At 38.3% G+C, this 115343-nt stretch carries 100 protein-coding genes (1 of these 100 running past the window's edge); 34 read left to right on the forward strand and 66 right to left on the reverse strand.

Features of this window, described 5'->3' with window-relative positions; translation table 11 throughout:
• A protein-coding gene (locus CQZ96_RS06465) for an RluA family pseudouridine synthase (protein WP_105714261.1) crosses the window boundary here: on the reverse strand, positions 1-169 show its 5' end (the start). It extends 476 nt beyond the left edge of the window; the window shows 169 of its 645 coding nt (coding positions 1-169); the start codon lies at positions 167-169; its stop codon lies beyond the left edge, outside the window.
• A 307-nt stretch (positions 170-476) separates the two neighbouring features.
• On the opposite strand from CQZ96_RS06465, the gene CQZ96_RS06470 reads away from it, so the two are divergent.
• Positions 477-1178, forward strand: a complete 702-nt coding sequence (locus CQZ96_RS06470) for a hypothetical protein (RefSeq protein ID WP_004721717.1) — start codon at positions 477-479, stop codon at positions 1176-1178.
• Between the two features lie 357 nt (positions 1179-1535).
• Entirely contained in the window at positions 1536-2264 is a 729-nt protein-coding gene (locus CQZ96_RS06475; RefSeq protein ID WP_228722780.1) for a hypothetical protein, read from the forward strand.
• A gap of 618 nt (positions 2265-2882) precedes the next feature.
• On the opposite strand, the gene CQZ96_RS06480 is transcribed toward CQZ96_RS06475, so the two are convergent.
• Complete coding sequence (locus tag CQZ96_RS06480; protein WP_004721722.1) at positions 2883-3464, reverse strand: TetR/AcrR family transcriptional regulator; 582 nt, start codon at positions 3462-3464, stop codon at positions 2883-2885.
• A gap of 261 nt (positions 3465-3725) precedes the next feature.
• Between CQZ96_RS06480 and CQZ96_RS06485 the strand changes: the two genes are divergently transcribed.
• Entirely contained in the window at positions 3726-4574 is an 849-nt protein-coding gene (locus CQZ96_RS06485; RefSeq protein WP_004721724.1) for a hypothetical protein, read from the forward strand.
• A gap of 72 nt (positions 4575-4646) precedes the next feature.
• On the opposite strand, the gene CQZ96_RS06490 is transcribed toward CQZ96_RS06485, so the two are convergent.
• Positions 4647-5282: a cation transporter gene (locus CQZ96_RS06490; protein ID WP_105714259.1), complete on the reverse strand. Its 636-nt coding sequence runs from the start codon at positions 5280-5282 to the stop codon at positions 4647-4649.
• Between the two features lie 169 nt (positions 5283-5451).
• Between CQZ96_RS06490 and CQZ96_RS06495 the strand changes: the two genes are divergently transcribed.
• Positions 5452-5856 (forward strand): Cd(II)/Pb(II)-responsive transcriptional regulator, encoded by a 405-nt coding sequence (locus CQZ96_RS06495; RefSeq protein WP_004721728.1) that lies wholly within the window; start codon positions 5452-5454, stop codon positions 5854-5856.
• Between the two features lie 447 nt (positions 5857-6303).
• Here CQZ96_RS06495 and arsB read toward each other — a convergent pair whose 3' ends face one another.
• Together arsB and CQZ96_RS06505 are read right to left on the reverse strand one after the other, a co-directional pair.
• Positions 6304-7380, reverse strand: a complete 1077-nt coding sequence (arsB, locus tag CQZ96_RS06500; RefSeq protein ID WP_105714258.1) for an ACR3 family arsenite efflux transporter — start codon at positions 7378-7380, stop codon at positions 6304-6306.
• 6 nt (positions 7381-7386) lie between these two features.
• Positions 7387-7710: an ArsR/SmtB family transcription factor gene (locus tag CQZ96_RS06505; protein WP_034613227.1), complete on the reverse strand. Its 324-nt coding sequence runs from the start codon at positions 7708-7710 to the stop codon at positions 7387-7389.
• Positions 7711-7808: 98 nt separating this feature from the next.
• Here CQZ96_RS06505 and arsC point away from each other — a divergent pair, with 98 nt between their 5' ends.
• The 4 genes from arsC (at position 7809) to CQZ96_RS06525 (ending at position 10255) form a co-directional block, all read left to right on the forward strand.
• Entirely contained in the window at positions 7809-8237 is a 429-nt protein-coding gene (gene arsC / locus CQZ96_RS06510) for an arsenate reductase (glutaredoxin) (RefSeq protein ID WP_004820291.1), read from the forward strand.
• A 165-nt stretch (positions 8238-8402) separates the two neighbouring features.
• Positions 8403-9803, forward strand: coding sequence for a tRNA 5-hydroxyuridine modification protein YegQ (yegQ, locus tag CQZ96_RS06515; protein WP_105714257.1), 1401 nt, complete (start codon positions 8403-8405; stop codon positions 9801-9803).
• A 9-nt stretch (positions 9804-9812) separates the two neighbouring features.
• The gene (locus CQZ96_RS06520) at positions 9813-10064 is read left to right on the forward strand and encodes a YfhL family 4Fe-4S dicluster ferredoxin (protein WP_004721738.1); all 252 of its coding nucleotides are present in this window, start codon (positions 9813-9815) and stop codon (positions 10062-10064) included.
• Positions 10065-10102: 38 nt separating this feature from the next.
• Positions 10103-10255, forward strand: a complete 153-nt coding sequence (locus CQZ96_RS06525; RefSeq protein ID WP_154129910.1) for a hypothetical protein — start codon at positions 10103-10105, stop codon at positions 10253-10255.
• Between the two features lie 467 nt (positions 10256-10722).
• Here CQZ96_RS06525 and CQZ96_RS06530 read toward each other — a convergent pair whose 3' ends face one another.
• On the reverse strand, positions 10723-11580 hold the full coding sequence (locus CQZ96_RS06530) for a LysR substrate-binding domain-containing protein (protein ID WP_105714304.1): 858 nt from the start codon (positions 11578-11580) through the stop codon (positions 10723-10725).
• Positions 11581-11733: 153 nt separating this feature from the next.
• On the opposite strand from CQZ96_RS06530, the gene CQZ96_RS06535 reads away from it, so the two are divergent.
• Positions 11734-12390: an FMN-dependent NADH-azoreductase gene (locus CQZ96_RS06535; RefSeq protein WP_056515873.1), complete on the forward strand. Its 657-nt coding sequence runs from the start codon at positions 11734-11736 to the stop codon at positions 12388-12390.
• A 175-nt stretch (positions 12391-12565) separates the two neighbouring features.
• Here CQZ96_RS06535 and ahpF read toward each other — a convergent pair whose 3' ends face one another.
• The gene (gene ahpF, locus CQZ96_RS06540) at positions 12566-14131 is read right to left on the reverse strand and encodes an alkyl hydroperoxide reductase subunit F (protein ID WP_004721745.1); all 1566 of its coding nucleotides are present in this window, start codon (positions 14129-14131) and stop codon (positions 12566-12568) included.
• A gap of 408 nt (positions 14132-14539) precedes the next feature.
• On the opposite strand from ahpF, the gene CQZ96_RS06545 reads away from it, so the two are divergent.
• Positions 14540-15160 (forward strand): DsbA family oxidoreductase, encoded by a 621-nt coding sequence (locus tag CQZ96_RS06545; protein WP_004721747.1) that lies wholly within the window; start codon positions 14540-14542, stop codon positions 15158-15160.
• A gap of 103 nt (positions 15161-15263) precedes the next feature.
• Here the strand turns inward: CQZ96_RS06545 and CQZ96_RS06550 are convergent, their stop codons facing one another.
• The 7 genes from CQZ96_RS06550 to cxpE form a co-directional block, all read right to left on the reverse strand.
• Positions 15264-16181 carry a hypothetical protein gene (locus CQZ96_RS06550; RefSeq protein ID WP_171287941.1) on the reverse strand — a complete coding sequence of 306 codons (918 nt, stop codon included), beginning with the start codon at positions 16179-16181 and terminating at the stop codon, positions 15264-15266.
• A 45-nt stretch (positions 16182-16226) separates the two neighbouring features.
• Positions 16227-17351, reverse strand: coding sequence for a toxic anion resistance protein (locus CQZ96_RS06555; RefSeq protein ID WP_004820278.1), 1125 nt, complete (start codon positions 17349-17351; stop codon positions 16227-16229).
• 9 nt (positions 17352-17360) lie between these two features.
• Positions 17361-18143, reverse strand: coding sequence for a tellurium resistance protein (locus CQZ96_RS06560; protein WP_105714256.1), 783 nt, complete (start codon positions 18141-18143; stop codon positions 17361-17363).
• Positions 18144-18351: 208 nt separating this feature from the next.
• A complete protein-coding gene (locus CQZ96_RS06565) occupies positions 18352-20814 on the reverse strand; it encodes a CSLREA domain-containing protein (protein ID WP_105714255.1) in 2463 nt (820 codons plus the stop codon).
• Between the two features lie 10 nt (positions 20815-20824).
• Positions 20825-22639: a rhombotarget A gene (gene rbtA / locus CQZ96_RS06570; protein ID WP_105714254.1), complete on the reverse strand. Its 1815-nt coding sequence runs from the start codon at positions 22637-22639 to the stop codon at positions 20825-20827.
• 171 nt (positions 22640-22810) lie between these two features.
• Complete coding sequence (hda, locus tag CQZ96_RS06575; RefSeq protein ID WP_004721759.1) at positions 22811-23518, reverse strand: DnaA regulatory inactivator Hda; 708 nt, start codon at positions 23516-23518, stop codon at positions 22811-22813.
• A 15-nt stretch (positions 23519-23533) separates the two neighbouring features.
• A complete protein-coding gene (cxpE, locus tag CQZ96_RS06580; protein ID WP_004721760.1) occupies positions 23534-24736 on the reverse strand; it encodes a chloramphenicol efflux transporter CxpE in 1203 nt (400 codons plus the stop codon).
• 135 nt (positions 24737-24871) lie between these two features.
• Here cxpE and purM point away from each other — a divergent pair, with 135 nt between their 5' ends.
• Complete coding sequence (gene purM, locus CQZ96_RS06585; RefSeq protein ID WP_105714253.1) at positions 24872-25942, forward strand: phosphoribosylformylglycinamidine cyclo-ligase; 1071 nt, start codon at positions 24872-24874, stop codon at positions 25940-25942.
• 9 nt (positions 25943-25951) lie between these two features.
• Positions 25952-26584: a phosphoribosylglycinamide formyltransferase gene (purN, locus tag CQZ96_RS06590; protein ID WP_004721762.1), complete on the forward strand. Its 633-nt coding sequence runs from the start codon at positions 25952-25954 to the stop codon at positions 26582-26584.
• Positions 26585-26691: 107 nt separating this feature from the next.
• Here the strand turns inward: purN and CQZ96_RS06595 are convergent, their stop codons facing one another.
• From CQZ96_RS06595 to sppA, 3 genes are all read right to left on the reverse strand, one after another.
• Entirely contained in the window at positions 26692-27126 is a 435-nt protein-coding gene (locus CQZ96_RS06595) for a hypothetical protein (RefSeq protein ID WP_146113221.1), read from the reverse strand.
• Positions 27127-27407: 281 nt separating this feature from the next.
• Positions 27408-28208 carry an alpha/beta fold hydrolase gene (locus CQZ96_RS06600; protein ID WP_171287940.1) on the reverse strand — a complete coding sequence of 267 codons (801 nt, stop codon included), beginning with the start codon at positions 28206-28208 and terminating at the stop codon, positions 27408-27410.
• Positions 28209-28528: 320 nt separating this feature from the next.
• Positions 28529-29560 carry a signal peptide peptidase SppA gene (gene sppA, locus CQZ96_RS06605; RefSeq protein WP_105714250.1) on the reverse strand — a complete coding sequence of 344 codons (1032 nt, stop codon included), beginning with the start codon at positions 29558-29560 and terminating at the stop codon, positions 28529-28531.
• A 137-nt stretch (positions 29561-29697) separates the two neighbouring features.
• On the opposite strand from sppA, the gene CQZ96_RS06610 reads away from it, so the two are divergent.
• Positions 29698-30654 carry a lysophospholipid acyltransferase family protein gene (locus tag CQZ96_RS06610; RefSeq protein WP_004721768.1) on the forward strand — a complete coding sequence of 319 codons (957 nt, stop codon included), beginning with the start codon at positions 29698-29700 and terminating at the stop codon, positions 30652-30654.
• Here the strand turns inward: CQZ96_RS06610 and CQZ96_RS06615 are convergent.
• From CQZ96_RS06615 to CQZ96_RS06625, 3 genes are all read right to left on the reverse strand, one after another.
• The gene (locus CQZ96_RS06615) at positions 30613-33087 is read right to left on the reverse strand and encodes a DNA internalization-related competence protein ComEC/Rec2 (protein ID WP_105714249.1); all 2475 of its coding nucleotides are present in this window, start codon (positions 33085-33087) and stop codon (positions 30613-30615) included. The genes CQZ96_RS06610 and CQZ96_RS06615 overlap by 42 nt on opposite strands.
• A gap of 115 nt (positions 33088-33202) precedes the next feature.
• Positions 33203-33901 carry a lipoprotein-releasing ABC transporter ATP-binding protein LolD gene (lolD, locus tag CQZ96_RS06620; RefSeq protein ID WP_004721773.1) on the reverse strand — a complete coding sequence of 233 codons (699 nt, stop codon included), beginning with the start codon at positions 33899-33901 and terminating at the stop codon, positions 33203-33205.
• Positions 33894-35129 (reverse strand): lipoprotein-releasing ABC transporter permease subunit, encoded by a 1236-nt coding sequence (locus CQZ96_RS06625; protein WP_105714248.1) that lies wholly within the window; start codon positions 35127-35129, stop codon positions 33894-33896. The genes lolD and CQZ96_RS06625 overlap by 8 nt, the downstream gene beginning before the upstream one ends.
• A 23-nt stretch (positions 35130-35152) precedes the next feature.
• Here CQZ96_RS06625 and CQZ96_RS06630 point away from each other — a divergent pair, with 23 nt between their 5' ends.
• Positions 35153-35728, forward strand: a complete 576-nt coding sequence (locus CQZ96_RS06630) for a PilZ domain-containing protein (protein WP_004721776.1) — start codon at positions 35153-35155, stop codon at positions 35726-35728.
• A 10-nt stretch (positions 35729-35738) separates the two neighbouring features.
• Entirely contained in the window at positions 35739-36362 is a 624-nt protein-coding gene (locus CQZ96_RS06635) for a LysE family translocator (RefSeq protein WP_105714247.1), read from the forward strand.
• Between the two features lie 499 nt (positions 36363-36861).
• Here CQZ96_RS06635 and CQZ96_RS06640 read toward each other — a convergent pair whose 3' ends face one another.
• A complete protein-coding gene (locus tag CQZ96_RS06640) occupies positions 36862-37698 on the reverse strand; it encodes an SDR family oxidoreductase (RefSeq protein WP_105714246.1) in 837 nt (278 codons plus the stop codon).
• A gap of 126 nt (positions 37699-37824) precedes the next feature.
• Positions 37825-39345 (reverse strand): flavin-containing monooxygenase, encoded by a 1521-nt coding sequence (locus CQZ96_RS06645; protein WP_105714245.1) that lies wholly within the window; start codon positions 39343-39345, stop codon positions 37825-37827.
• Positions 39346-39455: 110 nt separating this feature from the next.
• Here CQZ96_RS06645 and CQZ96_RS06650 point away from each other — a divergent pair, with 110 nt between their 5' ends.
• Positions 39456-40091 (forward strand): TetR/AcrR family transcriptional regulator, encoded by a 636-nt coding sequence (locus CQZ96_RS06650; protein WP_105714244.1) that lies wholly within the window; start codon positions 39456-39458, stop codon positions 40089-40091.
• Between the two features lie 391 nt (positions 40092-40482).
• Here CQZ96_RS06650 and CQZ96_RS06655 read toward each other — a convergent pair whose 3' ends face one another.
• The 19 genes from CQZ96_RS06655 to CQZ96_RS06745 form a co-directional block, all read right to left on the reverse strand.
• Positions 40483-42060: a sensor domain-containing diguanylate cyclase gene (locus CQZ96_RS06655; protein ID WP_105714243.1), complete on the reverse strand. Its 1578-nt coding sequence runs from the start codon at positions 42058-42060 to the stop codon at positions 40483-40485.
• Positions 42061-42721: 661 nt separating this feature from the next.
• Entirely contained in the window at positions 42722-43246 is a 525-nt protein-coding gene (locus tag CQZ96_RS06660) for a hypothetical protein (protein WP_004721788.1), read from the reverse strand.
• Positions 43247-43349: 103 nt separating this feature from the next.
• A complete protein-coding gene (locus CQZ96_RS06665) occupies positions 43350-43808 on the reverse strand; it encodes a lysozyme inhibitor LprI family protein (protein WP_004721790.1) in 459 nt (152 codons plus the stop codon).
• A gap of 950 nt (positions 43809-44758) precedes the next feature.
• Complete coding sequence (locus tag CQZ96_RS06670) at positions 44759-46030, reverse strand: Glu/Leu/Phe/Val family dehydrogenase (RefSeq protein ID WP_105714242.1); 1272 nt, start codon at positions 46028-46030, stop codon at positions 44759-44761.
• A gap of 36 nt (positions 46031-46066) precedes the next feature.
• Positions 46067-46987, reverse strand: coding sequence for a formimidoylglutamase (gene hutG, locus CQZ96_RS06675; RefSeq protein WP_004721794.1), 921 nt, complete (start codon positions 46985-46987; stop codon positions 46067-46069).
• Between the two features lie 28 nt (positions 46988-47015).
• Positions 47016-48227, reverse strand: coding sequence for an imidazolonepropionase (gene hutI, locus CQZ96_RS06680; RefSeq protein WP_004721795.1), 1212 nt, complete (start codon positions 48225-48227; stop codon positions 47016-47018).
• A gap of 52 nt (positions 48228-48279) precedes the next feature.
• Positions 48280-49692 carry an amino acid permease gene (locus CQZ96_RS06685; RefSeq protein WP_105714241.1) on the reverse strand — a complete coding sequence of 471 codons (1413 nt, stop codon included), beginning with the start codon at positions 49690-49692 and terminating at the stop codon, positions 48280-48282.
• 64 nt (positions 49693-49756) lie between these two features.
• Positions 49757-51295 carry a histidine ammonia-lyase gene (hutH, locus tag CQZ96_RS06690; RefSeq protein ID WP_056515934.1) on the reverse strand — a complete coding sequence of 513 codons (1539 nt, stop codon included), beginning with the start codon at positions 51293-51295 and terminating at the stop codon, positions 49757-49759.
• A gap of 82 nt (positions 51296-51377) precedes the next feature.
• Positions 51378-53054: a urocanate hydratase gene (gene hutU, locus CQZ96_RS06695; protein WP_004820229.1), complete on the reverse strand. Its 1677-nt coding sequence runs from the start codon at positions 53052-53054 to the stop codon at positions 51378-51380.
• A 237-nt stretch (positions 53055-53291) separates the two neighbouring features.
• The gene (locus CQZ96_RS06700) at positions 53292-53873 is read right to left on the reverse strand and encodes a HutD family protein (protein ID WP_105714240.1); all 582 of its coding nucleotides are present in this window, start codon (positions 53871-53873) and stop codon (positions 53292-53294) included.
• Positions 53870-54622: a histidine utilization repressor gene (gene hutC, locus CQZ96_RS06705; protein ID WP_004721807.1), complete on the reverse strand. Its 753-nt coding sequence runs from the start codon at positions 54620-54622 to the stop codon at positions 53870-53872. The genes CQZ96_RS06700 and hutC overlap by 4 nt, the downstream gene beginning before the upstream one ends.
• A 279-nt stretch (positions 54623-54901) precedes the next feature.
• Positions 54902-56587, reverse strand: coding sequence for a ShlB/FhaC/HecB family hemolysin secretion/activation protein (locus tag CQZ96_RS06710; RefSeq protein ID WP_105714239.1), 1686 nt, complete (start codon positions 56585-56587; stop codon positions 54902-54904).
• Positions 56588-56590: 3 nt separating this feature from the next.
• Entirely contained in the window at positions 56591-66769 is a 10179-nt protein-coding gene (locus CQZ96_RS06715; RefSeq protein ID WP_178283367.1) for an MBG domain-containing protein, read from the reverse strand.
• Positions 66770-67014: 245 nt separating this feature from the next.
• A complete protein-coding gene (gene blp2 / locus CQZ96_RS06720) occupies positions 67015-69420 on the reverse strand; it encodes an Ig-like repeat protein Blp2 (protein WP_105714479.1) in 2406 nt (801 codons plus the stop codon).
• Between the two features lie 200 nt (positions 69421-69620).
• Positions 69621-70019: a GFA family protein gene (locus CQZ96_RS06725; RefSeq protein ID WP_056515949.1), complete on the reverse strand. Its 399-nt coding sequence runs from the start codon at positions 70017-70019 to the stop codon at positions 69621-69623.
• 59 nt (positions 70020-70078) lie between these two features.
• Positions 70079-70603, reverse strand: coding sequence for a hypothetical protein (locus CQZ96_RS06730; RefSeq protein WP_004721815.1), 525 nt, complete (start codon positions 70601-70603; stop codon positions 70079-70081).
• A gap of 43 nt (positions 70604-70646) precedes the next feature.
• Entirely contained in the window at positions 70647-71429 is a 783-nt protein-coding gene (locus CQZ96_RS06735; RefSeq protein ID WP_105714480.1) for a lysophospholipid acyltransferase family protein, read from the reverse strand.
• Between the two features lie 188 nt (positions 71430-71617).
• Positions 71618-72733 (reverse strand): beta-ketoacyl-ACP synthase III, encoded by a 1116-nt coding sequence (locus tag CQZ96_RS06740; RefSeq protein WP_004721819.1) that lies wholly within the window; start codon positions 72731-72733, stop codon positions 71618-71620.
• A 47-nt stretch (positions 72734-72780) separates the two neighbouring features.
• Entirely contained in the window at positions 72781-76761 is a 3981-nt protein-coding gene (locus tag CQZ96_RS06745; RefSeq protein ID WP_105714481.1) for a DUF3418 domain-containing protein, read from the reverse strand.
• Between the two features lie 620 nt (positions 76762-77381).
• On the opposite strand from CQZ96_RS06745, the gene ahpC reads away from it, so the two are divergent.
• The gene (gene ahpC / locus CQZ96_RS06750; RefSeq protein WP_004721823.1) at positions 77382-77945 is read left to right on the forward strand and encodes an alkyl hydroperoxide reductase subunit C; all 564 of its coding nucleotides are present in this window, start codon (positions 77382-77384) and stop codon (positions 77943-77945) included.
• A gap of 367 nt (positions 77946-78312) precedes the next feature.
• On the opposite strand, the gene CQZ96_RS06755 is transcribed toward ahpC, so the two are convergent.
• Entirely contained in the window at positions 78313-78669 is a 357-nt protein-coding gene (locus tag CQZ96_RS06755) for a VOC family protein (RefSeq protein WP_105714482.1), read from the reverse strand.
• A 96-nt stretch (positions 78670-78765) separates the two neighbouring features.
• Positions 78766-79269 (reverse strand): endonuclease V, encoded by a 504-nt coding sequence (locus CQZ96_RS06760; RefSeq protein WP_105714483.1) that lies wholly within the window; start codon positions 79267-79269, stop codon positions 78766-78768.
• A 229-nt stretch (positions 79270-79498) separates the two neighbouring features.
• On the opposite strand from CQZ96_RS06760, the gene CQZ96_RS06765 reads away from it, so the two are divergent.
• On the forward strand, positions 79499-79705 hold the full coding sequence (locus tag CQZ96_RS06765) for a KTSC domain-containing protein (RefSeq protein WP_004721830.1): 207 nt from the start codon (positions 79499-79501) through the stop codon (positions 79703-79705).
• A 62-nt stretch (positions 79706-79767) separates the two neighbouring features.
• Here the strand turns inward: CQZ96_RS06765 and CQZ96_RS06770 are convergent, their stop codons facing one another.
• The 4 genes from CQZ96_RS06770 to CQZ96_RS06785 form a co-directional block, all read right to left on the reverse strand.
• On the reverse strand, positions 79768-80361 hold the full coding sequence (locus CQZ96_RS06770; protein ID WP_004820205.1) for an O-methyltransferase: 594 nt from the start codon (positions 80359-80361) through the stop codon (positions 79768-79770).
• A 141-nt stretch (positions 80362-80502) separates the two neighbouring features.
• Positions 80503-80718, reverse strand: coding sequence for a DUF1653 domain-containing protein (locus CQZ96_RS06775; protein WP_004721833.1), 216 nt, complete (start codon positions 80716-80718; stop codon positions 80503-80505).
• A gap of 98 nt (positions 80719-80816) precedes the next feature.
• A complete protein-coding gene (locus tag CQZ96_RS06780; protein WP_004721834.1) occupies positions 80817-81173 on the reverse strand; it encodes a hypothetical protein in 357 nt (118 codons plus the stop codon).
• Positions 81174-81537: 364 nt separating this feature from the next.
• On the reverse strand, positions 81538-81948 hold the full coding sequence (locus tag CQZ96_RS06785) for a roadblock/LC7 domain-containing protein (protein WP_004721835.1): 411 nt from the start codon (positions 81946-81948) through the stop codon (positions 81538-81540).
• A 550-nt stretch (positions 81949-82498) separates the two neighbouring features.
• Between CQZ96_RS06785 and CQZ96_RS06790 the strand changes: the two genes are divergently transcribed.
• The 3 genes from CQZ96_RS06790 to CQZ96_RS06800 all read left to right on the forward strand — a co-directional run bounded on the left by CQZ96_RS06790 (position 82499) and on the right by CQZ96_RS06800 (position 84819).
• A complete protein-coding gene (locus tag CQZ96_RS06790) occupies positions 82499-82843 on the forward strand; it encodes a hypothetical protein (RefSeq protein WP_004721836.1) in 345 nt (114 codons plus the stop codon).
• Positions 82844-82943: 100 nt separating this feature from the next.
• A complete protein-coding gene (locus tag CQZ96_RS06795) occupies positions 82944-83645 on the forward strand; it encodes a VIT1/CCC1 transporter family protein (RefSeq protein ID WP_004721837.1) in 702 nt (233 codons plus the stop codon).
• Positions 83646-83775: 130 nt separating this feature from the next.
• Positions 83776-84819 (forward strand): NAD(P)H-dependent flavin oxidoreductase, encoded by a 1044-nt coding sequence (locus CQZ96_RS06800; protein WP_105714484.1) that lies wholly within the window; start codon positions 83776-83778, stop codon positions 84817-84819.
• Positions 84820-84874: 55 nt separating this feature from the next.
• Here the strand turns inward: CQZ96_RS06800 and CQZ96_RS06805 are convergent, their stop codons facing one another.
• Complete coding sequence (locus CQZ96_RS06805) at positions 84875-85381, reverse strand: DinB family protein (protein ID WP_004721842.1); 507 nt, start codon at positions 85379-85381, stop codon at positions 84875-84877.
• Between the two features lie 519 nt (positions 85382-85900).
• Here CQZ96_RS06805 and CQZ96_RS06810 point away from each other — a divergent pair.
• Positions 85901-86494 carry a DUF4291 domain-containing protein gene (locus tag CQZ96_RS06810; RefSeq protein WP_105714485.1) on the forward strand — a complete coding sequence of 198 codons (594 nt, stop codon included), beginning with the start codon at positions 85901-85903 and terminating at the stop codon, positions 86492-86494.
• A 43-nt stretch (positions 86495-86537) separates the two neighbouring features.
• Here the strand turns inward: CQZ96_RS06810 and dusB are convergent, their stop codons facing one another.
• Positions 86538-87560 carry a tRNA dihydrouridine synthase DusB gene (gene dusB, locus CQZ96_RS06815; RefSeq protein ID WP_096733638.1) on the reverse strand — a complete coding sequence of 341 codons (1023 nt, stop codon included), beginning with the start codon at positions 87558-87560 and terminating at the stop codon, positions 86538-86540.
• Positions 87561-87643: 83 nt separating this feature from the next.
• Here dusB and CQZ96_RS06820 point away from each other — a divergent pair, with 83 nt between their 5' ends.
• Genes CQZ96_RS06820 through CQZ96_RS06830 form a run of 3 tightly spaced genes read left to right on the forward strand, consistent with a single transcriptional unit; the run spans position 87644 to position 90008 of the window.
• Positions 87644-88852, forward strand: coding sequence for a DUF1615 domain-containing protein (locus tag CQZ96_RS06820; protein ID WP_004721853.1), 1209 nt, complete (start codon positions 87644-87646; stop codon positions 88850-88852).
• On the forward strand, positions 88819-89466 hold the full coding sequence (locus tag CQZ96_RS06825; RefSeq protein ID WP_004820178.1) for an HAD-IB family hydrolase: 648 nt from the start codon (positions 88819-88821) through the stop codon (positions 89464-89466). The genes CQZ96_RS06820 and CQZ96_RS06825 overlap by 34 nt, the downstream gene beginning before the upstream one ends.
• A 20-nt stretch (positions 89467-89486) precedes the next feature.
• Positions 89487-90008: a hypothetical protein gene (locus CQZ96_RS06830; RefSeq protein ID WP_105714486.1), complete on the forward strand. Its 522-nt coding sequence runs from the start codon at positions 89487-89489 to the stop codon at positions 90006-90008.
• A 47-nt stretch (positions 90009-90055) separates the two neighbouring features.
• Here the strand turns inward: CQZ96_RS06830 and proB are convergent, their stop codons facing one another.
• Both proB and cgtA read right to left on the reverse strand, forming a co-directional pair.
• Positions 90056-91189, reverse strand: coding sequence for a glutamate 5-kinase (gene proB / locus CQZ96_RS06835; protein WP_004721861.1), 1134 nt, complete (start codon positions 91187-91189; stop codon positions 90056-90058).
• 61 nt (positions 91190-91250) lie between these two features.
• Positions 91251-92474, reverse strand: a complete 1224-nt coding sequence (gene cgtA, locus CQZ96_RS06840; protein ID WP_105714487.1) for an Obg family GTPase CgtA — start codon at positions 92472-92474, stop codon at positions 91251-91253.
• A gap of 301 nt (positions 92475-92775) precedes the next feature.
• Between cgtA and prfH the strand changes: the two genes are divergently transcribed.
• Positions 92776-93366 (forward strand): peptide chain release factor H, encoded by a 591-nt coding sequence (gene prfH / locus CQZ96_RS06845; protein ID WP_105714488.1) that lies wholly within the window; start codon positions 92776-92778, stop codon positions 93364-93366.
• Positions 93367-93371: 5 nt separating this feature from the next.
• On the opposite strand, the gene CQZ96_RS06850 is transcribed toward prfH, so the two are convergent.
• A complete protein-coding gene (locus CQZ96_RS06850) occupies positions 93372-93731 on the reverse strand; it encodes a hypothetical protein (protein ID WP_105714489.1) in 360 nt (119 codons plus the stop codon).
• A gap of 117 nt (positions 93732-93848) precedes the next feature.
• A complete protein-coding gene (locus CQZ96_RS06855; RefSeq protein ID WP_105714490.1) occupies positions 93849-95210 on the reverse strand; it encodes a dicarboxylate/amino acid:cation symporter in 1362 nt (453 codons plus the stop codon).
• Positions 95211-95629: 419 nt separating this feature from the next.
• Here CQZ96_RS06855 and CQZ96_RS06860 point away from each other — a divergent pair, with 419 nt between their 5' ends.
• The gene (locus tag CQZ96_RS06860) at positions 95630-96625 is read left to right on the forward strand and encodes a glycosyl transferase family protein (protein ID WP_105714491.1); all 996 of its coding nucleotides are present in this window, start codon (positions 95630-95632) and stop codon (positions 96623-96625) included.
• 27 nt (positions 96626-96652) lie between these two features.
• On the opposite strand, the gene CQZ96_RS06865 is transcribed toward CQZ96_RS06860, so the two are convergent.
• The 3 genes from CQZ96_RS06865 to CQZ96_RS06875 all read right to left on the reverse strand — a co-directional run bounded on the left by CQZ96_RS06865 (position 96653) and on the right by CQZ96_RS06875 (position 98474).
• Complete coding sequence (locus CQZ96_RS06865) at positions 96653-97099, reverse strand: hypothetical protein (RefSeq protein WP_105714492.1); 447 nt, start codon at positions 97097-97099, stop codon at positions 96653-96655.
• Between the two features lie 203 nt (positions 97100-97302).
• Positions 97303-97569: a YeaC family protein gene (locus CQZ96_RS06870; RefSeq protein ID WP_004721875.1), complete on the reverse strand. Its 267-nt coding sequence runs from the start codon at positions 97567-97569 to the stop codon at positions 97303-97305.
• A gap of 2 nt (positions 97570-97571) precedes the next feature.
• Entirely contained in the window at positions 97572-98474 is a 903-nt protein-coding gene (locus tag CQZ96_RS06875) for an NAD(+) kinase (protein WP_004721877.1), read from the reverse strand.
• Between the two features lie 195 nt (positions 98475-98669).
• Between CQZ96_RS06875 and mrcB the strand changes: the two genes are divergently transcribed.
• Positions 98670-101063, forward strand: a complete 2394-nt coding sequence (mrcB, locus tag CQZ96_RS06880; protein WP_035371136.1) for a penicillin-binding protein 1B — start codon at positions 98670-98672, stop codon at positions 101061-101063.
• 51 nt (positions 101064-101114) lie between these two features.
• Complete coding sequence (locus CQZ96_RS06885; RefSeq protein WP_004820161.1) at positions 101115-101699, forward strand: tetratricopeptide repeat protein; 585 nt, start codon at positions 101115-101117, stop codon at positions 101697-101699.
• Positions 101700-101725: 26 nt separating this feature from the next.
• Here the strand turns inward: CQZ96_RS06885 and CQZ96_RS06890 are convergent, their stop codons facing one another.
• Positions 101726-102637 (reverse strand): NUDIX domain-containing protein, encoded by a 912-nt coding sequence (locus CQZ96_RS06890; RefSeq protein ID WP_105714493.1) that lies wholly within the window; start codon positions 102635-102637, stop codon positions 101726-101728.
• A gap of 140 nt (positions 102638-102777) precedes the next feature.
• On the opposite strand from CQZ96_RS06890, the gene hemP reads away from it, so the two are divergent.
• Positions 102778-102948 (forward strand): hemin uptake protein HemP, encoded by a 171-nt coding sequence (gene hemP / locus CQZ96_RS06895; RefSeq protein WP_004721884.1) that lies wholly within the window; start codon positions 102778-102780, stop codon positions 102946-102948.
• Positions 102949-103137: 189 nt separating this feature from the next.
• On the opposite strand, the gene CQZ96_RS06900 is transcribed toward hemP, so the two are convergent.
• The 4 genes from CQZ96_RS06900 to CQZ96_RS06915 form a co-directional block, all read right to left on the reverse strand.
• Positions 103138-104472, reverse strand: a complete 1335-nt coding sequence (locus tag CQZ96_RS06900) for a sensor histidine kinase (RefSeq protein ID WP_105714494.1) — start codon at positions 104470-104472, stop codon at positions 103138-103140.
• 41 nt (positions 104473-104513) lie between these two features.
• A complete protein-coding gene (locus CQZ96_RS06905) occupies positions 104514-105179 on the reverse strand; it encodes a response regulator transcription factor (protein WP_004721888.1) in 666 nt (221 codons plus the stop codon).
• 163 nt (positions 105180-105342) lie between these two features.
• On the reverse strand, positions 105343-105702 hold the full coding sequence (locus tag CQZ96_RS06910; protein WP_105714495.1) for a NirD/YgiW/YdeI family stress tolerance protein: 360 nt from the start codon (positions 105700-105702) through the stop codon (positions 105343-105345).
• Between the two features lie 101 nt (positions 105703-105803).
• Positions 105804-107561 (reverse strand): GspE/PulE family protein, encoded by a 1758-nt coding sequence (locus tag CQZ96_RS06915; protein ID WP_105714496.1) that lies wholly within the window; start codon positions 107559-107561, stop codon positions 105804-105806.
• A 174-nt stretch (positions 107562-107735) separates the two neighbouring features.
• Here CQZ96_RS06915 and CQZ96_RS06920 point away from each other — a divergent pair, with 174 nt between their 5' ends.
• Positions 107736-108995, forward strand: coding sequence for an MgtC/SapB family protein (locus CQZ96_RS06920; protein ID WP_105714497.1), 1260 nt, complete (start codon positions 107736-107738; stop codon positions 108993-108995).
• Between the two features lie 234 nt (positions 108996-109229).
• Here CQZ96_RS06920 and CQZ96_RS06925 read toward each other — a convergent pair whose 3' ends face one another.
• Positions 109230-109862, reverse strand: coding sequence for a hypothetical protein (locus CQZ96_RS06925; protein WP_105714498.1), 633 nt, complete (start codon positions 109860-109862; stop codon positions 109230-109232).
• Positions 109863-109950: 88 nt separating this feature from the next.
• Here CQZ96_RS06925 and CQZ96_RS06930 point away from each other — a divergent pair, with 88 nt between their 5' ends.
• From CQZ96_RS06930 to CQZ96_RS06940, 3 genes are all read left to right on the forward strand, one after another.
• The gene (locus CQZ96_RS06930) at positions 109951-110322 is read left to right on the forward strand and encodes a DUF3144 domain-containing protein (protein WP_004820143.1); all 372 of its coding nucleotides are present in this window, start codon (positions 109951-109953) and stop codon (positions 110320-110322) included.
• Between the two features lie 53 nt (positions 110323-110375).
• Complete coding sequence (locus CQZ96_RS06935; protein ID WP_004820141.1) at positions 110376-110780, forward strand: DUF3144 domain-containing protein; 405 nt, start codon at positions 110376-110378, stop codon at positions 110778-110780.
• Positions 110781-110996: 216 nt separating this feature from the next.
• Positions 110997-112061, forward strand: coding sequence for an amidohydrolase family protein (locus CQZ96_RS06940; RefSeq protein WP_105714499.1), 1065 nt, complete (start codon positions 110997-110999; stop codon positions 112059-112061).
• Between the two features lie 82 nt (positions 112062-112143).
• Here CQZ96_RS06940 and CQZ96_RS06945 read toward each other — a convergent pair whose 3' ends face one another.
• The 4 genes from CQZ96_RS06945 to CQZ96_RS06960 form a co-directional block, all read right to left on the reverse strand.
• The gene (locus CQZ96_RS06945) at positions 112144-112560 is read right to left on the reverse strand and encodes a GlcG/HbpS family heme-binding protein (protein WP_004721898.1); all 417 of its coding nucleotides are present in this window, start codon (positions 112558-112560) and stop codon (positions 112144-112146) included.
• 145 nt (positions 112561-112705) lie between these two features.
• Positions 112706-114001, reverse strand: coding sequence for a glutamate-1-semialdehyde 2,1-aminomutase (hemL, locus tag CQZ96_RS06950; RefSeq protein WP_004721899.1), 1296 nt, complete (start codon positions 113999-114001; stop codon positions 112706-112708).
• A gap of 62 nt (positions 114002-114063) precedes the next feature.
• Positions 114064-114690 (reverse strand): thiamine phosphate synthase, encoded by a 627-nt coding sequence (thiE, locus tag CQZ96_RS06955; RefSeq protein WP_105714500.1) that lies wholly within the window; start codon positions 114688-114690, stop codon positions 114064-114066.
• A 125-nt stretch (positions 114691-114815) separates the two neighbouring features.
• Entirely contained in the window at positions 114816-115199 is a 384-nt protein-coding gene (locus tag CQZ96_RS06960; protein WP_004721901.1) for a DUF962 domain-containing protein, read from the reverse strand.
• Between the last annotated feature and the right edge of the window lie 144 nt (positions 115200-115343).

A 115343-nucleotide genomic window follows, 5' to 3' on the forward strand; every position in this document is an offset into this window, starting at 1 on the left:
CTAAACGATGAATGAGTAAAGTCTTAGGCTCGATTTTTAATAATCTGTTGATAACACAATCTTGTAAATCTGCTGTTTTTCCTGGAACTGTGAGTATACCTGCTGGCTTATGGATCACCATAAAATCATCATCACGATGGATCAGGTGTTCGGTTAGAAAATTACTCAAAGTTCAGTTCCAATGATCACGCAAACAAGCAGGCAATTCTAAGAATCTTGGAATGAAATTACAATCAAAATTATCTGATTTATTCGATTATTCTAAAGAAAGAATAATAAATCGTACAATTGCTTTAAATTCATTGGCAATTTACAAGACAATCAAAAACTTTAGATACATTTTGCCAATCAATTGTGGGGAAAGTGGATTAATTCATTGAAAAAATAAATTATTGTCTATTTTTTGGTAAGTTAAAAACTTAACACCCTATTTTTTTAATGGTATAAACAATACCTTAAGATTAAATGAGCAAAATATGAATAAATTAAATTATAAATCTACATTGTCCATTTGTATTATTTCCGCATTTGCCATGACCGGCTGTGCAACTTCAACCCTTTTAAAGAAAGACAATGGTGTTCGTACCCGTAATGTTCAAACCGTATTGGTCAATGATACGGTTTTAGCATTTGGCAAACCATCACAAGCAATTTCGGCCCTACCTTCTGACAGCATTGTCATTGCAGGGCAAAAAAATAGTTATGTCATCACCAGTGGTGGTGCTCGATTTGTCAAAGTGATCACAGGACTTGATCCAAAATTTATTCAAATTGATAAAGCGCTGACCTTCAATTCAGAAAAAAATGATGGGCATTTTTCAGGAACCCTACCACTCAAATATGTCAAACTTTCTGAAGATGTCACTAAACAAGATCGTGCATTCTTTATTGAAAATGGTGCAGAAGAATGCACCACCTCAAGTGATCAACGTCTAAAAGCGCAACGTTTCTGTTTTAACATTACTTTATCTGGTCTGGTTTACCCTTCTGCTTCTAATATTTCATCACTAAAAGCACTGAGTAAACCCTATCAAGTCAGTATCTATACCACTCAAGAGGTAAAAGATTACTCAAAGGCTGGCAGTAAAACTGCAGATAAACTGGTGTTATTCCCTTTTGCTGTCGCTTTTGATGTAGTGACGTTACCGTTCCAAGCGCTTCATAAGATTTTTGATTGATTGAAAATAATTCAGGATATTGCATACAATATCCTGAATCTTAGCAAATATAAAAATACGATTCTCAATAGCATGATTCCACTTTCTTTTAACTATCTTTGGATTTTCTTTGTCGCTGGCTTTGGGACCATTATTTTTAGTCTATTTGCGATTGGATTAATATTTAGCTCAAAATTCAGAAATACCCTTAGGCATGGCAATATTTTTATTCAGTCTCTATTTGTCTGTAGTGTACTCTGCGTTTTTTTGAGCTTGATACTTTATTTCCTTGTTCTATATACAAAAAATGAGATTGAAAAAGAGCATCATTCCATACATAAAACATTAAGTTCGCCTGAGAAAATTTTAGGCATTCAAATGCCACAAGGGACTGAACTTGAATTATTTGCACCCGATCAATTGACCTCATTGAGACAAGCCAAATTTCCCCAACCCGTATTATTTGGAAAGCTGCAAATTAACAGCATGAAAATTCCTCGTGGTATTGATTTGGAACTTTTTGATGATCATTCAACCACATTAATGGGTACAGGTAAGGATACGATCGAAGGTTGGAATTGTCAGCTGATGAGCTATATTCAAGTCTATTTAGATGATGCTGGCAACATCATTGGTTTAGAGCACTGTAATCTTGCTCAAGATACGCAGCTAGAAAATATTATACTTGTGGCACAGGCAGATATTGAACGTTCTAAATATCAAAAATATCCAGACAACTTTGTTTCTACAGATTACTGGCGGATTCACAATCCTCTCACCCAATACAAAGCTGTTTCCCTACAATGGGCAAATGTCTATTTGGATCAAAATAAACAACTCATCGGAATTGAAAATGGCACACTGACAGAAAAATTAACCTTAGGCGATATTCAATATCCAGCAAATACTGAATTCAATTTATTGGTTCATCCTTTAACACAAAATGAAACTTGGTTATTTACCCCGCCCAATGATCAAAATGCGGTTGCTCGCAATGGCAAAGTCTATACGCATGATCAAACGATTCTTCAGCGCCCTAATGGCAAAATTGAACAAATCCTCAATAGCAATGATCCTAGAATTTTAGCCCGAAGAATGAATCACTAATGCTTAAATATTGATATTCCAAACAGCATAAGCACTTTTCATGGTCTTTGACTTTTTATCTCTAATATTTATTTACAATTATTCATTTCAATTTTCAAATTCTTGACCACACGCTTCGTGTATAACAACTCACTGCCATTCAAAGATAAATAGAAGTCTGCTAGTCTCATCAATAAAGTCAAAAACAGACTTTTAGACTAGGCGAGCCACGATAAAATTAAACGCAAAGTACCAAAAATTAGATATTTTTTTTAACTTTTAAGCTGTTTGATAAAAAAACAAACAAATTCACAAAGATTCTGTTGTAAAAAACAACAAAATCTTTATAATCCAACTAAACAGACAAGTCTGTATAATTTGCTGAAAAAAACGAATGACCAGTGCATTCAGAGGGTATAAGAATAAATATAAGAAGATGCTTCAAGCATCTCTTTACCTAACAATTTATTGTTATGACAATAAATTGTTAGGTATATAAAAAACTTATCAGCAAAGCGCGATTCACTTCAAGTGGTCGCGCTTTTTTATTTTCAAGTTTAAGTAGTAAATTAAACAGATCAGCAAGTGCAAATCAATATTGTTTACGCTTGCAACCTAGGATTTCAACAAACTTAAACGTTAAACTGAACTCGGTTGAGCTAAAGCCAATTCCATCTGAATCAGGGTTTCTACCCGTCTCCAATAATCATCCAAACACACTTGCTGAGGATCTATTTGCGCCTGAATCGTCATTCCGTCAAGAAGACTCGACAAGAAAGAAGCAAGTTGAATATCTTGTTTAACACCTAAATGACGCAACGCATTACTCAAATGCCCTTTTAACCACTCTTTATAGTCAGTTGCAGGTTGGAGTGATGACGGATAAACTTTTGAAATTTCTTCTACGGCTTTTTGGAACATACAACCATTAAAATCTTCGCTATGAAACCATGCGTTGTACCATGTGAAGATGGCTTTAATATGAGATAAATAATCTTGTGGATCACATTTAGCGATTGCAGCATCTAATGATTCTTGCAAATTGAGATTTCTCGTGACCAAACATTCTTCAATCAATTTGGCTTTAGATGGAAAATATTTATAAAAAGTCATTTTTGCAACGCCAGACTCACTAATAATTCGGTCTATACCGATAGAATTATAACTATATGTATTAAAGAGATTCAACGCTGTATTAATGATGTCCTCTTTTTTTGACATTTGTTTTTACCTGATGTACAAAAATTTAAGATTAAAATTAAAGCATTAGCTTATAAGAACAGCACATAAATACGAATTACTTCAAGTGTATGCTAAGAATTATATCTTAAATTCATATGAATACTGAGTTTTTATAAAAAAACATCAAGACTACAAAGGCAAGTATATGAAATATAAAATATTAAACCTGTATAAATACTAGCAAAACAAATTGTTTTTTACTATTATAAAAACGGCAAAATTAAAATTTTAATGCAGCATATGAGCATATTATCTTTCACGCAATCTGAACATACTCGTTTCGAGTTGCTGCATTTCATTCAAAATTCCTTGCAACCTGAATTATGGCAGCAAAACACTCAAGCTATCGCAAACTTAAAACGGCAAACACACTGTCATATTTTATTTAAGCATCCCATATTAGTCCAGTTGAATCAAAGCCAGCTGACGCTTGAACAGCTTAAATTCATTCATATTAATTATTTTACGGCGATTGTTAAAAATTTTACAGATGCACTTAGCATGGTAATTTATCAAGCCGTTAGCCTCGAAAAAAACCATAATATTCATCCAGAAAATAGGATTGCAGCTAAAATATATGCACGCTACTTACTGTCGCTAAACTTAATTGATGAACTGGGTTTCAATACACACCAACTCGAAAAAAGCGCTGCATCCAAATCACATCTGGTTTATTTTTTAAAATTGATGCAGCAGTTGGAATTAGATCCATTAGATCAGCAACAGACTGAAATAGAAGCTTTCGCATTGGCTCAATTTATTCACCAACATATCAATTCTTATACAGAATTATTGCTCATTTTGGCTTGTACAGAATTGCAAGTCATAAAGTTTAGTGAAGCACTCCGCAACAACATGTCGATTTACAACAGTAAATTTATTGAAGGTTATTATGCTTGTCATGGGCTGGCTGATCAAAATGACGCGACCCTTGCCAATGATGACAACCATCAAGATGACATTTGGACCCTACTGATACAATGCTATGATCAAAACAACCAACAGTATTTGGACCAAGTCCAGTCTGAGTATTTAGAACTCTGGAATAATTTTTGGAGCAAAATGGCAACCCGTATAACTGAAATTTAAACGCTTGCCTCATGATGGTTTTTTGATCCCATTGCTGAGATCAAAAATACCTTATTGTGGTTTAGATGAGCGTCATTGTAGTACTTGTTGAGTCGGCATATTTTGTTTACGTTCTTGTAATGCTTTCTTCATCACCTGATAACCGCCTGTTAAGCCTAAAGTCGCCATAATCACAGCCACAATAATATCTGGCAACATGCTTCCTGTACCAAACACCCCAATTGCTGCAAAGATTACTGCGACATTTCCAATCGCATCATTACGACTACACAGCCAAACAGACTGCATATTGGAATCCCCATCTCTAAAAGCGTAAAGCACAAGGGCTGAAATCACATTGGCGATTAAAGCCAATACACCAATCGCTCCCATGGTAATCGCTTCTGGAGGGATCCCTTTCGTATAAGCATAAATCGTTTTGCCAATCACGACAAAACCAAAAATTGCCATGATTGCCCCTTTAAATAAGGCAACGGTCGCTCGCCAGTACAGACTTGCGCCTAACACCGCTAAAGAGACGGCATAATTGACCGAGTCACCAAAAAAATCCAGAGAATCCGCCCAAAGTGCAGAAGAATGTGCATACGCCCCACCAATCAATTCAACAAAAAACATGGCAAGGTTAATAAACAGTGCAATCCACAAAGCCGTTCTAAACTTGCTATTCGGTTTCTGTGGTGCAGGTTCATGACTACATGTACACGCCATGACACTTCTCCTTGATTCAATATAAATGGACTTATCTGCTTATTTTTCAGTCAAGTTGGCGCTTTAAAGAAAATCAGCACATGCGTCAACAATGATGAAAAAATCAGCTATACTGCTATTTAAAACTATGGAGTTAGTCCAAGGTCAAGTTGATTCAGGAAAATAAGCCATGCAGCAATACTTAATTAGTGACCTCGCTAAAAAAACTCAGCTGTCGACGGATACTGTGCGTTTTTATGAGAAAAAAAATTTGATCAGATCCAGTTATCGTGCAGATAATAATTATAAATATTATGATGATGAAACATTAAAGCGGCTTATTTTTATTAAACGTTGCCGCGCATTAGATATGACCTTACATGAAATTACTCAACTTTTAGAGCATCTACAACATCCTGAACAAGGCTGTAAAATCATTGACCAATTGATTGAAGAACATATTCGACATGTAGAAACTCGAATATATGAATTACAGCATTTTAAATCGCAACTGCATGAATTACGTCAATCCTGCTCCTCGAACACCACCATTGATCATTGTCAGATTGTCAAAAAACTTGAAGCATCGGAATAATTTATAGTCAAACCATCTATTTATTCATACAAGTCATTGGTCATAAATGAAGCGTATATTTTTGCATGAACTTTAAAAAACTATTAGTTATCAACTCGTTTTTTGTCCTTTTAAATCATACAAGGTGTAGCTATCGCATGGCGACATGGATGTCGCCGTTGAGCGGGGGTATAGGATGTACCCCTCGCTCAGCAAAAGATTTTTGTCCCTTTTTATCTCTAAAAAGGGAGGCAATCGCCTACGCAAAGGTATTTAAACTTTGAATATAAGGTGCGGCATTGCAAGCTTTACAAGCTTTACAAGCTTTACAAGCTTTACAAGCTTTACAAGCTAAAAAATCACCCCATGCAATTGATTTAACTAAAAATATTTATTAATAAAAATTATATTCTTGTACCTAAATTTTTTGACAGATTGACTATACATTGTGTTGAATGGGTCTTTCGGCTATTCCCTTTGCTGATTGAGCCCATGCGCTGATTTAAAAATAGTTTTGCGCAGCCATAGCGAAACACTGACCAACGCAATCAATACAGGGACTTCAACCAAAGGACCAATAATCGTGGTAAATGCGACAGGTGAAGCCAATCCAAATGTTGCAATCGCAACAGCAAGTGCCAATTCAAAGTTATTTCCCGCTGCGGTAAAAGAAATCGCTGTAGTTTTAGGATAATCATTGCCCATCCACTTGCTCATAAAAAAGCTCAGGAAAAACATCACCACAAAATACAGAGTTAATGGGATGGCAATTCGCAATACATCGAATGGTAGGCTAACTACATCCGCCCCTTTTAAACTAAACATCGCCACAATGGTAAATAACAATGCCAATAAACTCAGTGGACTGACTTTAGCGATAAACGTTTGTTGATACCAGTCTAATCCTTTGCGTTTAACCAGAATGATCCGACTTAGAAAGCCCAATAAAAATGGGATACCTAAATAGATGAAAACCGCATGTGTAATCGTCCAAAAGCTGACATCAATAACTTTTCCTGCTACACCAAAATACGGTGGTAGAACTGTTAAAAACAACCAAGCATAAGTACTAAAAAAGACAATTTGGAAAATACTATTAAAAGCGACTAAAGCTGCGACATATTGATTGTCACCACCTGCTAAGTTATTCCATACCAAGACCATCGCGATACAACGGGCTAAACCAATAAGAATTAAACCCGTCATATATTCAGGATAAGCATGTAAAAACACGATCGCTAAAGCAAACATCAGGCACGGCGCGATTAACCAGTTTTGTAGCAAAGACAAAGTCAACGTTCGTTTGTCTTTGAAGACTACAGCTAAGGTCGCATAATCCACTTTGGCAAGTGGCGGATACATCATCAAAATTAAACCTATCGCAATGGGTATATTGACTGAATCTACGCTTAAACGATTTAAAGCCACCGAAGCCTGCGGGAAATATACGCTGATGCAGATCCCCATTACCATCGCAATAAAGATCCATAAAGTTAAATTGCGATCTAAGAAAGAAAGCCGCGAAGTTGGCTGATTTGAGTTCATGACAGCTTACTCACAACAGCTGTTGATTTGGTTAAAGTCTGAACTACCCATAACTGAATTCGCAGTTTGCGCTGCAATTATGTTTAATACTGCATTGGCCCATTCTGGTAATTCAGGATTTAAACGGTAATACACCCATTGGCCTTTGCGTTGATCAAGTAAAATGGACAAATTTCTCAACAAAGCCAAGTGTCTAGAAATCTTTGGCTGGCTTAAATTTAAGGCTTCAGTGATTTCACAAACACAAACGTTCCCCTGTGCCAACACAATTTTTAAAATATCCAAACGAGTTGGGTCAGATAAGCACTTAAAGAAATCGGGTTGATCCATCGCAATTACTCAATTTTATGGTTTAGCATATTCACTATTGCGAATATACGCATATCCATATATAAATGCAATATTGCTTTTTAACAGAGAGTCGATCGATGTCATCTCAAATTAAGATTTATCATAATCCTGCCTGTGGGACTTCACGCAATACCCTTGCACTCATTCGAAATACTGGTATCGAACCAGAAGTGATCGAATATTTACAGTATCCGCCAAGCAAGGCACAACTCATCGATTTGATTCAGCAATCTGCTTTGTCGGTACGAGATGCAATACGTAAAAATGTTGATGTTTATAAAACCTTAAAACTAGATCAAACAGAATGGACTGACGATCAGCTGCTTAATTTCATGTTGCAATACCCGATTTTAATCAACCGCCCCTTTGTCGTGACTGAATTGGGTGTTCGTTTATGTCGGCCATCTGAATTGGTTTTAGATCTCTTATCTGCGCCACAACGTGCTGCTTTTAGTAAAGAAGATGGTGAAATTATTATCGATCAGCAATTAAAAAGGCTTAAATAATTTTTTAGGGTTTTTCAAAAAACCCAATTAATTAAACATAAAATATTGAATATTAAATATTTTAATTAAAATTCACCCAATTAATCCTGAGTGTTTTACTAGGTTGAATCTTATTTTCAAACCCTTACAATAAAACCATATTTTTAGTATGCCTTTTAGATTTATATGAGCATCTCACACATTACTGAACTCCTATCACCAGCTGGATCATTGAAGAATATGCGTTATGCATTTGCTTACGGTGCCGATGCGGTATATGCAGGTCAACCTCGCTATAGCTTGCGAGTTCGTAATAATGAGTTTGATCATGATCATTTAAAAATAGGGATTGCTGAAGCGCATGCCTTAGGCAAAAAATTTTATGTGGTGGTAAATATTCAACCGCATAATGCTAAATTAAAAAATTTTATTCGTGATCTTGAACCTGTGGTCGCCATGCAACCTGATGCACTGATCATGTCAGATCCTGGCTTAATCATGCTGGTTCGAGAAAACTTCCCACAAATATCCATTCATCTGTCTGTACAGGCAAATGCGGTCAATTGGGCAACCGTAAAATTTTGGAAAAATATGGGACTCACCCGTGTCATTTTGTCACGTGAGTTATCTATCGAGGAAATTGAAGAAATTAAACAGAATGTACCCGATATGGAAATCGAAGTTTTCGTCCACGGTGCACTCTGTATGGCTTATTCCGGTCGTTGCTTACTTTCAGGCTATATGAATAAACGTGATGCTAATCAAGGCGCTTGCACCAATGCATGTCGCTGGGAATACAATATTCACGAAGCAACAGAAGATGCATCTGGGGATGTCATTCCAGTCCAACAACTGGAGACAGCATCAGACTGTTGCAACAATAAAGATGCCGACGAGCAACACGCCATACAACAACATCAATTTGGCGAACCGGTTTTATTACAACATCATAAAGAAGACATGTTTGCTGCTGAAGAAGACCAACATGGCACTTACTTTATGAACTCTAAAGACTTACGTGCAGTTCAACACGTAGATCGTTTAACCAAGATGGGCATTCATTCCTTAAAAATCGAAGGCCGCACCAAATCTTACTTTTATTGCGCCAGAACAGCACAAATTTATCGCAAAGCGATTGATGATGCGCTACAAGGAAAACCGTTTGATCGGGCGTTAATGTCACAACTCGAAGGTTTAGCCAATCGAGGTTATACCGAAGGTTTCTTACGCCGTCATGTCCATGCCGAATATCAAAACTATGCAACGGGATCTTCTCAGTTTGACCATCAGCAATTTGTTGGTGAAGTGCTTGAACGCAACGATGATTACATCAAGATTGAGGTAAAGAATCGTTTTGTTGTGGGTGACTCTATGGAGCTCATGACCACATCTGGCAACATCACATTTATTCTTCATGAAATTTTAGATAAAAACAGACAACCGATCATAGATGCAAAAGGCTCAGGATATATTGTAGAAATTCCAATTCCTGCTGATATTGATATGCAATATGCCTTATTAATTAGAAACTTACCAAATTCGACTGCTGATATTTCAGCATCATCATTGGCTTACCAAGCAGTTTAGGATATCGAAATGGCTTTAATGATTACAGACCAGTGCATCAATTGTGATATGTGTGTACCAGAATGCCCCAATCAGGCAATTTTTGAGGGCGAAAAGTTCTATGAAATTGATACACAGCGTTGTACTGAATGTGTCGGATTTTATGAACATCAAACCTGTGTGGATGTCTGTCCGATTGAATGTATTGTTCAAAATCCACAACATATAGAAAGCAAAGCGCAATTATTAAATCGCTTTCATTATCTAAGTTTGTTTGGTTAAGACAAAATGCCACACCAATTCTAATCTTGGAACGTATTTTGCTTAGTGAACGCATAGGTTCAGATAATAATAACAATAAAGAAAATGGAGCTGAGCTGTATGGCAACACAGCTCATAAAAAGGGGAAAACAATAACATTAGGGAAAAGCCAAGGTGTATTTGGGGAACACTTTGGCTTTTTTCTTATTTAAAAAATCACGTTTGATTTAAATTTTAATTTCAAGATAGGCAAAATAGTCAGACCACCTAATTATTCATATAAGTAATTTGCATCAAGTCATTGATCATCAATAAAGCGTATATTTTTGTATGAACTTTTAAAAAACTATTAGTTATCAATCCTTTTTTGTCCTTTTGAATCATACAAGGTGTAGCTATCGCATGGCGACATGGATGTCGCTGCTGAGCGGGGGTATAGGATGTACCCCTCGCTCAGCAAAAGATTTTTGTCCCTTTTTATCTCTAAAAAGGGAGGCAATCGCCTACGCAAAGATATTTAAACTTTGAATGTAAGGTGTGGCATTGCAAGCTTTATAACTTACCCATGCAATTGATTTAATTAAAACATTAATTAAGAGAAACTATATTTTTGTATATGAGTTTTTGACAGGTTGACTATATAAGCAAAAAGCTAAGCGACGAAAAAATTCATAGATCTTTATTCATGGGCAAAATTTTGTGAAAACTTCTCCTTACACCACTGTTTGACTTCATTCACAATAAAATCAGCATCTGGCAAAGTTAAAAAATAGTAACTCCATGCCGTTTCAACACACGGCGATACAATTTTCAGCCGTCCTTGTTGTAAATCATTGGCAATCGAAATGCGGCTTAATAATGCAACCCCCTGTCCAGACAATACAGCCTGAATTGCATGACTTTCTTGTGTGTAAAATACCTGCGCTTGCCCTGCTTGAATATGTAAGCCTTGTTTTTCAAACCATTTCTGCCAATTGACTCGATTTGGACAGTATTCATCTCCCCAGGTAAAGTGAATCAATGGCACAGTCGTCCAGTCCATAGTTTCAATATCCAAAGAGGGATGCCCGACAGCTACATATTCATCAACTGCTAATAATTCTGCATCAACATCTTGATAGCCCCCTGAACCATACCGAATCGCTAAATCATAGAGACCAGACGTCATATTAACGAGGTCATAACTTGCATGTACCCGAAACATAATATTGGGAAAGCGACTTTGTAACTCTGGCAAATAGGGAATAATCCACTCACTTGCAAACGATGGTGTTGTGGTAATGGTCAATAATCTTTGTTTATTTTGCTCTAGTTGAAACAAAGCCGTTTGAATCTGCCCAAAACCTGATTGCACATGCTTAAGTAAATACTCTCCTTCTGGCGTCAGGCTGATCGAGCGTGTACGCCGCTCGAATAATTGAATATTTAATTGCTGTTCCAGCTTCTTGATACGATGGCTTAAGGCGGTAGGTGTTAAAAACAATTGGTCTGCTGCTTTTTTAAAGCTGAGTTGTTCAGCAACATACTGAAAGGCCAACAACTGCTCCAAGGAATTATGCAAAACCACCGAAGATCACCATATAAAATATAAATGAATTAGATTCAGTTATAACATGTATTTTTATCGTTTGTTGTTTTTTCCATATTCTATAAAAATCAATTTGAACAAACAACAAATTGAGTAATGATCATGGCAAATATACTTAAAATAGATACTAGTTTAAGAACAGGTATTTCAGGTACACACCCACATGGTTCTTTAAGCCGACGCTTAACCGCATTATTTATTGATCAATGGAATGAAATTGATTCATCTGTACAAGTTAAACATCGTGATTTAGGTCAAAACCCACCGCCTTATATTGATGAAGAGTGGATCATTTCTGAATTTGGCTATGCAGAATCTGAAGAAAAGGCGCAACAACGCTTACAACTGAGTAATGAATTTATCGAGGAATTGCACTGGGCAGATATTATTGTGCTTGGTGTGCCAATGTATAACTTTGGCCCACCTGCACATTTAAAGGCCTATATTGATCACATCGTGAGAATGAATAAAACCTACACATTTGATCTCAGCAAAGAACAACCTTACTCAGGGCTGTTAGATCATCAAAAAACCATGATTATCCTTTCTGCCCGTGGTGGGCATGACTTTGATGCAGTTGATGCGCCATTTCCCAATCATGCTGAACCCGCAATCAAAACAGCATTCAATTTTATTGGTATCGAAAAATTTCATGAAATTGCGATTGAGTATCAGGAATTTGGTGGCGAGTTGTTAGCACAATCGATCCAAGCAGCAGAACAGAAAACCATTGCACTTGTTCAAGAGCTGCAACATTAACAAAGCTTATTTTCGCAAGCTCTATTCAATAGCATTCAATCTCCAACAAAAAAAGGAATTGAGCTGTTAGCAACTCAATTCCTATCAAGGGTAAAACATGAGATAAATGTTAAGACAAGCCAAAGTGCTCATTGGGACACTTTGGCTTGCTTTTCAACGTGCAATCATCGAAAGATTATTGACCTGAACGAATGATGTAATCGAATGCAGATAAAGACGCTTTTGCACCCTCACCAGCTGCAATGATGATTTGTTTATAAGGCACTGTTGTACAGTCACCCGCAGCAAATACACCTTTTACATTGGTTTCATTACGATCATTTACCACAATTTCATTACGGTTTGAGAGCTCTACAGCAGTTGCTTTTAAGAAATCTGTGTTTGGTAATAAACCAATTTGTACAAAGATTCCCGCAAGTTCAATGGTATGCAGTTCGTCTGTTGCACGGTCTTTATACTTCAACCCTGTCACAATCGAACCATCACCAATCACTTCTGTAGAGAGTGCATTCAAAATCACCGTGGTATTTGGCAAACTATTCAATTTATCTTGAAGCACTTGGTCAGCACGAAGTTGAGTATCAAACTCGATCAATGTGACATGTTCAACAATACCTGCAAGATCAATTGCGGCCTCTACACCTGAGTTACCCCCACCAATCACGGCAACCTTTTTGCCTTTAAATAATGGACCATCACAGTGTGGGCAATACGCAACACCACGTGTTTTGTACTCTTTCTCACCAGGTACATTCATCTCTCTCCAACGTGCACCTGTAGATAAGATGACCGTTTTCGATTCAAGTTTTGCACCATTTTCCAGTTCAACTTCAACTAAGCCATTAGTTGTTTGATCAGCACCAACAATGTTTTTCACTTTTTGTAAGTTCATAATGTCCACACCGTACTCACGTACATGCGCTTCCATATCTGAACCAAACTTAGGACCTTGTGTTTTTTGTACTGAGATAAAGTTTTCAATATCCATGGTGTCCATGACCTGACCACCAAAACGCTCAGAAACAATACCTGTGCGAATCCCTTTACGTGCAGCATATACCGCAGATGTTGCACCAGCAGGTCCGCCACCAATCACCAATACGTCAAACGCTTCTTTAGCATTCAGCTTTTCAGCATCTTTAGCCGCAGCACCGCTGTCCAATTTCGCAACGATTTCTTCTAAAGTCATACGACCTTGACCAATATGTTCGCCATTTTGGAAAACCATAGGTACAGCCAAGATTTTGCGTTCTTCAACTTCATCTTGGAAGAATGCACCATCGATCATGGTCGCTGTAGTGCCTGGATTATTAATTGCAATCAAGTTAAGTGCTTGAACAACATCTGGGCAGTTGTGACAGCTTAAAGAAACAAATACATCAAAATTTGCACTCAGGTTTAAACCTTTAACTTGAGCCAAGATTTCATCAGAAACTTTTGGCGCATAACCTGATACTTGTAATAAAGCTAAAATTAACGAGGTAAACTCATGCCCCATCGGTAAACCAGCAAAGAATACACGAGGTTGTTCACCTACTTTTGCAATACCAAAGCTCGGTTTACGATCATTCTGACCATCGAAACGTGCAGTCACTTGATCTGACAGTGCAGCAATTTCAGTCACCAATTCTTTAATTTTGTCTGACTTATCAGAACCATTTAAAGAAGCAACAATTTCAATTGGGCTCTCAAGACGCTCTAACAATGTTTTTAATTGAGCAGAAGTATTTGTATCTAACATGCTAACAATCTCCAAGGGAGTAAATTTCTTTCGTTGAATGTATATTACGTCTATTTAAAAAATAGATAAAACAGTTTGTTTTTATTAAATCAATCGGTTTTTTAGTTTAACAAAAATCAACGACTTTCTCATCAGCATATCCCCCTATTCTCAAATTTAAATTCTTTAATGCTGGTATATATATGGGCATTGACTAGAAAATCAATAGACACCCCCCGACTTCCTCGAAACTTAAAATTAGATTAATTTTCAACAAAAATAATATTTCTTCGACCATCTCTCTACAAAAATTCATGCGCAGCCAAGCCACAAAGTTTTAAGCTAAATTTATGTTGTGGTTTCTCCAATTAAGTACAACAAGGTGTACTTATTCACAATTCCTGAATAAATAAGTGAAGAGGTAAAACAATGAAAATAGAGTTCGTATTCGATATCGTCTATCCAATGAGTTATGTGGCGTTTGAAAAACTCAAACAACATTGGAATCAACCCATGGCGAAAAAAATCGAATTATTACCTGTGCAAGTTTTACCAGAAATTCCAGAACAAGGCTTAGATGTTTATCAATACCTAACTGAAAGATATGGAACCAAAGAAGCCAATCGTAAACTTGATATGGCAAAATTTGCTGCCTATAGTCAAGATTTAACCGTGGATATTGAGCATATGAAGCGTATGCCCAATAGCCGCTTAGCCCATCAGGCGATATTGGCTTTAGATAATATCTTTGACCAATTCGCATTAACGCAGGCTTTATTCCATGCCATATTCGCCCATGGTAAAGACATTGCCAACCCTGAAGTGCTGAAACAAATCATTGAAGGTATGGGCTTGGATGGTACGAAAGTTCTACGTTCTATTCAACATAAGGAAATCGCAGACAAACAAACTGAGATTACTCATTATGTACAAGGTTTCGGTAAACACCCTACCCCCTACTATATTGTGGATGGTGAAATTTGGGATAAAACCTTTGATACCTTAGAACTGAAAGATCTGATTACCAACCGAGCGAAAGATGTCGCTTAGGACAACGAGATTTAATTTTACAGCAATAAAAAAGCACTTTTGTGATTAGCAAAAGTGCTTTTTTATCAAGATTTTTACAAAGTATAAGCTTTGTAGCGTTGCACTAACCGATACGATGACCAATTCGGTGTAAACGTTTGGCAATTCGACTTGCCACCCAATAAATCATCAAGCTAAAAAATAAACTGAGTGCTGAAATTCCCCATAAAACCTTTTCAACAATGTTCGACCAAAAGCTTGCACGACTCACTTGCGCTTCAACACCTTGCGCAATCGGGGAAAGCGCTCGATTAAATACCTGATGTTGAATTGTCCATAATTGCTCAGGTTTAAAGCCATATTCTAAAAAGCGGGAATCAGATTGCTCCGCTTTAATCAATTTTTCTGTGTAAACCGTAGCCACAACCTTATCAACAGGTTTATGCATCAACGCAGTTTGTGCCAATAAATAGCTTTGTACTGTTTCAGGCGCATCCGATCTTTGCAGATATTGATAAATATCGCTTTGCTGAATGTTTTGATCATACTTTATAAATGATTTTAACTCTTTGTCTTCATCATCTTTAAGATCATATTGCACATAAGTCAAACCAGACCATAGCACAATCAAGGATACTAGCCATGCAACAAATTTAAGGATAAATGATTGAAAGCGGACTTTTAAAAAGCGAATTTTTTTTAATACAGCAACAATAATAAATGCGCCAATAAAAGACACAATTAATTTTAAGATCAACCAGCCAAACCATGACAATGCATTCATCAGGTAGTCTGGTTGATGAATATATTCTCTTAACTGCTGATCTAGAATATATGGCAAGTGCAATTGATGAACCTGTTGTGCTACACTAAACAAGTTAAAAACCAATTCCTGTTGAAAAAAAACAGAAACTAAACTTGCGATACCTACAGAGGATAAAACCACAGCCGAAACCATCAAATTCCGTTTTCGATGCTGAAGTATTTTTAATCCATGTTCGATCTGTTGAATATCTACAGGATATTGAGTTTTTTCAGTCAACCTTTACACCTTTAGATGAGATTGTGCCAAGATTTAAGATTTGGCTTAGGATTGATGCGTACTGGTATCTAATACCAACTGTTGTAAATTCGATTGAAGCGCTTTAATCCGAGTCGAAGCCTCTTCACGTTTTTGCATGCCCTCTTTCTGAATTTGAATGACATCATTTACAGTTTTAATCAGGGTATTTTGAACATGTTCAAGCGTTTCAATATCAATCACTGAACGTTGATTGGCTTTGGCAGTATCCACAGAATTTTGATGAAGTAAATCTGCATTGCGTTTTAGTAGCTCATTGGTTGCATCATCAATCGTGTTAGCAAGTTGTACACTATTACGTTGCTCATTTAGAGAAATCGCCAAGCTGATCTGGTTTTTCCATGCGGGTAAAGTAATATTTTTAATCGCATAAAATTTATCGACCAACATCATATTATTAGATTGAATAATACGAATCATCGGTAAGGTTTGCATTGCAGATTGTTGCAAGACTTGTAAATCACTGACCCGCTTTTCTAGATTGTTGGCTAAATGATTAAGGTCATAAACACGCTGATTGGTTTTAGGATCTTGCTCTTGCTGAGATAAAGTCGCAATTTCTTGCTGCACTTCTACTTGCTTGATTCGACCTGCGGCAATATAAATACCTAACTGTCGATATTCCTCTTGAACCCCATTAAACATACGATCTAATGTATCTACCCGCGCTTTTAAACCTGTTTGTGATGTTTCAATTTCTTTGACCAATGAATCTATTTGCTCTTTGGTGGTATTAAAATGTTGATCGAAACTTTGCTTAGCACCTTTAAACTTACTGAGTATACTTCCAATAAATCCTGAGTTTTTTGATTGATTCAAAATGCTGGATGTATTCAATTGCTGAGCAACTTGCACAACTTCATTTAATTTTTGCCCAGTCACATCTAAGTCTTTATTTTTAACTAAGTTGAGTAATTCATCTGTATATGAAGATGTTTTGGTCGCAATATTTTTACCATATTCAGCAACGGATGCATGATTAATATTGGCCAAGTCTTTATGCGCATTTACAACCTCATTAAAATCCTCAGTATTTAAGCCTATTTCTTTCAAATTCAATTGTTCAAACTTCTGCAATTCCAACGGCGTATTGGATTGTTCAGTTAATGCTTGATGATTCGAATCGCTCATACTTGTATCCTATTTATTTTCTAATGATTTCTTTAATGATTGAATTAATTTATCACGACTTTTATCCAGTTCTTCAGTCGTTGTAAAAGAATTCTGTGCACTACTCTGTTTGACATGATATTGCCATGCAGGAATCAGCACATGCTGAGCTTCATTAAAGCGATCAAGTAAGCTCAATGAAAGTTGTTGTGTTAACTGCATTTGTGCTAACGCAATATCATTACTGGCTTGTAACGTTTGTAGCGTATTGACTTTCTTAGACAACCGCTCTGCAAAATTATCCAAGGGATGACGATGTTGTACAAAAGCAGGATATTCATGTAAAAATTCCTGCGCTGCACGAATATATTTCGCCATTTGCTCTCTTAAACCATTGGCTTGTTGGAATCTTGCTTCCGACTTTTGAATTTCGATTTGTAATCTTTGACTCAAATGTTTGGCTTCATCAATTAAACTTTCTAAATCATTTAAATATTTGACTTGCCCGACACTAAACTCCAAATCCAAGCCTAACCATTTTTGTATCGCATTGAATTTACGTTGATTTAGCTTTTTTTTGGATGCAGATAATTGTTGAATAATTTGTGCAATAATTTGACTCAGCTTTTGTGTCAAACTTGGATCAATGGATTTTAACAGTACCGATTGTGCTTGAATCAACTGATCGGCATATAAATTCAGTCGTGTTTGATTGTCGAGTAATGGAACCAAATCATTTCTTTTAATCGAAAGTAATTCATCAGAACTACATGAGATCTGTTCAAGCGGTGTAAGTACAGTAAATTGCTTCATATCAGTTCAAAATGAATAACTTTTCAATGATTTAAGGGAAATCAATCAACAAACCCTTTCTATTTAAAACTTATAATACAAATTAGGAAGAAAGCCCATACAAATAGCAAAAAACATACAGATAGCAAAAAGCCAGTTTTTATAAACTGGCTTTTTGCTATAACACAATGTGTTAAAAACGATCATTTTATCTGTATTGATTTGACTGTTACGGCTTTGGTTGTCTATTCGCTTGATAACGACGATAACCTGTCAGCCCTAATAACCCAAGAAGACTCAACCAACCCAATGAACCACCACCGCTTACACGAGGGCTTCCCGGCGCTGTACCTGAGTTTTTTAAAGTAACTGTAGCCGCATCAAACTCTGTATTTTCAGGAGTAGAAATTTTTCCATCCGCATCATACACATAATAGGTAAATTTATAACTAAATGGATCAAGTGTATTTCTGAGTTGAATATGGATTTTGCCACCATAGCAGGTATATTTATTGTCGCTACCAGGACAAGGCCCACTACGATCCGCCGTTATTATAACAGGATCGATGTTTTTACCAATTCGGATTGGTAATTCAACCCCATCTGCATTGACATAAAATTTTGGTTTATTGGGTTTAGCTGTTAACGCAGCAGCATTACCATCACCATCATCATTGGCATATTGCAGTAAATCTACATCAATCGCTTTGGTTGAGCCATGTTCAATATTAAATGTTGCATCTTTAGCAATAGGTGCAATATTGGTAAAGCTTCCAATTATATAGGCTGAAGATGTAATGTTTTTATTTGTCTTTAACTCAAGTTTATAGCTACAGAATTCATTATCACCCGATGGTGTAACATTGTCATCTATACGCCATAACATGATTCTCTTTAAGTCTTTATTCCATACACAGTCAAATTTTGGCTCTTTTTTACCTACAAATTGTTTCTTATCATTTAATACACCGACACCAAGTGGTTCTACAATCACATTATAATTGTCTGCAGTTAAATGTTTTACCACTCGCACATCATTACCAATAGCGTCTTTGGTTATAATTTCTGCAGGTAGATTGGCTGCAAAAGGATCGACAAAGATCGTGCGATATTTCTGGTCTGATTTGGTGTATTTGATTAAATTACTATACAGCTCTGATTGGATTTTATAAAAAGGAATATACTCCTGTTTGGTCGCTGGATCTGCAATCAACTTATTATAATTATCCAATATATTTTGATAAGAATTAAGTGCGGCAACCACCGAAGTATTACTTGCCTTCAGATTATTTGCAGTAAGACGTAAAACCTCTGTAGAGCCAATATCACATGAGTTTGCCACATCATTTAGACCATTGGAGTTTTCTGCAATCACTCGCGTGACACCACGCTGATCAGTTCCACTACAGCCTGTATAACCAATATCAACCAGGTCTTTGTCTGTGCCTAAGTTTATAGGGAAATACATTGGCATAAAGCCTGTAGACTCACTTGGCGGTTCTATCTTATTTAAAATAGTCGTGAATGCAATATTACTCACATCAAACGTATGATCTTTATCCTCTTTCCTTACTTCCTCTGCAACCTCACATTGATCATCACCAGCAGTCAATTTTAAAGCATTATATCCAAGCACTACACGCGAACCTTCAACTTTGCTTACATCACCATTTGCATAACGGCAAGATTTTCCAGTATTGTAAGCCAAGATATTATTACTTAATGCTTTTATCCCATTGTATCCATACAATAATGTTGCCCAAGCATTATTATTGACAATGGTATTGCTGATCAGTGATAAAGAAGAATTATTACTAAAATTAACCTTTCCTTGTGGTGTCAATTGGCTAAATTGAATGATACGCCCTTGACTCGCACTTGCAGTATTCTGAGTTATGGTATTTGCAGTAAAGGTCACTGCAGGTTGCCCACAAAAACTAAACATACTGAGGCTATCTGCAGAACCATTGTCAATAAATGTTACCCCACTCACTGCAATATTACGTTTGGTAAACTCTAAATTATCAGCACAGGTCATCCCAAGTACACTGCCCTGTTCAGCTTTATTGGTCTGAAATACACCATAATTTATGGTCAGAGAACTTGAGACATCATTTAAATAAATTGCCCCACCTGCTTTCGCACTGGACCCCATAATATTTACATTATTTAAGGTTAACGCACCGCCAGCATAAATTGCTCCACCCACATTATTATTGCTGTCATTTAAACTCGATCCATTTTTTAAAATTACATCATTCAGTGTTAGACTCGGCTTATTTTCATAAATGGTATTGAAAATACGTGAGCTCCCTTGTCCTGAAATTATGGTTCTTATTGGAATTGCAGCAGGGAAACTATTGGTCAATACATCTGGGCGACTATAATCACCAGGTTCTTTACCAATAATGGAAACATCTGAGTTCGGTCTTAACTCTTTAGTCAGCTTATATTCACCTGCTTCCAACTGAATCACATTGGGTACTGTTGAATAAACCTGTCCTGCGCTACAGCCACCATAAGCTTTATGTGTTGCGGCAGCGTGTAACGCTTCTCTTAATGAACACTTGTCAGGATTTGTCCCATCCTCATCATCAAAGGTGGTTACATAAATCGTTTTATCTTCTGCCGCCATCAAAGACATGGTCGACAATATAACAAGTGTCAGAAATCCTTTTTTATAATTTTTCATGTGCAATCCTTTACTTATACTTGATCCGTCGATAGCCAGCTAAACCAATCAGTCCAATGATTGAAAGAAATCCTAGACTTCCACCAGAGGTCTTTACTTTATAGTTTTTAAAATCATCTGGCTTTCTTTGTACAATTCGTGCAGGAATCGTAATATAAGGATTATCCGATTTATTAAAACTTGTGGTCGATGTCACCACATTAATTTTAAATTCATCTGAACCTTGCCATTGACCATTCGGTGTATACACAATATCACCTGCCTGATTTATCGTCATGGTGCCTTTCGATGGGGTATTAGTTTGAATAATCTTTAAACAACCTATTTGCCAAGGCTTACCATTGTCATCCAATTCGCGATTAAAAATTTGTTTACACTTTTCAGCACTAACAAGTTCACCATCTTGTAATTGATCAGAGATTGAAAACTTAGCTATTTCACCATATAAAATATCTTGCCCTACGGTCGAAATATTTGCGAGGTCAATTACCAGTTCAATTGCACCACGATCACATAATTCTGAATTGGAATTTCTCTGTTTACTCCGCTGATCAACAGTTGAACAAGCTGCTATTTTATTTTGAGGTTCTGGACCATGGTTAATAATCAGAGAATCTTCAGCCGAGTTATAACTTGGTAAAATTCTTGGTAAAAAATAACCTAAGGCTACACTCGGTGCCTCAGCAAACGGACATAAAATCCCATTGGTACTAAAGTCACATTTTCCTTCTGTGGTACTTCCAGCAATCAGTTGCGCATTACCCAATGCTGTTGCTTTAAAACCATTACATCCTGAAGAATAAAGATTATTACTGATCTGTTCTGCCTCACCACCAGCCACAATCGTACAATCTTGTGTACCATTTTTGGCAATAATACTATTTGCGACAAAACCTTTCTTTTGAGGCGCATCTACAATAAGGCCCATACTATTGAGAATCATAGTGATATTGTTGAGCTGCATAGCATCGTAGACTTTAACCACATAGCCTTTATTGTTAAAAATCGTACTATTTTCAATTCCATAGAACGTAGAAGAACCTACTAAGGCTTTTAGTGCATCTTCAGAAAATTGATTTTTTGTTTCAAAGTTTGAACTTGTAGCATCGGTAACTTCATTATCTCGAATCAAGGATTGTGTGATAACAAATGCAGGTAATTCAGTATAAATTACACCACCTTTTTCTGCTTTATTGCCTTTGATTAAGGTCTTGTTAATAGCAACGATACTTAATGCTGTATTCGCGGCATAAATACCTGCATTATAGATTGCCCCACCTTCCTTTGCATGACCATCTAAAAGTTGGCTATTACTTATCCCCAATGCTTCTTTGTTATAGATCAGACCACCTTGCTCAGCGCATACATCTTGGCCACAGCCTTTCAGGGTAATTTCATCAAATGAAACTTTCAGCATTGCAGGTGGTGTCTCTGCTTTCTGATCTATATCTTTTTCAATCTTAAATAAACGTTCTTTTCCAACCATTTTAATAATGGCATTGTTTTTACCTACAAGCGTTTGTGTATTATTTACGTTACTTTCATAAGTCGAACCAAATGCGACATCTTTTAATATTCGGATTTGCTTATTCAGTGAATACTCTTTATTGCCTTGTAATATAATTTTTGCAGTCACCTCTTTGCCGCCGCCACAACCATTATAGCCAGCTTCAGGCATTCCCTGATTGACATATTCAACTGCTTCTCTTAATGAACACTGATTATCAGCTTTTACAATATCGTCTGTGGTAGTCACAGTAATATTTGCACTAAATGCCTGACCAGTAATACATAATAATCCTAAGCCTATGCCCCGTTTGAGCATTATAGTCTCCTTGATTTCTTTTAATTATTTCTTATTAGCCAGCATTACGCTTTGCTATCAGTCCTTTTTGCGTACTTTGTCACACACAATAAAAATTCTCAAGAATTTTCATCGGCCGATCTATTGACTTCACCTCTTGTGTTACGCGCACTCAACAATAGTAAAAATCAACTATTGTCGATATTCATCAATCAATGCATAGAGCTGTCTTAAAGTTGCATGAGATAATTTAGTTTTCTCACCCTTTAATAACTTTTCTAGCTGTTCAACAGACTGAAGTAGTGTACTCGTTTGATGTGGCCCATGTAATAGCAAATATTCCGTTATTTGTGGGTCAAAATGTACACCCCGACGTTCCAACACAGAATGCAATAAAGCATGTCGATCTGCATAGGACTGTCCACTCGGTACTTTTACACTGACTGCCTGAGTAAGGCGAGATTGTAGGTCTGGTAATTCTAGCTTTAATTCTATCGGCGCAAATCGTGATGAAAACACCAACTGTCCGCCATCTTCGTTATTGTTATTAATCAGATGAAATACCGCTTTTTGCCAATGTGGTACGCCACTAATGGCCTCGATATCATCCAAGGCAACCAAATCATAGCTTTCTAATGAGGTAATTGCTTCTATAGGTGCATCAAGTAGTTCTAAGAGCGAAACTTTAATCGCAGATTTGCCAATCTCTAAATAAGAATCACAAATCGCCGTGAGTAAATGACTTTTTCCAGTTCCAGCACCACCATAGATGTAGAAACGATTCATCAGCCCTGCATGAAGCTGACGCACAGCATCAATTACAGGTCCCCAGCCTGGCCCAGAAAAATCACTAATTCTGGCATCCAGTTGTGGTTCTATATCCAACTGTAATTGACGCATATATTCAAATCATTCCTAAAGTGGATTTTGATCATTTTTAATCGATTGATCAGTATCTTGCGTGTTTTTAACTTCAATATCAAGATCAACTTTGTCGCTTTCGACTGAAATTGTTTCAGTAGTGCCATTATTTTGTATAGTCACTAAAGTATCCTCTGCTTTAAAGAACTGACTTTCTTGATATAAATCTTTGAGATGCTTGAGTAAAACCACGATAACAGCTGCAACTGGCAGTGCGATCAACATCCCCACAAAGCCACCCAACTGAGCCCCCGCAAGTACTGCAAATACCACAGCTACAGGAGATAAACCAATTTTATCACCCAATAAGAACGGTTGAAGAATATATCCTTCGATGAGCTGCCCTACACCAAATACGGCCAGAACCATCAATAAATGTTTTGGATCTAGACCAAACTGGAAAAAACAAGCAATCACTGCCGCAATAATTCCGACACCAAATCCAAGATATGGAATGATACTGCACAGCCCCGCAATCATACCAATGATTAATCCGACCTCTAAACCCACCAGCTGCAAGCCTACGGCATAGACGATTCCCAATAAAATCATCACAAGGAACTGTCCTTTGACAAAAGCCCCCAAAACGCTATGACATTCACCAACAATTTTAAGTACATTGCTTTCATATTGACGGGGAATAAAACTTTTTAAGTGTTCCAACATCCTCTTCCAATCAAGCAAGAAATAGAATGCAATAATTGGAATTAAAACAATTGTTCCGCCGATCGAAATAAAACTCAGTCCAGATTGGGCAATTTTTAAAGCCATCGCTTGAATACTGTCCGCACTATAGTTGGTCTGAACATACTCCATCACCACTTTAGAAATTTGGTCTGTATCCAATTCCATATGTTCAACATTGAAATTGTTGGACAACCACGGTAAGAAAGTTGAATTCACCCAATGGATTCCCGCAGGAATACTGTCACGGGCATAAATTAATTGTTTCCAAACCAAGGGCACAACAAACCATATTGCCCAAGTCAGTAACACGCCTATTCCAATAAAAACCACCGAAATAGAGAGCCACCTTGGTAAAACTTTTGACAGCTTATCCACCACTGGACTAAATAAATAGGCAACCAGAAAAGCCGCAACAAAAGGAATCACTACAGGTTTTAATAAATATAAAATCCATAAAACTAAAGCAATTCCAGCAAGGATAAAAATTCGTTTTAAAGTCCGATCGTGCATCGAATCACGCCTTTTTCAAATTTATTCGTTATGGAGGGGAAAATATTTTCATAAAGATAGCATTTTAGTGCAGAAATAACATAAGAGTTTCGTATATTCGGGTATAATCCCCGCGCGAATGCGGAGACTTCAATTATGAGCAACTCAACTTCTACCCCAAACACTGGTTTAAGCTATAAAGACGCTGGTGTCGATATTGAAGCGGGCGACGCACTTGTCGATCGAATCAAATCTGTCGCTAAACGTACAACACGCCCTGAAGTAATGGGTGGTTTAGGCGGCTTCGGCGCACTTTGCAGAATCCCTAAAGGTTATGAAGAACCTGTTCTTGTATCTGGTACAGATGGTGTCGGTACAAAATTACGTTTAGCATTGAACTTAAATCGTCATGACACGATTGGTCAAGACTTGGTTGCAATGTGTGTAAACGATCTTCTTGTATGTGGTGCTGAACCTCTATTCTTCCTCGATTATTACGCAACTGGACATTTAAATGTTGATGTTGCTGCAAATGTTGTGACGGGTATTGGTAAAGGTTGTGAGCTTGCAGGCTGCGCATTGGTCGGTGGTGAAACTGCTGAAATGCCAGGAATGTATGAAGGTGAAGACTATGACCTCGCAGGTTTTTCTGTGGGTGTAGTTGAAGCAAGCAAAATCATTGATGGTACGAAAGTAAAAGCAGGTGATGTTCTTATCGGCTTAGCCTCTTCTGGTGCACACTCAAACGGTTATTCTTTACTTCGTAAAATCTTAGACGTGAAAAACGTCGATTTAACTCAAATTGTAGATGGTCGTCCGCTTGCTGATGTTGCAATGGAACCAACACGTATTTATGTAAAATCAGTACTTGAGCTGTGCAAACAAGTTGATGTCCATGCAATGGCACACATCACAGGCGGCGGTTTACCTGGTAATTTACCTCGCGTACTTCCAAATGGCGCTCAAGCGGTGATTAATGAATCGTCTTGGCAATGGCCTGAATTGTTCAAACTTTTACAACGTGAAGGTGCTGTAGAACAATTTGAAATGTACCGCACATTTAACTGTGGTGTGGGTATGGTCATTGCAGTTGATGCTGCAGATGCTGACAAAACTATTGAAGTTTTGACTGCTCAAGGCGAAAAAGCATGGACAATTGGTCATATCCAAGAAAATGCAGCTTCTATTGAAGGCGCAGATGAAAAAATTCGTGTGATTTTTGCATAAGTCTCTCACATGATTAAAATTGCTGTACTTGTCTCAGGCAGTGGAAGTAACCTTCAAGCCTTGATTGATGCCAATCTTTCAGGGCAAATCGTGGGGGTCATTTCCAATAAACCTGAAGCATTTGCCTTAGAACGCGCTGCAAAAGCAGGCATTGCAACCACGGTGATTGAGCATAAACACTATCCTGATCGTGAAACTTTTGATGCTGTCATGCATCAACAATTACTGGATTGGGATGTTGATTTAGTCATTCTCGCTGGTTTTATGCGTATTCTCAGTGCCAAATTTGTCCAAGCATGGGAAGGGAAAATGGTCAACATCCACCCTTCACTATTGCCCTATTACAAAGGCATGCATACACATCAACGTGTTTTAAATACAGGTGATGTTTTACACGGGTGTACTGTACATTATGTCACTGCTGAGTTAGATGCTGGACAAGCGTTGACTCAGGGTGTTTTAACAGTCGATCTACATGATAATGTGCAATCCCTTGCAGCACGTGTACATGTACTTGAACATTTAATTTATCCTCAAGCAGTTGAATGGATCTGTAATGGCACCATTCAACACTTGGAAAATGGTCAGGTTTTATATAAGGGGCAAGCACTTAAACAGCCAATTCAATTTTGCCAGCTTTAAGTATTGCTTGATTTAAAATACTGTCGAAAAAATGCATCCTCGGATGCATTTTTTATGGCTAAAAAAATTTTATAATCTGCTATCTAAACAAAAAGTTGAACGATAATTTAACGCGGTTCAGAAACCTCTATATCTTCAATTTCATATGCTGAATTGATTTGACAATAAATCCACAAGCCAGGATAGTCCATTTGCGCAATAAAAATTAAACTCGTTACGCCTTCGATAAAAAAGCAAATTTTGTATAAACATAACTGCGCTTTTAAGGCTTGTTGCCGCTGATGCCTAATCTCGGCTTCCATGTCAATATAAGCAGCGTCAGTAAGTTCTTTAGCAATCTGAGATTGAAGTTCACTTAATTTCTGCTGGGTCAGTTTGCCCATCACATTTACAGCGGATTGAAGCAACGTCACAAAATCATGAAATTTAGGCTTTTCAACTTCTAAATCAAATTCAACATCAATGATCTGTGTTGGTCCGAATTGGTAAGATCCCAATAGAACATCACTACTTATTCTCAAATCATCAGGGTCTGTAGACAATTCGTCTACGTTTGCGACTACGAGTGTTTTTTAGGCGATACTAGGCGCGGAGTATGAAATTTAGTTATTCTAAATGAGTAGTTCGTAACGACGTAGCGGCAAAAAACACTCTAGTCCCGAAGGGTTGTGACTAAAATTATCTCAGACTACGTTATGAAACTCGAAAATAGTCTCGCTATTCTCTTCGTTTCATGCCTTGCCTGCTCAATTTTAACCTACAACGCAAGCCATTTATGAAATGTCTACACACCCTAAATATTTGCATAAAAAATTACCTAAAATCATCGATTCTGTTGAATCAGCCTTTTAATTAATTCAACAGTTTCAACTGGATGTTCCAAAGGAAACATATGTCCTCCAGCCGTCAGGGTAAAAGGAATATTAAATTTCTTTTTGGTAATTTGTGGAAATTTACGTTTTAAAAAAGGACTATCTGAACCAATGACCAAATCTACAGGAATTTGCGGTTGTGGATGAGGTAACCACCAATAAGAAGGACCTGTTCTAAAAATTGCAACTTCAACATCTTTAGGAATGGTCAAAGTCACCCCACCGCGCACATGATCTTCTGTCAACGCATAATCAATATAAGCCTGAAAACAATCTGCATCAAAATGCTGATAAAACCCCTTTGGACGTAACAACTCTGCAGCTTGTTGACGTGAATCCCAATGATCTCGACGGCGTATGCTGAGATGCGCTGGTGTCATTACATCGATTTTTTGAGGATAAAATTTCTTTGCAAGATTAAAAATAAAGGAGGCTGTCCCCATAATCAAAGGAGGATCCAATAAAATTGCTTGTTCAAATAAATCTGGACGCTTAAATGAGGCTAAAAAGGTTGCAACGGCGCCTAATGAATGACCTAAACCAATCACTTTACGTCCATTAGACTGTTGCACAATACTATCAATCACTTGATCTGCAAAATTCGACCAATTGTTATCAATAGGATAACGTTGATCTGTGCCTAATAAAGAAACATAAATCACATCATATTGATCTTTCAGTAAATCAAATAGCTTGGTATAGACTTGAGATGGCACACCATTGGCATGGGCAAAATGAATAACAGGTTTCATGTGAGATAGGCTAACCATGTCTTGCTTTACACTCTAAATATGATGAATTGAAAATACTGTAGCTGATAAATCAGATTCAGTTAAACATTTTAAGTGAACCCCGTGCTCTTGTTTTGTACTCAGTGATGCCATTCAAATGAGTTAAACAGGTCTAAAGCAGTTATAAAGGCTTAAGATAACAAGAAAATAGCGCTTTAAAATTGTGTTTGGCTTAATTTTTCATTTTCTTTTTTTCAACTTTGTTTTTATTTCATACAGGATGGATCAGTAAACAGCAATGCTACTGCTCTATTACTTTTTACTGATCCATAAGATCTGAACTATTGCATTTTCACATCTTGGTTCATACCCAGTTTTTGGCTTACAGCTTCACCTAAGCCATTTCCCATTTCTGAACCTAAACGGCCTAGAACTGAATCAAATGGACTACGCTCAACCGTATAATTGACTGCCTTTTTCACTTTTAATTCGCGTTTCAATGTTTCAATATTCCCAGCTTTATCTGCAATACCCAATTTAATGGCTTGGTCACCTGTCCAGAATAAGCCAGAGAAAATCGCTGGATCTTTCGATTTCAGCTTTTCACCACGGCCTTTTTTCACAGCATCGATAAAGTGATCATGGACATTGTCCAGTAAAGCTTGAATATGCGCACGTTGTTCTGGATTAATCGGCTTGGTCATACTAAGTATGTCTTTATTGCTTCCCGACGTCATGGTACGGTCTTCAACACCTAATTTTTGGGTTAAACCATTTACACCATAGTTCGGCATAATCACACCGATTGACCCCACCAAACTCGAAGGATTCACCCAAATTTCGTCTGCTGCTGATGCAATATAGTAAGCACCTGAAGCGCCCATATCACCAATCACAGCATAGACTTTTTTCTCTGGATTTTGTTTTTTAAGATATTGAATCTCTTGCCAAATATCATCAGACTGAACCGGTGACCCACCTGGTGAATTCACATTCAGTACAACAGCTTTCGCAGATTTTGCTTCAAAGGCTTTCTTTAATGATTTAATTGTATCGGTACTATTTACACCTTGACTACTTGAATCAATCGTACCAACGATATTGACAACCCCTAAATGATTCTCTGAGGTTATTGTTCCATCATCTGCCCCAGATAATGAACAACTCTTACCTAGTGCAACTAAAACAAACAGAATATAAAGAAAAGTGAGTATTTTAAAGAAGATCCCCCAACGACGAGTACGACGTTGCTCTTCAACTGAAGCAAGAACTGCTTTCTCTAAGATCTTCCATTCCTGTCCTGTAGGCTGTTGGCCTGCAGAGGAATTCAAATTTGTATTGTCATTTTGAGGTTTCGGCGGCCAATCTGACATTTATACCATCCAAATTAATTTTTCATGCTTCATTATATACACGGAATCCGTATAATCTATTTAATCATTACGATTTAACTTATAATAATTCGCTAAATCTCACTATTACTTAACCTTTGCTTTAATTTTAGATCCGGATGACTGATAAACATAAGACCACTACTTCGCGACTTCTCAATTTTTTCAGTCGACTGCCGATCCCAATCGCGCGTTTTATTGCGCGCATTTTGGCAGGACTGGTCAATTTATTACATATCACAAAAACATCTGAAACCATTCGTCTAAATATTGAAATTTGCTTTCCAGATCTTGATAAACCTAAACGCGAGAAAATTACAGAACAGGCGATCCGTAACGAACTACAATCCTATATGGAGTTTTTTACGGTTTGGGGCAGTTCCAATCAAAAAAATATCGATCGTATTCATCATATTGAAGGTGAACATTATTTCCATGAGGCCATTGCTGAAAAAAAAGGCCTCGTACTAATCGTGCCTCATTTTGGTACTTGGGAAATTATGAATGCATGGTTTGCCCAATATACCCAAATGACCATTATGTATGAACCGATTAAGGATGAGAGTGCGGATCGTTTTGTACGTGCAGCGCGAAGTCGTGAAAATGCCAGCTTAGTTCCAACAGATGAATCTGGTGTACGACAAATATTTAGGGCGTTAAAACAAGGTGGTACAACTGTGATTTTGCCTGATCATTCACCCCACCAAGGTGGAGAACTGATTGAATATTTCGGGATTCCACTCTCTTCGAGTAATTTAAGTGCCAAACTGATCCAAAAAACCAAATCCAAAGCACTTTTCTTATATGCAATCCGAAATGACAATCAGGGTTTTGATATGGTGGTTCAGCCGATTGATGAAAAGATCTATCAGGTGGATGCCAATCAAGGTACGCATATCATTTACACTGCGCTGGAAAAATTAATTTGCCAATATCCAGAACATTATCACTGGAGTTATAAACGCTTTAAAGCTCATCCAAAACTCAAACAGATTTATAATGTACCCAATAAAGAAGCGATGGAAATGGTCACTTCAGTCCGCAATGATGCGATCACGGAAAGCGAGCCACTTTAAAGTTTGGCGATAACCAGTCACCTCCATCTGCCCTTGTGGATTTAGCTTAAATTGGATAGAGCCTTGCTCAATCGTGGTTTTGGCTGGAATATTCAACACCTCTAGCCGTCTTAATACAATCGGATGTGGATGACCATAACGGTTGGCATATCCAGCCGATACAATCGCAAGTTTAGGCTGTAACTGCTTTAAAAAGGCATAAGAAGAGCTATTTTTACTGCCATGATGACCCAGTACTAAGACATCTACCTTTAAATCGGGATATTGTGTTAACAGATTAAATTCCGTTTCCCATCCCGCATCCCCCATCAATAAAAAGTTTTGATATGACTTTGATTGAGGGACTTGAATATAGATCACACAAGATAGTTCATTTCGATCATAGGCAGCTTTACTTAGGCTATTTTTATCAGGTGCCAGAACTGAAATTCGAACATCTTCATATTGCCAATATTGCCCTTGATGGCAATAGTCAAAGTCATGCAGGTTAAAACGTGTATCTGTTTCATTTGAATAGACTTTGTTCATTTTGATTACTTTCTCTATTTCTGCAAATGCACCACTATGGTCTTGATCTAAATGCGTCAAAAGCACCTGATCCAATTGAGCAATCCCTTGTCGCATCAGATATGGAATGATGACATTTTTGCCGATACTAAATCTTGCTTCATCAAATGAACCGCCTGTATCAATCAGCATTTTATGTTTGGGTAGATTTAAAAAAATGGCCTGCCCTTGCCCAACATCTATGATATCCAGTTGAAATATTGCAGAACTCTTATGCGAGATCACTAAGGGGATTAAACAAAGTATTGCCCAAAATTTTGGCAGTACACCTTTGGGCAAAAATAAAATAAAAACAGCCAAAGCGATGCAAACAATTTCTAGCGAATTAAATGCCCACCAATTCAGTTTAAAATTGAGCAGCTGATTTAATCTTTCCAGTAGGTACAGCAATATAGACAATAAAAGATCAGAAATTTTAAAGAGCCATAATCCTAAAGGTTCAAACAGCATACTTATACATGCGGCCAAAACTTCAATGGGAACAATCAGTGCACCGATCATTGGAATTGCAAGCAAATTGCTCAAGGGTGTAATCCACGAAAATTGTTGAAAAATCCACAGCACCACTGGCAGTAATGCAATAAATATTTTCCATTGGGAATCAATCAATACCCGTATAAATAGCTTGGCCTTGGTCTTCCATGTCTCTACAGTTGGGAGAGCATGTTGTTGAACTGTTTGATAGACGCGAATCAAAATAAAACAGGAACCAAAGGACAGCCAAAAAGCAGAAGATAAAATACTAAAAGGATCAAGCAGCAATAAAATACTGGCCGTCAATAATAAATGTTTAAGCGGTTGAATTTTTTGCTTGAATAAAATAATAACGCTTAGAATTGAAACTGTTAGCATGGTTCTTAATGCAGGTATTTCAAAACCAACAAAAGCACTATAAAACACCACACAAGCTAAAAATGGATAAACCAATAAATAAGGTTGTGGAATATTCAAAAAAATCTGTGGATAAACTCTTTTAATGCTTGAGTTAAATAAAAAGCAAAACAATATGGCAAAAATTAATACGTGCGGCCCAGAGATTGCAAGTAAATGAGAAATACCCATGGTTTTGAATAAGTCTTGAGTTTCTTTTGCCAATAAACTTTCATCCCCTGTCAATAATGCTAGGACTAAGCCCTTATTTTTTAAAGAAGAATCAGCAATTAAATCGCGAAACTTTAAACGTAAGTTCTCGATACTAAGTTGAATTCTATATCGCACGCTATTTTGTTGCTCAACAAATGTGCTATAGCCCAATTGCTTCACTTGATTTTCATCGATATGTTCAACCGACTGGGGCTTGAATACAGCCAGAATATTTTCTTGTAAAAACCATTTTTCTTTATCAAAAACTCCAGCTACAGCATAACCATGAATCGGTTTAATTTGCCCTGTAACCCGATAATATTGCCCCAGTTGGATCATTTCAGACTGTGAGTCATCCAGATACATCAATATTTGTCTGACTTTGTTGGGTTCGAGTAGCAATGCTTTTTGTTGGATACGCTGTTGAGTATTAGGCAATTGAGTGTTGGAGGATGAGTCTGTTGGCTTAATAGTATTTATGCGAGAAATATAAATAATCTTTTCAATTTGATGATGTGGTGTATCACGTAAACTTAATCTTTTTTCAAGTGCGAAATCTGCATAATAAAAACCAAGGAGACCACTTGATATCCCCACTACACTGAGAGAAACCAACTTAAATACAACAGAATTGATCAAGCTATAGTTTAAGCATCGACATACACATAACACTAGGCTTAATGCTAAGCTGATCCAAATCAAGAGATTAAAGTAAGCAGGTGAATAATATCCCATAAACGAGATACCCAATATCCATCCGATTAAAGCAATGTACATATACATAGTTTTTCTATTTATTGTTTTCAGTGTTTATTTATTGATTAAGCCCAATCAGATTGGGCTTAAGTTTAAAAATTATACATCAATTCAGCATGATATCATCAAAATAAATGCTGACTTAACCATCGATCCAGATACCATCTTGCATATGTAGGATTCTATCTGCTGATTTTGCCAGTTGCTCATCATGCGTCACAATCAACATAGCCATATTAAATTCCTCACGTAAATCACGCAGTAATTCAAAAATAGATTTTGCTGTTTTGCGATCCAAGTTTCCTGTCGGTTCATCGGCTAACATTAACTTCGGTTGAGTGACCAAAGCACGTGCTAAAGCCACACGTTGGCGTTCACCGCCTGATAACTCACCAGGTTGATGCGTTAAACGATGTGATAATCCAACCCGTTCAAGTAGATATTCAGCACGTTCTTTAACCTTTTTATACTCTGCATCTTTTCTTAACATCAACGGCATCGCGACATTTTCAAGGGCAGTAAATTCAGGCAGTAAATGATGAAACTGATAAACAAATCCTAGATGTTCATTACGTAAGAAACCACGTTCAGCTTCACCTAAGTTATCAAAACGTTTGCCATTTAAATTGACAAGACCTTGGGTCGGACGATCAAGACCGCCCAAAATATGCAAGAGTGTGCTTTTACCTGAACCACTTGAACCCACGATAGAGACAAACTCACCTTGCGCGACTTGCAAAGATAAACCTGTAATGACGTCTACATGCGACTTGCCATCCGTAAACGATTTATAGATATTTTGCGCCTCTAAAACCACTGGACTTTGTGTAGCACTATTCATAACGAAGCGCCTCCGCAGGTTGAATTTTAGCTGCTCGCAATGCAGGATAAATGGTTGCAATAAAGCTTAGGCCTAAGGACAAGCTCACAATCACCACTACATCTTGCCATCTTAAATAAGAAGGTAAGTAGTTGATAAAATAAGCATCGAATAAATGTAATCCAAATGCAGTATTCAACCAGCCAATAAAGTTACTGATTCCTAATGCAGAGATAATCCCCAAGATTGCACCAGCAACCGTTCCAACCACACCAATCACAGTACCTTGCACCATAAAAATGCGGGTAATTGTTGCTGGTGATGCGCCTAATGTTCTTAGAATCGCGATGTCTGATTTTTTATCCGTCACAACCATGACCAATGAAGACACAATATTAAATGCAGCAACAAGCACGATGAGGAATAACAATAGACTGACCATTGCCTTTTCCATTTGGATTGCGCTGAATAAATTACCATGCGTATAGGTCCAATCTGAGGCATAGAAACCGCTCGATAACTCACGAACAATTTCATTGGCAACCTGTGGCGCTTGGAAAATATCATCCAGTTTCATACGCACACCTTGTGCACCGTCAGGTAGACGTAATAGTGTAGATGCATCATTGAGTGCGATGTAACCTAAACTCGAATCAACTTCTGCACCAATACTAAAAATACCGACGATTTTAAAACGTTTAAAACGTGGTACAACGCCTGCTGGCGAAGGGGTTGCTTCAGGTAAAACCAAGGTGACATTGTCATTTAGACCAAGGCCTAACGCATCAGTCATTTGTTTGCCTAGAACAATGCCATATTCACCTTTTTTTAGTTGATCTATGCTACCTTCCACCATATGATTTTGGATAATTGAAACCTTCTTTTCATATTGAGGTTCAATACCAGTCACCATGATGCCGGCGACCTGTCCTTGTGCAGTAAGCATACCTTGTAGTTGGGTAAATGGAGCAACACCAGTCACATGCTTATGTTGTTCAATTTTCTTTGCAAGTACAGGCCAGTCTGTTAGAATTTGTGTTGAAGAAACAGTGGCTTGAGGTATCATACCTAAAACACGGTTCTTTAACTCTCGGTCAAAACCATTCATAACAGATAAAACTGTAATCAGTACAGCAACCCCTAAGGTTAGACCGATCATGGAAACCAAAGCGATAAAAGAAATAAAGTGATTACTACGCCGTGCGCGAGTGTATCTCAACCCTATATACAGCGAGATTGGTTTAAACATACCATTCTAGTCCGAGGTGTTTTATGGAAGCGTTACAGCATCAAAATGAAGCAAATGAACGTCGTGTCATGTCACGAATCGATGCTGCGTTAAGGATCAACTATCAAATCATTTCTGAAGAAGTTGCGCTGAACGATCCATATGATGCTAATTTTGTATTACCGCGCTATTTTCTACTACTTGCAGAATTAGATCAATTTGATCATGCACTTCACTACGAATTAGAACAATTAAATGAAAAAGATCAACAAATTGCTCGAATCTTATCCTTATTCAACCAAAAGTTAAACCTTATTACTGGTTCTCTTTACGATTCTATTGTACAAACCATGTTACCAACGCCACAAAAAGTCAATTTTTCTGAAAGTGGCTTCAGTTTTACCAGTCAACAATACCTGAAACAAGGTAGCTTTATTCATGTCACCCTGAGTCATCCTGAAAATTTCTTCCATATTGCAGCAACGGCACAAATTGCGTACTCGGAACCTGCTGAAAATGAGCAATATCGTGTAGGTGCGTACTTCATTACCTTACATCCACAAGATAAAGTCAAACTGGCTGAATGTATTCAACAGAACATCACCCTACAGAATAATTGATATTGAACATATGGACTCTACTTTATTCGCTTTTGCCTTGATTGCCTTAGGTATGTCACTCACCCCTGGCCCAAATATGATTTATCTGATCTCAAGGTCCTTGTGTCAGGGCAAAACTGCGGGAATGGTTTCATTGGGCGGCACAGCGCTCGGTTTTGTATTTTATATGCTGTGTGCTGCTTTTGGGATCACCGCTTTATTAATGACGATTCCAGTTGCATATGATGTTTTAAAAATTGCTGGTGCGCTCTACCTGATTTATCTTGGCTGGAAAGCAATTCGCTCTCCTCATTCGCCTTTTAAGATTGCCAGTCAACAGTCTTATTCTAATTCAAAACTATTTTTAATGGGCTTTTTGACCAATCTACTCAATCCTAAAATTGCGATGATGTACTTAGCTTTGCTGCCACAATTTATCAAACCACACCAAGACGATGTTTTAGTGCAAACGCTGAGTTTGGGTTTTGTGCAAATTGTGATTAGTCTACTCGTCAACATGCTGTTGATTTTTACTGCCAGTTCATTTACCCAATTTTTAAATCGTCATGCACTTTGGTTAAAAGTACAAAAATGGTTTATGGGTACGGTATTTTTTGGCTTAGCAACACAAATCATGCTGAGCTCAAAAAGATAACACCAAGCAATCTAATATAAATTTAAACGTTTTCAATAAGATGTAGCCAAACCAACTATATAGTAATACGCATCAACGTATATCCAATGATATCCATCTTAGCCACACCCATAAAAAACGACTCAAAGTGGAGTATTTACTTTGAGTCAAATAGGGTCTGTTGACAATTCGTCTATGTTTGCGACTACGTGTGTTTTTTAGGCGATACTAGGCGCGAGATACGAAATTTAGTCATTCTAAATGAGTAGTTCGTAACGACGTAGCGGCAAAAAACACACTAGTCCCCCGCTGCGCCTTGCGCTGCAAACAAAGCAGTGCTTTGTTCTTGCTCAGGGTTGTGGCTAAAATTATCTCAGCCTTCGTTATGAAACTCGAAAATAGTCTCGCTATTCTCTTCGTTTCATGCCTTGCCTGCTCAATTTTAACCTACAACGCAACCCATTTATGAAATGCCAACAGACCCTGCACTGATTTAAAAAGTTTCTTTTTTGATAAGCAATTATTCTGCCAACTTATGAATTCGCTTGGCATAACTTGAATGGGCAGAATGATCAAGTTTGGTCAAGATACCATCATCCCCCAAGATACGACGTGCACCTGTTTGCACCCATTGTGGTAATAAAGCATAAGCACCATGTACTGCTTGTAAGTAATCAGGTACTGCAATAAATAACCGAGGCTTAATCAAAGCACTCACAACTGCATTGGCAACCTGTTGCGGTGTCACTGCTGGAATCGTTTTTGCCGCATTTTCAGTCCCAGCGGTGAGCTCTGTCAGTACTTTACTGGGTAAAATTGCCGTGAACTGAATAGCTGAATCACGAAACTCACCTGCAACCGCTTCGGTGAGACCAATCACAGCAAATTTAGTTCCAGAATAAACCGCAGAACCAGGTAAGGCAAAACGCCCTGCAAGTGATGCGATATTGACAATATGGCCTTGTTTATATTTAAGCAATTCAGGGAGTGCCAATTGCATACCAATGATGACACCACGAAAGTTAATATCAATTTGTGCATCTGCTAAAGCGGGATCTTCATCCAGAAAAGCCCCCATCGGCATAATCCCAGCATTATTCACTAAAGCATAAAGACTGCCATAATGTTGAATGGTGTTTTGAATAAATTGGGCAAATGATTCACGATCACGCACATCCACTTTAAAAGCTTTGGCACCAATACGTTGGGCTTCTTTTTCAGCAAGTGCTAAATCAAGATCACCGATACTGACTTTTGCACCTTGTGCAATTAAAGCTTCTGCGGTAGCTAAACCAATGCCACGTGCGGCACCAGTAATTGCAATCACTCTGCCTTTTAATTTTTGTTTTTTTAACATTGCGCTATCCTTTATTTAAAATCTTGGTAAATTTCATATCCATTCCATCCTCTTTTATAGGCTTGCCTCTTTTATAGACACGCCTCTTTTATGGAATTGAATATGATGAAAGTTAAAATTCCTTTCTCATACGACATCTGCTTGCTTTAAGCTTGTGCTTGGTTCAGGTTGATGATCAATCAAATACTCAGCTAAATTAAAATGTTTCATTTTTACTCGGAGTTTATAGGTTGACCACGGCCAAACTGTACTGTTGCGCCCATTGCGATCAATAAAATAGCTTTGACATCCGCCCTTGTTCCAGACCGTAGTTTGCAAAGCTGCTTGGACTTTTTCATTAAAAACTTTGGTAATTTTGGGATTTGGTTCAATGGTCTTGATGCCCAATTGAATTGCCTGTTTCAAAGCATCGATAATGTAATCAAGCTGAGCTTCAATGATAATAAATGCTGAAGAACTTACAGCGACATTGGGACCAAACATCAAAAAAACATTTGGGCAATTTTCGATCATTGTCCCCATATAGCCTTCAGGACTACCCTGCCAAACATCGGACATACGCTGCCCAAAACGGTTATAGACACGATTGGCAATGGGTGGTTCAGCAATCTCAAACCCTGTACCAAGAATAATCACATCAGCTTCACAACGTTCACCATTACTTGCAATTAAAGTATTCCCTTTAATTTCAGATAAACCACTGGCAATCACCTCAACATTGTTTTGTGCTAAAGCGGGATACCAATTGTTGGATTGCAAAATACGTTTACAACCAATAATAAAATTGGGGGTTAATTTTTCTCGTAGGCGCGAATTTTTAATATGGTAATTTAAATGCCATTTGGCTAATTTTTGGAATTGCTTCATAGCCGCAGGACTTTGAATTCCACCATTTATCGTTTCAAAAATTCCATAGACTGAGCCTCGCATCAGCTGTTGAGTCAGCGGTAACAGCTTAAACATGGCACGAACAGGTGCAAGTAATGGCATGTCTGACTTTGGCAAAATCCATTGTGCAGTACGTTGAAAGATCGTCAGTTGTTTAACTTGTGGTTGAATCTGCGGTACAAACTGGATGGCTGAAGCACCTGTTCCAATCACCGCAACCCGTTGAGCTGTTAAGTCCAAATCATGCCGCCATTGTGAAGAATGGAAAATTTCTCCTTTAAAGCTTTCAATACCTTTAACATCAGGCAATACAGGTTCATGCATAGGGCCACAAGCAAGAATTGCAAATTGAGAGCGCAACTCGCCCTGTACGGTTTGGATAATCCAGCAATTTTCCACATCGGACCACTGTGCTTGTAAAGCTTCACGATTCAAATGCACATGTGGCATGACCTTGTACTTATCGACCACATCAAATAAATATTGTTTAATTTCTTTTTGCTGTGCAAAGACCCGTGACCATACAGGGTTTTGTTCAAAAGAGTATGAATAGAGCGCCGATGGTACATCACAGGCGCAACCTGGATAGGTATTTTCACGCCAGACCCCGCCCATTTCAGCAGCCTTTTCCAGCAATATAAAATCTTCAATCCCTGCTTGTTTTAATTTGATTGCGGCACCAAGACCAGCAAAACCACCACCCACGATAATCACTTTATAAAAGTTTTTATCTTTAGTGCTTTTTTTCATTTGTTCCATGTTGAAAATCGCTTAGAATATAAACAATAGGAATACAATGTCAAAAACGGAATTACTTGTCAATTTCCATTGTTTAACAATTTTGAATATTTATTTGGTATTCTTTGCCTATGAATGAACCAACTTTAACTCGTGCAGAACGTCAACGTATCCAATTACAAGCTGATATTTTAGAAGCTGCGTTTTTAGAATTTTCTGAGCGTGGATACCATCAAACAGCGATTTCAGATATAGCCAAACGCTTAGGCATTGGTCATGGTACTTTTTATCGCCATTTTGAAAATAAACGCGATATCTTGCAGCATGTTATTTCCGATACTATGCAAAGAATCATGGCATTGCTTACCGGTGAAAATGCACCTCAAGCAGTGAATAATATTGAAGAGTACCGTGAACAATGTCAGCGAATTTCTGAACGCTTCCGTCTTTTTGCACAAGAGAATCCTCTAACTCTAAAATTATTATTACTTGAAGCAACCTCAATAGATGCTGAAATGACCAGATTTATTCAAAACTTGATGCAAATGGCGGGTATTTTTACTGCCAACTATTTAAAGCATGGGGTAGATTCTGGCTTTTTTCGTGAGAATTTAGATTGTGAAAATACGGGGCATAATATCATTGGGATGATTACCAATGGAGCTTTACGCTTTTTAGCCAATCCTGAAGATCTCAAAGGTTTAAAAAACTATGGCGATTCGATTATTGAGTTAATCATTGGTGGAGTTGCTAAGCCATCAGCCTGATTTATAGCAATCAACAGAATATAAATTAAACTGTTTTCTTTATCTCATTCAATCCTACGGGTTATGGTTATCTTGTGAAGACATGAATATCACCCTTGGACGGAGATATAGCCTCAACACAGTTTTTTACTTTTCATCCTAAGATTGAAATAGTAGTTAAATTTACTCAAAAACTGCCCATAACATAGATTATGGGCAGTTTTTAACGAGATAAAATATTAGACTTCTTTCATAAGTCCTTTTTAAAACCATAAATCAATATAAAATCCCCCTCATCCTAGCCTTCTCCCAGAGGGAGAAGGAACTTTCAATACCAATATGATTCACTCCACATGATCATTTTTTGATTTATGAAAGATCTTTATTGAAGATAAGTTTGCATTTTTAAATGCTATTTTTTATAACGAATACAATTACGCCCATCTTTTTTTGCCAGATATAAATATTCATCAGCAGCTTTAAACACCTTATGGATGTCGGTAGAAATTTCAGGCCAATGCGCAATCCCTATTGACACGGTAATCGCAGGTATTTCTCCGATTGGCGTTACTTCTAATGCCTGCCGAATCCGTTCTGCAATATTAATCGTTAAATTTTGGCTATCAATCGGGCTTAGAATCACAAATTCTTCTCCACCAATCCGACAACAAACATCAATACTTCTCACACAATCTTTAATATTTTGTGCAGTATTGGTGAGGACTAAGTCGCCTTTTTCATGTCCATATTGATCATTAATTTTTTTAAAATAATCGATATCCACAGCAATAATTGCAAATGGTGCGTCATTTTTCATTAAGCGTTCAATATGTAACTCCATCCCTCTGCGGTTATAAAATCCTGTTAACGGGTCTGTATTTACATAATGATTGAGTGTAGAGATTTTTTTCTTAAAATTTGAAGAACTCTGTAACAGTGAGCGTTTAAAATTTCTCACTTCATAATATAAAGCATCTACATCTTTAATTTGAGTTGCAGTCTCTGGGTTATTGAGATGACTCGCCATGGTTGCTAAGCGGTTTAAAGGCGCTGAGATATAATATGATATCTTCCAAATAATCAAAAAGATCAAAATATAAAAACCAAGCATATAAGCAATAATTTTATAAATCAGATATGGAACTTTTTCTAAAAGCTTATGGGTCGGTTGTTGTGAAACGATGATCCAGTTGGTATGACTGACTCTGGCAAAGCCCGCTAAATTATCTACGCCTTTGCTATTGATGAGTCTTATTTTTCCAATCATATGACTGGTCATATAGTTAAGACCGGTATTGTCTGTTGCAAGAGTACCAATTCGACTCGCTTCAGGATGAAAAATAATTTTTCTGTTGCTATCCAATACATACATATAACTGTCTTTATAGTTAAAGCTCAGTGTCAATAACTCGTTAATGATATTTTTTTCTTTTAAATAAATTGCACCACCAATAAAGCCCAGATACTTTTTATCTTTATCAAAAATAGGCTGTGAAATAAAAACAATTAAATTGTTTTTGATTGAATAATATGGGCTTGTGATCACTGTCTTTTGCGTTTCAATGGACTGTTTAAAGCCTAATGTTGTATTCACCACATTTTTATTAATGGCAATTTTTGAAGGTGAGTAATTCAGTACATGCCCGTATTTATCCGAAATAATCACACTGTCAAAGTAATTCGATTGAAATTTTAGTCGATCCACTTCCAACTGTTTAAATTGCTCATCATTAAATGAATCCCCCAGCAAAGTGGCACTATAATTTAACTGCTTTAACACAGTCTGAATTTGAGAATCCGTTTTTTGGGCAATCTTAGTGGCATATTCCATATTTACTGAAAGAGAAGTATCTAGTAGTTCTTTTTTTTGAATAGAATAATTCACGAAAAGTGAAGCAATAAATAGAATAGCGATGCTGAATATTGCTAAAAAAAGAATAAGTTTTCTCAGATTTAACTTTAAACAAAATATGAGTTTTTTCAGTTTCATGAGGTCATTTGCAAAACAGCATTTGATTGAATTTTATTCTTTTTTACTTAGTATTACTACAATATTTTTACCATTGTTTAATTTATTTTCATGATTTTTAAATGGTTTCCCTTAACATAATTTTTAAGAAAATTTGTTGAAGATAATCATCAGGCTTTGCTCAATGAATTTTTAGCGACTTTAACTCAGTATATAAACCATGCGAAAGTATACAAATGACGAATATATTGCCCCATAAAAATAAACTGAATAAGGTGTAAATTAAACCAAAAAAATACCTGTATTATTTTATTTCCCCATGGCTATATGCCTTTACTATAGGCACTACAGATATCATGAGGCTAACTAAGAATTGCTTGAAGTTGCATATCATTTTAGCGTATTTCGGAAGTCATATGTTCTATTAAGTGAAATGCTTAAAATGATTTAAATCACACCATTATCTTTTTTATTTTAACGTTTCTATCCTAGAAAAATAGAGAAAAATAAATAGAAAATACACATGAATAAGAATTATTTTACTCAATGGATCTATGAACCTTTGAACAGAATATTTTGATCATCGTAGTCTTCTAAAAATGATACTCTCGTCAACCTTATCTGACAGTTATCGATTTTATCGTATATCTGTCAGATTAAAGCTATATTTGGCTTTTAAGGATCACAAACCATCTTTACTCTGTTTACATCCAATCACCATAATACTCGTAATAATATCACCTGGACCCGTCAGTGCTGTGATATTACAAAGGTATTGAGCATGCTCTTGTACAGCGTTTTGATAGTATCCTGTTGGACGATATTGATTTTCATAAATAGCGCCAACAACGCCTTGCCCGCCGGTTTGACCAACGACACGCTGACCCGCATATTCAGTTCCCGTTTGCACAAATTGCTGTACAACACGTTGTGAAACAATCGAATTTTCCCACATTGCAGAGCCACCTAATTTACTCGCTGGGACGCGATAAGTTGGTGAGCCAAAGATTCCGATCGCTTTATTTACATGTTGTCCGACCAATTTATCAGCAGCCTGTTGCACAGGATTAGGTGTTGAAACACAACCAGTGAGTAACAAGCCTAATGTGAATACAGCCAAAATACCTGCGACTCTATGTTTATCTCCCTTACTCTGGCGTTGTCGGTTATTGCTTGTACTGATTGTCAATTGTTGTTTACTGATCATAAGAAAGTTTCCTTTTGCTTACGCTGATGATTTATCTACACTAAAACCAATAAAATTTTTTATAAAACACTTCGATGCTTTAGACATCATGAGCAATCATAAATTATGGATCAAGATAATATTCAGCCCGCACATTGCCTTGTTCCAATTCATAAGCGCGTTCAGCCACACGTTCAAGCGACTGTCGGTCACAATCCAATGCGGTCAAGTTTTTACCCGAAGGTTTAACTGCATTTTCATCATCAAATACAGCTTGATCACATTGATCATCTTTAAAATTTTGCAAAGATTGCCACTCTACTTGAGCATCAGCTAATCTGCTTTGTTGATATGCTGAGAGCTTGGGTGTTAGTTTTTTTACGGCCTGATTTAATCTTTCATTCTGACCTAAATGCTCTGCACTAATACACAGTTGCTTGTTCCCTGTGGTTTTTGCTGTATTTATACAGCTTTGGTAGGTTTTTGAGTATTGCAATGTCGGTGCAGCTGATAACAAAGTCGCAAAGCTACATAAGCTACCAATGCTCAAAATATAGAAGTATTTTGAGTATATTTTATTCATATTCTTAACTACTTTCTAAAAAGGTTTATTGCAGAAGTGTCTATAATTTATTCACATACTAGATATAATTTATAGTTTAATTCATGTGAAATTAAAACCATAAAAAGGCAAATACTTTACAAAATTTAAGACATTTTATTCAGACTATATTTAGTCTTATCCATACAATTCGGCCTTGCTAAAATTAAGCCTATAAATTTTTATTACATTGCATGCTGAACGAGAACAAAATTTTTCTTTGCTTAAAGCACAAGCAGTAGCGTAAGGTTAGAATGTGTTTCTATAGTCAACCTGTTAGAAAAACTCAGACGCATAAATATAATTTCTACTAATTAATTATTTTCAATTAAATCAATTGCATGGAAAATAAATTATTTGATTGTAAGAAGGCTTACAATGCCACACCTTACTTTCAAAGTTTAAATACCCTTGCGTAGGCGATGCCTCACTTTTCTTAGGAATGCCAAACCTTGCGCTGCAAACAAAGCTGTGCTTTGTTTTTGCTCATGTTTGGCGAGGGGTACGTCCTGTACCCCCGCCCAACGGCGACATCCCTGTCGCCCCACGGTAGAATAACCATCTAGGATTCAAAATTACAAAAAAATGAATTGATAACCAACAGTTTCTAAAAGTTCACACAAAAACATAATCCTCTTTTATCAACAAAGGTTTTATAGAAATAATTTGTATGAACAATGAGGTGGTTTGACTACTCTATCTAATTAACAGCAAAAATCTATATACAAAATAAGGCAGTACAAAGTTGATGCTAAGATGAACTCAGATTGTTGAGATGTTATTACTGTGCAATACAAGACGCTAAATAAGATAATTATTATTCAATAGATTCTGTAAAGTTCGCTGTTTAAATAGACCGTTAAAATGCGTTTTAAACAGATAAAAAATGACCTTAGCGAAGATACGCTAAGGTCACGTTTACAACAAATAAATTAGCCTGGGAAAATACCGCGTTCCATACGTGCTTTTAAGATACGCTCACAACCTAAAATAAAGGCAGCCGTTCTTAAACTACATACTTTATCATTTGAGGTCTGCCATACGTCATTAATCGCTTGAACCATTAATTTATCGAGTCTTTGGTTGATTTCTTCTTCCGACCAGAAGTAGCTCGACATATCTTGAACCCATTCAAAATAACTGACCGTTACACCACCCGCATTACAAATCACATCAGGTACAACCGTAATACCACGTTGGATTAAGATATCATCTGCTTCTGGATAAGTTGGACCGTTTGCACCTTCGAGTACCAATTTCGCTGTTAATTTCTGTGCGCGTTCAACCGTGATTTGACCTTCCAATGCGGCAGGAATCAAAATATCCATTTCAACATCCCAGAAATCTTCATCGCTAATCGCTTGAGCACCAGTAAAGCCACCCACACCTTGATTACTTTCTAGATAAGTTTTTAAAGCAGCTAAATCAATACCTTGAGGATTATAAATCGTCCCTGTATGGTCTTGAATCGTTACAATAATAGATTTCGAATCGGCAAATAGATATGCAGCTTCACTACCAACGTTACCAAAACCTTGGACAGCAACTCGTGCACCCTCTAAAGGAAGTTTAATTTTTGCGGCAACTTGTTGACCGGTAATAAATACACCACGACCCGTTGCTTTAATACGTCCTAAAGAACCACCTAAATGAATTGGCTTACCTGTAACAACGCCTGTTACGGTATGGCCTTGACCCGAAGAATATGTATCCATAATCCAGCCCATAACGTTAGGATTGGTGCCAACATCCGGCGCTGGAATATCTTTTTGTGGGCCAATGATATGGCTAATTTCACTGGTATAACGACGTGTTAAGCGCTCTAACTCACGTGGAGAAAGCTGGCGAGGATCAACACGAACACCACCTTTTGCACCGCCAAAAGGTAGATTTAAAACCGCAGTTTTAATGGTCATCCATGCAGAAAGTGCCATCACTTCATTGAGATCTACATCTGGATGGTAACGAATACCGCCCTTACCTGGACCACGCGATAAGTTATGTTGAACGCGATAGCCTTCGAAATGACGGATTGTGCCATCATCCATTACAATGGGTACATCGACAATCAAAGCACGCTTTGGTCGCTTTAAAGTGTCGACATAATCTTTCAGATGTTCTAAATACGGTGTAACTCGCTCGATTTGTTCGAGGTAGGTAGACCATGGACCGTTATTTTGAGAGATATAAGATAAATTAGACATACTTTGCTTATCCTTTTGATGAAGTCACTTGAATCATCAATCAAATATGTAGTTAAAAATAATATAAGCGGCTAATTTGGCAGTTCTGTTGTCCAAATCAAACCGCGGATTACATTCAGCCACATCAAAAACTTTGATCTTGCCAGTTTTTTTTATGGCTTCTAATAATGGGTCAAAAATAGATAAATCGATTCCTTTCACCGCAGGTGCGCTGACACCCGGCGCAATGCTAGCGTTAAATACATCAAGGTCAACCGTAATATACAAATAGTCTACTTTTTTAATAAAATTATTTATTCTTAAGATTAAATTTTCAACATTTTGCAGTTTTAATTCATAATCGTAAATATAATTACAGTTTAAACGCTCTGCTGTGTCAAACAAAATTTTAGTATTTGAATGCTTGGCAACACCGATACACATGTAGTTAAATTCTTGATGAAACTGTTCTGATAGTTTAGCTGCATTTAAAAAAGGTGTGCCTGAAGTGACCTGTTCAGCTTCACGCAAATCAAAGTGTGCATCGAAGTTAATAATGCCAATTTTCTTATTCAGATGATTATTTTGAATGTATTGAAATAAACCAGAAAAACTGCCAAAGGCAACTTCATGCCCACCGCCTAACACAATCGGCTTCATATCGGAATTTAAACTACGTTCGACTTGATGCGCCAATTCCGCCTGTGCTATTTCAAGTTCAGCATGATCACAAAGCACGGTGCCTAAATCGATAATGGTCACAGGTTGATGCACAGGTAAATTTGCCAATTGAGCACGAATCATATCTGGTGCATCCGCTGCACCTAAGCGTCCATGGTTGCGTTTAACACCTTCATCTGAACTAAAACCAATAAAAGCAAAAGATGCTTGAGGACTGGTATTGATCACTTGATGGAGACGTAGATGTGCATCACCTTCCCCATCTTGTCGTCCTTGCCACTTAAATGAATGATTCATTATTAATATCACTTTATAAAAATTAATCTCAAGCTGAGATCAAGATTTCATTTCCATGTTGGATGATTCGTTTTGCTAAATCACCGCCAAGCCAATACACAATCTCAGAAGGATGCTCAATATCCCAAGCAATAAAATCCGCCACTTTACCCTGTTCTAATGTGCCATGCGTATCTTGTAAGCCGAGTGCATAAGCGGCATGCGTTGTGACACCTGCGAGAGCTTGTTCTGGTGTTAAACGGAATAATGTACTGCCCATATTCAGCATTAAGCGTAATGACAAGGCTGGCGATGTTCCTGGATTTAAATCACTGGATAATGCGATACGTACACCATGTTGCTGCAAACTATCTAAAGGAGGATACTTGGTTTCTCTCAGAAAATAGAATGCTCCCGGCAATAACACAGCAACTGTGCCTGAAGCAGCCATGGCTTTGGCATCAGCTTCGGTCATGTATTCCAAATGATCTGCGGATAAAGCATGGTAACGCGCAGCAAGCGTTGAACCACCGAGAGATGAAAGTTGTTCTGCATGTAATTTAACAGGTAGGTTTAATGCCTGAGCTGCTTTAAAAACACGTTCAACTTGCGCAGGAGAAAATGCCAAATGTTCACAGAAAGCATCAACAGCATCGACTAAACCTTCTTGATGCAGTTTGGGTAACATCTCCGTACAGATATGTTCAATATAAGCATCACTTTGATCTTGATACTCAGGTGGCAAAGCATGGGCTGCCAAACACGTACTTTTTACGGTCATCGGTAAAGTTTGAGCGACTTGACGAATCACACGGAGCATTTTACGTTCATTGCTATAGTCCAGACCATATCCCGACTTAATTTCAATGGTGGTTACACCATCTTTAAGCATACAACGAATACGTTTGAGTGCCGAAGCAAGGAGCTGTTCCTCACTTGCTTCTCGTGTTGCTCTTACAGTGCTTGCAATACCACCACCACTCGCTGCGATTTCCGCATAACTGACACCTTGCAAACGTTTTTCAAACTCAACACTGCGATTTCCGCCAAATACACTATGCGTATGACAATCAATTAAACCGGGAGTCACCCATGCGCCATTGAGGTCAATGATCTCAGCATAGTCATCTACAGGAACATCTTTTTCTGCGCCAATCCAGTGAATATGTTGTGCTAAAGTGACGATTGCAGCAGATTCAATACTGGAATATTGCCCATCTTGCATGGTTGCAACATGACAGTTTGTCCAAAGTTTTTTCATTGACATTTCCTCTTGCTGCTCATGCTTTAATCACGCTTGAGCAGCTTCAGTATCAGCTTTCCATTTCGATGTTTTGTTGGAGATCTGGTTTTTCTTTTACTAAATTTTGCTTGGGCTTCACCCATATCGTGTAAGCAATCCAGAGTAAAACTAACCATGTTATACCGACATAAAGTGCAGGTCTTGAGTCTGGGAAATATCCCATCATGGCTAAAATAAACAGCATAAATACAATGGCAAATGCAGGTGCATAAGGCCAGCCAATCACAGGAAAATCTAATGCTTTAATTTCTGATTTAGACAGTTTACGGCGCATACCCACTTGAGAAAGTAAAATCATTAACCATACCCAAACCGTTGCAAATGTTGCAATTGAAGCGATGATAATAAATACATTTTCGGGGATCAGATAATTAAGCACGACGCCGACAAGTAACACACCAGCCATCACTACAACAGTCATCCAAGGAACACCATTACGTGAGAGTTTCTGGAACACTTGAGGTGCTTGTTTATGCTTAGACATACCATACAGCATACGTCCTGCACCAAATACATCACTATTGATCGCGGAAATTGCAGCTGTAATCACCACAATATTTAAAACAGTTGCTGCAGATTTGATGCCTAAATTTTCAAAAATTTGTACAAATGGACTGCCTTGGCTACCAATTTGATTCCATGGGAAAATCGACATCAATACAAAAATTGTCAGAATATAAAAAAGTAAGATACGTACAGGAACCGCATTAATCGCACGAGGAATCGACGTTTTCGGATCTTGTGATTCACCCGCTGTAATCCCAATGATTTCGATGCCACCGAATGCAAATACCACAACTGATAAGCAGGCAACTAAACCCATAATCCCATTGGGCATAAAACCTTCATGTATCCATAGGTTTTGGATACCTGGTACAAAGCCTGTGTGATCTGCATTAAAGCCGTAGAACATCAGACCAAAACCACCCAAAATCATGGCAACAATAGCGCTGACCTTGACGATGGATAGCCAGAACTCGACTTCACCAAAGACTTTAACGTGAATCAGGTTAATTGCCCCTAAGAACATAATCAGCGATAAAATCCAAATCCATCGTGGCACATCGGGGTACCAAAACCCCATATAGATACCGAAAGCAGTCACGTCAGCCAAGGCGACAATGATCATTTCAAAGACGTAGGTCCAACCTGTGGTAAAACCAGCTAAAGGACCAATATAATTTGAGGCATATTCACTAAAAGAACCTGATACGGGGTTATGAACAGCCATTTCCCCTAATGCTCGCATCACAATATAAATTGCAATCCCTGCAACCATATAAGCAATTAAAACAGACGGACCTGCCATTTTAATTGCCGTTGCTGATCCATAGAAAAGCCCCGTACCAATCGCTGAACCCAATGCCAAAAAGCGGATATGACGGGTATTTAACCCCCGCTGTAATGTGGAGTGTTGTGACATTATAATCTCCAATCCTTGAGGAAATTTAGTTAGATTCGGTCACTCCATGTGACCGTTTTATTGATCACACTTCAGACAAGCTCGGTAATAGCTTCGCAATCAGCAATTCGTTCAGGCAACCACTTGCGAGCAATTCACTTGCTTGTTCGATATCTGGCGCGAAGAAACGATCTTCGCTGTAATACGCCACTTGATCACGCAGAATTTTGCGGGCACGTTCAAGTTTAGGAGAGCTTTTCAATCCTTCACGGAAATCAAGTCCTTGACATGCACCTAACCACTCAACTGCAAGAATGCCGCGAACGTTATCAGCCATATACCACAAGCGTTTTCCTGCATTAGGCGCCATGGAAACATGGTCTTCCTGATTTGCAGAGGTCGGTAAACTATCAACACTGGCAGGATGTGCAAGTGCTTTATTGTCACTGGCCAACGCAGCGGCTGTTACTTGAGCAATCATAAAGCCCGAATTCACCCCACCATTGGCAACCAAAAATGGAGGAAGCTGTGACATATGGCGATCCATCATCATGGAAACACGACGTTCAGACAGTGAGCCAATCTCAGCAATCGCTAAAGCCAAATTATCAGCGGCCATCGCCACAGGTTCAGCATGGAAGTTCCCCGCTGAGATAACGTCACCTTCTGCAGCAAACACCAATGGGTTATCTGAAACTGCATTCGACTCAATCGCTAATACTTCTGCTGCTTGACGAATTTGCGTTAAACAAGCCCCCATCACTTGAGGTTGGCAACGCAGTGAATACGGGTCTTGAACCTTGCTACAATCTTCATGTGAATGAGCGATTTCACTTGATTCAGTCAATAAGTCACGATATGCAGCGGCAACATCAATTTGACCACGCTGACCACGAACTTCATGGACACGTGCATCAAATGGTGCACGTGAACCGAGCATAGCTTCAACGCTTAATCCACCACAAACGGTCGCAGCAGCAAATAAATCTTCTGCTTCAAATAGACCACGTAATGCGTATGCTGTTGAAACCTGAGTACCATTTAAAAGTGCCAAACCTTCTTTGGCCGCTAAAGTAATGGGTTCTAAGCCTGCAATTTTAAGTGCTTCAACTGCTGGTAACCATTCCCCTTTATAACGTGCTTTACTTTCACCCAGTAAAACCAGAGACATATGTGCAAGGGGTGCCAAGTCACCTGAAGCACCGACTGAACCTTTTAATGGAATATGCGGATAGACTTCTGCATTGATCAAAGCAAGGATTGCATCAATCACTTTAGGACGGATACCAGAAAAACCACGTGCCAAACTATTGGCCTTTAACAACATAATTAAGCGAACCATTGCATCATCTAAAGGTACGCCCACACCAGCGGCATGAGAAAGTACCAATGAGCGTTGTAACTGTTCTAAGTCTTCAGGGGCAATTTTACTTGAAGCGAGTAAGCCAAAACCAGTATTGATACCGTAAGCTGTGCGTCCTTCATTCACAATTTTTTCGACACACGCAACACTTGCATTGATGCCAGCATAAGCACTGTCATCCAGTTTAACTTTAATTGGATTTAAATACGCTTGGCGAAGATCTGCGAGTGTGAGCTTGCCTGGTTGAATTAAGAGTTCCATTTTGACGTCCTGTTTTGCGCTATATTGTTCTCTTACGATGCCGCTTACACAATTGCAAAAAGCATCGTAATGTCCATGTCTTTTATTTGGTGATCATCGGCAAGTTCAAACCTTGCGCTTTGGCACATTCAACGGCGATATCATAACCAGCATCTGCATGACGCATCACGCCTGTTGCTGGGTCATTGGTCAACACCCGAGCAATACGTGCTGCTGCTTCATCCGTACCATCACAAACAATCACGACACCTGAGTGTTGAGAGAAGCCCATTCCTACACCACCGCCATGATGTAATGAAACCCAAGTCGCACCACCTGCTGTATTAAGTAAGGCATTCAGCAATGGCCAGTCAGATACAGCATCGGAACCATCTTGCATTGCTTCAGTTTCACGGTTTGGACTTGAAACCGAACCTGAGTCTAAATGATCACGACCAATGACGATTGGTGCTGAAAGCTCACCGCTACGTACCATTTCGTTAAATGCCAGACCTAATTTTGCACGTAGTCCTAAGCCAACCCAGCAAATACGCGCTGGTAAGCCTTGGAAGCTAATCCGTTCTCTTGCCATGTCTAACCAACGATGTAAATGTTCATCGTCTGGAATCAATTCTTTAACTTTTGCATCTGTTTTATAGATATCTTCTGGATCACCTGAAAGTGCAACCCAACGGAATGGTCCAATACCACGACAGAATAATGGGCGGATATAGGCTGGTACAAAACCTGGGAAATCAAATGCGTTTTCTACGCCTTCTTCCTGCGCCATTTGACGGATATTATTGCCATAGTCAAAGGTTGGAACACCCATTTTTTGGAAATCCAGCATCGCTTGTACATGCTTTGCCATAGATTGTTTTGCAGCTTTTACCACTGCTTCTGGCTCAGTTTTGGCACGTTGACGATATTCTTCCCATGTCCAACCAATTGGTAAATAGCCATTGAGAGGATCATGTGCACTGGTTTGATCCGTCACCATGTCCGGATGAACACCACGGCGAACCAATTCAGGTAAAATCTCAGCTGCATTGCCATGTAGCGCAATCGAAATTACCTTGCCTTCTTTGGTATAACGGTCGATACGCGCCAAAGCATCATCTAAATCTGTAGCTTGTTCATCGACATAACGTGTACGTAAACGGAAATCAATACTGGCTTGCTGGCATTCGATATTGAGCGAGCAAGCGCCTGCCAAAGTCGCAGCTAAAGGCTGAGCCCCTCCCATTCCACCTAAACCAGCAGTCAACACCCAACGACCTGTTAAGTCACCGTTGTAGTGCTGGCGACCAGCTTCAACAAAAGTTTCATAGGTGCCTTGTACAATGCCTTGGCTGCCGATATAGATCCAAGAACCTGCGGTCATTTGACCATACATTGCCAAGCCTTTAGCATCTAGCTCGTTGAAATGTTGCCAATTTGCCCAATGTGGAACTAAGTTTGAATTGGCAATAAGAACACGTGGTGCATCTTTATGTGTTTTGAACACACCAACTGGTTTACCTGATTGAACCAATAAAGTTTCGTCATTTTCTAAAGTTTTAAGTGTTTCAACAATCTTGTCATAACATTCCCAATTACGTGCAGCACGACCAATACCACCGTAAACAACGAGCTCTTTTGGATTCTCTGCGACATCAGGATCAAGATTATTCATCAACATACGCAGTGGAGCTTCAGTCAACCAACTTTTTGCATTGAGCTTAGTACCACGAGGTGCGCGAATTTCTACATCACGAAATTTTGTTGTCGTTGTTGTCACAATAGGACTCCTTCCTTTGAGTTTAAACCAGCAAATTAAACTGCATTCACTGTATAGCAATGTACTAACTTGTATATACATCTATATACTACACAAATCTTTAATATTGAAAAGATGCTTTTCTAATTATTTTTAAAAAAATTTATAAACATATAAAATAAATAGATTTATTTTTCATAAAAACAAAAAAACGCAGACAACTTCAGGTTGTATGCGTTTAAGTAAAATCAATAAAATTTAGATTTTTGTGAGCTGTATAAGACAAGTTTGCTTTAAAAATTGCTGATTTAATGTGATAGCTTGCAATGATTTTTCATCTTCAAGTTTAAGACTGTCCTGATGTTCCAAATGAAAAATCTGTTGACCAATTTCGATAACTAACACCTCAACACTCTGATTAAAAATAAACATCACGTCAGATAATATGGGTATTTCTAAGGCTTCTGGAGAGAAAATCCACTGATACTGTGCATCAAACTTTTTTGGATTATAAATCAAATTAAAATCGCGAATGTGCCCTGCCAGCAATTCACAGCTGACCACACTGTCTCCACGAAACTCGACGGACTGCAATGTTTTTAAATGCTTAAAATCATCGTCTATACACAGTGAAATACCTTGACCTTCCAATACCGTCAAAAAGCGATTCATCCCATTAAATTTGGAAAAATCCCCTGATGTTTTCACATCGGCCATCGAAATCCGCCAATCAAACTCAGCTAAGCTTTCACCTACACTACGGGCGATTTCAAGCGTATAGCCTTCGCCATTTTTCCATCGCATTTTTTTGTAATGGCTGGCTTTTAAAAGCTCAATCATTGGGTAAATTTACCTTCCAAATAATAGCGACTGCCAGGATAAATCAGTCTTGCACTAGAAATCAGTTGTTTATTGGACCATGTCCTACGACGGATCAATAAACAAGGCTCTGTTTTATTGATTTTTAACCATTTACATTCTTGTGCTGAAGCAAGAATCGCCGTAACCACATGCTCACCTTCAGTAACAGGTGCTTTTGACATTAAATAGGCATTAGGCGTGATAGTTTTAAAATCTTGTGCCAAATAATCTGGAATCAGTACGGGATCAACTAAACGATCTTCGATCTGCACAGGCACATCATTTTCATAATGCACAATGATCGAGTGAAATAAGCGTTGTCCTTCTCGAATTTGCATTAACCGACTTTGTTCTTCATTGGCTTGAATTTGTTCAAGTACCAATACTTCAGCATGATGTTTATGATTTCTCGCAATAATTTCTTCTGCAATATTGTTCACATGAAATAATGCTGTACGACCTTGTCCTTCAGCGACAAAAGACCCTACACCTTGTATACGGACTAATAAGCCTTCACTGGTCAGTTCGCGCAATGCCCGATTGACTGTCATACGACTACAGCCTAGTAAATTCACCAACTCACTTTCTGAAGGAATTTTTTTATTTACAGTCCAGGTTCCTTCATAAATTTTTTGTGAAATCATTTGCTTCACGCGCAAATACAAAGGAACAGGACTATCTTCTTCTAGAGATAAGTCTAGATCATTGTGCTTTGACGCTCTTGACATTGGCTAAAACTCATACAAAATATTCTAAATCATTGTATCTTGAGTCGATGTTATTTGTATATACAAGCCTATACAAATAATCATGATAAAAATATCCATTACTCATCAATGGCATTCCAACTTATATCAATTTAATCATACCAAGTCTGTTTACAGCATGGTGATAACAATACCATTACGAAGTGAAGATTTTGCTTTTTACATGTTTTTGTACATGTTGTTGTTATTGCGTGGCGACATAAATAAGGAGGCAAAAGCCTCCTTATTTATTCAATCAAATTAGAAAGTCTTTCTTAAACTCAACCAATACTGGTGATTATCGCGATCTTGCAACTGCTCTGGGGTATTTCCAATTGGAAAGGCAACTTCTGCATTGGCTTGAATATTCCACGCACTCGTCCAGTTCAAACCTAAACCTGCACTACTGATTTGAACTTGATTGTCGCCTGTCACACCTGCCCAACGCTTGGCATTCAATGTGACTTCTGCTGTATCGATAAATACTTTCGCTGTTAGCTGATGTTTTGCATCGGCAAATAAACTTTGTCTAAGTTCTGCTGTGGCCAAATAACCTGTAGAGCCTGCAAATTGACTCGATTCATAACCACGAACATTAAATGGACCACCACCTAGATATTGCTCTGCACTGTCTAGATTATAAGGACTGTATTGTCCATAAATTCCCAAATATCCTTGCGTGCCCTTATTGCTCAGATTTTGTAAGCGTGACAGATTCAATGTAGCACTATAGTAGTCTCCAGCTGTCTTCGCTGTTTGCGCATCTAAAGCAGCGGCATCATCATTTTTAAATTTCACACGACCATAACTGGTTGAAGCACCATATTGGGTTAAACCTCCACCCAAGAATTGATCAAACTGCGAGCCATCCAGTCGGGCAGTCACCACATCAATATTTCGATGTTTGTAATATTGATTGAGCTGAATATCATCTTTCAGTTGTTTATGATCGTATTGTAAGCTGAGAAGGACTTCTGCATTGTTGGTCAGTAAGGCAGGTTGGCTAATGAATACACTACTTTGTGCAGCACTCCCTTCTGCGCCAATGTTTTTTAGATCTTTTCCAAGTTCATAATCTAGATAAGAATAACTTGCGCCTGCCCGAGTACCCATTCCTGTAAAGGTAAAGGCATAACCCACGCGCCCGTAATTCATGCGTTTGCCTGCAGTCATCACATCTAAGCTTAGTTCATCACCTAAGCCGGCAAGGTTGTTGGCAGAAATTCCAGCGGTTCCACGCACTTGACTGGTATAACGATTACCAAAGTTATCTGCGCCAATATAACCATTCAACATGGCTGCATTTTGTACTTCAACATTGAGTTGGCTACTTCCGACTGTTGCACCAGGGGTCAAAACATTTCGGGTATTGACTCCATTTAAACGATTGAGCAGTTTGAGTTGTTGTTGCATCTGGTCACTGTTGATGCGCTCACCTTGTTTAAGTGGCGCAACGGTTTGTTCAATCAGCCAGTTTTGCGTTCGACTTTGATTATCAATCTGAGTTTGATCATAATACGCTTCGAGTACATTGATACGTACTACGCCCTGACTTAGATTCTGCTGAGGCAGATAAGCTCGGCTATATGCATAGCCCTGTTGTTGGTAGTAAGTGGTAATCTTTTGCGCAACTTGCCAGAGTTGCTGAAGACTCAGTTGTTTACCTTCGGCATCCGCCACTAAGTGATGCAATTGCGCTGTGCTAAAACGACTATTTCCAGTGATTTCAATTTTGCGTACAGGAATTTGTATATCAGGTGAATTAGGTACGTTATTACTTGCTGAACTTTCTACCTGAACAGCAGCCTGTGGTTCAAGGCTTTGTCCTTGTTGCTGTTGTTGTAACAGTTGACCCGCATTAGGTGCTGGCGCTGCATAGTTACTGCTGGTCAAAAGCATCAGACAAGCAGCTACAGATATTGCCAATATATTATGTTGTTGTTTCATCAATTAGTGCTCCCCTGCCAAAATTTGAATACCTGCAGTGTTAACTCCACCTTGGCGTACATCTAAATCAACTGTATTTAAGACGTTATTGGTTTCAGGCAAATAACGAGGTCGTTTGAATTGTATGGCTTGTAAATACGCTACAGGGGTTAACAGATAAATATCAGCTGTGGTCACAGCGGTGGTATCCACAAGTTTGTAGTTTTGAGCATCTAAGCCACCTAGACTTAAACCTGTAATCGATACATTTTTTGCTTGCCCTGTGGTCGCACTGTCAAATTGTCCTGTTGCTGTTGCAACGTTTAAATTGTCCCCAGCGTAGATGCCGTTGAATTGTGCGTTGCTGAGATTAAGCTCAGCGGCAGTTAACCCATTATAAGTACGATTGTTGGCCGTAATTCCAGCGATGTTTTGAATATTGGCTTGGCGAATATCTGCCGTAGTTTGTGCAGTGTTATTCACCAACTCGTAGTTGTGTGCATCTGCACCACTTAAACTGACACCCTGAATCGAGACTTGTTTTGCTATACCCACATTTTTATCACTGAATTGTCCAGTTGCTGAAGCAACTTTCAATTCATCGCCTGCAACCATACCGAGGAATTGTGCTGATCCAGTATTTAATGTTGCGTTGGTGGTTGCATCATAAATACGATTATTGGCGCTAATGCCTGTCACTTGGTTAATTTTAGCTTTGGCGATATCTAATGAACCATCCACAAAGCTTAGCTCGTAGTTCTTGTCTAGACCCGTTGCGGTATTGGTGTATTGACCAGCATCTTTAGCGGTAACTGTTGCTGAAACGCCAGATAGTACAGATTCAGTTTCACCATTGACCAAACCTGTTGCAGTAAAGCCAGCAGCAGTTTGATCTTTACCATTATAAATAGTTGATACGCTATTGGCAGTTACGGTGGCTTTAGCTTTGGCGATATCTAAAGCCCCATCAACAAAGCTTAAATCATAATTCTTATCTAGACCTGTTGCGGTGTTAACATATTTGCCTGCATATTTAGCAGTCACCGTTGCACTGACACCTGAGAGTACTGATTCAGTTTCGCCATTGACCAAACCTGTCGCACTAAAGCCAGCAGCTGTTTGACCTTTACCGTTATAGGTGGTTGATACACTATTGGCAGTTACAGTGGCTTTCGCTTTAGCAATATCTAATGAGCCATCAACAAAACTTAACTCGTAGTTCTTGTCTAGACCCGTTGCAGTATTGGTGTATTTGCCAGCATCTTTGCCGGTAACCGTTGCACTGACACCAGAGAGTACTGATTCATTTTCACCACTCACCAAACCTGTCGCACTAAAGCCAGCAGCAGTTTGATTTTTACCATTATAGGTGGTTGATACGCTATTGGCAGTCACAGTCGCCTTAGCTTTCGCAATATCCAAAGAGCCATCAATAAGCGTCAGATCATAGTTCTTGTCTACACCTGTTACTGTGTTGGTGTATTTGCCTGCATCTTTGCCTGTGACAGTTGCCGAAACACCTGACAATACACTTGTAGTTTCGCCATTGACCAAACCAGTCGCACTAAAACCAGCAGCCGTTTGGTCTTTACCGTTATAGGTAGTTGATACGCTATTGGCAGTTACAGTGGCTTTTGCTTTGGCGATATCCAAAGAGCCATCAACAAAGCTTAGCTCATAGTTTTTATCTAGACCTGTTGCGGTATTAGTGTATTTGCCAGCATCTTTAGCAGTCACCGTTGCACTGACACCTGAGAGTACTGAATCCGTTTCACCATTCACCAAACCTGTTGCAGTAAAGCCAGCAGCCGTTTGATCTTTACCATTATAAGTAGTTGATATGCTATTGGCGGTTACAGTGGCTTTAGCCTTAGCAATATCCAATGAACCATCAACAAAGCTTAGCTCATAGTTTTTATCTATACCCGTTGCAGTGTTGGTGTATTGACCTGCATCTTTAGCGGTAACGGTTGCACTGACACCTGAGAGTACTGATTCAGTTTCACCATTGACCAAACCAGTCGCAGTAAAGCCCGCAGCTGTTTGATCTTTACCGTTATAAGTAGTTGATACACTATTGGCAGTTACAGTGGCTTTAGCCTTAGCAATATCCAATGAGCCATCAACAAAGCTTAGCTCGTAGTTTTTATCTAGACCTGTTGCGGTATTGGTGTATTGGCCTGCATCTTTAGCAGTCACCGTCGCGCTTACACTAGATAGTACGGATTCAGTTTCACCATTGACCAAACCTGTTGCAGTAAAGCCAGCAGCCGTTTGGTCTTTACCGTTATAGGTGGTTGATACACTATTGGCAGTAACAATGGCTTTAGCTTTGGCAATATCTAATGAACCATCAACAAAGCTTAGCTCGTAGTTTTTGTCTAGACCCGTTGCCGTATTGGTATATTGACCTGCATCTTTAGCGGTAACTGTTGCCGAAACACCTGACAATACACTTGTAGTTTCGCCATTCACTAAACCTGTTGCAGTAAAGCCAGCAGCCGTTTGGTCTTTACCGTTATAGGTGGTTGATACACTATTGGCAGTAACAATGGCTTTAGCTTTGGCAATATCTAATGAACCATCAACAAAGCTTAGCTCGTAGTTTTTGTCTAGGCCCGTTGCCGTATTGGTATATTGACCTGCATCTTTAGCGGTAACGGTTGCACTGACACCTGAGAGTACTGATTCAGTTTCACCATTGACCAAACCAGTCGCACTAAAGCCAGCAGCCGTTTGATCTTTACCGTTATAGGTAGTTGATACACTATTGGCAGTAACAATGGCTTTAGCCTTAGCAATATCCAAAGAGCCATCAATAAGCGTTAGATCATAATTCTTGTCTACACCTGTTACTTTGTTGTTGTATTTGCCTGCATCTTTAGCAGTAACTGTAGCAGTTACACCTGAGAGTACTGATTCAGTTTCGCCATTGACCAAACCTACCGCAGTAAAGCCAGCAGCTGTTTGATCTTTACCGTTATAGGTGGTTGATACACTATTGGCGGTTACTGTCGCTTTGGCTTTTGCAATATCCAATGAACCATCAACAAAGCTTAGCTCATAGTTTTTATCTAGACCCGTTGCACTATTGGTGTACTGACCAGCATCTTTAGCCGTAACTGTTGCACTTACACCTGAGAGTACTGATGTATCTTCACCATTGACTAAACCTGTTGCAGTAAAACCAACAGCCGTTTGATCTTTACCGTTATAGGTGGTTGATACACTATTGGCTGTTACTGTTGCTTTAGCTTTGGCGATATCCAAAGAGCCATTAACAAAACTGAGCTCATAGTTCTTATCTATACCTGTGGCTGTATTAGCATAACTACCAGCATCTTTACCTGTGACAGTTGCCGAAACATCTGACAATACAGTTGTAGTTTCGCCATTGACCAAGCCTGTTGCACTAAAGCCAGCAGCTGTTTGATCTTTACCATTATAAGTAGTTGATATGCTATTGGCGGTTACAGTGGCTTTAGCCTTAGCAATATCCAAAGAGCCATCAATAAGCGTTAGATCATAGTTCTTGTCTACACCTGTTACTATGTTGTTGTATTTGCCTGCATCTTTAGCAGTAACTGTTGCAGTTACGTCTGATAGTACTGATTCAGTTTCACCATTAACTAAGCCTGTTGCAGTAAAGCCAGCAGCAGTTTGATCTTTACCATTATAAATAGTTGATACGCTATTGGCAGTTACGGTGGCTTTAGCTTTGGCGATATCTAAGGAACCATCAACAAAACTTAACTCATAGTTTTTATCTAGACCTGTTGCTGTATTGGTGTATTGACCTGCATCTTTAGCGGTAACTGTTGCACTTACACCTGAGAGTACTGATTCAGTTTCACCATTGACCAAACCTATTGCACTAAAGCCAGCAGCTGTCTGATCTTTACCATTATAGACGGTATTTAAACTATTGGCTGTCACTGTCGCTTTGGCTTTTGCAATATCCAATGAACCATCAACAAAGCTTAGCTCATAGTTTTTATCTAGACCCGTTGCACTATTGGTGTATTGACCTGCATCTTTAGCAGTAACTGTAGCATTTACACCTGAGAGTACGGATTCAGTTTCACCATTGACCAAACCTGTCGCAGTAAAGCCAGCAGCTGTTTGATCTTTACCGTTATAGGTGGTTGATACACTATTGGCGGTTACTGTCGCTTTGGCTTTTGCAATATCCAATGAACCATCAACAAAGCTTAGCTCATAGTTTTTATCTAGACCCGTTGCGGTATTAGTGTATTGACCTGCATCTTTAGCGGTAACTGTTGCTGAAACGCCAGATAGTACAGATTCAGTTTCACCATTGACCAAACCTGTTGCAGTAAAGCCAGCAGCAGTTTGATCTTTACCATTATAAATAGTTGATACGCTATTGGCAGTTACGGTGGCTTTAGCTTTGGCGATATCTAAAGCCCCATCAACAAAGCTTAAATCATAATTCTTATCTAGACCTGTTGCGGTATTGGTGTATTGACCTGCATCTTTAGCAGTAACTGTAGCATTTACACCTGAGAGTACGGATTCAGTTTCACCATTGACCAAACCTGTCGCAGTAAAGCCAGCAGCTGTTTGATCTTTACCGTTATAGGTGGTTGATACGCTATTGGCTGTAACAGTGGCTTTCGCTTTGGCAATATCTAACGAGCCATCAACAAAACTTAACTCGTAGTTTTTATCTAGACCTGTTGCGGTATTGGTGTATTGGCCTGCATCTTTACCTGTGACAGTTGCAGAAACACCTGACAATACACTTGTAGTTTCACCATTGACTAAACCTATAGCACTAAAGCCAGCAGCCGTTTGATCTTTGCCATTGTAGGTGGTTGATATGCTATTGGCGGTTACAGTAGCTTTAGCCTTAGCAATATCGAAAGAGCCATCAATAAAACTAAGATCATAGTTCTTGTCTAGACCTGTTGCGGTATTGGTGTATTTGCCTGCATCTTTAGCAGTCACTGTTGCAGTTACGCCTGACAATACTGATTCAGTTTCACCATTGACCAAGCCTGTTGCAGTAAAACCAGCAGCCGTTTGGTCTTTACCGTTATAAACCGTATTTAAACTATTGGCGGTTACAGTTGCTTTGGCTTTAGCGATATCTAAGGAACCATCAACAAAGCTAAGCTCATAGTTTTTATCTAGACCTGTTGCAGTATTGGTGTATTGACCTGCATCTTTAGCAGTCACCGTTGCAGTTACACCTGATAGTACTGATTCTGTTTCGCCATTGACTAAACCTGTCGCACTAAAGCCAGCAGCAGTTTGATCTTTACCATTATAAGTAGTTGATACACTATTGGCGGTTACAGTGGCTTTGGCTTTGGCAATATCCAATGAACCATCAACAAAACTAAGATCATAGTTCTTGTCGAGACCTGTTGCACTATTGGTATATTTGCCAGCATCTTTAGCAGTCACCGTTGCAGTTACACCTGATAATACAGATTCAGTTTCACCATTGACCAAACCTGTTGTACTAAAGCCAGTAGCTGTTTGATCTTTGCCATTGTAGGTGGTTGATATGCTATTGGCGGTTACGGTGGCTTTCGCTTTGGCGATATCCAAAGAACCATCAACAAAACTTAACTCATAATTCTTGTCTAGACCCGTTGCGGTATTGATGTATTTGCCAGCATCTTTAGCAGTCACCGTTGCACTTACACCTGAGAGTACAGATTCAGTTTCACCATTGACCAAACCTATTGCACTAAAGCCAGCAGCTGTCTGATCTTTACCGTTATAGACGGTATTTAAACTATTGGCTGTCACAGTGGCTTTAGCTTTCGCAATATCTAATGAGCCATCGATAAGCGTCAGATCATAGTTCTTGTCTACACCTATTACTGTGTTGTTGTATTTGCCTGCATCTTTAGCAGTCACCGTTGCAGTTACACCTGATAGTACTGATTCTGTTTCGCCATTGACCAAACCTGTCGCAGTAAAGCCAGCAGCTGTTTGATCTTTACCGTTATAGGTGGTTGATACACTATTGGCTGTTACAGTGGCTTTAGCTTTCGCAATATCCAAAGAGCCATCAATAAGCGTTAGATCATAGTTCTTGTCTATACCTGTTACTGTGTTGGTGTATTTGCCTGCATCTTTAGCAGTCACCGTTGATGAAACACCTGATAATACTGATTCTGTTTCACCATTGACTAAGCCTTTCGCATTAAAGCCAGCAGCCGTTTGATCTTTACCATTATAGGTGGTTGATACGCTATTTGCAGTCACGGTTGCTTTGGCTTTGGCGATATCCAAAGAGCCATCAACAAAGCTTAGCTCATAGTTCTTGTCTATACCTGTGGCGGTATTGGTGTACTGACCTGCATCTTTACCTGTGACAGTTGCAGAAACACCTGACAATACTGTTGTAGTTTCGCCATTGACCAAGCCTGTTGCACTAAAGCCAGCAGCTGTTTGATCTTTACCGTTATAGGTCGTTGTTACACTATTGGCTGTTACTGTCGCTTTAGCTTTGGCGATATCCAAAGAGCCATTAACAAAACTTAGCTCATAGTTCTTATCTGTACCTGTGGCTGTATTGGCATAACTACCAGCATCTTTACCTGTGACAGTTGCCGAAACACCTGACAATACAGTTGTAGTTTCGCCATTGACCAAGCCTGTTGCACTAAAGCCAACAGCCGTTTGATCTTTACCGTTATAGGTGGTTGATACGCTATTGGCGGTTACGGTGGCTTTCGCTTTCGCAATATCTAATGAGCCATCAATAAGTGTCAAATCATAGTTCTTATCTACGCCTGTTACTGTGTTGGTGTATTTGCCTGCATCTTTGCCTGTGACAGTTGCCGAAACACCTGACAATACAGATTCAGTTTCACCATTGACCAAGCCTGTTGCACTAAAGCCAGCAGCCGTTTGATCTTTACCGTTATAGACTGTATTTAAACTATTGGCCGTTACAATGGCTTGTGCTTTGTGAATTGTGGCACTTAAACCTATAGGCTGACTAAAAGTATAATTTCCTGCATCCGCACCTGTTAAGTTATAGCCTGTTACGATCACAGACCGGATTCCTGCATTCTTATCTGTAAATGTGCCTATACCACTACCAGTCAATCCAACAAAATCTCCAGCAAATGGATTGATTGAAGCAGTACCATTTAAGGTCGCATTGAACAAGCCATCATACGTTTTATCTGCAACACTTATTCCATTAATGGTTAAAACTGCAGGCGTTATACTGGCTTTAAGATTTGTCGGCTGTAGCAAGTTGTAATTTAAAGCATCTGTTCCAGTCAGCGTATAACCCGACACAATCACATTTTTATTATTCCCCACATTTTTATCAGTAAATGATCCAAATCCAATACCCGAAAGTGTCACTGAATCACCTGACAGCACTGTCACTCCAGCAGTACCCGATAATGTTGCTACTTTTGATGTATCATAGACTTTGTCAGCAACGCTCAAGCCATTAATATTTAAATCTCTTTTTGCTATTGTTAATGAGCCCGAACCACCATTTTCTTTATAAATTACATCATCACCAAACTGAGTTGTATTAGCCGCGATTGGAACACCACTAATCAGGATTGAGCCATCATTTAAACTATAAATCCCTGCATTTTTACTGGTTGTTTTATAATTCAGCCCTGAAGCCAGCGTTCCAGAAGCTATCGATCCATCATAAATTTTGTCAGAAAAATTAGCGACAATTTCTGTGACCAAGGGCTTTAGGAAATGACGTAGTAATGGCGCAGATCGTCCTTCATAAATACGCCAAACTTTTCCTGTACCACCTGCATCATCAATATCCCAACCTGCAAAAGTAGAAATTTGCTGAAGTTCTGTTGTGGTTTTTCCTACACCACCCCCACTGCTTGTTCTTCCAGAAGTACTGGTGTTCCAGAAACTATTTGTGGTTGTACCGTTACCACCACCAACAAGACCACCAACATACTGCCCACCAGTTACACTTCCTGAAGAATAATTTTTGTCAACACTACCGCCATTGAACCCAACCAACCCTCCAACATACTGACTTCCAATAACAGTACCTGTTGCATAAGAGTTGTTAATTTGTCCTGATATTCCACCAACTAAACCACCAATATAATTATTTCCTGTCACCGCGCCTGTTGCAAAAGAAGAACTTACAACACCATCACTATAACCAACCAGACCGCCAATATAATTATTATTCGAATATTTTCCTTTTACAGTTACATTTGCATAAGAGTTTAAGATATTTCCTGAATTATAGTTCCAGCCCACCAATCCGCCATATTGCTCGGTATTACCTGTGACTAAGCCTGCATTGACATAAACATTATTAATCGTGCCAAGATTAATCCCCACGATCCCGCCTGTTTTCCCATAACCTGAATAACTTATATTATTCAGTCCAACATTTTGTATAAGTGCATCCTGATTCGTAATCGCAAACAGTCCAATCCCCTGATACATTGACTCAATACTTAATCCACTAATCGCATGACCTAATCCATCAAACCGTCCACGAAAAGCCTGCTGTGATAGATCCATTGGACTTAAATTTGCATTATAAAAACCAATTGGGTCGAATCCTGTATAACCATTCCACTGCCATGTACTGCTGGCATCGATGTCTGCACCCAACACATAATTACCACTCAGGTTACCGTTGATCCCTTGTAAATCTTGACTTGTAGTCGAACCCTGTGCGCCCAAAGCCGTAATGACTTGATAGTTAATAGTAGCAGCCGTGCCTTTTTTGGTACTAAAGTTCTGCCCAGCCTTTAAGTTTATTTTTGCGCCATTGTTAATATAATAATTTGCGCTGGAATTGGCCGTGTTTTGTCCATAAATCAAATTAAGTTTGCCACTGTTATTGGTCGATGTGATGTTGGCATTAATGTTGATGTCATTTTGTGCATTTAAAGTCAGGCTGTTCGCACTCCCCCAAGTCACATCAGCATTAACATTGATATCACCCTTTTGGTTACCCGTAGTGATGGTTAGCAATATGACATTACTGGTTGCAAGAATGCTTGCTAAAGTGGTTGCGCCTATGCCGCTACCGCTTGCTGATGCATTACCCGAATTAATACTGAAATCGGTAGGGTCGATCAACCAGTTTCCGATTTTCCCGCCCTCAGAATGAGAGGACACCACCGTACTATTCTCAATCTTTACTTGAGCTGCGGAGGTTTCAATAAACCCACCATCTTGACCATTTTTCCCTTCAGCTTTAAGCAGACCACTGACATTTGTTTCACCATTTTGCATATCACCTAACAAAATGATTTCACCTTTGGCATTTTGACTTAGCCGATTAGCTTCAATAATCCCACTATGATTGACCACGGCTTTACTTAAACTGTCTTTGGCTTTTGCAGTTAAATATACAGCCCCATTATCGGCAAGGATTGCACCGCCATTGTCCACCAAGCCTTTTAATACCCCTTGATCAACTTGGTACTGGGTGAGTGAACCATCCTGTAAAGCAAGAGTGACTTGACTGGCAGCAGTGAGATGGGTAACTCCGTTTGGTGTCACAATAGAGCCGGTATTTTTAACATTGGGCGCAATCAGCGCAACCGTTCCACCTGATAAAGTTTGAATAGTACCGTTATTTTCTATCGTTGCTGTGCTATTGGCATTGGCTTTTAAAGTATATTTGCCATTTTGAATATCCGCATCGTTCAAACTTAAAGTTGAAGCAACCAAACCACCAACATTCACTTGAGCCGTCTTAGAAAAAACCACACCATTTGGATTGAGTAAAAACACCTGCCCATTGGCATTTAAACGCCCCATAATCTGCGATGCATTGCTATCCAAAACCCGATTAATGGCTATAGATGACTGGTTTTGCTGATTAAAATTAACCGTGGCATCTTTACCAATATTAAAAGTATTCCAGTTGGTCGAAAGATTTTGACTATTCTGATGAATATTTAAAACGTTGCCATTTTGGGAAATATTGGCTGAACCTTGAGTGATATTGGCGCCTGTAGGCAGTTCCGTATTAGAAATTGCGGCATAAATCGATAATGGCAATAAAGCTAGCCCCCAAAAAGCCAATCGGATTAAATTTATCCCAGATACTTTTTGAACAGTGCCCGTCAGCGCGTTTTTATGATCCACAGTATTTTGTGAAGTGCTATGATTTTTTGCCAATTCTGAAACAGCTTGCCAGCACCTAAGTTGTGAATTCCAAATAACTTTATAAATTTTGTTCATGACAATCCCCAAATCTAGTTTTTGATCAAATATCAATCATTAGATCAAATGGGGAAATATAGAGATATACCTGAAATTAGGTATTTTATATGTATAAGTTCACGTTTTAGATAAAAATATAAACGCTGAATAAAATTATTCAGCGTTTATTTGAAAGCCTTATGCATCAATTTTAAGCTAAACCAGCGCTATAAAATCTGGTTTCCATAAAAAGCACCCGTAGGTGCTTATCTGGTTATTTTCAATCAAAAGGTCAGTAATTGTGGATCAAACAAGTCTTTGATCAGATCAGATTGCAATACAGGTATATCTTGCGCTGATAGATTTTCGGCTTTATTGAAAGCGACCAATTCAGTATTTTTAGCATCATCGACAACGGATGTAGCACTTTGATCAATTGTTCGAGCAAGCACATCATCAATCTGATTTGCAGTTAAATCATTGACTGAAGCCTTTGCTAACAATTCATCGACTGAAATGGTCGTGCTTCCATGAGAATCCGTATTGCCTGTCTTGGTATTCTCAAGCACATCTTGCAGTACAGTGGTTATGCTTGTACTGAGAATAGCTGAGCTGCCAGCTATAGGCGTATGATCTAAATATGAAACATTTGAATTGAGCAGCGAAAATTGATTTTCTATTGGTGTCGATTGCCCTAATACTTGAGCGCTACTTTCTGGCTCAGAATTTAAAACACCTGACCCAATCGCATCAGCACTTTTAACTGAATCAATATTCGAATTAGCTAAATCAGCATGAAAAGCCAAGGCTTCATCAAAAACTGCCATTTTTGCGGCGATTTCGACTACAGTAAATGTTCGAGCATCACTCACTAAACTGGTATTCCCTGCTTTATCCGTTTGTACAGTAGTAATACTGTGACTCCCCAGAGTTAAATCATAAGTAAAATTAAATGACCATTTACTATCTGCACCGACTGTGACCTTTCCAATTGCCTGATTATTATCATAAATAATCAAAGTTGCCCCAGCTTCTCCGGTTCCTGAAATCACAGGGCGCTTGTCATCTGTCGTCCCATTTGCAGCAACAGAACCTACAGTTGTCCCCACATCATCAACCACATCTGTGATTTTTGGACTTGCAGGCGCGGTTACATCTTTGGTACCTGTTACAGAGCTAAGCACTGACTGATTTCCAGCTGCATCTGTTGCATATACACTGCCAACTTTTGCTTCAGTCAATGCTGTTGAAAGCGTGACAGAATAATTTCCGTTTGCATCCGTTGTTGCTGTGCCTAATAATTTATTTGCACTGTCATAGACTGAAATTTTAGAGTTTGCTTCAGCGGTACCCGTGATCACAGTACCTTCAGCATTTAAATTGGCCACGGGTTTATCTGGTGCTAAAACATCTTGTCCTGCTTTAATTTCTACAGCACTCGACTTATTTCCTGCAGCATCTTCAATAATAATTTTGCCAGTCTTGCTTGTATCTAAAGCAGGAAAAATAGTGATATTGAATTTACCATTGGCGTCTACAGTACCCGTTGCAATCACCGCACCTGTTGAGTCTTGAATAATCACTTTAGCATTTGCTTCTGCTGTTCCGTGTATTGAGGTCCCCTCTTTAGACACCTCAAACTTGGGTTGATCAGGTGCGATAGTATCTTTACCCACTTCAATATTATGTTTTTCTGATTTATTTCCAGATGCATCAATTGCTTCGACTGTACCGATCTGGCCTGCGGTTAAAGCAGGAGAAATGGCAACAGAAAATTGTCCCTGCGCATTGGCTTTTGCAGTACCAATCAGTTGACCTGCTGAGTCATACACATTAATTGTGGCATTCGCTTCTGCTTTACCAGTAACAATATTTCCTTGCTCATTTAACTGCCCTTGAGGCTCATTGGGTGCAATGGTATCTTTCGTGCCAACAACCGAGGTATATGTTGAGGCATTTCCAGCTTTGTCTTTTGCATTGATATAATAAGTATTGTTGTTTAGCAAAGCCTCTGGCAATGTCAAAGAATAATTTCCATCTTTATCGACCACTGCTGTGGCAATCACTTTCTGGTTTTTATCAATCACATAAATAGTCGCACCCGCTTCAGCGGTACCCTTAATTTCAGTCCCCTCTGCATTCAATGTTGCAGTCGGTGTTTTGGGTGCAATAATGTCAGTAACACCCTTTGATTGATTACCTCCACCATCATCAATCAATGCCAAACCTAAACCAATTGCAGAAACAAGACCGACACCTGCTTTCACTGCACTTGAAGAAAATAGATTTGAAAATGAAAACTCAGGGGTTGAATCTTCATAGGCAGAGACTTGTTGAACAGCCGCAGTATTGGCGCCCTCATAGAGTAAAGTGTCGAGTTTTTGCAAACCGCTATAGTCTGTAAATTTTCCATTGGCATCAAAGTGAGCAAGTGAGAAACTTCCATCCGCTTTGGGGAAAGTTAAAGAATGCATTGTCGTTGAATTGGCTTGAAAAAAGCCCTCTAAAACAATTTGCTCACCATTGTTTAAACTAATAATCAGCTTATCGCCTAATCGCTCTAGTGTTTTCACATCTTGTTGTGTGACACCAATTTGAATAATAGCGGGTTTATCTAAACTGACCGTTTTTGCTTGAGAATCCTGTAGTAATATTTTGTCTTGTTTTGCAGCGACGACTATTCTTGTCATTTATACCTTCTATTGATTTAAAGTGTATTTTTTTAAAATTATACAGAAGGTATTTATATATACAAATGACTTAAACTGATTTCTGAATTATTTATAAAAATATAAAATTCAGATACTTAAAAATAAGTAAGATAGCGCACAAAATCTTATTTAAACAATAAATATCCAGCATTCTTGTTGTTCACATATAACTTCACTCTTTAACAAAGCGCTTGAGCAAATTGTGGGGCATCATCCAAAATTTCAAACCAAGCAGCTTTGTTATCAGTAAACGCATGTGAAACAATCTTGCCTTGAACAGGCTCATTTACAATGCCTACACGTAATCTCACGACCTCAGGTAGGTCTAAACGCGCACTAAATAATGGGGATGCACATCTTTTACAAAACGTTCGCTTTTTATTTTCAGTGGCATAATATTCTTGAAACAATGCCTGTCCTTGAACAATCTCTAAATCTTTAGTCTGGATAGGAGCAATCGCCACAAATGCTGAACCTTGGGCTTTTTGACATTGCTGACAATGACAGACAAATATTTGAGGAATTTCACTATGAATTCTCAGTTGAATACCACCACAAAGGCATGAAGCTGTATACATTTTTATTCCTCTATATTGTGAGTAAACTCATTTTATCGATCAATTGTAACGCTTATAACTTATAAATAATCAAATGGATAACGTGAAAAAAGTTCAGGATGGATACGATTCACGGTATCTTGAAATTGCTCCAACTCCACCTTAGATAATGGATTTTTATCCAAGTGTTGTTCCAGCGCTTGCAGAAGTAAAGCAAATTGTAAAAATTGAAAAAAGTTGATTTGCATCGACTGAAACTGATCGCGTTTTAAATTCTCATCTAAGTCCATACCTAAATCATGATCATAGAATAAAATATCAAAACTATTCCGATCTAAAAACCATTCATCACCTTGACCTGTACGACCAATTTTCCATAGTTGTTGGGATAAATTTTCCACATGCTCTGCGAAATACTGGTTTTCCTTTATCGTAGTTTCATAGCCAAATAAATCAATATCAGGGGTAATTTCAGTATCGCTACACTGTCCTAAAAATTCGAGATAATAAGGATCTTGAAGAAAAGTCACAGTACTTTGAATGGGTTGAGTTCGCGGATTAAAGAGCTTAAGTATCTGTTTAAAATTGGTTTGCAGTTCAAACATTATACGATCTCAAAGGTTGTTTTTTTGTTCTAAGGTTTTTGTTCTAGGTTTTTTGTTCCAAGTCATGTGTTCGATAGGACTTTAACGCCTCAATTTCAGTATAAATGCTCGCTTGTAATTGATCACGAAATACAATCATATCATCCATGTTTTCTATCTGGTCAATAGATAACCGTGGCATAAATTTAAAATAAAAAGGGATTCGCTTTGGAATAATATGCTTCGGAATCGAAGGAATAACTTCACCTTGTCTAAGCAATGAACCTATTTTGGGATTTGATAATATTTTATTAAACCACTTTTGTTTAAGCAGCACGTTTACATCAAAAGCCAAATCAAAAACTTCATCACCACCTAAAGCCACAAAAGGAGCAATGTCATAACCAAATTCCTGAGCCAACTTTAAGAAACCAAAGCGTTGCTTCCAGATCAGTTGATAGGCTTCACCTTTACGTTTAATGACTTCTCGACCGCCCCCTGGAAAAACCAGAATCGAATAACCTTGTCGCATCGCTTCTTTGGCATATTCTTGTACACCATCAACCCCACCGACACGTTTAACCACTTCTTTCCAAATCGGAATATGAAAATGCATATGATCAGCTAAACTGACCACTGCGATTTTATGTTCTGTAAATAAATAATCAATCAGAATCGGAGAATCTAAAATACCATAGATGGTGTGATTACCGACATACATGGCTGGTTTATTCGGCACTAAATTTTCAGTCCCTAAAAATGTTGGACGAAAGTAAAAGCGCTGTAAGCTGCTTATTAATCGAATCAATTTAGCGTTGTGTCGTATTTTCAAGGTTTTTTCAGTCATGCTGTATCTCTACAAATACTTTTCAACATTATTTGATCTTGGCCTTAAGCGTATGACCCCTTCTTTTTCAAGGAAGAGCTTTACACAAATAAAATAACTTAAATCCTCGACAATCTCCCCCCTTTTTTTCAAAGTAGCTGAACTGCGCTTTTCGCGGCACAAGGAGGGAGATTTTATAAAATTATGATTTAAGCAACATGCTTTTGCACAAGGATTGAACCCACAGAATAACCTGCACCAAATGAACACAGCACACCATATTCGCCATCATTCACCTGATCCGCACTACGATGTAATGCAATGATCACACCTGCTGAAGACGTATTGGCAAACTCATCTAAAATGATTGGTACCAAATCAGGATCCGCTTCTGCAACTTCTTTGCCGACAATGAGTTTTAAAATTAATTCATTCATATTGGCATTGGCTTGATGCAACCAAAAACGTTTTACATTTTCAGGTTGAATACTGTTCTTTTCCAATTGTGTAGAAATAATTTTCGCAACCAATGGACACACTTCTTTAAATACTTTGCGGCCATCTTGACGGAATTGCTTATCATCACGAGAAGTTAATTCTGAACCATTTAAGAAACCAAAATTATTTCGGATGTTATTGGAGAATTGGGTAAACAAATGGGTATCTACGATTTCAAACCCTGTTTTGCTGTCCGTTTCTTCAATAATTGAAGCTGTTGCAACATCACCAAAAATAAAGTGACAGTCACGTGAACGATAGTCAGTATGACCCGAGGTAATTTCTACATTAACCAATAGCACACGACGTGCACCCGTTTTTACAGCATCGTAGGCTTGTTTTAAACCAAATGTAGCAGCTGAACACGCCACATTCATGTCATAGGCATAGCCCTGAATACCCAATGCCGTTTGAATTTCAATTGCAACAGCAGGATAAGCACGTTGTAAATTTGAACAAGCCAAAATCACCACATCAATGTCTTCTGCAGTTACGCCTGCATTTTCCATCGCTTGTTTTGCTGCAATTACGCCCCACTCTGCTTGGATTGAAAGCTCTTCATCTGAACGTTCTTCTAAACGGGGACGTAAGCGATTAATGTCTAGGACACCTGATTTTTCAATGACATAACGACGCTTTACGCCTGATGCTTTTTCAATAAATTCTGCACTTGAACCACGACGGGCAACAACTTCACCCGCTTCAATTTTTTCAGCATTTTCACTGTTAAATTGTTCCACATAAGCATTTAAACAATCCACCAATTCTTCATTGGTAATCACTTCTTCAGGATGGTACAAACCTGTACCTGTAATACGGATGCCCATGTAAAACTCCTTTTTTAAATTCACAAATATTTCAAATTATTTCTATTCTAACCGATTCCAAGCTTTTCCCATACTTTTTGTATTCTGGTTGACGAAATCGGCATCTTGGTTTTCATCGGTTGAGAAAATAATGAAATACGTAGTTCCTCAACCATGAAGTAGACTTCTTTAACACGAACATCCGACTTAAACTTAAACAGTTTATCCATCCAAGGATCTACTTCTTTAATTGCAGCATCATCACGATTTAGATTATTCGGCAATCGATCTAAACGCAATAACAATGCTTTTAAATAACGTGGATATTCCTGCCAAATATCGGAAGATTTTGAATAAACAAAATTGGATAAGTTCATTAAATCCAGTTGATCTTCAATATCATTCATATTTTTAGCAAATACGTCTTGATCCAACATCAGCAATTGCTGGCGTATTTCCTGCCATTGAATATAAATTTCACTGATCAGCTTTAATGCTTCCTGACCATGACTTAAAAATGACTTTTTCACATCTGCCATGACTATCGCAAATTCTTCAGCATTAATGGGTAAATCTTGAATTGCCATTTGTAATGTTGCGTACACCAACATTTGCTCAAGTTGTGCTTTATCACCCAAAGGTGAATATGCCAATGCCAGTGGCTTGGAAATTTGCTTTTTCAATTGACGAATCAAATCCCCCAATTGCATATGAATCAAACGAATTACGCCTTCACGATGCTGCTTAATCGCTTCACTTTGATCATTAAAAGTCTGAATCACAATACCAGAGTCATCTTTCAACTCTAACTTAGCAAAGTCTTTGCTTGGGACCAGTGCCTGATATTGTTTAACCACAACCCCTGTCACCTTCTGAGAGGCCTCAAATACAAAGCTTTCAGGGAAAGTAGTAAACTCACCTTTTAACTGTTTGACCGGACTGTGTGTTTCAGTACGACAACGTGCTTTAAGTTCGGCAAGATCACGACCTTTTTCAATCACGCGGCCTTTTTCATCAATTACTTTGATAAATGGAATTAAGTACTGATCAATACGTTCAAAAGAAAAATCTTTACTGGTAATTTGTTCACCACGTAATTGAAATGCCAAAAACTCAAAAATATGCTGATGCAAATGTTGCGCATCGACTGCTTTGATCAATTTATTGGCTGTATCTGGGATCGGCACCAAATTACGACGTTTATCTTTTGGTAAGGCTTTTAATAACGCTTCGATTAAATCCAAACGCCAGCCCGGAATCCCCCAAGACCAAATATTTTCATCAACTTGCGCTAAGGCCTGTACCGGAATTTTTACTGTTGCGCCATCTTCATCATGACTTGGATCAAAACGATAGCTGGCAGCTAAACGTAATTGTCCATTATGTAAATAATCTGGAAATTGTTGCGTGGTTGGACGATCATTCATCCATAAATCATCATCATCAACAAACAGATAACGAGGATTCTGCGGCTCTACTGTTGCTCGCCAATCTTCAAAACTACGACGGCTGGCAATTTCTGTAGGCACTTTTGCGGCATAAAACTGATAAATGGTTTCTTCATCGACGACCAAATCACGACGACGCAGTTTGTCTTCCACACGCTCAACTTCTTTAAGCTTTAATAGGTTGTGTTTTAAGAATGGTGGCGTTGTTCCCAAGTTTCCTGTGGTTAACGCATCTCTTAAGAAAATTTCATGCGCAGCCAACTGATCTACTTTTTCATAATTGGTGGCGCGTTTCGGTTCAATGATCAGCCCAAATAGTGAAATCTGATCATAAGCATTGACCACACCCGGTTTTTTCGCCCAATGTGGCTCAAAATAATGATGTTTTAATAAGTTAGGTGCAGCTAAAAGAATCCATTCAGGCTCAATTTTTGCTAGTGTACGTAAATACACCTGTGAGGTTTCGACCATTTCAAATGCCATTACCCATGGGGTATTGGTTTTATGTAAGGTCGATGCAGGAAAAATTCGGGCTTTTTGCTGACGAACTGCCATGAAAATATTACGTTCGTCAGTTTTATTGGCAATAAAGGACAATAATCCTGTCAATAAAGCACGGTGTAAGTTTTCATAACTGGCTGTCTTTTCATTGAATGAAAGTTTTAAGCCCTGTGCTAAATCCAGTAATTGTTCATACGTTTTCTTCCACTCACGTAAACGTAGCCAGCTAAGAAAATGCTGTTTAGCAAAATTACGTCTTTTGCTTTCACTCAAAGTTTCACGATTTTCAGTCAGTGTATTCCACAGTTTAATATAAAATAGAAAATCTGAATCTGCTTCTTTAAATAATGCATGTTTTTGATCCGCCTGCATTTGCTTATCAGCAGGACGCTCGCGTGGGTCTTGTACTGCAAGCGCAGCAACAATAATCAAAACTTCATTCAGTACTCCAAAATGAGCACCACCGAGAATCATCCGTGCAAGGCGTGGGTCTATTGGCATTTTTGCCATTTGTTGACCAATTTTGGTTAAACTGTTGTTTTGAAGTTCGGCTTTTTTAGTGGCAGGTTGAGCAAGGTTTTTTGCTTTAGCACCAGCTACAGCTCCCTGTTGGGAAACCGCACTTTCACTTTGTGCAGCCGCTTGAGGAAGATTATTTGAATTTTGCACTTCATGGATAGCACCTAATTCAATCAGCAACTTACGCCCATCATTGACCAAACGATGGTCTGGTGGCTCAATAAAATCAAAATCTTCTACAGCACCTAAACCCAGACTTTGCATCTGTAAAATAACCGATGCTAAATTGGTGCGTTTAATTTCGGGTTCAGTAAAATCTGGACGACTTTGAAAATCATCTTCACTGTATAAGCGAATGCAAACACCTGGTGCAATACGACCACATCGCCCTTTACGCTGATTTGCAGCAGCTTGAGAAATCGCTTCAATCGGTAAACGCTGTACCCGTGAACGATAGTTATAGCGAGAAATACGCGCAAAACCACTGTCGATCACATAACGAATATTCGGTACAGTCAACGCTGTTTCAGCGACGTTGGTTGCGATGATAATACGTCGCCCACCACCAGAGGGATTAAAGATTTTCTGCTGTTCGGCCAAAGCTAAACGTGCATATAAAGGTAAAATTTGCGTGTGTTTAGGACCAAATTTTTGTAAGGTCTCTTGTAGTTCTCGAATTTCTTGTTCAGTGCTTGAAAAAATAAGAATATCCGCATGTTCCGGATGCCCCTTAGATTCAGCATCCTTAAAACATTCTTCTACAGCTTGTACCACCGCACGTGGTAAATTTTCTTCAAAATCATCAAAGTCATCATCATCACTGCCTCCGATCGTCATCTCAGAAATCGGACGATAACGCAGTTCTACTGGAAAGCTACGTCCTTCCACTTCAAAAATCGGTGCGCCATTAAAATATTCGCTAAAGCGATTCACATCTAATGTTGCTGAAGTAATAATGATTTTTAAATCAGGACGCTTTTTTACCAGTTGCTTCAGGTAACCCATGATGAAATCAATGTTTAATGAACGTTCATGCGCTTCATCAATAATAATCGTGTCATATTTATTTAAATAACGATCATTAGAAAGTTCAGCAAGAAGAATACCGTCCGTCATTAAGCGAACGATTGAATCGTTTGATCCTTGTTCATTAAAACGCACTTTAAAACTGATGCTTTCACCCAGCTTCTCACCCACTTCTTCAGCAATACGTTGCGATACACTTCGTGCTGCCAGACGTCGAGGCTGAGTATGACCAATCATCCCAGTTAAACCACGACCTGCAAGCATTGCTATCTGTGGTAATTGCGTGGTTTTACCAGAACCCGTTTCCCCTGCAACAATAATAATCTGATGCTTTTGAATCGCTTCAATCAGTTTATCTGCATACTGGGTAACCGGTAGATCCTGATTGAGTTTGATTGTCGGTAGACTGGCTAATCTTTTTTTGACTTGATGGTTTGATTTATCAAACAGTTCTTGGAATTTTTCAGGATGAGCATCTTTTCCTTTTTTCAGTCGATTTAAACGATGGCGATCTCGTACCATAACCCATTGATCGACATTTAACTGATTTGGCACAGATGCATTATCCTAATACTTAAAATTGAACGGAATATTTTACGCTGTAAAGCACAGGAGAGATAGTCCAATCAAAGTGAATTCATGTTTACGTTATATATGTATTATAAAAATAATATTTTAAAGCTGCTAAAGCTCACTCAACTAAGCAACTGTCTGTGGCTGCAAATATTCATATAGACCTAAATCTATTGCTGTATGATCTACATCAACCAGGTAGCTTGAAGTGATTCTTAAGTACAAAACAGCAGCCACCCATATCATTTCCACGCTATACAACATTGAAATGTGATGTAGTTAAAATTCAATTTATCTTATATGAACAAATTCTATACATTGAAATAAATTTTATATCTTTTTTAGAAATCGCCCTTGAAATATAGCCCCAGAAGCATCATGTTTGTAACAGATTAAAAAAGGATGCTTTGTCATTCAAACATCATCTTTATTTGCTTTAGTTGATGAAATACTGACAAAACAACGGTTTTTGGTGAAATGTATCTGGAGCACGCTAATTTGATTTTCCGATCTTAGCGATAAAAAAATACTATTTCCCCAATAATCTAAAATTCATTATTCTAGTTAAATATTAGATAAACACCTCAATCATGGAGATAATGATGAGCTTAATTAATACTGAAGTTAAACCTTTTAAAGCACAAGCTTTCCAAAACGGCCAATTCATCGAAGTTACAGAAGCCGATCTTAAAGGTAAATGGTCTGTAGTTTTCTTCTATCCAGCTGACTTCACTTTTGTTTGCCCAACAGAACTTGGTGACCTTGCTGACAACTATGCTGAATTCAAAAAATTAGGCGTTGAAATCTACTCTGTTTCTACAGATACACACTTCACGCACAAAGCTTGGCACGATTCTTCTGAAGAAATCAAAAAAATTGAATATGTAATGGTTGGCGACCCAACTTGGGTTCTTGCTAAAAACTTCGAAGTTTTAATTGAATCTGCTGGTCTTGCTGATCGTGGTACTTTCGTTATCGATCCTGAAGGTAAAATCCAAATCATCGAAATCAATGCTGGTGGTATTGGTCGTGATGCTTCTGAACTTCTTCGTAAAGTTAAAGCAGCTCAATATGTTCACGGTCATCCTGGCGAAGTTTGCCCAGCTAAATGGAAAGAAGGCGATGCAACTCTTGCTCCTTCAATCGACTTAGTTGGTAAAATCTAATTCTTGAATTAGATTAGGGTCTGTTGACAATTCGTCTATGTTTGCGACAACGTGTGTTTTTTAGGCGATACTAGGCGCGAAATACGAAATTTAGTCATTCTAAATAAGTAGTTCGTAACGACGTAACGGCAAAAAACACGCTAGTCCCGAAGGGTTGTGGCTAAAATTATCTCAGCCTCCGTTATGAAACTCGAAAATAGTCTCGCTATTCTCTTCGTTTCATGCCTTGCCTGCTCAATTTTAACCTACAACGCAAGCCATTTATGAAATATCAACAGACCCTCAACACATAAAAAAACCACGCTTTTTAGCGTGGTTTTTTTGCATTAGATTTTATGTATAGGTTTTTGTGTTTGTAGATTTTTATTTAATGCGACCAAATTGCAATTTCATATCCATCTAAATCTTTAAAATGAAAACGACGTCCACCAGGAAAACTAAAAATCTCTTGTACGATGGTTGCACCCGCCTCTTTCACACACACTAAGCTTTGTTCTAACTGAGCACTAAACAAAACAATTAATGCCCCACCAGAACTTTGCACATCATCAGACTGAGCAAAGCCCCCTTTTATCTCCCCAGAATCAAACTCACAATATTCAGGGCCAAAGTCGGTGAAAGTCCAGCCTAAGTTTTGATAAAACCTTTTACTTTGTTCGACATCTTTCACCATAAATTCAATATAGTTAATGGAAATTTTTTGACGAGCCGCTGACTGATCCATCGATGTTTCTCCTTAAATTTATAAAATATTGTTCTAATAGAAAATATGAGTCAATTGATAATACATTTAAACCACTAAATATAGGATAACAAATAATTATTTTTGCGTTGTTCTGCTCAAATGATCAACTTGCTTGAGTAGCTCAGGAATACGGTATTTCCCGTACGTGGACTGTACATTATGTTTCGCTTGCACTAATTCTATTCCGATGGCAGAGACGTATAATGGCTTAACACTTTGTCCACGTAAAATTTCAAATTCCTTTGGTGTTCCTCTAAATTCATTTTTAGCCACCCCAATCACAGGGGTTTTATCAGCTAAGGCAGCATATAAGTGCTGTCCTAAACCTGCTGTTTGTTCAGTGCCTAAATAGACATAGCCATCAATCACAATCATATCGATGGGTTCTTTCACCAAATCCAATAACGTTAAAATACACGGCAATTCACGTTTATAAAATTGACCTGATTCATAGTCAGCAATTGGTTTGATGGTGATAAGGTAATGATTCAATACAACTGAACTGCCCCAAGACTCAAATACTACACCAGCAACTTGTGCAGAGTTATCTGTATAAGCAACGTCTATTGCAAGAATCATGATCTACCTCTTAATCACTAAAATAAAATACCAATTTTCTCATTTACTGATGATTTTTTAAGTGTTTATCTTGCCCAGAATCTGTAATGTCAAAATATGAATATCTTTAGCAAAATATAAACAGCTTTATTTACAAAACCACTATACATTTCTTCAAGTGAATAGACTAATTTCAAAAGATACAGAATATATTTTTCTGTAAAACAATCAAAAGTTTAAGGGGTTGCTTATGGGATCAATGATTACCGTGACTTCTTGGAAGTACAATGCTTCTTCACGGTATTTAAAAATTTTTTATAACAATGGTTCTGGTGAACTTTACCATCCTGTCCCAGAATTTATATACAATAATTTACTACGATGTAGTGATAAAACAGCATTCGTGCATAAATATCTAGAATACGATTTACATTTTAAGCGACTTTCAATTTTATAGTTTTTTAGAACTGTGCTTTTAGAGCAAAGTCAGGGAGATTTCTCCCTGATGTAAAAACTCGATTAGTTTTTAAATGTCACCACAAACAGACCAGACCCAATCGACAAGGTTGTGGTCATAAACCTTTCATCTCGTTTAACTTCCGTGATAAAGCTCTTTACTTCAGCAGCATGTGATATCACATTATCTACAATCAGTACCCCACCATGCTCTACAAGCATCTTCTGTAGATATACCCAGTAATTTAAATAAGCATTGCGTTCAGCGTCCAGTAGAATAAAGTCATATTGCTCCTGACACTGTTCTAAGTATTTTTGCGCATCCCCTACCCAAAAATCAATCACGTCATCAACTTTTAACTCTTGAGCATGCAGCTGCGCTTGCTGAGTTCTTTTTTCATCGATCTCTAGCGTTGTCACCTTGGCACCTGTCACTTTGGCTGCATCCGCAAGCCACAATGTAGAATAACCCGTTGATGTCCCAATCTCTAAAATTTTCTTAGACTGCTGAATTCGCACTTGCATGGCTAAAAACAATGCTGATTCAGGTTCGATATTTCGATAACGTTTAATACGATCACACTGTGTAGCATCAAACTTAATAAAGGATTGATATAGTTCATTCAATCGTTGCAAAAATGGGTTACTTAAACTCATGTTTAGATCTTCCTTTTCACTATCATTGTTATTATTTCAATCATTTACGTCATTGCTATGACAATACATAGCTTTTGACAAGTTACATCGTTACGGTTTATTACGTGACTTTTTCAGCTGGTAAAATCTATCAAGTAAAACTCAAACCTCATGTAAAAATTCAAATCTCGCTTGGACTTGACCATCTTCTAATGTGACTTGCTCACAAAACATTTCATAAGGTCGAACCCAGATTGAATAATCATCATATAAACATTGGTAAACCACAACTTTTTCACGGGTTTCACTATGCGTTGCGACATGAAAGACTTGGTATAAATTACCTTTATAATGTTTATAAATTCCAGCTTTTAACATCTACACTCAACACTCTAAATACGATATCTATGTTATACAGGATAGCCAAAGAAAAAACTCGTCCGTAGACGAGTTTTTTATGCTTTTCAATTTTTAAATTAAGAAAAGTCTAAGCCTTTTTCAAATGCTTTTAACTCGTGGCGAGCCATTGCTAAGTTTGATTTAGAACGATCTAAAACAAGATAAAGGAATAAGTTTTCATTTGAATCAAGTGGACGAATCAAATGATACTGTTTACCTAATGTAATTAAAATATCTTCAATTACATCATCTAATTTCAGTGCTTTTGCTACTTTACGCTTAGCACGAACAACTTCAGTATTACCTGCTGCTGCTAATTCTAAGTCTAAACCTGCACCTGCAGTCGCTAAAGATAAACCACTTTCGCTATCTACTAATGCAGCACAAACGAAACCATCGATATCAGTTAATTGATCTAGTGTAATACGAGCCATGAGCATCCCCGTTTCTTTCAACATTGTTGTTCGCTTTAGTAATTCAATTTTTATTTTGCTTTACTAAAACACTTTACTATTTAGCTAAAAATATTCATTCCTAACTAACATGGATAAATTAGTATTCTTTTTTTGAATACCCATTTAATTTTATTTGATAATCAATTTTAATTAATTATTTCCCACACTCATTTTAATAGCATAAAAAATATTAACTATTCAATAGAAATTTAAAAAATAAATGACTAATTTGACTATTTAAAACTTTCAAAAAAATCCAACAAATACCAGAGAGAAAAAATCCAGTACAGATCTCTTTTTTCAAAAAAATGCAACTTATGTTACATTTTCTACAATGGCTTATCTATATATTTCTCATAAGTAATTCTGAGGTAGATTTGAGCTCATAGAGCATCTGTCCCAATAAAATATCTTTGTTGGTCATCGCCACTAAAACCAGTGGATGCTTTGGATGAGGAATGGCTGTCAAAAGTGCTTTTCCGTTCTCAGCATCAAGGGTAATTGTTTGACATCCAACGAGATTGATTTCTGAAACAAATGCAGTCACTAGGGCCAAAATCGAACTACTCACTGCGGCAATCTTTCCAGAATTGCTAATATTTTTCTTGTTGACTAAAGCAATTTCAAACCCATCAGAAGTACACAACATGATGAACTCGACACCACTGACAGAGTTCAAAAGCTGCCTGATTTGTTTTTCAGCATATGCTACAAAATCATCAGGTACTTTTCGAGATGTGTTTAGGTCAAGCATATTCAAGAAAGCCCCATAAATTAATTTGTAAATTCAGCATTTTCAAAAGCCGAAAACACAGGTTTTTCAGACTTTCTCCAGTAACAGAATTATTTGATATACTTCACATTTTACATTCAATTCTATCTGTTTTTATTGGCTTGTAAACATGTTTTTTCACTTTTAATTTAATTTTTTGAGCACTAATATTGTGCCACAAAGCTTCAAATTGTCAGATTTTTTTCAACAAGGTCACTTTCAAATAACTAATATCATAAATTGAGTGGATCTTAAACCTTATCTTGATTTAATTTTAACAATACAGTATTAAAAAACTTACTTTTTATCATTGGTTATTTTATTGATACTGGAAGTTCAAATATAAAGTGAGTCTATTGATATTATATGAAGCTTTTATTAAAACCAGATTTGTGCACTATTATTTGATATAAGATAAATTGATCTTATAAAAACTTTACATTTTATTTTTTGATTTGGTTATTTTTTGTGTTTATATTTATTTCATCCAACTGCTGGATGCCAAAAATTAATTCAAAAAAGGTACAAGACAATGAATAAACTTCTACTCTCTCTTGGTCTGATTGCAACGATTGCACTTGTTGGTTGTAATAAAGATAAAGCTCCAGAAACAGGGGCGACCGCAGGTGAACATGCTGCAAATGCGGTAGAACAAGCAAAACATGATGCAGAACATGCAGCTCAAAATGCAGCTGATGCAACTGCTAAAGCTGCGGATAATGCAGCAAATGCAACTGCGACTGCTGTAGATCATGCCGCTGATGCAACAGCACATGCTGCCGATGCAACAGTTGATGCTGCTAAAGATGCCACTGCAACTGCAGCTGGTGCTGTTGAAAAAGGTGCTGCGGACGTTAAAGAAAAAGCGAGCCAATAGTTTTAATCTGAAAAAAGCTCCTAAATATAGGAGCTTTTTTATATTTGTCATATATTTAGATTATCAATGAATCAGCTTTCAGTTACTTGGAGTTTTGTTTATGCCACATTCTCATCACCTAGAACAGCATTTTATACAACGTACAGGCTGGTTAAGGGCAGCAGTCTTAGGTGCAAATGATGGCATTATTTCTGTGACTAGTTTAGTGATGGGAATGGCAGCAAGTGGTGCGTCTAGTCACACGCTATTGATTACCTGTATTGCGGGATTGATTTCAGGTGCAACCTCAATGGCCGCTGGTGAATATATCTCCGTTAAATCCCAATCAGATATCGAAGCAGCGGATTTAAAAGTCGAAGCTCGTGAATTAGAAAAAAACCCACACTTAGAGCTTAAAGAACTGACTCACATTTATATTCAACGCGGTTTAGATCCCGAATTGGCGCATCAAGTAGCTGTTCAACTCACAGAAAAAGATGCCTTAGAAGCGCATGCACGTGATGAAATTGGGATCAATGAAGCAACTGCAGCAAGACCATTACAGGCTGCTGGTTCTTCAGCGTTATCGTTTTCAATAGGTGCCTTATTTCCAACATTGTCGATTCTGTTTAGCCCTGAAGCATATTTAGAAAAAATTGTTTTAGTCGTTGGTATCTTATCGCTGGTCATACTCGGTGCTTTATCCAGCTATTTTGCGGGTACATCAATACTCAAGGGTAGTTTCCGTGTGGCGGTATGGGGAATTATCGCAATGGCGTTCTCAAGCTGGATTGGTTCTCTGTTTCAAGTCACTCCGATGTGATCTAAGCCTCTATAAAATAAGCTACACTCTAAAGGTGTATTTGAATTATATTTTTATAATAAATACCGAACATAATTTGCTTATTCCAATTGGCTTGGGCAAAGTAACTTAAAACTCAAGGAGCTTAAGTATGTCTTTATCAGAACAATTAGGGATAAAACATCCCATCTTACTTGCACCAATGGCAGGCGTTTCTACCCCACTATTGGCAGCAGAAGTATCAAATCAAGGGGCTTTAGGCGCTTTAGGGCTCGGTGCAAATACCCTAGATTCTGCACTTCAACAAATTCAAGAAACCCAGGCGTTAACACCACATCCTTTTCAATTAAATTTTTTCTGTCATGAATCAACAGCATTAAACACTGAATCTAATACGCTGTGGAGTCAACATTTAGCAGCTGAATTTAAAAAATTTGGCGCAAATCCACCCACACAATTAAAATGCATTTACCCAAGCTTTAAAGATAATGATGATTTTTTAAACCTCTGTTTAGACACTCAACCCAAAGCGGTAAGTTTTCATTTTGGTATCCCGCATCAATATCAAATTCAAAAATTAAAACAGGCCGGTATCATCACTCTGGTTTCTGCAACCAATCTAACTGAAGCGCTGGCTATTGAAGAAGCTGGGATTGATATTATTGTAGCTCAAGGTATCGAAGCAGGTGGGCATCGCGGTATTTTTAACGCTCAAATTGATGGTGCAATTAAAACCTCAGATCTAGTCACGCTTATCAAAAAACATAGCTCACTGCCTGTCGTTGCAGCAGGCGGTATTATGAATGGGCAACAAGCCAAAGCCATGTTAAATCTTGGTGCTGATGCCGTACAATTGGGAACGGCTTTTGTGCAATGTAAAACATCAAACGCCAATACAGCATATCGCAAGGCCTTATTTGATCATCCACTCACTCAAATTACCACAAGCATTTCAGGTCGCCCAGCACGCGGCATCATCAATCATTGGCAAGCGAGGATTGATCAGCCCGACCGCCCGCATGTAGCCGCCTACCCTTATGCCTATGATTTGGCAAAACAGCTAAATGCTTTCGCGGTGCAACATGGTGATACTGGCTTTGGTGCATTCTGGGCTGGAAGTAATGTTGGACAGATTCGTGAATTAGAGGCTCAGGATCTGGTTAATCAATTGGTTGTGGAAATGAACCATTCTTAATGCTCAACTCAGCTGTCAATAGAATCTGAACTGCAGCAGCTTCTATTTATACTTATTATGCTTGGCTTTGTTCAACTAACATATACACTAAATCTAATTCAGGGCATGCATAACCCAATCCTGTCATTGCAGCGGTAATTTGCCCACGATGATGAGTGCCATGGTTAAAAACATGCATAAGTGTGGCAGCATAAGGCAAAGTCAGTTCTTGTCCAGAAACGCGTTTATAGGTTAAATCTGCATTTAAGGTTTTTTCATCTAACTGCTCTAGAAACTCAATCCAATTCTTAGACTTCTCTTGTAATTCATCTAGTAATAGTGTTTTTCCGGTTTGGATCATTGTATTTAATGCAATTGCAGGTGATACCCCCTGCTTAAAGCGTGAATACCAGAGATAATGCTCACCCAACAATAGATGATTCAAGGTGCCAACAATGCTTTTAAAGTAAAGACCAACATCCTTGTTAAAATCATCATCGGATACAACTTTTAAACTTTCACAAAGACGCTGGGTTGCCCAGATATTGTATTGTGCCAGTATTCTGAAAGAATCTTTATTCATGACTTAAATAAACCATCATTGTGGGTATATAGAATATAGGGTCTGTTGACAATTCGTCTACGTTTGCGACTACGAGTGTTTTTTAGGCGATACTAGGCGCGGAGTATGAAATTTAGTCATTCTAAATGAGTAGTTCGTAACGACGTAGCGGCAAAAAACACGCTAGTCCCCCGCTGCGCCTTGCGCTGCAAACAAAGCAGTGCTTTGTTCTTGCTCAGGGTTGTGGCTAAAATTATCTCAGCCTTCGTTATGAAGCTCGAAAATAGTCTCGCTATTCTCTTCGTTTCATGCCTTGCCTGCTCAATTTTAACCTACAACGCAAGCCATTTATGAAATGTCAACAGCCCCTAATCAGCTTGATAAAAATGCCATTTTGACTAGAATAGCGGCAAAATCAATAAAGCTAGCTTGATGCTCATGTTAAATCAAATTTTTTGCCAATCGGTGAATCATTTTCCACTTATTTGATTAAGTTTTAAATTTTTTAACAACTTATTCAAAATACAAGTGAGATTTATCATGTCTGCATATCATCAAATACGTGCGCTATATGACCGCGACACGATTACAGTTTATCAAGCCTATAACCAACAAATTGCACAATTGGCGGTACAACAACAAAAGTTTGTTTCGCCCTTCTCCTTTCACAGAATGACATGGATAAAACCTTCATTTTTATGGCTAATGGAAAGAAGTCATTGGGCAACAAAATCCAACCAAAATCATATTTTGGCAATCCGTATCAAACGTGATTTTTGGGAATATTTACTCAAGCAAAGTATCCATACAGACCCGATACTCTCTGCGCATAAAAATGGCGAACTCTGGTTTGAGTCTTTTGAAAATGCCAAAGTTCATATTCAGTGGGATCCTGAACGGAATTTAAAGGGAACTAAGCTTGAACAGCGTAGTATTCAAATTGGGATTAGTCGTTTTTTAATTCAAGCGTTTAACAACACGGCGATTCACTCAATCCAAGATATCACGCCTCTTGTAAATAAGATGGCGCAATTTCGACGTCTAGGACAGTATAAACACGCTGAAAAGCTCTTGCCTAAACAACGTATTTATCCTTTAAACGATGCATTAAAAAAACATTTGGTGATTGGTTGATTCAGTATGGGAGTTCGCTTCCATACTAATTACACCTTATTGATTACACATCCAATAAATTTAGCGACTCAACCTGTACATCACTCATCGTATTGCCTTGTTCAAGCAAGTGATTAAAGTAAGCCTCAACAACTTTTGCTTGTTCTATCGTGCTTTCCACTTTGTACATATTTTGACGGAATTCATTACTAGAATGTAAGCCTTTGGTGTACCAAGCAATATGCTTACGTGCAATTCGGCAACCCGAGTATTCACCATAGAACTGATAAAGTTCAGACAAATGGCCCAGTAATACGTGTTTTACTTCTTGAATATCTGGTGCTGCTAAATATTCACCGGTTTTTAAATAATGGGCAATTTCACGAAAAATCCACGGACGCCCTTGGGCCGCGCGCCCAATCATAACGGCATCAGCACCAGTATAATCCAATACATATTTGGCTTTCTCTGGACTGTCGATATCTCCATTGGCAATCACAGGAATAGAGAGCATCTGTTTGACTTCTTTAATCAAACTATAACGTGCTGTATTTAAATACATATCCTCACGGGTCCGACCATGTAAAGCTAAGGCTGCAATTCCGGCTTCTTCTGCTCGTTTCGCCACACGGATAATATTCTCATGGCCATTTAAAAAACCTAACCGCGTTTTTAACGTCACAGGCACATCAACCGCTTTTACCACTGCATCTAAAATTCGGGCAACCAAATCTTCATCTTTCAGCAATGCCGAACCTGCCAGTTTATTACAAACTTTTTTTGCTGGGCATCCCATATTGATATCAACAATTTGCGCACCATTTGCAACTTGATAACGTGCAGCCTCAGCCAACTGATCTGGTTCAGACCCTGCAATTTGCGCTGAAATCGGCGCTAATTCACCATCAAAATTTGCCCGATATAGACTCTTTTTGGTCATACGTAAGGTCTGATCAGAGGTCATCATTTCACTTACCGCATGCCCAGCACCAAAGTATTTGCACAGTGTCCTAAACGGACGATCTGTAACTCCGGCCATAGGTGCAACGATTAAATTATTTGACAGTTGATAAGGACCAATATACATATATATTCATACATTTTTAGACCTTCATAGTATACTGCATCTGCCATAGTGGCTCATCATTTTCTGAGTATGTTTTCTTCGACATGAAAAAATTAGTTCGACATCACGCATTTCTTAAATCTTTCAGCGTGTTAGCTCTTTCTTTAAGCCTAGTCGCTTGTGGTAAAGGTTCATGGTTTGCCAATGAAGATGATGAACAATTAAAACAAGAGCAAATCAGAAAACTGATTCCAAATCGTGTCAGTCAACGTGATTCGTGGGCAAAAGACATCTACGATATTTCCAATGAATTAAAAATCCCAACCAACAAAGAAAATATCTGCACCATCATTGCAGTGGTTGATCAGGAATCTAACTTTGTTGCCAATCCTGTTGTGCCAGGTTTGGGGGATAAAGCGGTAAAAGAAGTCACCACACGTTTAAATGAAAAATTTGAAGATAAACTTGGAACCACAATTGGTGGCACTGTTGCTTCATATTTTGAGAATGTTTTAAAAAATCAGCCCTCGCCTGATGATAACTATTTAAAACAAATGAGTCGTGTCCGCACTGAAAAAGATTTAGACGTACTTTATCGTGAAATCTTTGATTATATGGCAAAGCATTATCATGTGAGTGCGCTGACTGGTGCGGCAAAATTTGTTGGTCAAGATATTGCTGAAAAAATGAACCCAATCACCACATTAGGCTCCATGCAGGTTCATATCAATTATGCCAAAGAGCATAAACGCACCAGTATGAACATCAATGAATTACGTGATGATCTATATACTGAATTTGGTGGTTTATACTATGGAATCCATCGTTTAATGATGTATCCAGCAGATTATGATAAACCGATTTATCGTTTTGCTGACTATAACTCTGGGATGTATTCGAGCAGAAATGCCGCTTTTCAAAAAATGATTGATAAGCTCACTGAAGCTGATCTGGCACTCGATGGTGATTTACTCTCGTATGACAAAAATGGCGACCCACGTCCAGCGATAACTGATACAGAAAAAGCTCTCACTGCTTTATTTTCAAAAAATAATATTTTAGTTACGCCTAGACAGTTACGTAGTGATTTAAAAGACGAGAAACAGCAAGACTTTGAAAAAACTCAAACTTATATCGCTGTATCTAAACTTTATAAGAATAAAACAGGTAAAGATCCAATGTATGCCATAATGCCAGAAGTTGTCATTTCTGGGCCTAAATTGAGTCGTGATTATAATACTAACTGGTACGCAAGCCGCGTAAACGGACGATATGAAACATGTATGCACCGAGCAAAACGTTTAAAAATTTAGCATTATTTGATTTTGACGGAACCTTGTGTAAAAAAGACAGTTTCACAGGGTTTATTTTCTATGCTTTATCAAAAAGACATATCGTAAAGCAAGGCATCAAAATTTTACCGTGGATTCAGGCCTATTATTTAAACATCTATCCTGCCAACTCCATGCGTATCAAATTATTTAATGCAATGTTTAAACAAGCCGATGCCAATGAAATTCAAGATATTGCAAACGAATACGCTCAACGCTTAGTTCGACAACTGGATCAAAACCTTTATCAGCAGTTATTAAAACATCAAACAAATGGCGATGATGTTGTTTTGGTTTCAGCATCTGTAGATATTTACTTAAAAATCATTTGCCAAATCTTAGATATCGATTTGATTTGTACCGGTACTGAAGTCATAGATGGCAAATTTACTGGTAACTATTCCACGCCAGATTGTAGTTGTGAACAAAAACGACTGCGTATCTTAGAAAGATATGATTTAGATCAATATAATAAAATATTCGCCTATGGGAACAGTGAAGAAGATTTAGATATGCTTCATTTGGCCGACTATCAATATATGGTTGGTAAGGATCAGGTTTTACCCTATTTAGAAGATGAAAAAAAATTTGCGTAATTCAGCACTGATATTTTTCAATGTCCTATATCAATATCATCATGCCACTCTCTGAATTCTATCCCTATATTCAACACGGGTTAGAGAAATATCAAATTGAAATGGCAATAGAATATTTTGATTCAGATCATAAAATTCAAATGAAAATTGCCACGCCTGATAATTTACAAGAACAACTTCGCCAATATGATCATCCAAATCTTGGCTTCTATTTTCTCGATCAAGCTCAAAACATCAGTAAAGATAAAATCTATAAAGATGAATACTGTATATATGCGATTGCAGGCGAAGGTGGTCGAGAAACAGAGGATACGTTAGAAAAAATAAATCTAAGAATGCTATCAAAAACACCCGATAAAAATATTAAAAGCTTTTTTAATGCGATCAAACGTAAGTTAAATAGCGATGAAAATTTTGGCAAAGGTGTACAAGGAGGATCTCGCTTCCATGATCAACACTTTTACTTAAAATCATGGGTTGGTCATAAAGTTTTTAAATCCGATCTATACAACGAAAAAGCACCATTAATCACACCCAAATAAAAACCCCGCCAAAGCGAGGTTATATTTCTTAGAAATCTTAAAACCAATCAATAAATCGACATGTGATTACGATGAATCATTTCTAAAGAACGTGCTTCACCTAGTACCTGATACACCTTATCCGAAGCCAAACCTTTGACAGTTTCAGCAGAACGCGAACTAAAGTTCACCCGTCCAACCGCAACTCGATGACCATACTGATCAACACATTCCACAACATCACCGCGATCAAAATGCCCTTCCACAGCTTTTACCCCTACAGGCAATAAACTACGATGATTTTCCTTAATGGCTTTGACAGCACCATCATCTAAAACCAAACGCCCTGCAGTTTGAAGGTGTGCAGCCAACCACTGTTGATGTGCTGTAACACGATCATCATCGGTAATGAATAAAGTACCCAATAATTCACCCGCCATTAAACGAGCCAATACATTGTCACTTTCACCACTGGCAATCAACGTTGGACAACCTGACTTGGCAGCCAGACGAGCAGCACGAACTTTGGTCAACATGCCACCACGACCAAACTTACCACCACCACCTGCCATATCAAACAAGGTTTCATCCATTGCACGAACAGTATGGAACAATTTTGCATTTGGATTAGAACGCGGGTCTGAATCAAACATCCCTTGCTGATCAGTCAAAATGATCAGTAAGTCTGCATGAACTTGCCCTGCAACCATTGCTGCAAGCGTATCATTATCACCAAAGCGAATTTCATCAGTAGACACTGTGTCATTTTCATTGATTACAGGAATCACTTTCCAATCAATTAAATTTTGCAGTGCATCACATGAGTTAAGGTAACGACGGCGATCCGCAAGATCATCATGAGTTAACAAGACTTGCGCCGTTTGGATAGAATGCTTTTCCAACACGCTTGACCACGTATGAATTAGCCCCATCTGACCAATGGCAGCACAAGCTTGTAGACTGGGTAAATCGGTGGGTCGATTCTCTAGCTTCATGCGAACCATCCCTTCAGCCACAGCACCTGAAGACACAAGAATAATCTCGTGTCCTGCATTGTGTAGATCTGCAATTTGTTTCGCCCAATGCGAAATTGCATCCAAATCTAAACCTTGCCCATTTGCTGTGAGTAAAGATGATCCGATTTTAACAACGATACGTTTTAAAGCCTTGAGCTGACGTTGCCCATCTACCACTTCTATCATCTTGTCCTCGGTCTTTCTTTTCTAAATGGGTATCTTTAGAGACTATAGATACCCTTAGAAATTAGCGTACGTAGTACACTTCCATTTCGCCATCATCCTCGCCATCGTCATCCTCATCATCTTCTTCCTCTGCCAAAATACCAGCAAGACGTTGTTGACGACGCATTTCACGATAAGCTTCTTTTGCAGCAATCGTTTGCTCACGTGTTTCAGCTTCAAGCTGATCACGGAATGCTTTCATTTTCGCTGCATACTCTGGATCTTCATCTTCCAACTCACGTTGTTGCTCGATTTGATCCATGAGGTAATACACAACAGGTTTGGTACCTTCTTCAAGCAAGCCTGAAGTTTTAAATACAGGACCATCCCATTGTAATTCTTCAAGAATATGATTACACCATTCTTCTTGAGTATCATCAGTTAATTGATCAAGTTTGTTTAAAACAAGAACAATCGGTAATTGAGCCAATGTTGGTGAGAATTTTTTCAATTCTTCCACAATCGCTTTGGCATTGTAGGCAGGATCTGAACCATCAATCGGTTGTACATCGACAATATGTAAAAGAATACGTGTACGTGCCAAATGCTTAAGGAAGCGAATCCCTAAACCAGCACCTTCCGCCGCACCTTCGATCAGTCCAGGAATATCCGCCATAACGAACGAACGATGACGATCCGCATCGACCACACCTAAGTTCGGTACCATTGTTGTAAATGGATAATCTGCAACTTTTGGTTTAGCTGCTGATACTGCGCGGATAAAGGTAGATTTACCTGCATTCGGCATTCCCAATAAACCTACATCCGCTAGAACTTTTAACTCTAAACGAATTTCACGGTATTCACCTTTGATACCATGTGTACATTTACGCGGAGAACGGTTGGTCGATGATTTAAAATGAGTATTCCCCAAACCACCATCGCCACCATGTGCAACTAAAACCTTTTGGCCACTTTCAACTAAATCGCCAATAATATCGCCAGACTCTGTATCTACAATGGTTGTTCCTACTGGAACTTTCAGGATAACTGATTCACCACCACGACCAGCACAGTTTGCGCCAGCACCGTTTTTACCACGTTCAGCGCGAAATTTACGGGTATAACGATAATCTACTAAGGTGCTGGTATCGTTGTCAGCTTGAATATATACGCTGCCACCACGACCACCATCACCACCATCTGGGCCACCAAATGGTACAAATTTTTCACGGCGAAAACTGGCTACGCCATTGCCACCGTCGCCAGCCTCTACGGTAATGACTGCTTCATCAACAAAGCGCATGTTGCCAATCCTCTAAAATCTTTAAAACCCCATATTCTGCCATATTTTCAAAAATTTCTCGAATAGTATTATTCAGCTAAGCATGAATTTTCTTAAACTTTTTTGATCAGAGGCTTGATAATGCATATTTTTATTCGATTTCGATTGTTTTTTATTCATATATTTTTCTATAATCAGTTACATGAAAATCAATAATTCAAAATTAAATCACGCTTATTTTAATGAATCTCACAATTTCTGTTTATTCGCATTCGATTTTTTGATTTTCGATCTTATACATTAATTTTAAGGAACAATAATATTGTCTATCGTCCAACTCAGTGCTACGCTTGGACCCGCAGAATGTCAACTCGCTGTAAAATATACGCTTCAAGAAATACACAAAGAAGCCAAAACAAAAAAGATCCATCTCCAAACAATTGAAAGCAATGCGACTCAACATGGTTATTCCTCGGTACTTCTAAGTGTCGATGAGGATGCTCGAGCATGGCTCCATACTTGGCTCGGTACAATTCAATGGACTTTCCAAAGTCCAATTCGCCCACAACATAAACGTAAAAACTGGTTTGTAGGCATTACGCTTTTCGATACACCGTTGCAACTCCCCCCAGATGACACCATCACTTTTCAGGCCTGTCGTGCTTCAGGTGCTGGAGGGCAGCATGTCAATACGACAGACTCTGCTGTCCATGCAACTCATGTTGCATCTGGAATAAGTGTAAAGGTCATGTCTGAACGAAGCCAACATGCCAATAAACGTGTGGCAAAAGAGTTGATTGCACTCAAACTACAACAACAGATGGAGAGCCAGCAAGCCCATCAGAAACACGCTCAACATTTACAACACGCGTTGATAGAGCGAGGCAATGCCGTCCGAGCATTTAAAAAGTGATGTTTTTACATCACTTCAATTAAACGATATGCAAATTGAAACGTACTATTTTCTTTTTCAATTAGCTCAGCACTTAATGTTAAATCTGCCCATTTTTCTGTTTCATCATTTAACGTGGTTTCTAATTTGGCCTCTATTCCATAACCACCTTGATAATATTGAAAAACTTCAAAATTCTCATTTGAAATTGTTAGTTCAGGAATGTTTTGATCAAAATAGTAATGTAAAACGTCTTCTTGAATTTCATCCCAAACGGCTTGAGATATTCCAAATTTTAAATGAAGTTGTTTAAAATTTTTATGACAAACTGCTTGTATAAATTCCGCACATAATTGATATGCAATATCTTGAATATTTTTATCCATTGAATACCTAATTAAAAATAGTTTTGATTATAGAAATTGATTTCTAATCGAAACACGATTTTATCACAACAATAAAAAAAGGAAGCCTGAGCTTCCTTGATTTACAACACAACAAAATTAAGACTTCTGCAAATCCAATTGAGGTTGATTTGATTCTTCAAGCATTTTACGATCCACTTCAGCCGGATTATTTAAAGCGTCATTTAGCTTCTCAACATCTAGCTTACCAACCCACTTCGCAACCACAATCGTTGCCAAAGAGTTACCGACCAAATTAGTCAATGCACGTGCTTCAGACATGAAACGGTCAATACCTAAAATCAAAGCCAAACCAGCAACTGGGATATTGCCTACAGCAGCCAAAGTTGCTGCCATTACAATAAAGCCTGAACCAGTTACACCTGCTGCACCTTTTGATGAAATCAACAAGACTGCAAGCAAGGTAATTTCATGCCAAATATCCAGTTGAGTATTGGTTGCTTGTGCAATAAAGATCGCCGCCATAGTCAAATAAATAGAGGTACCATCAAGGTTAAATGAATAACCTGTTGGAATCACCAAACCAACCACAGACTTTTCACAGCCAGCAATTTCAAGCTTTTTCAGCATACGCGGTAATACAGATTCTGAAGATGATGTACCCAATACAATCAACAACTCTTCACGGATCATACGAATCATTTTTAAAATGCTAAATCCGCAGAAACGACTGATCGAACCTAAAATAATAAAGATAAACAACAAACATGTGATATAGAAACAAAGAATTAACTGTGCAAGTTGCGCTAAGCTACCAATCCCATACTTACCAATGGTAAATGCCATCGCACCAAAGGCACCGATTGGCGCAAGTTTCATAATCATATTCACAATGTTAAAGAACACATGCGAAATTTGATCAATCAATCTTAATACTGGTTTTCCAGCATCGTCAAGTTTATGTAATGCAAAACCAAACAATAAGGCAAATAAAAGAACTTGTAGAATTTCACCTTCTGCAAATGCACCCACAACCGTATTTGGAATGATATGCAAAAAGAAATCAACAGTAGACTGTGATGCACCTGATTCCACATACTTACTGATACCCGTGGTATCTAAAGTCGCAGGATCAACATTCATACCAACGCCCGGTTTGGCGATATTGATAACAACCAAACCAATAATCAGGGCAATGGTAGAAACGACTTCAAAGTATAAAAGTGCAATACCACCAGTCTTACCTACTGATTTCATGCTTTCCATGCCCGCAATCCCACTGACCACGGTACAGAAAATCACAGGGGCAATAATCATTTTAATGAGCTTAATAAAAGCATCACCTAAAGGTTTGAGTTGTTCGCCTAAACCTGGAACACTTTTCTCTACACCATTGATCAATTGAGTACCACTTGGAAAGTAGTGCCCTACAATCACACCCAAAATAATGGCAACAATCACTTGAAAATAGAGTGACTTATACAGCGGTTTCTTAGCCATGATAATTACTTCTTTCTATATTTCTGTTTGAAGAAATATCCAATGTTAATGCTACCATTTGCTGACACAGTCCAAAATCTCGATAAAAATTTCTGAGAAGTTGGTTTTTAGCAAATAAAAATCCCTTCAGAAAACGAAAGTTTTCCAAAACAATGACAACGAATGACGATGTTTAAGATTTATTCTCTCTAGCACCTTGGCCAAAAGAATAAATACAGAACAGGAGATAAAAAATAAAACGCTCTTCAAGTCTATTTTAATTAATTTTTGATGATCAATCTCTATGCAAATGTTAATTTCGCCTAACATCTGTGCAATTTATGCTTAGACCTTAGTCTAATATCATCTATATCTATACGATTCAGATCCATTTATGGCATAGTGTATTCCACTGTCTCCTCTCCCTTGATCCATTTGACATGAATACAAAACGCAATCTTTATAAAGACTTTGAACATCCTTTTGCGCAGTTTGTGCGAATTGTCGGTAAAGGGAAAAATGGTGCACGATCATTAACTTATGATGAAGCTTATCAAGCTTTTTCAATGATTTTGAAAAATGAAGTCTTAGATGTGCAACTCGGCGCATTTTTAATGTTGCTTCGGGTCAAAGAAGAGTCTGTAGATGAACTGACAGGCTTTGTCCAAGCGACCAAAGACCAATTGAATTTTCAGCCACTTGCTGTGGATTTAGATTGGTCATCTTATGCAGGTAAACGCAAACATTACCCATGGTTTTTATTGGCAGCATTAACACTTTCAAAGCATGGCTATAAGATCGTGATGCATGGTGCATCAGGCCATACCATGAACCGTGTGTATACTGAACAAGTCTTAGAATACTTAGGCTTTCCAATTTGCCAAAATGAAGCACAAGTCAAACAGCAACTAGACACCCAAAATTTTGCCTATTTGCCTTTAAATGTGGTCTCTCCGATCTTGGCAGATTTGATCAATCTTAGGAATGTGATGGGTTTACGCTCCCCGATTCACACACTGGCTCGTTTGATTAATCCATTCAATGCCAAAGCAACCTTACAGGCAATTTTCCACCCTGCTTATCGTAGTTCACATCAACAAGCTGCCTTTCAATTAGGTTATAAAAATAGTGCTGTGATTAAAGGTGAAGGTGGCGAGTTTGAGCGCAATCCAGATGCCAAAACCCTTATCTGTGGTATTCAAAATGGTGAACTTTATGAACATGAATTACCTAAATTAACCGATAACCGCAGCCCAACAGAAGAACAACTTGATCTCGCTATTTTTAAAGCAGTTTGGGAAGGCCAACAAGCACATGAGTATGGTGAAATTGCCATCACTGAAACAATGGGCATTGCTTTATATACCATGGGTATTGTAAATAACTATCCAGAAGCCATGAGTAAAGCAAAGCATCTTTGGAACACACGTTTCTAATTTCATCTTCAAACAGAAGCGTGAACGTTATTGATCACGCTTTTGGATAAAATAAAAATCAGCCCAATAGGGATAACTTTTCCCTGAAGAATGAATATTGATAAGTTGCAACTGATCACCCATTTTGACATCGATATTATTGGGTTGATAAGGACCAGATAAATAAGCATCTTTTTGCTTTCCAATCAGACTTGAACAATACAGATGATGGGTTTTTATCTTTTTTGATGCGTCGGCTGTATAAGCATTACGGATCTTGATACCAATTAACAGCATGGGATAGCCATCATTTTTAATTGATGTATATTGTGTGACTGGCGTTTGGAAATTTTGACTTGCGGTTACGGTAACATCTAATAAACATTGAATACTTCTTGCATCACTTGTTCGCTCAGCGAATGCGCTGGTCGAAATTGCAGTGATACAGACTAAACTGAGTCGAGCAAGCTTTATTGTTTTGAACAGCTTGAGCATTTTAACCTCTTTATCGTTTTTATCATGCTGAATATCTTTATCACCTTATTACTCACTTCTCGTTTGAACGTATTTATCGTTTTAACATAGTTATCGTTTTAATAGCATCATGATTGAAACAGTTTAAATATTATTGTTTTTTAAATTGAGTGTTTGAATCACAAAGTAAAGCTACTCTATGATTCAAGGGATCTTTTGCTCAGTTAGATAAAACGAATCGGTTTAAATTCTGGCTCAGGCACATGCGAATCACATTCCTCACCTTCTTCTTTATGCCCTTTATCGATATAACCTGTACGTTCTTTTTCAGGTATATTCTGATGTTCCCAAGCAATCACTGCTTGCATACAGGTTTGACGTTGCTCAGCAGTCAACGCCACACCATTTGGCCATTTACCAATTTCTACCGCAGTTTTTAAACGCTCAACAATGTCAGCATCTAAAATAGAAAGCATCTGTTCAATATTCATGGTCAATCCCGCTGAAAAGAATCAAAATCTTGATTCCAGCCAAGTTTAGTACGACAAGCCATATAGAAGTCATAACCTGGTGGATGTAAAAGTATTAGTTTGAAGGGATGTTTACGAATATGCAAACTATCACCGACATTTAATGAAACGCTATGCTGTCCATCGGCACTGACCATCGGCAACACACGGTTTTCACGGATCAATATCTTAATTTCGCTTTGCCCACCCACCACAATCGGTCTTGATGACAACGTATGTGGGTGCATTGGAACCAAAGCAATTGCATCCATACTTGGATGTAAAATCGGTCCACCACCAGATAAGGCATATGCCGTTGAACCTGTCGGAGTCGATACAATTAAACCATCGCTGTGTTGACGATAAACATATTGCCCATCAATGTTCAGCTCAAAATCAATCATATGTACAGATTTACCAGAATGAAGTACCACATCATTCAAAGCAATTGCATCATAAATTATTTCATTTTTACTGCGAATTTCAATTTCCAATAAGAAGCGACGATCAAGCTGGAACTCACCTTTTAAAACTTGATCTAACTTAAACAGCACTTCAGTGGGTTTAATATCTGTTAAAAAACCTAAGCGACCGCGGTTCACCCCAAGTACAGGAATATTGTATTTTACCAATGCACGTGCAGCATGTAATAAAGAACCATCACCACCCACGACAATAACCAAATCAACCACTTCACCGAGCAGATTCTTACTGACAGTTTGTGTATTGGTATAAGGTACAAGTTGTGCTGTAGCTGTATCAAAAACTGGATGCAGACCCAAACTTAATAAATGATCGTGTATAAGACAAAGCGTATCAACCACAGATGATTTATCTGGTCTTCCAATTAAACCGATATTACGAAAGGTCTTTGGTGAAATTTGCACAGATGCGGTAGCTCCACTGAAATTCTGAGATATAATAGCACTCTCAGTATATGTTTATAAAATCATTCATATACGAAAAATAACGAGAATGTTTAAAAAGCCTTTAAATTTGTGTATTTCACAGATTTATTATTGCAAAATTAAGAAAAGCTTCGCATGATTAGCGAAAATAAATTTGGGTATTATTATCTGTATATGAAGACCGAACGTGGTATAGGCTTAATTGCACTGATTTTTTGTGTATTAATTATTGCAGTATTTCTCGCATTTAGCGTCTACTTAATTCGCCTCGACAATGTTATTCGAGATAAGTTTGAAGGCAATCGCTGGGATATTCCTGCGAAAGTATTCGCTCGTCCATTAGAAATTTATGCAACTGCGCCAATTGCCCAAATAGAGTTTGAACAAGAGCTCAAATTACTCGGTTATAAAAACAGTGATAGTTATACCAAATCGGGAACCTATATTACCCAACCAAATACAATTTACGTGCATACACGTGGCTTTGACTTTGGTGACAGTGTAGATCCAGAACAAGTCCTACAGGTGACCTTTGCTGGTGATACAGTTACAGATGTAAAAGCCACCAAACCGACCAATACTGGAATCGCACGTCTAGAGCCAATGTTAATTGGTGGTATCTACCCGCAACACAATGAAGACCGTGTCCTGATCAAATTAAATAAAGTTCCTAAACCTTTGATTGAAGCATTAATCGCCACAGAGGATAGAAACTTTTATCGCCATCATGGTATTTCATTCCGTGGTACAGCGCGCGCGTTACTCAGTAATGTGACTGGTGGTAAACGTCAAGGTGGTTCAACACTGACGCAACAGTTGGTTAAGAACTTTTTCTTAACCCCTGAAAAAACCTTAAAACGTAAAGTAAATGAAGCCCTGATGTCGCTGTTATTAGAGCTTCATTACAGTAAAGACGAAATTTTAGAAGCCTATTTAAATGAAGTGAATTTAGGTCAAAGTGGTAACTACTCTGTCAATGGTTATGGCTTGGCTTCACAATTCTATTTCGGCTTACCGCTCAGTGAATTAAATATTTCACAACAAGCATTTTTGGTCGGTTTAGTTCAAGGCCCTACCCTATTTAACCCTTGGAAAAATCCTGAAGGCGCAAAAAAACGTCGCGATATTGTGCTGAACAATATGTTGGTGATGGGATACTTAGACCAAGCGCAATATGAAAAAGAAATTGCACGTCCACTCAATGTGGTGCGTAAACCAACATTAGGTACAGCAAGCTTCCCAGACTTCTTAGATATTGTACGTCGTCAACTTAAAACCGAATACCAAGAATCAGATTTAACCAATCAAGGTTTAAGAATTTTTACGACACTTGATCCAATTGCACAAACTAGAGTGCAAAAGAGCTTTAGAGAAACGGTGAGCCGTTTAGCCAATGCGAACCCAGCAAGACTAAAAGACCTACAAGGCGCTGTTTTAGTTACCCGTCCTGAAAATGGCGAATTGATTGCCGCTGTTGGTTCAACCCAAGACTTTACTGGCTTTAACCGTACTGTAGATGCGAAACGTCAAGTGGGTTCTTTGCTTAAACCTGTGATTTATTTAAGTGCGTTGGAATCAGGTCGTTATAACTGGGCATCACAAATTGAAGATGCGCCAATTAGTTTACCTGTCAGTGGTAATCAAACCTGGACACCAAAGAACTATAGTGGAACAGGTCATGGTTATGTTCCGATGTCTCAAGCCTTAGCAAACTCATATAACTTATCTGCTGTGCGTTTAGGGAACGAATTTGGGATCTCTACATTTAGCAACAACTTGTCTAAATTTGGCGTAACTTCAAAGATTCCAAACTACCCGTCTATTTTCCTTGGTGCTGTTGATATGTCGCCCATGGAAGTGATGAGTATTTATGGTAACTTTGCAACAGGTGGATTTAAATATCCAACCAAAGCCATTCGTACTGTTGTAGATTCTAATGGTCGTTTATTGGAGCGTTTTGGTTTAAATGTACAACAGACCATAGACCCTTCTGCTGCCTTCTTGTTGAACTTTGGCTTACAACAAGTCATGTCTGCGGGTACAGGTAAAGCGGCTTACAACACATTACCTGCTGATCTCAAACTTGCAGGCAAATCTGGTACAACCAACGATACCCGTGATTCTTGGTTTGCTGGATATTCAGGCAATAATTTAGCAGTGGTGTGGTTAGGCTTAGACAACAATAAAATCACTGGGCTTACAGGTTCATCTGGTGCATTACCTGTCTGGATCAATGTCATGAAGCAATTACGCCAAAAACCAGTGAATTTACGTCAAACAGATGATATTTCATGGCAATGGATTGACTCTCGAACTGGGGAGCTTTCAGCACAAGGCTGTGAAGGCGCACTATATATTCCATTATTACGTCACACAGTTCCTAATCGTGCGACAGAGTGCGGAATGCCATATTATCAAGTTGATCCTCAATCCACGCCTGATACGCAACAAAACACTTCACAGCCGCATTCAAGTGATAGTATAGAAAACTATATTCGCGAAAGTGAAGACAGCTTAGATCAGGACTCAAGAGGTCATGTGATCTCAAGTGGTAGTTATAACAACTAATCTAAACATGTTGAATATACGGGTAAATTGGCTTTTAAATAGGAATTTGTGATGAAACGAAATGTAAGCACAATCGCTTATATTCTAAGTTTAAGCGGAATATTAACTTTGGCTGGGTGTCAAACAACACCCCAACAAAATTCTAAACCGAGCAAATCTGTTGAAAAGCCAAAATCTGAACAGCCAGACCATCGGGTTGCTACACCAGATGGAGTAAAAATTACCCCTTATGAACGCCCTGAAATTAAACGTGAAAAAGTTCCTGTCGTGATTGCACCGCAATCCAAGCCTCAAACGCAAAAATTTGAGGATGGGGAAAATATCCCAGCATTTAAACAGCTCATCCAACAAACTCAAACTGCGTATCAAAAAGGTCAGTGGGATGAAGCTGAACGTTATGCAATCCATGCACAACGTATAGCACCACAATCAGCACAAGTGTTCTCTTATTTGGCTCAAATTGCCAATCAGAAGAAACAATACGCGAATGCTGAATCTCTAGCGCGACGTGGTTTAAGTTATGCGCAAAGTCCATCCCAAAAGAAAACCTTTTGGAATGTTATTTTGCAGGCTGCTCAGCAATTAAAAAATCAACAGACCATCGCAGAAGCGCAAAAACAGTTACAACGCTTATAACTGTTTAAGGCAATACCTCTGCTCGATTAAAAATTTCGAATCCCAGCAATCCCGTATGCATAATGCTGTTGTGCAATCACTAAATCGGCTTGGCTTAATCCCCCCAATGCAAAGACGGGTAAATCACAAGTCTTGGCATATTCAGCAAATTTTTCCCATCCAAGTGCATTGGCTTCAGGATGGGTCTGGGTTGCAAATACTGGACTTAAAATCACAGCATCAAAACCTAATGTCTGTGCTCGCTGTAAAGATACCAAATCGTGACATGCTGCTATACAACGTAGACCGATTGGTAACTGCCCGATGTGTAAATCTATCAATTGATGCTGTTTATAATGTACAGCAGCTATACTTTTTTGAAGATGCTCAGGCAACTGTTGCCATAAATCTATATTGACGATCAAATGAGATAAGGCGTTTGGATCTAACTGCGAAATTTGTGTTACAGCAATCTGATCTGCAGTCGTTCTAAAATAAAAAAATTGAGGGTTGTCAGCTCGTTTTTTTTCTATATTCAACGCTGAAAGATTCTGGGAGATTTTAATTTGATGCGCCCAGAACAGCCGTTGAACAATCGCTTGATTGGCTTTGGGGAAATTAAGCTCGAATAGCTGATCGCGTCCATACCATGTCCATGGTTTCTGAATATCATGCAAATATTGTTCAGGAACAGTGGCATGAAAAAGATGGAGAAACACTTCAACATCATCATAAACATGATGAATCACATCAAAAGCATGCCATTGCTGGATGCCAATTCCCACTTCCTCAAAGATCTCTCGACGACATGCTTCAACAGGCGTTTCCCCTGCTTCAATTTTGCCGCCAGGAAATTCATATTTATTGCCCTGATGCTGATCCGCATTGCGCCAACCGACCAACACTTTCCCACGATAAAGTAATAAAGCGATAGCCACATGAATACTGGGTTTAGACATAAAAATCGACACCTGAATTTTTAATGAATTGTAAGCAATTATAGAAATTTTATAAATGATAAAAATTATCGTTGACAGACCTATTCGATAATGATTATCATTTAAATCACTTAGACAGCACCCCACACGGAGTAACAATAATGAACGCACCTTTTAGCCTATTCACACGTAACACTGAAGCTCACCAATCTCTTCCGATGTTACATTCAAATAACTTATTTGCATTAGGGCGCGAAATTCGCATCATGCATGCTGGAGAAGAATATCGCTTACGTTTAACACGTAACAATCGTCTAATTTTGACCAAATAACTATAAAAACATTAAGTTAAAACAAAAAACGTGGGAACAAGCAGTATGAATCAGCGCATACTGCTTTTTAATTTTGTCAGCTGATTTTTAATGCTTATCTATAGATTTTTATACAACAACCTATCTCTATAAAACGATCTAATGAAATGCTAAGCACTCAATAAAAATAACCGATTCAATCGTACAGCTTTAACGTAAATAAACACAAACGCTCAAACCGCCATATTCGGAAGCAGCAAACTGAATCTGTCCATGATGCAGATCGATCACCTTTTTACAAATTGATAAACCTAAGCCTGAACCTTGTGTTTTGGTCCCTAACGCTCGGTAAAAACGTTCACCTAAACGATCTAAGATGTCTTGAGGAATACCCTCACCATCATTTTGAATTTCAAAGCTATAGCTATTGTTTAAAGGTCCAATCTGAATATAAATATTGCCTTGTGCTGGCGTATAACGAATCGCATTATCTACAAGATTGCGAATACAGATAAAAAGTAATTCTTCGTTTACATAGACCTGAACATCTTCGCTTTGGATATGAATCTGAATCTGCTTTTCGTCTATAAAAGGATCTAAACTATTTATCACATGCTGAGTCATTTGCTCCAGACTTATCCAAGTCTTCGGTAATTCACTGGCATCCGCTGGATCTAATCGGGCCAAAAGCAAAAGATTTTCAAGGACTAGCGTTCCTCGATTCACATCATTTTGAATACTATTGAGTTGCTGATAAATCTCAGGAACCTCTGCATATTTGCGTTGTAATAACTGCAAACGCATTTGTATCGCAGAAAGCGGTGAGCGCAATTCATGTGATGCATCAGCGGTAAAGCGTTGTTCAGCAATTAAAGCTTGATCCAGTCGAGCAAGCATTTGATTGAGCTGATTGACCATCGGCTCAAGTTCTTTAAATGCAGGCTGTTGCTGAATTAAGCTGAGATCATTGGCATTTTTCTCTGCAATTTCTGTTGAAAGCAGTTGAATGGATTTAAATTGTTTTTTAACTGAGAAATGTAAAATCAGCCATTGCACCAACCAGAGACTCAATAAAACCAATAAATAGCTGATAAAACTTTGCAATAAGTCTTTAAAACGGACACTTAAGGGTTGTACAACATAGACGCTTAACTGAGAATCCTGATCAATCGCTCGATAGCTACGTAACAACTTATTTTCTGCCCAAATAAATGCATATCCATTGTCTTCACTCTTAGCCAGAAGATTGTCATGCCCCTGTTGCAAATCAAATTCAGGTGATTCGGTCAACATCACCTCACCATTCATCAATCGATATTGAATATTAAATTCATCACTTAACTCATCCAATTGAAAACCAGACGTGGAACTTAAATCTGAAATCAGAAGCATATCTGCAACTTCATCCATGATTTCATCTTGTACGTTCATGTTGTGATAAATCGAAAGACTGACCAGAAGTATCAGCGCAAAAATACCTGCCACAATTGAACTGAGCATTGAAGTCTTAATCAGCTTGGTTTGTAGTGATACTGCCTGGGTCATATTCATCCTATTGAAATCATTAAAAGTACTCGGTGAAATACTCAATCTTGCTCTTTATTCATACGATAGCCCAAGCCACGGATTGTTTTGATCAAATGTCCACCGATCTTCTTACGCAATTGATAGATATAAACTTCAATCGCATTACTCTCAATTTCATCCCCCCAAGCATAAAGAGATTCTTCCAATTGCTCACGTGTCACAATATGTTCAGGCTTTTGCATCAATTTATATAAAATTTGAAATTCTTTTGCGGTGAGATGAACAACTTGCTGATCCTGAAATACGGTTTTCGCTTGAGTATCTAACACTAAATTTTCATATTTTATTTCATGTAAATTTGTGACTTGAGTTTGTCTGAGCTGGGCCCGTACTCGAGCAGATAACTCTTCTAAACTAAAAGGCTTTACCAGATAGTCATTTGCGCCGAGATCCAAACCTTGCACACGATCTTGAATACTATCTCTTGCGGTAAGAAAAATCACAGGAATTTCTGGAAATTGACGTTTTAACAGTTTAAGAATTTCATCGCCAGTGGCTTTGGGCAAACCACGATCTAATAAGATACAGTCATATTGATGTTGTTCTATGGCTAAAATTGCATGATCACCACGTTCGACCCAATCTATATTGTAGCCATCCATTTCCAACCAAGATTTAATACTTTCAGCTTGTGAACTATCATCTTCAGCGAGCAAAATTCGCATAGACCATCTCTCTTTTAGGCAGACAAAGCCTTGATCAAAATAAAATGTGCAGTTTGTTGCTGTTCATACATGCTGAACATAGGCTAAGACCACATGCATACACATGTAGTCTTAGAGAATATAACTAGAATCTGCTGCGATTTGTTTATAATGGATAAAACAATTAAAAATTCACGGCATCTACATCAATTTCTACACGTTTTGTCGGTTTATAGTCGATATCGACCTCACCAAACAATGTCACTGTAGCATTTGCCGCGATCGGTTTACCTTGCCATAATTCATCATCAATATCGACAGTAATGCTACCTGTGCTATCACGGAATTGATATTTTTCATCACCGATTGCTTTAACCACGTTGCCATGAAGCTGCACTTTGGTATCATCTTTCAATGTTAACGCTTGTTTTACTGTGGTTAAACTTGGTGTAAGCGCTGATTGATTTACTGCTGTGTTTGCAGTGGCAAAACTTGTTAAACCAATCAAGCTTGTGGTTAAAATTGTTTTCGCAATGACGTTCATTGTTGTGTCCTCATATCGGTTCATCGTTTCGATAGAAGCATTAAAACAAACCAACATGAGGTGAATCTTAGGATTTCTTCATTTTCTATTTGAAGTCAGAATTAATTTAAAGGCACAACTCTGAGGACTTCTTCCAGCGTTGTTACGCCTTCCAATACTTTACGCGCACCAGCAATTCTTAATGGTTCAATGCCTTCTTTCTTTGCTTGCATTTTTAAATCATCTAAAGTCACGCCCGCACTAATTCGCTGCTTTGCTTCAAGGCTAATTGGCATAAACTCGTAAATCCCAACACGACCTTTATAACCTGTTTGACGGCATTCCTCACATCCAACTGCTTTATATACAAAACTAGGCATTTTGGTCTGATAGCCAAATGTCAAATGCTTCCACTCTTGTTCATTGATAAAGGTTTCTTGTTTGCAATGAGGGCAAAGCTTACGCACTAAACGCTGAGCCAATACTCCCAAAATCGTTGCAGCGGTTAAAAAAGGCTGCACGCCTAAATCATGCAAACGTGTCAGACTTGATGGTGCATCATTGGTATGCAGAGTTGAAAGTACTAAATGACCTGTTAATGCTGCCTGAATCGCCATGTTGGCAGTATCTTGGTCACGAATTTCCCCAACCATAATAATATCTGGATCTTGACGCATCAAAGCACGGATACCATCAGCAAAACCGAGCTCAATCCCTTGATTGACCTGCATCTGGTTAAAGCTTGGCTCCAACATCTCAATCGGATCTTCAATGGTACAGACATTCACTTGTTCGGTTGCCAATTGTTTTAACGAAGAATAAAGCGTGGTGGTTTTACCTGAACCTGTGGGGCCAGTCACCAAAATAATGCCATGACTATGTTGAGTTAAAGCATGCCACTGTGCCAATAAATGTTCATCAAAACCCAATTGCTGAAAACTTCGTACCAAAACTTCTGGGTCGAAAATACGCATTACCAACTTTTCACCAAAAGCAGTCGGCAATGTTGAAAGACGTAACTCGGTTTCTTGTCCTTTCGGTGTCCGTGTTTTTAAACGCCCATCCTGCGGTTTACGTTTTTCTGCAACATTCATACGACCTAAAATTTTAATCCGTGAAATAACTGCGGTTAAGGTATTGGCTGGCATATTATAAATTGTATGCAGTACCCCATCGATACGAAAACGAATTTTGCCTTTTTCCTTACGCGGTTCCAAGTGAATGTCACTCGCCCCTTGCTCAAAAGCAAACTGTAAAACCCAATCGACCAGTTTCACAATATGCTGATCATTGGCATCTGGATTCTGGGTATCACCTAATTGTAAAAGTGCTTCTACACCCTTATTTTCTTTATCATAGGCATTGGATTTTTGCGAATTGCTGACCGCTTTACTGACTTGATAGTACTCAGTTAAATAACGTTGTAATAACTCAGGATTTAATACTACTTTTTCAATTTTTTTGGGGCTTAAACTACGCTCTAAATTATGTACCCAATCCGTCATAAAAGGCTGTGCTGTACCAATCAGAATTTTATCGGTACTGACCTCAACTGCTAAAATTTTATTTCTTATTGCAAACTCTTGCGACATGACATTGGTTAGTGAAGTCACATCGGCCTTTAAAGGATCAATCGTAAATGAATTGAGTTCGGCTTTTTCAGCTAACCATTCTGTCAGCGTGGTCAATGTCAGTCTTTTTATTGGGTTTTTAGCATCGACGAGCTTAAAGCTGGCAATCCATTGCAGAGGATGCCACTTCAACTGATCGCGTTGTCGATGCGTGGTTTGTACCAATAGTTTTTCACGTTCTGTAATACGACCATCTTTTAATAATTGTTCTAAACACCAAGCTGTATCGATTTCAAAATTAAATTGCATTGTTATATCCCCGAAACTCAATCTACTATAACAAAATTAATTGTTGTATTTCTTGGATTTTCTAAATTCAACAATGTATTTAACGCATGGCTAAAAAATAAACTTTTGTTTTCCTGAAACTTTGCGATACATTGAAATCATTCTATTAATTCATGGTCTTATTTGGAGAGCACTATGAATTTTATATCGCTCTATCCATTTTCATTTGGCTCTTATACCGATTTCCTCACCATCATTGCGGCTGCATTGGGTTGCGGTCTACTTATCGGCCTTGAACGTGAACGAAGTCAGCAACGTGAAAATCAAAATAGTTTTGCGGGTTTAAGGTCATTTGCCATTTGCGCTTTACTTGGCGCTGTTTGCTTTTTATTTGGTCCCTATTTTGGCATTGTGGGCGCACTTATTACAGGGGGTATCGTCATTTATTCTTTAAAGAATCAAACTGATGATCCCGGTGTAACCACAGAAATTGCATTTATCCTCACTTATTTTATCGGTGGAATGTGCGTTTGGAATATTTCTTTTGCCGCAGGTTTATCGGTCATCCTCACCGTCTTGTTGATGACTAAACATTCTATGCATGGCATTGCAGGGAAATGGATTACAGAATCTGAATTTAAAGATGGAATTTTCTTACTGGCATTGTTATTAATTGCATTGCCACTGACACCAAACAAAGCTTTGTGGGGTGCTGTGCTTAACCCCTATGTTATTTTAAAATTACTCACCTTAATTTTGGCGGTGCAAGCACTTGCACATATTGCCAAACGATTATTGTCATCAAAAAATGCCATGCTGTTGTCTTCGCTTGCTTCTGGTTTTGTTTCCAGTACCGCAACCATTGCCAGCTTAGGATTAGAAGTCCGAAATGGACGTGCAGATGCCAAAGCCAATGCAGGGGCAGCATTAATGTCTTGTGTGGCAACCCTACTACAACTCATGATTATTGTAATTGGTGTCAGTATTACATGGTTCAAACTCATTGTACTGCCCAGTCTAATCGCTATTGCGATCCTGACTATTTTTGCCTTATGGTTTATGCGTCATACACAACCGATTGAAAATAATCAGCTTACAGATAGCCGTATGTTTAGTCTAAAAGAAGCAGCCATTATTGCAGTGTCGTTAACCTTGATTCAGGCAGGTGTATATGGGCTAAATCTTTTATTGGGTGATGCGGGTTTAATTGCCGGTACGCTTTTGGCCTCATTATTTGAAATTCATGGCGCTTTGGCCACAATTGTCATTCAGGGAGAACCGAGTAATCACATCTTATCTCTCGCCTTTGTTTTAGGTTTAGCAGCACATGCCATTGCGAAATCAATCAATGCATTTTTAAGTGGTGGCAGCCGCTATGCCTTGATCTTTGCTCCAATTCAAATTTTGCATATGACGATGTTTATCATCGTTTTTGTTTGGGTTCTTCAATATTAGAAGCACTTTTTTTTGCGAGGATGAAAAAGTCAATCATTCCCTTCTGAATCAACGTATTTAAGATCAATTTCTCATCAACAAATACAAACTTCGCTGATCTTTATTTAGACCAGCGTCTGAATCATTCCAATCCATCAAAATATTTTACTCATCTTATTTTGTAGATAGAAAAACAACAAAGTTAAAAATCACAGCCTATTTAACAAAATCTACAACCGTCTATTTCACAACAGCCTAACGATATTTGCCAAATACTTTCCAGAGATTGTTATCCGCTAAAGGATCAGCATAGCTATCATTACGTGGCTTGCGCGGCTTATCTCGGGCATCGACCAATTCAAAATCTTTTTCAGTGCTCAAGATTAAACCATTCACATAAAATCGTGTTCTCGTATATTCACTTTGTCCATACTGAAAAATATAGGTTCTTAAATCAATGAACTCACGATGCGCAACCAAGGCTGCGGTATCATCACTGTTTAACCACTGCGACATATTTTTAATTTGGCTGGGTTCAAATTGCCCACATTTCTCAACCAGTGAAGCTATCCCACGAAAAGTTTTTGATTCTTTGGCACGGGTTTTATTAATTCGAATTCGATCTACATGAAAAAAGAACAAAGGTAAATTTAAATGGCTGGGTAATTGAGCCACATCTAAAGCCTCATCCTGCATAAAAGGTTGATACAAGGTTTGTGCCCTTTCTAGCAACCCAAGCCACTGTTTATAGTAAGCCTCTACTGCGGATTGGGTTCCATAATAAATTGGCAAACCTTCAACATTGCTCAAGTCTACAGGCGGCCAAATATTTTGGCGTAATAATGCAATATCACTTTTCAAGCTTTGTATGGCAATCGCATCTTGCATTATCTACTCCTTGAGTATTTATTAAGCTTAGGCTATTTGAGTATGCTATAGTTATATCAATGAAACAAGTCTATGAAAAGGAATGATAATGTCCGAAAATAATGATTTTTTTGAAGAAACTGAAGAAGTTGAATCTGACGAATACTTTTATGAGCGTGCTGATGAATTTATTGCTCTCGCCAATCAATTTGCAGATCAAAATCATCAAGTTTCACACCTAACAGCACATCCTGGAAAGATCAGTGCTTCATTTATGTATGCCAATGCCCGTTATAGTATTTGGCATGCGGCATGTGCCTACAATCAAGCGCCAGATTTTAAAGCGGATCGCCAAGTCATCTTAGACTATTATGTAGAACAATTTAAACTCATGCTTGAAGATCATCTTGATGAATATCAAGAAAATTTTGACAGCTATTTTGCAAATTCAGATACAGAAGAAGTAAAGCGTTTCGTTTAACTCTTGGATTGCCTATAATAGCCCACCAATGAAATACGCTATGTGGAAAAGTCATGTCTCAAAAAATCGATGCTACTGATGTCACCGAAGAAGAAGCTTTAAATGCTGTTTTTTTTGAGCGTGCGGATGAGTTTATCAAACAAGCCAATGAGTTTTGCCGCCCAGCGAAAGGACAGCAACCTAAGCCAGAAGAACTTCGTGGACAAGTCAGCTCAGCAATGCTCTTCGCTACTGCACGTTTTAATACCTGGGTTGCTGCAAACACCTTTAAAGATGGTGATGAAATGCGTGACGCAAAAGAACAAGTCATGTCTTATATATTGCAACAATTCCAAATGATGCTTGAAGACAATTATGATGAATATTGTGAGCAGTTTGAAAATTATCTCCGTTTCCGTAAAAACGAAGATTTTCATACCCACAAGCATGATCATGATGGCCATGATCATCAACACTGATTGAGATAAATCATCTTAGATTGATCTAAGCATTGATAAAATAGCCTCTTTAATGAGGCTATTTTTTTATAACAATTTTTGGTAGTCATCCCAAAACAATAAAATCAACTGATTCCTCCAATGGCTTTACCGCTTAAATTTTACCAAGTGACAATATTCACCTTTTATAAAATTCATGTATTGTATTTTGATAATAAATAACAATTTGGATGTTATATGCAAGATTTGAATTTTCCAATCATTGACCCACATATTCACCAGTGGGATCCCTACAATACCCCTCATGCAGCAGCATTTGCGGTAAAGCTTTTGGGCAAGCGTCCATTCCTACTCGATAAAATGGTGCGTTTAGTCAAAGCTAAAGATTTGATTGAAACGGTTGGACTAACGGAACACATTACCCGTCCCTATTTACCACAAGACTATAAACATGATCTTGGCTCATATACGGTCGAACAAGTGGTGCATATTGAAGCCAGTTGGGCCAAACAGAAAGGCAAAGGTGTCGTAGGTGAAACAGAATTTATTGAATCCTTACCCTTTAATGAAAACACCGTAAAGCTCGGTGGCATCGTGGCTACCGCAGACCCTTGTGATCCTAATTTCAAAAAAATTTTAAAGTTACACCAAAAAGCATCTAAACGTTTGCGCGGTATACGCCGCATGGCGGCCTTTCATGAAGATAAAGGCGTGCATAATTGGACGGATCTCCCCCATCTGTATACCGAGAAAAAGTTCTTAAAAGGCTTTGAACAACTCGCGCAACATAACCTGAGTTTTGATGCTTGGGTGTATTCTCATCAAATTCCCGATGTAATTGAGCTGGCAAAAAAGTTCCCCGAAACCTCAATTGTTTTAGATCACTTTGGTACACCAGCAGGCCTGTTTGGTAAAATTGGACAAAATACAGGCTTATCAAAAACAGCACGTGAAAATATTTTTTATCAATGGCAAGATGCTATTGCTGAATTATCCGCTTATCCAAATGTATATACCAAAATGTCTGGTCTATTTATGCCAGTGCTTGGTCATCAATTTTATAAGAAAAAACAACTGGCCTCTAAACAACAAATCATTGATCTTGTTGCACCACTGATACTGCATGCTTTAGAAAGTTTTGGCACCTATCGGGTGATGTTTGCCTCTAATTTTCCAATGGATCGGGTCAATACCAGTCTGGTGAATATCATTGATGCGTTTAGTGATATTGTGATGCAATATGATGAAAATGCACTGAAAAATATCTTCCACCATAATGCCAAACAATTCTATCGTTTGTAATTTTACAAGATAAAAGAGGTGTTTATTTAAACACCTCTTCAAACTTATTTACTGATACACATAATTTTTTAAGTATAGCAGTTTAATTAAACTGCGAAAGAAAGGCTTGAATTGCATGTCGTGCAATTTCAGCATCTTCAAATGATTTCACTCCTGAAATACCCACTGCACCAACCAACTGACCATGATACAAAATAGGCTCACCACCTTCCAACATCCCGGAACCACTCTGCATGGTTAAAAATCCCATTTGACCATTTTTGATAAGGGTCTCATATGATCCTGACGGTCTACGACTTAATGCAGAACATCTGGCTTTGTCCAAACAGAATTTCGATGTCAATGCAGAAGCGCCGTCCATACGCTTCATTGCCAATAAATTGCCCGTTTCATCAACGATGGCAATACTGACATTAAAAGCATGATCAATTGCATATTGATGTGCTTTATTCAATAAAAACTCTGCATCAGATAAGGTTAAATAGTGTTTGGTTTGCATATTTTCTTCCTGAATTATAATGTCTAAAATCACAAAAAAGCCTGTAGTCCTTAGACTACAGGCTTTTATTCTAAATCAAACTTGATTCAAAAAGACTGTCCATTCTGCTCATTTATTCAAGCAATCGAAGTGGTCTTAAATCCCCTTAAGCTTGCATTTCAGCAAAGACTTGTTTGGCCATATCAATGGTAAACTGAATATCTTCATCACTGTGTGCAGCTGAAATAAAGCCTGCCTCAAATGCAGATGGAGCAAGGTTTACACCACGATTTAACATCCCATGGAAGAATTTACGGAATGCTTCAATATCGCATTTTAAAATATGGTCAAAACTGCTAATTTCGGTTTGATCAGTAAAGTAAAGGCCGAACAAACCACCAGCTTGTTGAGTAAAGAATGGGATTCCAGCTTCATCTGCAGCCGCTTGTAGACCTTGTAATAATTGATCTAATTTTGCAGACAAATCGGTGTAGAAGTTAGGTTGGCGAAGGGTTTCAAACATTTTGATCCCTGCTCGCATAGCCAAAGGATTACCCGACAAGGTTCCTGCTTGGTAAACCCCGCCTAAAGGCGCGATACATTCCATGATTTCACGTTTTCCACCAAATGCACCGACTGGTAATCCAGCACCAATGATTTTACCCAAAGTCGTTAAATCAGGTTTTACATTATAATATGCTTGCGCACCACCGAGTGCTACACGGAAACCGGTCATCACTTCATCAATAATAAATACTGATTTGTATTGATCACATTGCTCACGAATCGTTTCTAAGAAACCTTTGATTGGTTTAACCAGATTCATATTTCCAGCGACAGGTTCAACAATCACCCCTGCAATCTCTTGACCATATTTCGCAAAACAAGCTTTAACAGCCTCAATATCATTATATGGCAAGGTCACCGTATGCTTGGCAAAATCAGCAGGTACACCCTTTGATGTTGGCTCACCCATGGTCAACATGCCTGAACCCGCTTTAACCAATAAAGAATCTGAATGTCCATGATAGCAACCTTCAAATTTCACAATCATGTCACGACCTGTATAACCACGCGCCAAACGAATAGCCGTCATGGTTGCTTCAGTACCTGAGTTGGTCATACGAACCAATTCAATTGATGGCATGATTTCACAGATCAAATCAGCCAGCGTGGTTTCATGTACTGTCGGTGCACCAAAGCTTAAACCATCAACTGCTGCTTCTTGTACTGCTTGGATAATATCGGGATGTGCATGACCTAAAATCATCGGCCCCCAAGAACCCACATAGTCCACATAGCGCTTGCCATCGACATCGTATAAATAAGCACCTTTGGCTTTTTCGATAAATACTGGCGTACCACCCACCCCATTAAACGCTCGTACTGGAGAATTCACTCCACCTGGAATATGTTTACTGGCTTGTTTAAACAATTGCTCTTGTTTTGGAGATAGGCTCATAAATCGACTCAATCCTGTAGAATACTAAAATTTCAAAATGATATAAAAAATCACGATACAAATTAAGATTTTGCAGTTTCTGCAAATAACTGTGCCCAAGCTGCGACACGGGCAGGAATATTTTCAACTGATAAAGCTAATATATCACTAATCACAGCGCAAAGGTCAGCACCAGCCTCAATCACAGCTTGAGAATTTTCAACTGTTAAACCGCCTATAGCACAAATAGGTAAATCAAACTTTTCAGATGCCTGCTGTAATGTCGCTAGGCCAATATTACCTGCTTCAGGTTTGGTCGATGTTGCATAAATTGCGCCAAAGGCCACATAGCTTGCCCCTTCAGCGATTGCTTTTTCAGCCAACTCAATTGAGTTTAAGCAAGTCCGCCCAATGATGACACCTTGTGGTAAACGTTGCACTGCATCTGAAATTTCACCATCAGATTGCCCAAGATGAACACCTAAACTAAATTGTTCAGCTAAATCTAAATCATCATTAATCAAAAATGGTGTCTGATACTTTTCACACAGTTGCTTGATCTGCTTCACTTCATTGGCTTGGTCAGATTGAGCTACTTTTTTACGGCGATACTGAAGAATAGCGACTTGCTTAGTGCTTAAAGCAGCTTCGAGTTTTTCTAATAATAATTGGATTGGATCGTCGTTGGTAATCAGGTAAAGACCGCGCATTCAATATTCTCAAACAATCAAATAAATGGATTATAAGCAAGTTTTCTCAGCGAAGACGTGACAAAAACAAAAAAGCTTAGAAATCTCTAAGCTTTTTTGTTTAATTTATTACCATACTGACAAGATTAGCTCTCAATTTTATCTAGACTACGGTCTTTTAAACTTAAATTTCCACGTACAATATCGGAAAGCATACGCCAGTCCGAAATAAAACTATAAAGTGGTTGCTTAAAACTTGCTGGCTTATTTTTCTCAAATACAAAATGCCCCACCCAAGCACAAGCATAGCCTGAAAGCAGTCCATAGACCACGTATTTTGCTTTACGTTGACGAATTGCTTTGCTAAAAAAATAAATCCCGACACTACTTCCAGCTGCATGCAAACGGCGACTCATCATGCTACGGTGTTCAGTTAAATAAAAACGATAAAATTCTGAATAGTTTTTAATTGGTAATTCAAACTTCGGGTTTTGCTCTAATTCCGATTTAGGCTCAACATACGCGTTCATGATCAATCATCCTGTTTTATTTTTAATCAGCTTAGTTTATTTTATGCTGCAATAACAGCCAAATTCAATATCAAGTCTGTTGACAATTCATCTATATTTGCGACTTCAAGTATTGCCCAGACCATACAAGTCACGAAATAGGAA

Origin of the sequence: Acinetobacter sp. MYb10 (genome assembly GCF_002980175.2) — a bacterium.
In the GTDB taxonomy this organism is placed as follows: domain Bacteria; phylum Pseudomonadota; class Gammaproteobacteria; order Pseudomonadales; family Moraxellaceae; genus Acinetobacter; species Acinetobacter guillouiae.

Coding starts and splice junctions, on each gene's coding strand:
- CQZ96_RS06470 (WP_004721717.1), top strand. CDS start 477: ATGAATAAATTAAATTATAAATCTACATTGTCCATTTGTATTATTTCC.
- CQZ96_RS06475 (WP_228722780.1), top strand. CDS start 1,536: ATGCCACAAGGGACTGAACTTGAATTATTTGCACCCGATCAATTGACC.
- CQZ96_RS06480 (WP_004721722.1), bottom strand. CDS start 3,464: ATGTCAAAAAAAGAGGACATCATTAATACAGCGTTGAATCTCTTTAAT.
- CQZ96_RS06485 (WP_004721724.1), top strand. CDS start 3,726: ATGAGCATATTATCTTTCACGCAATCTGAACATACTCGTTTCGAGTTG.
- CQZ96_RS06490 (WP_105714259.1), bottom strand. CDS start 5,282: ATGGCGTGTACATGTAGTCATGAACCTGCACCACAGAAACCGAATAGC.
- CQZ96_RS06495 (WP_004721728.1), top strand. CDS start 5,452: ATGCAGCAATACTTAATTAGTGACCTCGCTAAAAAAACTCAGCTGTCG.
- arsB (WP_105714258.1), bottom strand. CDS start 7,380: ATGAACTCAAATCAGCCAACTTCGCGGCTTTCTTTCTTAGATCGCAAT.
- CQZ96_RS06505 (WP_034613227.1), bottom strand. CDS start 7,710: ATGGATCAACCCGATTTCTTTAAGTGCTTATCTGACCCAACTCGTTTG.
- arsC (WP_004820291.1), top strand. CDS start 7,809: ATGTCATCTCAAATTAAGATTTATCATAATCCTGCCTGTGGGACTTCA.
- yegQ (WP_105714257.1), top strand. CDS start 8,403: ATGAGCATCTCACACATTACTGAACTCCTATCACCAGCTGGATCATTG.
- CQZ96_RS06520 (WP_004721738.1), top strand. CDS start 9,813: ATGGCTTTAATGATTACAGACCAGTGCATCAATTGTGATATGTGTGTA.
- CQZ96_RS06535 (WP_056515873.1), top strand. CDS start 11,734: ATGGCAAATATACTTAAAATAGATACTAGTTTAAGAACAGGTATTTCA.
- ahpF (WP_004721745.1), bottom strand. CDS start 14,131: ATGTTAGATACAAATACTTCTGCTCAATTAAAAACATTGTTAGAGCGT.
- CQZ96_RS06545 (WP_004721747.1), top strand. CDS start 14,540: ATGAAAATAGAGTTCGTATTCGATATCGTCTATCCAATGAGTTATGTG.
- CQZ96_RS06555 (WP_004820278.1), bottom strand. CDS start 17,351: ATGAGCGATTCGAATCATCAAGCATTAACTGAACAATCCAATACGCCG.
- CQZ96_RS06560 (WP_105714256.1), bottom strand. CDS start 18,143: ATGAAGCAATTTACTGTACTTACACCGCTTGAACAGATCTCATGTAGT.
- CQZ96_RS06565 (WP_105714255.1), bottom strand. CDS start 20,814: ATGAAAAATTATAAAAAAGGATTTCTGACACTTGTTATATTGTCGACC.
- rbtA (WP_105714254.1), bottom strand. CDS start 22,639: ATGCTCAAACGGGGCATAGGCTTAGGATTATTATGTATTACTGGTCAG.
- hda (WP_004721759.1), bottom strand. CDS start 23,518: ATGCGTCAATTACAGTTGGATATAGAACCACAACTGGATGCCAGAATT.
- cxpE (WP_004721760.1), bottom strand. CDS start 24,736: ATGCACGATCGGACTTTAAAACGAATTTTTATCCTTGCTGGAATTGCT.
- purM (WP_105714253.1), top strand. CDS start 24,872: ATGAGCAACTCAACTTCTACCCCAAACACTGGTTTAAGCTATAAAGAC.
- purN (WP_004721762.1), top strand. CDS start 25,952: ATGATTAAAATTGCTGTACTTGTCTCAGGCAGTGGAAGTAACCTTCAA.
- CQZ96_RS06600 (WP_171287940.1), bottom strand. CDS start 28,208: ATGAAACCTGTTATTCATTTTGCCCATGCCAATGGTGTGCCATCTCAA.
- sppA (WP_105714250.1), bottom strand. CDS start 29,560: ATGTCAGATTGGCCGCCGAAACCTCAAAATGACAATACAAATTTGAAT.
- CQZ96_RS06610 (WP_004721768.1), top strand. CDS start 29,698: ATGACTGATAAACATAAGACCACTACTTCGCGACTTCTCAATTTTTTC.
- CQZ96_RS06615 (WP_105714249.1), bottom strand. CDS start 33,087: ATGTATATGTACATTGCTTTAATCGGATGGATATTGGGTATCTCGTTT.
- lolD (WP_004721773.1), bottom strand. CDS start 33,901: ATGAATAGTGCTACACAAAGTCCAGTGGTTTTAGAGGCGCAAAATATC.
- CQZ96_RS06625 (WP_105714248.1), bottom strand. CDS start 35,129: ATGTTTAAACCAATCTCGCTGTATATAGGGTTGAGATACACTCGCGCA.
- CQZ96_RS06630 (WP_004721776.1), top strand. CDS start 35,153: ATGGAAGCGTTACAGCATCAAAATGAAGCAAATGAACGTCGTGTCATG.
- CQZ96_RS06635 (WP_105714247.1), top strand. CDS start 35,739: ATGGACTCTACTTTATTCGCTTTTGCCTTGATTGCCTTAGGTATGTCA.
- CQZ96_RS06640 (WP_105714246.1), bottom strand. CDS start 37,698: ATGTTAAAAAAACAAAAATTAAAAGGCAGAGTGATTGCAATTACTGGT.
- CQZ96_RS06645 (WP_105714245.1), bottom strand. CDS start 39,345: ATGGAACAAATGAAAAAAAGCACTAAAGATAAAAACTTTTATAAAGTG.
- CQZ96_RS06650 (WP_105714244.1), top strand. CDS start 39,456: ATGAATGAACCAACTTTAACTCGTGCAGAACGTCAACGTATCCAATTA.
- CQZ96_RS06655 (WP_105714243.1), bottom strand. CDS start 42,060: ATGAAACTGAAAAAACTCATATTTTGTTTAAAGTTAAATCTGAGAAAA.
- CQZ96_RS06660 (WP_004721788.1), bottom strand. CDS start 43,246: ATGATCAGTAAACAACAATTGACAATCAGTACAAGCAATAACCGACAA.
- CQZ96_RS06665 (WP_004721790.1), bottom strand. CDS start 43,808: ATGAATAAAATATACTCAAAATACTTCTATATTTTGAGCATTGGTAGC.
- CQZ96_RS06670 (WP_105714242.1), bottom strand. CDS start 46,030: ATGTCTAATTTATCTTATATCTCTCAAAATAACGGTCCATGGTCTACC.
- hutG (WP_004721794.1), bottom strand. CDS start 46,987: ATGAATCATTCATTTAAGTGGCAAGGACGACAAGATGGGGAAGGTGAT.
- hutI (WP_004721795.1), bottom strand. CDS start 48,227: ATGAAAAAACTTTGGACAAACTGTCATGTTGCAACCATGCAAGATGGG.
- CQZ96_RS06685 (WP_105714241.1), bottom strand. CDS start 49,692: ATGTCACAACACTCCACATTACAGCGGGGGTTAAATACCCGTCATATC.
- hutH (WP_056515934.1), bottom strand. CDS start 51,295: ATGGAACTCTTAATTCAACCAGGCAAGCTCACACTCGCAGATCTTCGC.
- CQZ96_RS06700 (WP_105714240.1), bottom strand. CDS start 53,873: ATGATTGAGCTTTTAAAAGCCAGCCATTACAAAAAAATGCGATGGAAA.
- hutC (WP_004721807.1), bottom strand. CDS start 54,622: ATGTCAAGAGCGTCAAAGCACAATGATCTAGACTTATCTCTAGAAGAA.
- CQZ96_RS06710 (WP_105714239.1), bottom strand. CDS start 56,587: ATGAAACAACAACATAATATATTGGCAATATCTGTAGCTGCTTGTCTG.
- CQZ96_RS06715 (WP_178283367.1), bottom strand. CDS start 66,769: ATGAACAAAATTTATAAAGTTATTTGGAATTCACAACTTAGGTGCTGG.
- blp2 (WP_105714479.1), bottom strand. CDS start 69,420: ATGACAAGAATAGTCGTCGCTGCAAAACAAGACAAAATATTACTACAG.
- CQZ96_RS06725 (WP_056515949.1), bottom strand. CDS start 70,019: ATGTATACAGCTTCATGCCTTTGTGGTGGTATTCAACTGAGAATTCAT.
- CQZ96_RS06730 (WP_004721815.1), bottom strand. CDS start 70,603: ATGTTTGAACTGCAAACCAATTTTAAACAGATACTTAAGCTCTTTAAT.
- CQZ96_RS06735 (WP_105714480.1), bottom strand. CDS start 71,429: ATGACTGAAAAAACCTTGAAAATACGACACAACGCTAAATTGATTCGA.
- CQZ96_RS06740 (WP_004721819.1), bottom strand. CDS start 72,733: ATGGGCATCCGTATTACAGGTACAGGTTTGTACCATCCTGAAGAAGTG.
- ahpC (WP_004721823.1), top strand. CDS start 77,382: ATGAGCTTAATTAATACTGAAGTTAAACCTTTTAAAGCACAAGCTTTC.
- CQZ96_RS06755 (WP_105714482.1), bottom strand. CDS start 78,669: ATGGATCAGTCAGCGGCTCGTCAAAAAATTTCCATTAACTATATTGAA.
- CQZ96_RS06760 (WP_105714483.1), bottom strand. CDS start 79,269: ATGATTCTTGCAATAGACGTTGCTTATACAGATAACTCTGCACAAGTT.
- CQZ96_RS06765 (WP_004721830.1), top strand. CDS start 79,499: ATGGGATCAATGATTACCGTGACTTCTTGGAAGTACAATGCTTCTTCA.
- CQZ96_RS06770 (WP_004820205.1), bottom strand. CDS start 80,361: ATGAGTTTAAGTAACCCATTTTTGCAACGATTGAATGAACTATATCAA.
- CQZ96_RS06775 (WP_004721833.1), bottom strand. CDS start 80,718: ATGTTAAAAGCTGGAATTTATAAACATTATAAAGGTAATTTATACCAA.
- CQZ96_RS06780 (WP_004721834.1), bottom strand. CDS start 81,173: ATGGCTCGTATTACACTAGATCAATTAACTGATATCGATGGTTTCGTT.
- CQZ96_RS06785 (WP_004721835.1), bottom strand. CDS start 81,948: ATGCTTGACCTAAACACATCTCGAAAAGTACCTGATGATTTTGTAGCA.
- CQZ96_RS06790 (WP_004721836.1), top strand. CDS start 82,499: ATGAATAAACTTCTACTCTCTCTTGGTCTGATTGCAACGATTGCACTT.
- CQZ96_RS06795 (WP_004721837.1), top strand. CDS start 82,944: ATGCCACATTCTCATCACCTAGAACAGCATTTTATACAACGTACAGGC.
- CQZ96_RS06800 (WP_105714484.1), top strand. CDS start 83,776: ATGTCTTTATCAGAACAATTAGGGATAAAACATCCCATCTTACTTGCA.
- CQZ96_RS06805 (WP_004721842.1), bottom strand. CDS start 85,381: ATGAATAAAGATTCTTTCAGAATACTGGCACAATACAATATCTGGGCA.
- CQZ96_RS06810 (WP_105714485.1), top strand. CDS start 85,901: ATGTCTGCATATCATCAAATACGTGCGCTATATGACCGCGACACGATT.
- dusB (WP_096733638.1), bottom strand. CDS start 87,560: ATGTATATTGGTCCTTATCAACTGTCAAATAATTTAATCGTTGCACCT.
- CQZ96_RS06820 (WP_004721853.1), top strand. CDS start 87,644: ATGAAAAAATTAGTTCGACATCACGCATTTCTTAAATCTTTCAGCGTG.
- CQZ96_RS06825 (WP_004820178.1), top strand. CDS start 88,819: ATGTATGCACCGAGCAAAACGTTTAAAAATTTAGCATTATTTGATTTT.
- CQZ96_RS06830 (WP_105714486.1), top strand. CDS start 89,487: ATGTCCTATATCAATATCATCATGCCACTCTCTGAATTCTATCCCTAT.
- proB (WP_004721861.1), bottom strand. CDS start 91,189: ATGATAGAAGTGGTAGATGGGCAACGTCAGCTCAAGGCTTTAAAACGT.
- cgtA (WP_105714487.1), bottom strand. CDS start 92,474: ATGCGCTTTGTTGATGAAGCAGTCATTACCGTAGAGGCTGGCGACGGT.
- CQZ96_RS06850 (WP_105714489.1), bottom strand. CDS start 93,731: ATGGATAAAAATATTCAAGATATTGCATATCAATTATGTGCGGAATTT.
- CQZ96_RS06855 (WP_105714490.1), bottom strand. CDS start 95,210: ATGGCTAAGAAACCGCTGTATAAGTCACTCTATTTTCAAGTGATTGTT.
- CQZ96_RS06860 (WP_105714491.1), top strand. CDS start 95,630: ATGAATACAAAACGCAATCTTTATAAAGACTTTGAACATCCTTTTGCG.
- CQZ96_RS06865 (WP_105714492.1), bottom strand. CDS start 97,099: ATGCTCAAGCTGTTCAAAACAATAAAGCTTGCTCGACTCAGTTTAGTC.
- CQZ96_RS06870 (WP_004721875.1), bottom strand. CDS start 97,569: ATGAATATTGAACAGATGCTTTCTATTTTAGATGCTGACATTGTTGAG.
- mrcB (WP_035371136.1), top strand. CDS start 98,670: ATGAAGACCGAACGTGGTATAGGCTTAATTGCACTGATTTTTTGTGTA.
- CQZ96_RS06885 (WP_004820161.1), top strand. CDS start 101,115: ATGAAACGAAATGTAAGCACAATCGCTTATATTCTAAGTTTAAGCGGA.
- CQZ96_RS06890 (WP_105714493.1), bottom strand. CDS start 102,637: ATGTCTAAACCCAGTATTCATGTGGCTATCGCTTTATTACTTTATCGT.
- hemP (WP_004721884.1), top strand. CDS start 102,778: ATGAACGCACCTTTTAGCCTATTCACACGTAACACTGAAGCTCACCAA.
- CQZ96_RS06900 (WP_105714494.1), bottom strand. CDS start 104,472: ATGACCCAGGCAGTATCACTACAAACCAAGCTGATTAAGACTTCAATG.
- CQZ96_RS06905 (WP_004721888.1), bottom strand. CDS start 105,179: ATGCGAATTTTGCTCGCTGAAGATGATAGTTCACAAGCTGAAAGTATT.
- CQZ96_RS06910 (WP_105714495.1), bottom strand. CDS start 105,702: ATGAACGTCATTGCGAAAACAATTTTAACCACAAGCTTGATTGGTTTA.
- CQZ96_RS06915 (WP_105714496.1), bottom strand. CDS start 107,561: ATGCAATTTAATTTTGAAATCGATACAGCTTGGTGTTTAGAACAATTA.
- CQZ96_RS06920 (WP_105714497.1), top strand. CDS start 107,736: ATGAATTTTATATCGCTCTATCCATTTTCATTTGGCTCTTATACCGAT.
- CQZ96_RS06925 (WP_105714498.1), bottom strand. CDS start 109,862: ATGCAAGATGCGATTGCCATACAAAGCTTGAAAAGTGATATTGCATTA.
- CQZ96_RS06930 (WP_004820143.1), top strand. CDS start 109,951: ATGTCCGAAAATAATGATTTTTTTGAAGAAACTGAAGAAGTTGAATCT.
- CQZ96_RS06935 (WP_004820141.1), top strand. CDS start 110,376: ATGTCTCAAAAAATCGATGCTACTGATGTCACCGAAGAAGAAGCTTTA.
- CQZ96_RS06940 (WP_105714499.1), top strand. CDS start 110,997: ATGCAAGATTTGAATTTTCCAATCATTGACCCACATATTCACCAGTGG.
- CQZ96_RS06945 (WP_004721898.1), bottom strand. CDS start 112,560: ATGCAAACCAAACACTATTTAACCTTATCTGATGCAGAGTTTTTATTG.
- hemL (WP_004721899.1), bottom strand. CDS start 114,001: ATGAGCCTATCTCCAAAACAAGAGCAATTGTTTAAACAAGCCAGTAAA.
- thiE (WP_105714500.1), bottom strand. CDS start 114,690: ATGCGCGGTCTTTACCTGATTACCAACGACGATCCAATCCAATTATTA.
- CQZ96_RS06960 (WP_004721901.1), bottom strand. CDS start 115,199: ATGAACGCGTATGTTGAGCCTAAATCGGAATTAGAGCAAAACCCGAAG.